Origin of the sequence: Gimesia sp. (assembly GCF_048262075.1) — a bacterium.
Lineage (GTDB): Bacteria > Planctomycetota > Planctomycetia > Planctomycetales > Planctomycetaceae > Gimesia.
The window spans coordinates 57,672-173,014 of sequence record NZ_JBLXFK010000015.1; the positions used below are offsets into that span (position 1 = coordinate 57,672).

87 protein-coding genes and 1 tRNA gene (2 of these 88 cut by a window edge) are annotated in these 115,343 nt (G+C 50.6%); 54 read left to right on the forward strand and 34 right to left on the reverse strand.

What is annotated here, in order from left to right:
* A protein-coding gene (locus ACN0YH_RS23320; protein ID WP_417381999.1) for a carbon-nitrogen hydrolase family protein crosses the window boundary here: on the forward strand, nt 1-516 show its 3' end. It extends 837 nt beyond the left edge of the window; only the last 516 of its 1,353 coding nucleotides appear in the window; its start codon lies beyond the left edge, outside the window; the stop codon is at nt 514-516.
* A gap of 46 nt (nt 517-562) precedes the next feature.
* Here ACN0YH_RS23320 and ACN0YH_RS23325 read toward each other — a convergent pair whose 3' ends face one another.
* From ACN0YH_RS23325 to ACN0YH_RS23340, 4 genes are all read right to left on the reverse strand, one after another.
* Nucleotides 563-2,923, reverse strand: coding sequence for a right-handed parallel beta-helix repeat-containing protein (locus ACN0YH_RS23325; protein ID WP_417382000.1), 2,361 nt, complete (start codon nt 2,921-2,923; stop codon nt 563-565).
* Nucleotides 2,924-3,115: 192 nt separating this feature from the next.
* Complete coding sequence (locus ACN0YH_RS23330) at nt 3,116-5,929, reverse strand: beta strand repeat-containing protein (RefSeq protein WP_417382001.1); 2,814 nt, start codon at nt 5,927-5,929, stop codon at nt 3,116-3,118.
* Nucleotides 5,930-6,234: 305 nt separating this feature from the next.
* Nucleotides 6,235-9,822 carry a cytochrome c biogenesis protein CcsA gene (gene ccsA / locus ACN0YH_RS23335; protein ID WP_417382002.1) on the reverse strand — a complete coding sequence of 1,196 codons (3,588 nt, stop codon included), beginning with the start codon at nt 9,820-9,822 and terminating at the stop codon, nt 6,235-6,237.
* 59 nt (nt 9,823-9,881) lie between these two features.
* The gene (locus tag ACN0YH_RS23340) at nt 9,882-10,994 is read right to left on the reverse strand and encodes a hypothetical protein (RefSeq protein WP_417382003.1); all 1,113 of its coding nucleotides are present in this window, start codon (nt 10,992-10,994) and stop codon (nt 9,882-9,884) included.
* Between the two features lie 1,044 nt (nt 10,995-12,038).
* Here ACN0YH_RS23340 and ACN0YH_RS23345 point away from each other — a divergent pair.
* Nucleotides 12,039-13,814 (forward strand): thioredoxin domain-containing protein, encoded by a 1,776-nt coding sequence (locus ACN0YH_RS23345; protein ID WP_417382004.1) that lies wholly within the window; start codon nt 12,039-12,041, stop codon nt 13,812-13,814.
* A 195-nt stretch (nt 13,815-14,009) separates the two neighbouring features.
* On the forward strand, nt 14,010-16,070 hold the full coding sequence (locus ACN0YH_RS23350; RefSeq protein ID WP_417382005.1) for an isochorismatase family protein: 2,061 nt from the start codon (nt 14,010-14,012) through the stop codon (nt 16,068-16,070).
* Between the two features lie 19 nt (nt 16,071-16,089).
* On the opposite strand, the gene ACN0YH_RS23355 is transcribed toward ACN0YH_RS23350, so the two are convergent.
* Nucleotides 16,090-17,190 carry a cellulase family glycosylhydrolase gene (locus ACN0YH_RS23355; RefSeq protein ID WP_417382006.1) on the reverse strand — a complete coding sequence of 367 codons (1,101 nt, stop codon included), beginning with the start codon at nt 17,188-17,190 and terminating at the stop codon, nt 16,090-16,092.
* Nucleotides 17,191-17,407: 217 nt separating this feature from the next.
* On the opposite strand from ACN0YH_RS23355, the gene ACN0YH_RS23360 reads away from it, so the two are divergent.
* On the forward strand, nt 17,408-18,625 hold the full coding sequence (locus ACN0YH_RS23360) for a sialidase family protein (protein WP_417382007.1): 1,218 nt from the start codon (nt 17,408-17,410) through the stop codon (nt 18,623-18,625).
* Nucleotides 18,626-18,635: 10 nt separating this feature from the next.
* On the opposite strand, the gene ACN0YH_RS23365 is transcribed toward ACN0YH_RS23360, so the two are convergent.
* Complete coding sequence (locus tag ACN0YH_RS23365) at nt 18,636-20,042, reverse strand: hypothetical protein (RefSeq protein ID WP_417382008.1); 1,407 nt, start codon at nt 20,040-20,042, stop codon at nt 18,636-18,638.
* Nucleotides 20,043-20,196: 154 nt separating this feature from the next.
* Here ACN0YH_RS23365 and ACN0YH_RS23370 point away from each other — a divergent pair, with 154 nt between their 5' ends.
* The 6 genes from ACN0YH_RS23370 to ACN0YH_RS23395 all read left to right on the forward strand — a co-directional run bounded on the left by ACN0YH_RS23370 (nt 20,197) and on the right by ACN0YH_RS23395 (nt 26,843).
* A complete protein-coding gene (locus tag ACN0YH_RS23370; RefSeq protein ID WP_417382009.1) occupies nt 20,197-21,414 on the forward strand; it encodes a hypothetical protein in 1,218 nt (405 codons plus the stop codon).
* 36 nt (nt 21,415-21,450) lie between these two features.
* Nucleotides 21,451-22,875 carry a hypothetical protein gene (locus ACN0YH_RS23375; RefSeq protein ID WP_417382010.1) on the forward strand — a complete coding sequence of 475 codons (1,425 nt, stop codon included), beginning with the start codon at nt 21,451-21,453 and terminating at the stop codon, nt 22,873-22,875.
* Between the two features lie 308 nt (nt 22,876-23,183).
* Entirely contained in the window at nt 23,184-24,068 is an 885-nt protein-coding gene (locus tag ACN0YH_RS23380) for a hypothetical protein (protein WP_417382011.1), read from the forward strand.
* A 38-nt stretch (nt 24,069-24,106) separates the two neighbouring features.
* Nucleotides 24,107-24,988: a hypothetical protein gene (locus ACN0YH_RS23385; RefSeq protein ID WP_417382012.1), complete on the forward strand. Its 882-nt coding sequence runs from the start codon at nt 24,107-24,109 to the stop codon at nt 24,986-24,988.
* Nucleotides 24,989-25,057: 69 nt separating this feature from the next.
* A complete protein-coding gene (locus ACN0YH_RS23390; RefSeq protein WP_417382013.1) occupies nt 25,058-26,002 on the forward strand; it encodes a hypothetical protein in 945 nt (314 codons plus the stop codon).
* 64 nt (nt 26,003-26,066) lie between these two features.
* Nucleotides 26,067-26,843, forward strand: a complete 777-nt coding sequence (locus ACN0YH_RS23395) for a hypothetical protein (protein WP_417382014.1) — start codon at nt 26,067-26,069, stop codon at nt 26,841-26,843.
* 85 nt (nt 26,844-26,928) lie between these two features.
* On the opposite strand, the gene ACN0YH_RS23400 is transcribed toward ACN0YH_RS23395, so the two are convergent.
* Nucleotides 26,929-30,792: a PVC-type heme-binding CxxCH protein gene (locus tag ACN0YH_RS23400; RefSeq protein ID WP_417382015.1), complete on the reverse strand. Its 3,864-nt coding sequence runs from the start codon at nt 30,790-30,792 to the stop codon at nt 26,929-26,931.
* Nucleotides 30,793-31,066: 274 nt separating this feature from the next.
* Between ACN0YH_RS23400 and ACN0YH_RS23405 the strand changes: the two genes are divergently transcribed.
* From ACN0YH_RS23405 to ACN0YH_RS23455, 11 genes are all read left to right on the forward strand, one after another.
* Nucleotides 31,067-31,636: a hypothetical protein gene (locus tag ACN0YH_RS23405; protein WP_417382016.1), complete on the forward strand. Its 570-nt coding sequence runs from the start codon at nt 31,067-31,069 to the stop codon at nt 31,634-31,636.
* 77 nt (nt 31,637-31,713) lie between these two features.
* Nucleotides 31,714-32,694, forward strand: coding sequence for an alpha/beta hydrolase (locus ACN0YH_RS23410; RefSeq protein WP_417382017.1), 981 nt, complete (start codon nt 31,714-31,716; stop codon nt 32,692-32,694).
* 98 nt (nt 32,695-32,792) lie between these two features.
* Nucleotides 32,793-33,296, forward strand: a complete 504-nt coding sequence (locus ACN0YH_RS23415; protein WP_417382018.1) for a hypothetical protein — start codon at nt 32,793-32,795, stop codon at nt 33,294-33,296.
* Nucleotides 33,297-33,391: 95 nt separating this feature from the next.
* On the forward strand, nt 33,392-34,057 hold the full coding sequence (locus tag ACN0YH_RS23420; protein WP_417382019.1) for a GAP family protein: 666 nt from the start codon (nt 33,392-33,394) through the stop codon (nt 34,055-34,057).
* A 305-nt stretch (nt 34,058-34,362) separates the two neighbouring features.
* Nucleotides 34,363-35,163: a DUF1559 domain-containing protein gene (locus ACN0YH_RS23425; protein ID WP_417382020.1), complete on the forward strand. Its 801-nt coding sequence runs from the start codon at nt 34,363-34,365 to the stop codon at nt 35,161-35,163.
* A gap of 35 nt (nt 35,164-35,198) precedes the next feature.
* Nucleotides 35,199-36,128: a TIGR01777 family oxidoreductase gene (locus tag ACN0YH_RS23430; RefSeq protein WP_417382021.1), complete on the forward strand. Its 930-nt coding sequence runs from the start codon at nt 35,199-35,201 to the stop codon at nt 36,126-36,128.
* Between the two features lie 92 nt (nt 36,129-36,220).
* Entirely contained in the window at nt 36,221-36,724 is a 504-nt protein-coding gene (locus ACN0YH_RS23435) for a hypothetical protein (RefSeq protein ID WP_417382022.1), read from the forward strand.
* Nucleotides 36,725-37,112: 388 nt separating this feature from the next.
* On the forward strand, nt 37,113-37,469 hold the full coding sequence (locus tag ACN0YH_RS23440) for a hypothetical protein (RefSeq protein ID WP_417382023.1): 357 nt from the start codon (nt 37,113-37,115) through the stop codon (nt 37,467-37,469).
* A gap of 540 nt (nt 37,470-38,009) precedes the next feature.
* Nucleotides 38,010-38,711 (forward strand): ion transporter, encoded by a 702-nt coding sequence (locus tag ACN0YH_RS23445; protein ID WP_417382024.1) that lies wholly within the window; start codon nt 38,010-38,012, stop codon nt 38,709-38,711.
* Nucleotides 38,712-38,965: 254 nt separating this feature from the next.
* Nucleotides 38,966-39,409, forward strand: coding sequence for a hypothetical protein (locus ACN0YH_RS23450; RefSeq protein WP_417382025.1), 444 nt, complete (start codon nt 38,966-38,968; stop codon nt 39,407-39,409).
* An 82-nt stretch (nt 39,410-39,491) separates the two neighbouring features.
* On the forward strand, nt 39,492-40,427 hold the full coding sequence (locus ACN0YH_RS23455; RefSeq protein WP_417382026.1) for a DUF1559 domain-containing protein: 936 nt from the start codon (nt 39,492-39,494) through the stop codon (nt 40,425-40,427).
* 80 nt (nt 40,428-40,507) lie between these two features.
* Here the strand turns inward: ACN0YH_RS23455 and ACN0YH_RS23460 are convergent, their stop codons facing one another.
* Nucleotides 40,508-42,406: a CocE/NonD family hydrolase gene (locus ACN0YH_RS23460; RefSeq protein WP_417382027.1), complete on the reverse strand. Its 1,899-nt coding sequence runs from the start codon at nt 42,404-42,406 to the stop codon at nt 40,508-40,510.
* Nucleotides 42,407-42,612: 206 nt separating this feature from the next.
* Here ACN0YH_RS23460 and ACN0YH_RS23465 point away from each other — a divergent pair, with 206 nt between their 5' ends.
* Both ACN0YH_RS23465 and ACN0YH_RS23470 read left to right on the forward strand, forming a co-directional pair.
* The gene (locus tag ACN0YH_RS23465; RefSeq protein WP_417382028.1) at nt 42,613-42,981 is read left to right on the forward strand and encodes a hypothetical protein; all 369 of its coding nucleotides are present in this window, start codon (nt 42,613-42,615) and stop codon (nt 42,979-42,981) included.
* A gap of 224 nt (nt 42,982-43,205) precedes the next feature.
* A complete protein-coding gene (locus ACN0YH_RS23470) occupies nt 43,206-43,490 on the forward strand; it encodes a hypothetical protein (RefSeq protein ID WP_417382029.1) in 285 nt (94 codons plus the stop codon).
* A gap of 226 nt (nt 43,491-43,716) precedes the next feature.
* On the opposite strand, the gene ACN0YH_RS23475 is transcribed toward ACN0YH_RS23470, so the two are convergent.
* Nucleotides 43,717-44,823, reverse strand: a complete 1,107-nt coding sequence (locus ACN0YH_RS23475; protein WP_417382030.1) for a mandelate racemase/muconate lactonizing enzyme family protein — start codon at nt 44,821-44,823, stop codon at nt 43,717-43,719.
* Nucleotides 44,824-45,121: 298 nt separating this feature from the next.
* Between ACN0YH_RS23475 and ACN0YH_RS23480 the strand changes: the two genes are divergently transcribed.
* The 3 genes from ACN0YH_RS23480 (at nt 45,122) to ACN0YH_RS23490 (ending at nt 47,025) form a co-directional block, all read left to right on the forward strand.
* Nucleotides 45,122-45,730: a hypothetical protein gene (locus ACN0YH_RS23480; protein ID WP_417382031.1), complete on the forward strand. Its 609-nt coding sequence runs from the start codon at nt 45,122-45,124 to the stop codon at nt 45,728-45,730.
* 89 nt (nt 45,731-45,819) lie between these two features.
* Nucleotides 45,820-46,164 (forward strand): cupin domain-containing protein, encoded by a 345-nt coding sequence (locus tag ACN0YH_RS23485; RefSeq protein WP_417382032.1) that lies wholly within the window; start codon nt 45,820-45,822, stop codon nt 46,162-46,164.
* A 63-nt stretch (nt 46,165-46,227) separates the two neighbouring features.
* Complete coding sequence (locus ACN0YH_RS23490; RefSeq protein ID WP_417382033.1) at nt 46,228-47,025, forward strand: HpcH/HpaI aldolase family protein; 798 nt, start codon at nt 46,228-46,230, stop codon at nt 47,023-47,025.
* 63 nt (nt 47,026-47,088) lie between these two features.
* Here ACN0YH_RS23490 and ACN0YH_RS23495 read toward each other — a convergent pair whose 3' ends face one another.
* Genes ACN0YH_RS23495 through pyrF form a run of 3 tightly spaced genes read right to left on the reverse strand, consistent with a single transcriptional unit; the run spans nt 47,089 to nt 49,694 of the window.
* Nucleotides 47,089-48,090, reverse strand: a complete 1,002-nt coding sequence (locus tag ACN0YH_RS23495) for an oxidoreductase (RefSeq protein ID WP_417382034.1) — start codon at nt 48,088-48,090, stop codon at nt 47,089-47,091.
* Nucleotides 48,091-48,120: 30 nt separating this feature from the next.
* Nucleotides 48,121-48,756, reverse strand: coding sequence for a DNA-3-methyladenine glycosylase family protein (locus tag ACN0YH_RS23500; RefSeq protein WP_417382035.1), 636 nt, complete (start codon nt 48,754-48,756; stop codon nt 48,121-48,123).
* Nucleotides 48,756-49,694, reverse strand: coding sequence for an orotidine-5'-phosphate decarboxylase (gene pyrF / locus ACN0YH_RS23505; RefSeq protein ID WP_417382036.1), 939 nt, complete (start codon nt 49,692-49,694; stop codon nt 48,756-48,758). Before pyrF ends, ACN0YH_RS23500 begins: the two co-directional genes overlap by 1 nt.
* 277 nt (nt 49,695-49,971) lie before the next feature.
* On the opposite strand from pyrF, the gene ACN0YH_RS23510 reads away from it, so the two are divergent.
* Nucleotides 49,972-50,886, forward strand: coding sequence for a radical SAM/SPASM domain-containing protein (locus ACN0YH_RS23510; RefSeq protein ID WP_417382037.1), 915 nt, complete (start codon nt 49,972-49,974; stop codon nt 50,884-50,886).
* 31 nt (nt 50,887-50,917) lie between these two features.
* On the opposite strand, the gene ACN0YH_RS23515 is transcribed toward ACN0YH_RS23510, so the two are convergent.
* Nucleotides 50,918-51,667: a rhamnogalacturonan acetylesterase gene (locus tag ACN0YH_RS23515; RefSeq protein ID WP_417382038.1), complete on the reverse strand. Its 750-nt coding sequence runs from the start codon at nt 51,665-51,667 to the stop codon at nt 50,918-50,920.
* 248 nt (nt 51,668-51,915) lie between these two features.
* On the opposite strand from ACN0YH_RS23515, the gene ACN0YH_RS23520 reads away from it, so the two are divergent.
* The 3 genes from ACN0YH_RS23520 to ACN0YH_RS23530 all read left to right on the forward strand — a co-directional run bounded on the left by ACN0YH_RS23520 (nt 51,916) and on the right by ACN0YH_RS23530 (nt 57,740).
* Entirely contained in the window at nt 51,916-53,289 is a 1,374-nt protein-coding gene (locus ACN0YH_RS23520; RefSeq protein ID WP_417382039.1) for a hypothetical protein, read from the forward strand.
* A 244-nt stretch (nt 53,290-53,533) separates the two neighbouring features.
* The gene (locus tag ACN0YH_RS23525; RefSeq protein ID WP_417382040.1) at nt 53,534-54,334 is read left to right on the forward strand and encodes an MBL fold metallo-hydrolase; all 801 of its coding nucleotides are present in this window, start codon (nt 53,534-53,536) and stop codon (nt 54,332-54,334) included.
* 532 nt (nt 54,335-54,866) lie between these two features.
* Nucleotides 54,867-57,740, forward strand: coding sequence for an efflux RND transporter permease subunit (locus ACN0YH_RS23530; RefSeq protein ID WP_417382041.1), 2,874 nt, complete (start codon nt 54,867-54,869; stop codon nt 57,738-57,740).
* A 136-nt stretch (nt 57,741-57,876) separates the two neighbouring features.
* Here ACN0YH_RS23530 and rsmD read toward each other — a convergent pair whose 3' ends face one another.
* The 3 genes from rsmD to ACN0YH_RS23545 all read right to left on the reverse strand — a co-directional run bounded on the left by rsmD (nt 57,877) and on the right by ACN0YH_RS23545 (nt 59,934).
* Nucleotides 57,877-58,482: a 16S rRNA (guanine(966)-N(2))-methyltransferase RsmD gene (gene rsmD, locus ACN0YH_RS23535; RefSeq protein WP_417382042.1), complete on the reverse strand. Its 606-nt coding sequence runs from the start codon at nt 58,480-58,482 to the stop codon at nt 57,877-57,879.
* 107 nt (nt 58,483-58,589) lie between these two features.
* Nucleotides 58,590-59,168, reverse strand: a complete 579-nt coding sequence (locus tag ACN0YH_RS23540) for an FHA domain-containing protein (protein WP_417382043.1) — start codon at nt 59,166-59,168, stop codon at nt 58,590-58,592.
* Between the two features lie 202 nt (nt 59,169-59,370).
* Nucleotides 59,371-59,934 carry a response regulator transcription factor gene (locus ACN0YH_RS23545; protein WP_417382044.1) on the reverse strand — a complete coding sequence of 188 codons (564 nt, stop codon included), beginning with the start codon at nt 59,932-59,934 and terminating at the stop codon, nt 59,371-59,373.
* Nucleotides 59,935-60,356: 422 nt separating this feature from the next.
* Here ACN0YH_RS23545 and ACN0YH_RS23550 point away from each other — a divergent pair, with 422 nt between their 5' ends.
* The 3 genes from ACN0YH_RS23550 (at nt 60,357) to ACN0YH_RS23560 (ending at nt 61,702) form a co-directional block, all read left to right on the forward strand.
* Nucleotides 60,357-60,686 carry an HU family DNA-binding protein gene (locus ACN0YH_RS23550; RefSeq protein ID WP_145227906.1) on the forward strand — a complete coding sequence of 110 codons (330 nt, stop codon included), beginning with the start codon at nt 60,357-60,359 and terminating at the stop codon, nt 60,684-60,686.
* A gap of 525 nt (nt 60,687-61,211) precedes the next feature.
* Nucleotides 61,212-61,445, forward strand: coding sequence for a carbon storage regulator CsrA (gene csrA, locus ACN0YH_RS23555; RefSeq protein WP_417382045.1), 234 nt, complete (start codon nt 61,212-61,214; stop codon nt 61,443-61,445).
* A gap of 182 nt (nt 61,446-61,627) precedes the next feature.
* A tRNA-Glu gene (locus ACN0YH_RS23560) sits at nt 61,628-61,702 on the forward strand.
* A 129-nt stretch (nt 61,703-61,831) separates the two neighbouring features.
* Here ACN0YH_RS23560 and ACN0YH_RS23565 read toward each other — a convergent pair.
* The gene (locus ACN0YH_RS23565; RefSeq protein WP_417382046.1) at nt 61,832-63,022 is read right to left on the reverse strand and encodes a DegT/DnrJ/EryC1/StrS family aminotransferase; all 1,191 of its coding nucleotides are present in this window, start codon (nt 63,020-63,022) and stop codon (nt 61,832-61,834) included.
* A gap of 177 nt (nt 63,023-63,199) precedes the next feature.
* On the opposite strand from ACN0YH_RS23565, the gene ACN0YH_RS23570 reads away from it, so the two are divergent.
* Together ACN0YH_RS23570 and mutY are read left to right on the forward strand one after the other, a co-directional pair.
* On the forward strand, nt 63,200-64,306 hold the full coding sequence (locus tag ACN0YH_RS23570; RefSeq protein WP_417382047.1) for a GTP-binding protein: 1,107 nt from the start codon (nt 63,200-63,202) through the stop codon (nt 64,304-64,306).
* Nucleotides 64,307-64,360: 54 nt separating this feature from the next.
* A complete protein-coding gene (gene mutY, locus ACN0YH_RS23575; protein ID WP_417382048.1) occupies nt 64,361-65,587 on the forward strand; it encodes an A/G-specific adenine glycosylase in 1,227 nt (408 codons plus the stop codon).
* A gap of 268 nt (nt 65,588-65,855) precedes the next feature.
* On the opposite strand, the gene ACN0YH_RS23580 is transcribed toward mutY, so the two are convergent.
* From ACN0YH_RS23580 to ACN0YH_RS23590, 3 genes are all read right to left on the reverse strand, one after another.
* Nucleotides 65,856-66,338, reverse strand: coding sequence for a division/cell wall cluster transcriptional repressor MraZ (locus ACN0YH_RS23580; RefSeq protein WP_417382049.1), 483 nt, complete (start codon nt 66,336-66,338; stop codon nt 65,856-65,858).
* A 1,067-nt stretch (nt 66,339-67,405) separates the two neighbouring features.
* On the reverse strand, nt 67,406-68,782 hold the full coding sequence (locus tag ACN0YH_RS23585) for a Gfo/Idh/MocA family protein (RefSeq protein ID WP_417382050.1): 1,377 nt from the start codon (nt 68,780-68,782) through the stop codon (nt 67,406-67,408).
* A 290-nt stretch (nt 68,783-69,072) separates the two neighbouring features.
* Nucleotides 69,073-69,894 (reverse strand): DUF1571 domain-containing protein, encoded by an 822-nt coding sequence (locus ACN0YH_RS23590; RefSeq protein WP_417382051.1) that lies wholly within the window; start codon nt 69,892-69,894, stop codon nt 69,073-69,075.
* Between the two features lie 709 nt (nt 69,895-70,603).
* On the opposite strand from ACN0YH_RS23590, the gene ACN0YH_RS23595 reads away from it, so the two are divergent.
* Nucleotides 70,604-71,476 carry a hypothetical protein gene (locus ACN0YH_RS23595; protein WP_417382052.1) on the forward strand — a complete coding sequence of 291 codons (873 nt, stop codon included), beginning with the start codon at nt 70,604-70,606 and terminating at the stop codon, nt 71,474-71,476.
* An 80-nt stretch (nt 71,477-71,556) separates the two neighbouring features.
* Here ACN0YH_RS23595 and ACN0YH_RS23600 read toward each other — a convergent pair whose 3' ends face one another.
* Complete coding sequence (locus tag ACN0YH_RS23600; RefSeq protein ID WP_417382053.1) at nt 71,557-71,970, reverse strand: hypothetical protein; 414 nt, start codon at nt 71,968-71,970, stop codon at nt 71,557-71,559.
* A gap of 307 nt (nt 71,971-72,277) precedes the next feature.
* Complete coding sequence (locus ACN0YH_RS23605) at nt 72,278-72,424, reverse strand: hypothetical protein (RefSeq protein ID WP_417382054.1); 147 nt, start codon at nt 72,422-72,424, stop codon at nt 72,278-72,280.
* 53 nt (nt 72,425-72,477) lie between these two features.
* Between ACN0YH_RS23605 and ACN0YH_RS23610 the strand changes: the two genes are divergently transcribed.
* Nucleotides 72,478-73,779 (forward strand): MFS transporter, encoded by a 1,302-nt coding sequence (locus ACN0YH_RS23610; protein WP_417382055.1) that lies wholly within the window; start codon nt 72,478-72,480, stop codon nt 73,777-73,779.
* A 90-nt stretch (nt 73,780-73,869) separates the two neighbouring features.
* Here the strand turns inward: ACN0YH_RS23610 and ACN0YH_RS23615 are convergent, their stop codons facing one another.
* Nucleotides 73,870-75,294 carry a hypothetical protein gene (locus ACN0YH_RS23615; protein ID WP_417382056.1) on the reverse strand — a complete coding sequence of 475 codons (1,425 nt, stop codon included), beginning with the start codon at nt 75,292-75,294 and terminating at the stop codon, nt 73,870-73,872.
* Between the two features lie 542 nt (nt 75,295-75,836).
* On the opposite strand from ACN0YH_RS23615, the gene ACN0YH_RS23620 reads away from it, so the two are divergent.
* From ACN0YH_RS23620 to ACN0YH_RS23635, 4 genes are all read left to right on the forward strand, one after another.
* The gene (locus tag ACN0YH_RS23620; RefSeq protein WP_417382057.1) at nt 75,837-76,484 is read left to right on the forward strand and encodes an OmpH family outer membrane protein; all 648 of its coding nucleotides are present in this window, start codon (nt 75,837-75,839) and stop codon (nt 76,482-76,484) included.
* 118 nt (nt 76,485-76,602) lie between these two features.
* Nucleotides 76,603-77,484: a UDP-3-O-acyl-N-acetylglucosamine deacetylase gene (gene lpxC / locus ACN0YH_RS23625; RefSeq protein WP_417382058.1), complete on the forward strand. Its 882-nt coding sequence runs from the start codon at nt 76,603-76,605 to the stop codon at nt 77,482-77,484.
* Between the two features lie 84 nt (nt 77,485-77,568).
* Nucleotides 77,569-78,435, forward strand: coding sequence for an acyl-ACP--UDP-N-acetylglucosamine O-acyltransferase (gene lpxA / locus ACN0YH_RS23630; protein ID WP_417382059.1), 867 nt, complete (start codon nt 77,569-77,571; stop codon nt 78,433-78,435).
* Nucleotides 78,432-79,508 (forward strand): Gfo/Idh/MocA family oxidoreductase, encoded by a 1,077-nt coding sequence (locus ACN0YH_RS23635; protein WP_417382060.1) that lies wholly within the window; start codon nt 78,432-78,434, stop codon nt 79,506-79,508. Before lpxA ends, ACN0YH_RS23635 begins: the two co-directional genes overlap by 4 nt.
* 48 nt (nt 79,509-79,556) lie before the next feature.
* On the opposite strand, the gene bcp is transcribed toward ACN0YH_RS23635, so the two are convergent.
* Nucleotides 79,557-80,042: a thioredoxin-dependent thiol peroxidase gene (gene bcp, locus ACN0YH_RS23640; RefSeq protein ID WP_417382061.1), complete on the reverse strand. Its 486-nt coding sequence runs from the start codon at nt 80,040-80,042 to the stop codon at nt 79,557-79,559.
* A 276-nt stretch (nt 80,043-80,318) separates the two neighbouring features.
* Nucleotides 80,319-81,824: an endo-1,4-beta-xylanase gene (locus tag ACN0YH_RS23645; protein ID WP_417382062.1), complete on the reverse strand. Its 1,506-nt coding sequence runs from the start codon at nt 81,822-81,824 to the stop codon at nt 80,319-80,321.
* 370 nt (nt 81,825-82,194) lie between these two features.
* On the opposite strand from ACN0YH_RS23645, the gene ACN0YH_RS23650 reads away from it, so the two are divergent.
* Both ACN0YH_RS23650 and ACN0YH_RS23655 read left to right on the forward strand, forming a co-directional pair.
* On the forward strand, nt 82,195-83,085 hold the full coding sequence (locus ACN0YH_RS23650) for a phosphoribosylaminoimidazolesuccinocarboxamide synthase (protein WP_417382063.1): 891 nt from the start codon (nt 82,195-82,197) through the stop codon (nt 83,083-83,085).
* A 429-nt stretch (nt 83,086-83,514) separates the two neighbouring features.
* Nucleotides 83,515-85,782, forward strand: a complete 2,268-nt coding sequence (locus ACN0YH_RS23655) for a hypothetical protein (protein ID WP_417382064.1) — start codon at nt 83,515-83,517, stop codon at nt 85,780-85,782.
* Nucleotides 85,783-85,813: 31 nt separating this feature from the next.
* On the opposite strand, the gene ACN0YH_RS23660 is transcribed toward ACN0YH_RS23655, so the two are convergent.
* A complete protein-coding gene (locus tag ACN0YH_RS23660; protein WP_417382065.1) occupies nt 85,814-87,028 on the reverse strand; it encodes an SGNH/GDSL hydrolase family protein in 1,215 nt (404 codons plus the stop codon).
* A gap of 216 nt (nt 87,029-87,244) precedes the next feature.
* On the opposite strand from ACN0YH_RS23660, the gene ACN0YH_RS23665 reads away from it, so the two are divergent.
* Entirely contained in the window at nt 87,245-88,222 is a 978-nt protein-coding gene (locus ACN0YH_RS23665; RefSeq protein WP_417382066.1) for a ThuA domain-containing protein, read from the forward strand.
* Between the two features lie 62 nt (nt 88,223-88,284).
* Here ACN0YH_RS23665 and ACN0YH_RS23670 read toward each other — a convergent pair whose 3' ends face one another.
* A complete protein-coding gene (locus ACN0YH_RS23670; RefSeq protein WP_417382067.1) occupies nt 88,285-89,844 on the reverse strand; it encodes a TrkH family potassium uptake protein in 1,560 nt (519 codons plus the stop codon).
* Between the two features lie 154 nt (nt 89,845-89,998).
* Between ACN0YH_RS23670 and ACN0YH_RS23675 the strand changes: the two genes are divergently transcribed.
* Both ACN0YH_RS23675 and ACN0YH_RS23680 read left to right on the forward strand, forming a co-directional pair.
* Nucleotides 89,999-91,945, forward strand: coding sequence for an FG-GAP repeat domain-containing protein (locus ACN0YH_RS23675; protein WP_417382068.1), 1,947 nt, complete (start codon nt 89,999-90,001; stop codon nt 91,943-91,945).
* A gap of 31 nt (nt 91,946-91,976) precedes the next feature.
* The gene (locus tag ACN0YH_RS23680) at nt 91,977-92,552 is read left to right on the forward strand and encodes a DUF1802 family protein (RefSeq protein WP_417382069.1); all 576 of its coding nucleotides are present in this window, start codon (nt 91,977-91,979) and stop codon (nt 92,550-92,552) included.
* Between the two features lie 68 nt (nt 92,553-92,620).
* Here the strand turns inward: ACN0YH_RS23680 and ACN0YH_RS23685 are convergent, their stop codons facing one another.
* Both ACN0YH_RS23685 and ACN0YH_RS23690 read right to left on the reverse strand, forming a co-directional pair.
* Nucleotides 92,621-93,940: a nucleotide sugar dehydrogenase gene (locus tag ACN0YH_RS23685; protein ID WP_417382070.1), complete on the reverse strand. Its 1,320-nt coding sequence runs from the start codon at nt 93,938-93,940 to the stop codon at nt 92,621-92,623.
* A gap of 188 nt (nt 93,941-94,128) precedes the next feature.
* Entirely contained in the window at nt 94,129-96,219 is a 2,091-nt protein-coding gene (locus ACN0YH_RS23690) for a M3 family metallopeptidase (RefSeq protein ID WP_417382071.1), read from the reverse strand.
* Nucleotides 96,220-96,561: 342 nt separating this feature from the next.
* On the opposite strand from ACN0YH_RS23690, the gene ACN0YH_RS23695 reads away from it, so the two are divergent.
* From ACN0YH_RS23695 to ACN0YH_RS23720, 6 genes are all read left to right on the forward strand, one after another.
* Nucleotides 96,562-97,446, forward strand: coding sequence for an esterase/lipase family protein (locus ACN0YH_RS23695; protein ID WP_417382072.1), 885 nt, complete (start codon nt 96,562-96,564; stop codon nt 97,444-97,446).
* A 78-nt stretch (nt 97,447-97,524) separates the two neighbouring features.
* Nucleotides 97,525-97,932 (forward strand): hypothetical protein, encoded by a 408-nt coding sequence (locus ACN0YH_RS23700; protein WP_417382073.1) that lies wholly within the window; start codon nt 97,525-97,527, stop codon nt 97,930-97,932.
* A gap of 52 nt (nt 97,933-97,984) precedes the next feature.
* Nucleotides 97,985-99,052 (forward strand): lysylphosphatidylglycerol synthase transmembrane domain-containing protein, encoded by a 1,068-nt coding sequence (locus ACN0YH_RS23705; RefSeq protein WP_417382074.1) that lies wholly within the window; start codon nt 97,985-97,987, stop codon nt 99,050-99,052.
* A gap of 43 nt (nt 99,053-99,095) precedes the next feature.
* On the forward strand, nt 99,096-100,061 hold the full coding sequence (locus tag ACN0YH_RS23710) for a glycosyltransferase family 2 protein (RefSeq protein WP_417382084.1): 966 nt from the start codon (nt 99,096-99,098) through the stop codon (nt 100,059-100,061).
* 71 nt (nt 100,062-100,132) lie between these two features.
* Nucleotides 100,133-101,527 carry an MBL fold metallo-hydrolase RNA specificity domain-containing protein gene (locus ACN0YH_RS23715; RefSeq protein WP_417382075.1) on the forward strand — a complete coding sequence of 465 codons (1,395 nt, stop codon included), beginning with the start codon at nt 100,133-100,135 and terminating at the stop codon, nt 101,525-101,527.
* A 6-nt stretch (nt 101,528-101,533) separates the two neighbouring features.
* Nucleotides 101,534-101,980 carry an ASCH domain-containing protein gene (locus ACN0YH_RS23720; RefSeq protein ID WP_417382076.1) on the forward strand — a complete coding sequence of 149 codons (447 nt, stop codon included), beginning with the start codon at nt 101,534-101,536 and terminating at the stop codon, nt 101,978-101,980.
* A gap of 3 nt (nt 101,981-101,983) precedes the next feature.
* On the opposite strand, the gene trpA is transcribed toward ACN0YH_RS23720, so the two are convergent.
* Both trpA and trpB read right to left on the reverse strand, forming a co-directional pair.
* A complete protein-coding gene (gene trpA, locus ACN0YH_RS23725) occupies nt 101,984-102,805 on the reverse strand; it encodes a tryptophan synthase subunit alpha (RefSeq protein WP_417382077.1) in 822 nt (273 codons plus the stop codon).
* 67 nt (nt 102,806-102,872) lie between these two features.
* On the reverse strand, nt 102,873-104,078 hold the full coding sequence (trpB, locus tag ACN0YH_RS23730; RefSeq protein ID WP_417382078.1) for a tryptophan synthase subunit beta: 1,206 nt from the start codon (nt 104,076-104,078) through the stop codon (nt 102,873-102,875).
* Nucleotides 104,079-104,388: 310 nt separating this feature from the next.
* Between trpB and ACN0YH_RS23735 the strand changes: the two genes are divergently transcribed.
* A complete protein-coding gene (locus ACN0YH_RS23735; RefSeq protein ID WP_417382079.1) occupies nt 104,389-104,592 on the forward strand; it encodes a hypothetical protein in 204 nt (67 codons plus the stop codon).
* Between the two features lie 18 nt (nt 104,593-104,610).
* Here ACN0YH_RS23735 and ACN0YH_RS23740 read toward each other — a convergent pair whose 3' ends face one another.
* Both ACN0YH_RS23740 and nadC read right to left on the reverse strand, forming a co-directional pair.
* Entirely contained in the window at nt 104,611-106,962 is a 2,352-nt protein-coding gene (locus ACN0YH_RS23740; protein WP_417382080.1) for a hypothetical protein, read from the reverse strand.
* A gap of 49 nt (nt 106,963-107,011) precedes the next feature.
* The gene (nadC, locus tag ACN0YH_RS23745; RefSeq protein WP_417382081.1) at nt 107,012-107,902 is read right to left on the reverse strand and encodes a carboxylating nicotinate-nucleotide diphosphorylase; all 891 of its coding nucleotides are present in this window, start codon (nt 107,900-107,902) and stop codon (nt 107,012-107,014) included.
* 168 nt (nt 107,903-108,070) lie between these two features.
* On the opposite strand from nadC, the gene ald reads away from it, so the two are divergent.
* Complete coding sequence (ald, locus tag ACN0YH_RS23750) at nt 108,071-109,177, forward strand: alanine dehydrogenase (RefSeq protein ID WP_417382082.1); 1,107 nt, start codon at nt 108,071-108,073, stop codon at nt 109,175-109,177.
* 67 nt (nt 109,178-109,244) lie between these two features.
* On the opposite strand, the gene ACN0YH_RS23755 is transcribed toward ald, so the two are convergent.
* The coding region annotated (locus tag ACN0YH_RS23755) for a Calx-beta domain-containing protein (protein WP_417382083.1) crosses the window boundary (this coding region is incomplete at its 5' end): on the reverse strand, nt 109,245-115,343 show 6,099 of its 13,586 nt. The annotated region continues 7,487 nt past the right edge of the window.

Consider the following 115,343-nt stretch of genomic DNA (forward strand, 5'->3'; position numbering starts at 1 on the left):
TACGAACGGGCAGCGCATCTGGTTTATAATGTCGCTGTGTTGATTGGTCCCGACGGAAAAATGGTCGGCAAGTATCGCAAAGTCACCCTTCCCCGCGGCGAGATCGAAGGGGGCGTCACACCGGGGAACGAGTATCCCGTGTTTGAAACCCGTTTCGGAAAAGTCGGCATGATGATCTGCTACGACGGCTTCTTTCCGGAAGTCGCCCGGGAACTGAGCAAGAATGGAGCCGAGGTCATCGCCTGGCCGGTCTGGGGCTGCAATCCCCTGCTTGGTGCCGCACGCGCCTGTGAAAATCATGTGTACGTCATCAGCAGCACCTACACGGATACCTCTTCCAACTGGATGATTTCCGCGATTTACGGACATGACGGCAAGCCACTGGCACAGGCGAAAGAATGGGGCACCATCGCAATTACCGAGGTGGATCTGAATCACCCGTTGTACTGGCAGAGCCTGGGAGATTTTAAATCTCAGATCGAACGCCATCGTCCGATTGTGGAGACGAAACCCTGACGCTATTTGGAGTCACGCGGCTGCGATGAATCAGATGCGAATATTCCTACGGAGCATTCACGACATTACCCGTAGTATTGACGGTGATACCGTTATTGTTGGCTGAGAGACCCGAGAGGTCCTGGATTCTGATAATGCCTCCAGAATTCGTCGTGAAGTCGAATGGTTTGTGAGCCGTATTACCAAAGATTGACATGGTCAAATCAGAGCCGGCGTTTTCCGAATAGATCAGCAGGTCGCCACTTGTGCCTGCATTGTCTGCAAAGATATTCTGAGTGACCCGCATATTTGCCGCTGCCCCGTTTTTCACATCGACACGCACATTAAACAGGTTGGGGCCGATCCTGTTACTGGTGATGAAAAAGTCATGGTTCGTCCCCTGGTTTATTTCGGCAATCAGGCCGTAATAAAAGACGTTAGAGTCGGTGTAGTCAGAGAGGATATTATTATTGACGGTGGTTGTTGTGGCTCCGCTGGTCTGATAGTTCAGCCAGATTCCTCTGCCGTTCGTGGCATGATCGTTGCTGACGATCTGGTTATTAGAGATATCTGTATTTGCCGACCCGTTCAGATAACTGACATAGATTCCATTGAAAACGGCTGATCCAGCAATACTGTCGTCGTCGTTCATGATGATGTTGTCAGTGATCGTCGTCTGTGCGAAACCAGTAGAACTACCCGAATATCTGACTCCACCAGCCAGCGAGAAGTCGACACCGGAGATCTGGTTGTTGCGAATCCGGGTTGTAATATTACCGGCAGTCGTGGAGACGTTAATCCCGTTGTCAGAAGTCTGCACGAGACTGGAAATGATATTGTTGTCGATGGTCAGATCAGTATCGCCGTTGAGTTCCACGCTAATCGCGTCATCAAAGGCTGTAGAAACACTTTTAATCGTGTTATTGCTGACCGTAATGTTTCCGGAACTGTCTTCGATCTCGATGGCATCATCGCTGACGTCCTGCAGGGTATTGTTCTGAATGGTAATTCCCTGCGAGTTTTCGATGGCAATACCGGATGTTGAGCCGTTTAAAATCGTATTATTGGCAATCGTTATATTCTGTACGCCATCCGCTATGACAGCCGGGTTGGCACTGCCGCTGGTAATATTAAACCCGGACAGCACACTGTTATTTGCCAGGATGAAACTTCCTGTGACCTGGGGAGTCAGTCCGGTATTCGAATCGGGCAGACTGACCTGTCCGATCTGGGTGTTTAAAAACTGGCTTGGACCGGACGAGAGGACCTGGGTTTGATCGGCGAGAGTGAATGTGCCGGTTTCCGAATCCCCCCGGTGGTCGTAGACTACGACATCACCGGCCTGCGTCCGCGGATCGGCAAAGGCGGCTGCTAACGTGGCATACGGATCTTCGTAAGAGCCATCGCTGTTCCCTCCACTGGCGACGTGCATGAAGTAATACGGGTTCCCCGTGGCAGGATTGATCAGCAGTCCCCCATTGGGATCCTGGATGGACTGGTTGTCGACCACTATGCTGCGGAGACGTTCCGGCGATTCTCCCAGCCGATCGCGGGCGGGGATGTCGGCTTTGAGTCCATCGCGCCGTCCCGTGATACTCGGCCATGTGATCGAAACAGAAAAGTTGACCGTCGTATTGAATACGCGATCGTTTTGCACACCCAGGTTCAAAGCGACCCTGTCTGAAATGCGATTCTCCACACGGGTTTTCCAGCCCCATGCCTGCTGACTGCCCGGTGCCTGAAAATGATACCAGCCGGCAAACGCCCGCACATCCATCGAGTCACTGGTCAAAATTTTTCGTCCCGCTTCCATATCCACGCCGGTCATCGCGGCCTGGTAGTAGCGGGTTAGAATTCCGCCATAGAGATAATGCCCGACAAACTGACTGGGCCCGCCCAGGGTGTGTGATGTGCCGACCAGTGAGCGTCTGCTGCCTGTAGGCACATACCAGTTCATACGGGCATCCCACAGGTCACCCAGTGTTTCAATACCGCCTGAGACCTGGCTGAAATTACGTGTGCCTGTGTCGCGGGTATCATAATAAACATATCCGCCGATGGTGCGTCCCCATTCCGGCAGATACTGCCGGGCACCAAGGCCGATATTAGAACCCAGGTTCTGATTCTGGTCATCCAGCAGCAGTCGTGCGTCGAGAAAGGTGAGCCAGTTGCCGTCTTCTGCTTCGAGCAGAGGCAGGAAGCCATCCAGTGAGGAGAGTCCTCCGATTCGACCAATGGTATCACCGGCCTGATAGCGGTAGCCGAAATGCGGTTGGTAACGCCTGAACCAGGCCGAGTCGCCAAAGAGTTCTGACACATTACCGTTCACGTTTTGTGATTCCGGGGCCGGGAGAACCTCAGAAGTGTCAGCCAGCAGCGAGCCGGGGACACAAATCAAAATCAGCAGCCCGATATAGAACGATTTCATGGAGTCCATTCCACTTGATGCAACACATTACTTTCAAAACCTATGGAAATCTTCGACGAGGAAACGAGAGGTCTAGAGAATAGTTCAGAAAAAACATGTGTGAACAAGCGGCCTGTTCCGGTTAGTTAAAACAGGATGGGTAGTGAGCTGTTCGGCTCACAACAAGCTGTCAGATCATTGATTCAACAAAGATCAGGGAGTGTTCTGGATGGTTCCGCCGCCTAACAGGTTGATGGTGGCGCCATTGTTGTTTACAGACAGATTGGTCAAATCTTCCACATTGATGGTACCGCCCACACCGGCGAAGAAGTCCAGTGCAGTGTCCGTAGTATTCCCTGTGACATCCATAAAGATCGTATCGGGTGAGAAGATAGCGACATCCAGGCCACGTCCGCCGACGCCGGCACTGCCATTTAACCGGTTGTTTTGCACCTGCACATTCGCAGAGGCGCCCGCGCCGTTATCCATCAGGATCTCAATTCCGTCATCAAAGATTCCACCGGATTGTGCGATCTGGTTGTTGTTGATGAAGACACTGTTGTTCGTACCTCGATCGATGTCAATGGCGATACCGTCGCCGAACAAAGCAGCAAGGTTATCGTCGGAGATCGTGTTTTGATTGATTGTGGTATTTGTGGCTCCGGTGGTATCCAGATTGAGATAGATCCCTGCGCCAAACAGGTTGACCAGGTCATCCGAGTCGATGGTGTTTTGCGAAATTATTGTGGTGGCGGAACCATTGTTATACCGCACGTCAATCCCGTTACCGAAGACACCTGCCGTATTTTGGATGGTATTGCCGGTAATAGTAGTGTTCATGACGCCGGTCGAGTTACCTGTATATACAATTGCGTCACCAAATGCGTTCGCGATACTGGTGATCTGGTTGTCTCGAATTTGTGTTTTCACATTTCCGGAACTGACATTCACTCTAATGGCTTGACCGGCAAGCGCAATCACACTGGTAATGGTGTTATTGTCGATGTCAACATTCGCATTTCCATTGAGGGTGACATCAATACCTGTAGCGAAACCGGTCACAATACTTCGGATCGTGTTATCACTGATGGTGCCGTTTCCAATACCACTCACCGAAATGGCATCAGAGTCGGCATTGTTGATCGTATTGGAAGAGAAATTGAAGTTCTCAACATTCAATCCGATGATACCATATGTCGTTGGTGAGTTGATGGTAGTGTTTTTGATGGTGATATTCTTCGAGTCAGCAATTTGGACGGCAGAGAATCCACTGTTATCGAGTGTTCCGCCGTTGAGTGTGACGCTCCCTGTGACATTTTTGATATCGAGTGGCGCCAGAGTGGTGTTATTAGTGTTCAACTCAGCAATAGTGATATTCGCGGAGCTGTCGTCGATATCAACGGCCGTCGATCCATTGGTGGTTGTGATTTGACCGAACTCAATTGTTCCGCCAGAATTCGCAATGACGACTGCATTGCCATTCGTATTCGTAATGGAGCTGTTGGTAAAGGTCACGTCAGCCGCATTTGAACTCCCCGTAATTGAAACGCCCAGCCCATCTGTTTTCGTAAGAGGGGTTTGATCGAACGTCGCGGGGCCGGTTAAGTTTGTCAGGCTGATTGCCGTACCAGCTCCGTTATGATTGATCGTATTGTTCGAGACCATCAGGTTCCCCACGCCATTGGCAATAATCGAAGAACCGGCACCAGTGGTGGTGATATCAAACCCGGACAGCACGCTGCGGTTATTCAGAGTGAAGCTACCCGTGATATCGGGGTTGATGCCAGTGCCGGAGTCAGGCAACTGGATCTGGCCGATGGTGGAAGTGATGAACTGCGTCGGTCCTGCTGAAAGGACCTGCGTGTTGTTTGCGAGAGTAAAGTCGCCTGTTTCCATACCGTTGCGGTGATCGTAGACAACCACATTACCCTGTTGTGTACGCGGATCAGCAAAGGCAGCGGCCAGTGTTGCATACGGGTCTTCATAAGAACCGTCGCTGTTGCCGCCGGTAGCCACGTGCATGAAGTAAAAAGGCAATCCCGTGGTAGGATCGATGACAAGGCCGCCATCCGGATCCTGGATTTCCTGATTGGCAACGACAATGCTGCGGAGCCGTTCGGGGCTTTCACCCAGTCGATCCCAGGCTTTCAGGTCAGAACGGGGGCCTCCCCGCAGGCCAGTGATACTGGGCCACTGAATGCCGACTGCAAAGTTGACGGTCGTATTGAAAACTCGATCGTTCTGCACGCCCAGATTCAATGAAACCACATCAGAGATGCGGCTCTCAATCCGGGATTTCCAACCCCAGGCCTGTTGACTGCCTTTGGCCTGAAAATGGTACCAGCCTGCATAGGCGCGAAGGTCCATCGATTCGTTGGAGTAGAATTTGGCACCTGCTTCCATATCCAGACCTTTCATCGCGGCCTGATAGTAACGGGTAAATGTTCCACCCGTCAGATAGTGGCCGACGAATTTATAGCTCCCGCCACTGGTGTGTGTTGTTCCATACTGATTACGTGTCTGGCCGGTAGGAACATACCAGTTGAGCCGCGCATCCCAGATGTCTCCCAGAGTTTCGATACCGCCGGAGACCTGATCGAAGTTGGCATAACCTGCGTCACGGGTGTCGTAGTAAATATAGGCCCCGATGGTGCGTTGATATTCGGGTATATATTGACGGGCACCGACGCCAACATTCGAACCCAGATTATGATTGTCGTCACCCAGCAGCAGCCGCGCATCGATGAAGGTCAGCCAGTCGCTGTCTTCCCCTTCCAGCAGTGGGAAGAAAGCATCAAAGGAGGAAAGTCCGCCGATGCGTCCGATGGTGTCACCAGCTTCGTAGCGGTAACCGAAATGGGGTCGATAACGGCCGAACCAGCCAGAATCTCCGAACAGTTCAGAGGCATCCCCGCCATAGTTTTCATTTTCGAACCCCGGCTCTTCATAGGCCGGATCAACAGGCTGGGCAAGGAGCATACCTGGCACGCAGAGCGTGAGCAGAAAAGCAAAACAAACACGTTTCATGGAATCCATTCCGTTATAGACGTAAAGTTATAAGTTCTTTCGTCACAACAAAATGTAGGGCTGAAGCGGTTCTTTCAGGTAGGGGATCTAATGTTGATTGCTTTGCTGGTCAGGAAGGATAGGTTAAGGTTGCCGATTGGCTTGAGTATTCACCCTGGAATGCATCACATCTCTCCTACGATGATACGCGATCCCAATACTCCTTGAGACACAACAGTAACACTGAACACAGTCTGACTTGAGAGGCTGCAATTCAGCTACAAAGGATTGATGCAAACAACTGCTATTTCGATATTTACCCTCACTCAGACATCCTGCTTTTTGAAACTCCACCATTGTTTTTGTGGAATCAGCGCGATGGCCATTACGGCAAGTTGTGAGAGCATAAACAGCCCCAACGCCTTCAAGACACCTTCGGTGAAGCCGTAAGAATGCAAGCCGACACCAAGCTCGTTCACACCAAACCAGGACCAACTGGTCACGATGTTTCCCCCGATTGCGAGCATCGCGAGACCACGGTCTTTGACCATGCCACCCCAGCGCGCGTGTAACACCAGTGCATTCCAGAGCACGATGATCAATGCACCATTTTCTTTGGGGTCCCAACCCCAGAAGCGGCCCCAGGAGTCGTCGGCCCACAGACCACCGAGTACGGTACCAAAGAAACTCAGGATGATGGCAAAGCAGAGGACGCCATACAACATGCGAATGACTTCTTTGCCTGCGGTTGCTGTCATGCGGGGAGTGCACGTGCCCCACAGGATATAAAACAGACCGAGCAGCCCGGCGACAAAGGTCGCCGCATATCCCAGTGTAATGCAGACAACATGGGTCGCCAGCCAGAATTGTGTATCTAAAACAGCCTGGAGAACAGCAAACGTATCGCCATCACCGGCGAGCATGTGGGCAATCAGCAGTGTCGAAAATCCAGCGACCGAAGCCAGTAAACTACCGATCCCCAGTCGGTTCATTTTTTCAATGACGATTCCCGCCAGCACGGCACCCCAGCCGATAAAGACTGCTGAAGAATACAGGTTGGTGACCGGTGGGCGTCCCGAAATATAAATCCGGCCAATCAGCGCGAGTGTATGCACAAAGAATGTGAGGCAGATCAGCCAGAATGCTGCGTTGCCCAGGGGTCTGGTCCAGAATAAGAAAGAGAAACAGACCATCACAAATGCAATTATGTAAAGTACAGAGCAATAATAAAATGGTTCAAAGTGATTGAAGAAGGCTTCGAAATCTACTTTGGACAGACTGGTGTGAGGCAGATCTGCTTTGTGCTTATTCAACCAGACCTGGTAGTTATGAACTTCTTTATTGAATTCACCGACATCTCCACTGGCATAGGCGACGAGAATTTTGGTCCAGGCCTGGGTGGCTTCATTTTCTTTATCTTGCGCGAAGCTGGCTTTGACCAGATCGCGGGTCCAGGCATACGAATAGGTTTGCCAGTCATCCTCTTTCTCCTCTTCGCCTCCCGGGGGAATGGCGCGGGGAGGATTGCGACGTTCCAGCGCCCCATGGCGGCGGATCGCTTCAATCAGGTCATCGCGGGCTGACTCAGCCCGGATTTCCGGCGGCTTGAATGACTGAATCAGCAGATCAACGGTACCGATTTTCTTTTCCAGATCGAGTACGCGTGACTGGTACAGGGTTGCTTTCCCTTTGCCTGCCTGTCGTGCCAGATCAGACTGTTTGGAGAGCTCGGGGATTTTTTCGATAAAGTCGTCAAACGAATAACGGAAGCCGGCACGTTTTGTCAGACCCAGCGTGTGTAATAACTCAGGATTCTCAATCCGAATCACATCGTATTCAAAGGCATCCTGTGGCTTGGCAATGGTATCCAGGAACCATTTGATGGCAGGTTGTTTCTTGCCGTTCTGATCGATGAATTCCTGTTTACCCGAGATAATCCGCAGGCTATTACGGGCCAGAGTATCCACTGGCTTGGTTCGGCCTTCATATAAAATCGGCAACTGACCAAATTCGTATAGATTCATTTCTTTGGAGTCAGGTTTGGGCACCCGAGCCTTACTCATAAGATAGCCGCCAAAAATGACGACAATCATAATTGGGATCAGGTAGTTAGCCAGGTAAACCTGCAGGCGTGCTCTTTTCTGCCAGGCGAGATCGTTTTCTTTACCCGGAGGCAGGAACTCATCGACCTCTGATGATTCGGTTCGCTGCTTTTCGCGTCGCCCCAGGAATCGCAACAGAGTGATCATGAAGTGATAAAGCATGCCGACCACCACGATCATGCAGGAGACGTAAGGAATCATCCAGCCGACATTGGTAACGACGGACAGGGTCGTCATTTCCTTTCCAGTCGTCGGATCAGCATGATAGCCGCTCTGGTAAAACGTTTCTCCGCTGTAACGCAGCGGGTTGTTCATCCAGACTTTGATTTCCCGGTCGACGTTATTTTCCGGGTCGACCAGTTTAATATCGGAGGAATAACTCATCACCGTATTGGTGCCCGCATAATCATCCTTTCGGACATCGTTGAGCGTGACGGAATACGGTTTGTAATAACGTTTGAAACGCAGGTAGAGCTGATAAGGCGTGCCGTCCATGACCACTGGCTGTCCGATTTCCTGCAACGCCATTTCCAGGTCGACCAGATACACACCTGTGGACTCCGACGTTTTTTTGTCAATGACTTTAATGTAGGCAGCCGGCGTGTCGACGCCGCCACCCATATCGGTACCGCTGGCACTCCGCACCGGCAGCGCGACCCAGTCCAGACCAATCCCGGCAGTGGCGGGGTTCTCAGTCTCTTTCTGTTCTTCCGGAGTCAAAGAACTTACTTTACGCAGAGATGCATTTGGATAATATTTGACCAGCTCGTAGGCGAAGGGGAGTTTCGGATCTGAGACGACTTCTCCCTGTTTTGCCAGCAGAATCGATTTGGGGATGACGGTGACCTTGTCTTCTTTGGGGTCGGTCTCATCAATGATCGCGAGTTCAATCTCGCGGATATCATGTACGAAATTGGTGGTCTCTCCTTCGGAGATGGTCATCTGGGTTTCGACGGCCATCGTGCCGACGATCAGTTCGCTGAGCATCATCAGGCCGACGCCTGCATGCAGTAATACGACTCCCGCCCGTTTCTTGAACAGGAAAACACAACCGGAGAGCAGGACACAGCCGGCAAAAGTGGCTTTGATCAATTGCCACAGAATTCGCATGGAGGCATCACTAAACCGCGCTGCCTGTCCCTGTGAGATAAACCAGGCCAACAGACAACCCAGCAGGATCGTGAATCCCAGGATCAAGCCGCGCTCTGCTCTACGCTGTTTATCGATGTAGAAAAAGAGGATGCAGCCCGCGACGGTTGCGATCCCGACTCCCAGTTCCAGCAGCCACCATAAAGCTTGCCAGCTCAACAGCGAGTATCCCTGGAAACCTTCTTTGTTAGCCCCGCTGACAATCACCAGCCATGTGACCACTGATCCAATCGCAATGATCGTCCAGCCGATAGTCCGCTGCCTGCCTTTTGCCTGAACTTTAAAACGAATGAAGTGGGCTGCAAACAGGTTCAGGCCCATCAGGAAGCCGATCAGCCAGCCTCCCGGGAAGTAGATAAAGCCGGGGATATTCTGTTGGTCGAGGCTTGGAAAGAAGGAAGGGGGGAAAAAGATTTTGAATTCAATTTTGGCAATGCCCGTGCGGAAGTATTCGTCGATCACGACCCAGATGTCTTTATTCACCTGTGCGAGGGTGCCCGCTAGAATAATAAAAATGGCCATCGCAAACAGAACCACAGTCAGTTTCAACGAAGCCAGGGGCGTCAGAAACTTCAAAAACGTTTCATTGAAGTTCGTGGACCCGGAATCGGATCCGAGTGTGGCTGATTCGTCTGTTTGATCGGGAAGGGTATTGGTCGCCATGGTTTTATCCTGAATTGAAAACTCAAGTAAAAAATCGTAGAGCAGGGTATCGTCAGTTGTTATTCAAACCGGATCGATTGCACGAACTGTTTGAAGCGGTCTTGTTCCTGTTCGGCCAGTGGGACCGGGCCTGTGAATTTCACAAACCACGCCAGGTTATCCCGGTAGATGATGGCTCCTAAAATCGCGATGCGTGGTTTTGCATCTTCGGGGCCAATCAGTTTGACATAAGTGGCTTCCAGATCGCCGGCTTTCAGCTGCTCGGATTGTTGGGGAAGTTCGGCTTCAGTGATGTCTTTCAGGCCCACTTGCCCCCGCCAGCGATTGACATTCAGAAGAAGTGGATTACTCTCTCCGGTCAGATCGATGACGGTGACTTCGCCGGTTTCGCCACCACCGGTGATGTTGAAGGCCGCTTTTCTCATACCGCCGCTACGACCAGGTTGCCAGCCCTCGGGGGTTTCATATTTGATCTGGGCAGCAGCAGCAGGAGGATTCGATGGTTCTGCTGCAGGACCTCCCGGTCCCCCCATCATGCCCGAGGCAAACGGGGCGCGGCTCATGGGGTTGCCGGCCATCTTTCCGTTCAGACTGACGACCGAAATCGTCTCGTCCCCTGATTTGAGCGTGAACAATTCGGTATCGAGCGCCGGTGATTTGCCGGTAGCCGCCTTGATGTCATCTTCTGAAATCGAATCCAGACCCACCTGTCCGCGCCAGCGATTGATGTTAGACAGTAAGTCCTCTGTCTGATCATCCCGCGCGGGAAGCGGCATCACGGACAGCTCCAGGGCAGGGGCCGTGTCTTTGACCTTCAGTGTGGCAAATCGCATGGAATTACCCGGCTCCTGAGTCCAGTTATCAGGCAGCTTCCATTCCGGCTTGTCATTCTTGAGGGTGACGGATTTCATAAACTGGATGAAGTTTTCGAATTCCGCTTTGACCTGATCCGGTTCCCCGGTCATTTTGAAAAACCAGTTCTGCGGGCTGCCGGGCACGATTGCCGCCAGCATGCGTGTTGGCTTCGCAGGGGCAGCCGATATGTTGGGGCGAGAGGAATCTTCTTGGGAGGCATCCTTGGAAACCGTGTAGGATGTGATTTCATCCTGTTTCTGGCAGCCGACTGTCAGGGTAATGAACGCGATCAGAGTTACGAGGCATATCTGTTTCATGTGTCTCAATCAAATAGAAGATCAAATAAAAGTTTTCTGTGGCGGCTCTCTGTTGCATATAGGGACGGCTGAACCGGGAACTGAATTCTCAGCTTGAAATCAATTCTGCAAGCCTGGCTGTGGGTATTTCGGATACTTAAAGAGTCACAGAAAGAGATTCTGTAAAAATGTTCAAGGTGGGTGTATAAGAAAGAATGTCTTTCTGCAGGTTGTTAAGTTGTTTTCCAGTAGTGTCTTACACAACTTTATGCCCGCCCGTTTTTATTGCCGTGCATCAACGGCGGACATCTATTCTATTATAGTTGCTCTCGAGCGGAAAAGTACACAACCAGTTCCGACCTGCTGCTAAAAACCTCAGCATTCTCCCAGTACTGCCACCACAATCGGCCTGTAGAAAGTGCCTCAAAAAAAACGGGAAAATTGCGGTAAAAATTACAATGCCTTGCAAAAAAGTCATGAAAAAGTTTTCTCTGAGAGGCGATTGTAAAAGCTTCCAGAGAAAATTCTATTTACAAGGAATTCTCTTTAATGTATTTACGCATTCCTGCGAATTTTTCGCGAAATAATTTAACTTTCTGGTACACCAGATGCATGAACTTTAACTGACCCGTCACAAATGGGACTCTGCTCCCATTTCTAAATGATAATAAGTACACAGGTACGGAACCGACAATTCAAGTGTTTCAGAGCAGTTGGTCAGGAAGACCGGGCTCGATTCCCCATTAAACTACCCAGATCGCCAGCAGTCTGCTGGTTACAACCGTTAGGCATGGAAGCCGCATAGTGAAGCAACTTTCACAGACATCGCTCGTTGATACGTTCAATCGGGCTGTGAATATTCAGACTGTCGAATCTCTTCAGATTTTAAGAGGGTTCCCACAGTTGTCCGCTCGCACTGCTTCTCTGCTATCGGCGACCATTCAGGTTGCCTGCTCTCAGCCGCAATCACGTTCTGATGCCTGGCTTGAGCTAAGAGAGAATACCCCTTTATCTGAATTTAAAACGCCTTGCGCGTTGAAACCAACCTTTTTGAGGAGTTGGTAGATGAGGTTTTTGACGACAGCCTTTCTTACAGTAGTGTTACTTTCCGGATCAGCACAGGCAGCGGCACCCAAAGGTGTGCTGTTGGATTTTACTGCCACCTGGTGCGGCCCGTGTCAGAAAATGAGTCCCTTAATTTCACGTTTAAAGCGTGAAGGTTATCCCATCAAAAAAGTAGACGTCGATCAGGAGCCTGATCTGGCAAAACGTTTTAATGTTTCCAGTATCCCCGCTTTTGTACTGGTCGTTGATGGCAGAGAGGTCGCTCGTTCGGTCGGATCAACGACCGAGAGCAACCTGCGGAGAATGCTGGCTCGCATCCCCAGCGCTGAACCAGAACAACCTGCTCGCGAAAAGCCCGTTGTTTTCGCTGCCAATGAGAGACGACTCAGCAAATCAGAAGAGACTCCCGTTCAACTGACTCAAAACGAAACGAAACCGGAAAAGAAATCGCGAGGCTTTAATATCCCCTTCTTTGGTAAATCTAAAGAAGAAGAGTCGGTCCCGGTGGAAGAACCAGTGATCCGTGCCCAGTTCGGCGACTCCGCCAGCGATCCATTGGCCGATACTGCTCCTCAGCGTGAAATCATTAACTGGCGTGCCAGCACGGTTCGCATTCGCGTTAAAGACAAAAAAGGCATGGACCTGGGATCTGGAACCGTCATCCATAGTGCCGTCGGCCGGACGTTGATTATGACCTGCAGTCATATCTTCAGTGAACTGAAAAGCGATTCGGTAATTGAAGTCGATATCTTCCAGGGAGAGAAATTTGATACCTATGTGGGAACACTGGTTCGCTACAATATGCAGGCCGATGTCGGCCTGATTTCCATTCCCACCTCAGGCGTCGTTTCCGCGGCTAAAGTTGCTGGGATTGAAAGAGAAGTCAAAGCAGGCGATATCGTCGCCAGCATCGGTTGTAACGGCGGTGCGCTCCCCACACTGGAAAAAATCCAGGTGACGGAACTGAACCGTTTTCTGGGACCTGACAATATTGAATGTACAGGCATGCCAGTACAGGGACGTTCCGGGGGCGGATTGTTTGACCGCTCGGGTCACCTGGTTGGCGTCTGTTTCGCTGTCGAAAAAGACGAGAAACGTGGTCTGTATGTAGGTCTGCCGATGATCCATAAACTGCTGGATGAAGCCCAGTTGACTGCCATCTATAAAGAACCGGCTGTTGAAGAACCGGTCCCCGAAGTCAAACTGGCGATGAGCGAATCGCCTCGTGAAATGACAGTAGAAACCAATCAGGAAATTCTCGATGAATTTCTGGAGCGGGCCATGCCCAGCGGTCAGCCGGTTGCATCAGGTACTACCGGCAATCCGGACCTGTCTCAACTGCAGGCTGCCCTGGATCAGGCCGGCGAAGCAGAAGTCGTCTGCATCATCCGCCCCCTGAATAAACCACAGTCTGCCAGCCGGGTTGTGATCATCAACAAAGCCAGCTCGAAATTTGTATCTTACCTGTCAGGTGAAGTGGATAATCAGCCCACCCCCACTTCGGCCCGTTTTCAACCAGCAGAAAAACTGAGCCAGGCAGATCAACCACTACAAAATCTGCAGCAAGAGCGTATCAACCGCAGCCTGCCACGTACGGCCCGGGTCAACCGGATGCGGAGTACATCTCAACCCGAAGTGACAGGTTTTCGCACTCCTGCTTCCTTTACACAGACCGCCAATAAAACGTCTGTCTCCCGTGAAGCGCGTCAGGGAAAAATCCAGGAAGTTGAACAGCAACTGCGACGTTACCGTCGTTCTGCAGATTCGCGTCAATAAATCGACGCGATGAAATTTAATTACGAACCGAACACCAGCCAGAAAAGCAGATGACTTTTCTGGCTGGTTTTTTTGTTTTTCGCTCTCAGACTTTTGTTCTACTGCCTGGCTCCTTTAAAATGAACAGCCTGCGATTGACCGCAGTCGAATCCATTCCACGGGTCTACCCCGTTGCCTGCCACCAGGAGACATCACGTGAAGAGTTTATATAAACTGGCTGCCTGCTTGAGCCTGATTGTGATCTCAGCAACTTCACTGTCGGCGAAAGATCTGAACCTGCAACTGCGCTATCAGCAGGAAACGGGGAAAGACACCGGTCGCTTTCATCGGCTGCAACGTTCTGAGAACTGGAAACCGTCTGAGACCGCCATCATTGTCTGTGATGTCTGGGATTATCATCACTGTCTGAATGCAGTCAAGCGGTTGGAACAGTTTGCCCCGCGTCTGAATCAACTGTTGCAGACAGCGCGTGCAGAGGGAGTCACCATCATTCATGCCCCCAGTGACTGCATGCCCGCTTATCAAGGTCATCCCGCGCGAAAACGTGCCATGCAGGTCACCTCGAGTGGTCCGGTACCTGCAGGCATTGAAAACTGGTGTTCGAAAATTCCAGCGGAAGAGCGCGCCGTCTATCCCCTGGATCAGTCCGATGGGGGAGAAGACGATGATCCAGAAGAACACGCTGCCTGGGCCAAAAAATTGAAAGACCTGGGTCGCAATCCAGCACTACCCTGGAAGAGCCAGTCCCCGATGATCACCATCAATGGCGAACAGGATTTCATTAGCGACAAAGGGGATGAAGTCTGGCGGATCCTGGAGAGCCGTGGGATTAAAAATGTGATCCTGACCGGCGTGCATACCAATATGTGTGTCCTGGGGCGCCCGTTTGGATTACGGCAGTTGAAGCAGAACGGCAAGAATGTGGTTCTGGTCCGCGATCTGACAGACACCATGTATAACCCCCAGCGCTGGCCTTACGTCAGTCACTTTACTGGTAATGATCTGATTGTTTCGCACATCGAGAAATATGTCTGCCCGACGATCACCAGTGATCAGCTTCTCGGCGATCAGGCATTTGTTTTCAAAGAGGATCAGCGGCCGCATCTCTTAATCGTAATGGCAGAAGCCGAATATGAAACGAACATCAGTCTGCCGAAGTTTGCCGCGGAAAACCTGGGCAAGCACTTTCGCGTCAGTCTCGTTTATGCCGATGAACAGGATCGGAATCTGATCCCCGGAATCGAAACGATCAACGATGCCGACGTGGTCCTGTTCAGCGTGCGGCGTCGCGTGCTGCCCAAACAGGCGATGCAGGCGATTCGCAAATACGTGAAAGCCGGTAAACCCGTTGTGGGAATCCGTACTGCCAGCCATGCCTTTTCACTTCGCGGAAAAGAACCACCGGCAGGTTACGCTGACTGGACGGAATTCGATGCTTACGTCTTCGGCGGCAATTATACGGGCCACCATGCCAATGATCTCAAATCGATGGTGACCATTAATCCGGCACAGAGAAAAAATCCGATTCTGGATGGTATCCCTGGTAAACCATTCCCCCAGGCCTATTCGCTGTACGAAGTTTCTCCGCTGGCGAAAGGCACCACGGTATTGATGACCGCAGAGATTCCGGGTAAACCAGTCGAGCCGGTCGCCTGGACTTTCCAGCGCAAAGATGGCGGTAAATCGTTTTACACTTCATTGGGACACCCGGGAGACTTTAAACAGCCCGAATTTGTCAGGCTGCTGGCGAATGGAATCTACTGGGCTGCCGGCCTCAATCCGGCCCAAGTCAAAGTCTCGGAAAAAGTATCGTTGAATGACGCGCCCCACTGGTCAGTCGTTGAAGTCCCGGGAAACGGGTCGACGGCGAAAGCCGACCAAAGCCGCTGGTATCGCTGCGTGGTGCGGATTCCCGAAACCTGGAAAACCGGCAAAACATTACAGTTAACAGCGGGGAACGCTGACGATACACAAGTCCGCGCCTGGTTGAATGGCACACCTTTAAAGTCGACGGAGAAGGGTTTTCAACTGGATCGTCATTCGGTCTATGGGAATGATGCCAACCTGATTGTGCTCCAGGTGACAGGCCAGGCGGGTGAGACTGATTTTGCCTCTGCACCGCGGCTGATATCCAGTCAAAGCACACTGCCTCTCGCAGGACGCTGGCAGTATCGGGTGGGTAAAGATTCCGACTTTGCCAATATGCCTTTACCGGCGAAATTCGGAACCATAACAGACATTGTATTTCAGCCCTGAAGAAAATCAGCGTCCGAATTTATTCTGTCTCTCCTTTGAATTTTGGTCCGTTCTTGACGAAGAACTCCAGCCAGCCCGTCATCAACGCAGCGGCGATGGTTTTTTCCTGTTTGTATTCAGACAGTGACTTACCCCAGTAGAAGCCAATCCAGCCATCCGCGTATTTTCGGGACTTCAACAGAAATTCCTCGAATTCCTGCGGCGAACTTTTGAGCGGAAAGGTTTCTTCTATCACCAGCGGTTTGCCGATGTCGAAGCCTTTGAGTGTTTCCATGGCCTCGTCTACCTTGCCCGTTTCCGGATAGAGGTGTACGCAGATAAAATCAAGATGCTGACTGACCTTGTCAGGTACGAAGCCGGACCGCAGACCAGGGCGATCCAGGCTCCAGGGAACCATGCCAACTGTGATTAAGTGCCGCTGGTCTTGCTTGTGAATCGCCTTCACCAGTGTCTTGATCCAGGCAGCAGCGATTTCAGGTCGAGACCTTTGATCAGGGCTTAAAGTAATGCGCTGCACAAAATGTTTGTCGCCAAAGGCAGGTCCAAGCCAGTCGGTTCCCTGTTTCTTACCGGCGTGCACCACCGGTTCATTCATCAGGTCGTAGCAGAAAATGGCCGGGCTCTTTGCACACTGTTTCGCGACGGCTTCCCAGAAAACAGCCTGCGCCTGCCAGCGTTCCTGGTCGGTCAGTTGATCGTACCAGGCCGGGACATCCTGTTTGTGATAACAGCCCAGTCCGGTCAGATCAATATAGATCCCGACGCGTTCGGCGAGCCGCAGCAGCTCACTCAGTTTCTGCAACGCTTCCTCGCGCGGCTGATCTACAGTCAACATGAACTTGCCAAACTGAATATGGATGCGAACGACATTCGCACCCAGCTCTTTCATCTCGACGAAATCCTGTTCGATCTGTTTCCAGTCAGTCTGCCAGTAATCTTCCAGCAGCTGACCTTGCCCGTTGTGGTCGTAATTAAATCCCCAGGGAACAAAGGGTTTCTGGTTTTGTGCAGTGACAAAGGATTTCCCGTCTGCACTAATGCGGATAAAGTCGAGGTCTGCCGCCGGGAGATTCGATAAGCAGCAGAAAGTAAGGACTGCGATCAGTGAGCACATTCGCATTGGACTGTTCCTGGAATAAGAGTCGAAAGGGGCATCGCGATCGGAGGAACCGCCTGCCTGTTTCGTTTGCCAGTTTTATTTTGGACAGCGTTTCCGCAGAATGCAATACCGGTTGCCGCAGGTCCTCCGGTTCCAGATACAGCAGAAGTCTTGAGAGTTCCCCTCAATCTGCGTATGGTAAAAAGATCTTACTTCTACAAATCACAGAGAGGCTCCCATGAAATCGATCAATCTCGTTTGTCTGACACTTGTCTTGTTGTTTACGGGAATGGCCCGTCTCTCTGCTGAGGATTCCGCGAAACCACTCGATTATGAAGTTGATTTACGCGTTGTCACCGAAGGCTTCGATGGCAAAACCTGCTGGGTGCAGGCCCGCACCGGCGCGATTCCTCAAGCAGGTCCTTTCCCGGCGACGGTTGTACTGACAATGCAGAAACTATTGTTAACCGGTTCGGATGTGTTCTACGCTTTGAACGAAATGCGAACGACTGACGGAGAAAACTGGGTAGGGCCGATCAAACATGATACATTAGCGCGAAGGCGTTTATCAGACAAGCATGAGATCGCGGTCTGTGATTTCACGCCCGGCTGGCACGCGAAAACCAAAAAACTACTGGGAACCGGGCATACCGTACGCTATGAAAATAATAAAGTCATGCACGTCCGCAAGCGGAGTGTGGCTTATTCAGTCTATAATGAAAAAGACAACACCTGGTCCAACTGGACCACCATGAGCATGCCGGACGAACCCCGGTTCGAAGACTGCGGCGCCGGTTCCGCACAGCGATTTGATCTGGAAGATGGCAGTATTCTTCTGCCTGTCTACTTCAAGAAAAAAGGAACAAAGCAGTACAGCACCACGGTCGTATTATGCGACTTTGACGGCGAAAAGCTGACTTACAAAAAGCATGGCAGCGAACATACGATTCCCGTCAAGCGGGGCCTGTACGAACCTTCCATCACGAAGTATCAGGATAAGTTCTATCTGACAATGCGAAATGATGAGAAAGGGTATGTCTCGGTTAGCGATGACGGGCTGAATTATTCCGAGCCGCTTGTCTGGAAATTTGATGACGGTAAAGAACTGGGGAATTATAACACGCAGCAGCACTGGGTGACCCACAGCGATGGTCTGTATCTGGTCTATACGCGGCGCGGTGCGAACAACGACCATGTATTTCGGCATCGGGCACCGTTGTTTATGGCGGAAGTCGATCCCAAAACACTACAAGTCATTCGCAAGACGGAGCGGATTATCGTACCGGAAAAAGGGGCGCGGATGGGAAACTTCGCCGTCGTGAATCTCAGCCCCAGCGAAACCTGGGTCACCGTCGCCGAGTGGATGCAGCCGATCGGCATCGAAAAGTACGGTAGTAATAACCGGATTTACACGGCCCGCATCAAATGGTCCCGGCCTTCACGCCAGGATAATTAAGTTGCTGAGATTAATCTTTTGTACCGACTAATTCCTTGAGTGCCAGCATGAGGGTCGCTTCCACTTCGGGAGCAGTCCGGGAGACGCGGCCGGTTTCATAACCTCCCTGGGAATAGGCGATTGTCGTGCCGATGTAACCGGGGCCCTGGTCTCCGTAAGCAGCCATGCAAATGAAATCATTCGGTGCCAGCTTCTGCGCTGCTAACTGATATTCCACAAACAGTTCACCCGGCATATGAATGATCTGAGCGGAACCCAGTTGCAGACGAGTGAGGTCGATGGTTTTGCCCGCTGTGGTTCGCTGCAGATAATTCAGATCGCGGGCGGCCCGGATGCGATCGGTAAGTTTTGCACGCGGGTTCTGCAAGATGCCAGTGAGAGTCGCTTCATCCAGCGTGTCTCTCAGCGGAAGGAGCACAGGTTTGACTTTCCAGTCCACATCGTTGGCAGTAAGCGGACTTTTTTTCGTCGAGTCCCAGGCTTGTTTCATTCCGTCTGCCAGGCGTTGTGCCAGCAGGGGGCGGTTTTTGGGGGCGCCGTTATTGTATTTTCCTGCGCCGATGTTTCCGCCCGCACCATTGAAGTGAATGTGTAACGTCCCCGGGGTCTGTTTTTCATGTATCGCACGGGCCAGGCCGACAGTATCACAACTGACGCCTCCCTTACCGTAATAACTCTGGGGATGTGTGGCATAATAACTGAGTACCACCAGCGGTTCATCTTTGTTCCACAGGCTGAGAACGCGGACATACGGGTCGATAGTCCCTTCCGGGGCTGCGATGGCAGCAGGATTGCGGGAAGAACTGAATCGCACAATTTTAACCTTTCCATCCGTGCCCAGAATACGACGGTTCGAAGCAAACTGCGCGACTTTGGCTTTGCCGGTACCCACATGCGTGACGGACTGAGGATGTGACAGGCTCTCTTTTGCTGCCGCAATGGTGCGCTGCATGACATCTTCCACATAAGCGGTATCATACATGACTTCTTTCAGGCCATTCTGCTCAAGCAGGTCATTCGTCGAAATATCGACCCCGGGCGTATCGTGCTGATGCAGGCAGTGAATCGTACAGCGGTCCATGGTTGTTTCCAGTGCCGACGCCAGACGTTCTTTCCAGACATCCTGTGTTCCATTATTGGCGCCCACCCAGTCGAGCGCCAGCAGAACAATCGGTTTTCCCGCGTTCAGGAAGATAATGCCTCGTGCACTGAGGGGGTCGACAATTTCCTTTGCGGGCGAGACATGTCCATAGCAGAGCGGGCTGCCGATGGGGGGCGTAATATCGCATTGAAAAGTTGCGATCTGTAGTGGATTAGTCTGGGATGGTTCTTCCGCCTGCAGCGAAACATTCAGCATCAGGACGGAAAACAAAAATACGCAGAGAGGAAGAACAGAATGATTGCGGAATGGCTGCATCGGGCTGTCTTTCTTGAGAAAGCATGTGTGAGGATAGTTCTGGCTGGCAGGAATCAGTATAACAGAAAATCAGAGTCAGGCTCCAATGAATAATGGATTATTCATATTGGAAACCTGCATTTCCGTCGTGTTCTATTCGCTGAATGTTTTTTCAATGTGTCGTGTCTTTCTGGGAAATTTTGACTTCGAACATCAACTGGCCAGTGAAGTTTACGCGGCGTCGGGGGGAGCCACGCCTGCGTTGAATCTGCAACTGGCCTGCTGCTGGCTGGGCATGGCGGAAGCCGGCGATCAGATCTATCTGCCCGGTTCAGTATCACCCGATTTTATGACACACTTGACCGCATCCGGTTTGCCGGAAGTGGAATTCTTCTCAGAGTGGCCGCGTTGTGAACACGCGGCTCTGCGGGAGTTTGTGCCCTGGGGCTGGTCGGAAGCGGTTGTAAAACTGGCGCACGCGCAGGGGGTCACCGCGAATACTCCCGATCTGGCCGCCGTGAAAACGGTCAACTCACGCTCTTTTTCATTTCAATGTGAAACCAAATGGGGAGTGTCACTGCCGGGCAGTCGTCAGGTGAAAAGCATAGAGGAACTGGTGGCAGGGGTTGCAGAGCTGCCTTTGCAGAACGATCGAGAGTCGGCCTGGGTACTCAAGGCTGACTTCAGCATGTCAGCGCGGGAGCGGATGCTGGGGCGGGGAAGCAGCGTGGCGAATCAGATCAGGGACTGGGCGAAAAAACGGTTCGCGTCCCGGCAGCCTCTGTTTCTGGAACCGTGGGTACGACGCATCGCGGAAGCCGGACTGCAGTTTGAGATACCGCAGCAGGGGGAACCCGAATTGCTGGGACTGGCGCTGCTGTTGTGTGATGATCGCGGTCAATATCGCGGCAGTCGCATCTGTGTAGATGAGCAGACGCGGGAATCATGGCAGCCGGCGATGGAAGTGGGGCATCGCGTGGCTTTGCGTGTTCAGCAGACAGGTTACTCCGGTCCCCTGGGCATCGATGCGATGCAGTATCGCGATGAGCGGGGAGAATTACAGTGGCGCCCGATTCAGGATGTGAATGCACGCATTACCATGGGTAGGCTGGCGCTGGGCTTTCAGCGGTTTCTGGGATCGGGGCAAGTCGCCAGCTGGCTGCATTTCCCCTGGAAAGAGTCGTATGGCCAGCCCTTTTCAAACTGGTTAAGATGTGTTGCCGACGCGCAGGAGTCGCGCACGCGATTGATTGCAACATCACCTGACCAGATCAACGGTCAAACGCTGCGACTGGTGAATACGTTACTGATTTCTGAAACGACGGAAGAATTATACCGGGCCGAAGAGACTATGATGCGGGCCGTTTCTGAATTAGCAGAGACTGCTTGTTGAGGTAGACGAAGCATAGAAGAGAATTGATCACGGCTTATGACCGAACAGCGGGAACCTCAACCACAACGACGCAGTTGGCCTCGTCGATTGCTCAACCGAATGGAAGTCAATCGGGCGGTATTCTATGCGCTGATAGGTCGAGGCTGGCAGTTTGTTTCCGGTCCGATCACGATGCTGCTGATCATCGCGTTTTTCTCCAGTGAACTGCAGGGGTACTATTATACGTTCGGTGCCCTGATCGCATTGCAGACATTTGTCGAGATGGGCATGCAGGTCGTGACGCTTTACCTGGCCAGTCATGAATGGGCGAAGCTGGAAATCAATGACCGGGGTTCCCTGGTCGGTGATCCGGATGCCCTCTCACGCTTGCGCAGTCTCTTGCTGCTGGTCATAAAATGGTACACCGTCGCCGGGCTGCTGTTTGTCGGCGGAATTGGAGTAGCCGGCTATTATTTCTTTTCGTCTCAACCGTCCAGTGGCGTGGACTGGCAACTCCCCTGGCTGTGTGTAGCCGGTTTGACGGCGCTGACGCTGATGGCAACCCCCTGTCTGTCCCTGCTGGATGGCTGCGACCAGGTTGCGGTCACCAACCGCTATCGGGCGTTTCAAAGTATTACCGGGACCCTGGTCGCCTGGCTGGTCATTTCCAGTGGAGGCGGGATCTGGACCTGTGTGGCGATTTCGGCCGTGCGCCTGTTCTGGGAACTGTGGCTGATTGGTATTCGTTATCGTCGTTTTTTTGCATCGCTACTGCCACATCGCAATGGGACGCTGGTCAGCTGGTCGGAAGAGGTCTGGCCTATTCAATGGAAGCTGGCGGTGCAGGCGATGGCGACTTACTTTACCAGCGCATTTGTCATTCCGTTAATGTTTGAATACCAGGGACCCGAAGTCGCCGGTCGGCTGGGACTGACCTGGACGGCATTGATGACACTGCAGATGGCTACTTTCGCCTGGCTATTGACGCGGGCACCACTATTTGGTTCGCTGGTATCGCAGAATAATATTCCCGAATTGAATCGCGTCTTTCGAAGATTGGCGCAAGTCTCCACCATGGTGTTGCTGGCGGGGGGAACTTTGTTTTGTCTGATCGTCTGGGTGTTGCAGTTACTGCAGGGCACAAAGTTACCCGCAGGCTGGGAGATGTTGCAACCGGTCTGGTATCTGATCCAGAAACTGCAGCAACGCATTCTGCCACTCTACCCGACGGTTTTACTCACTCTGGCCATCATTCCCATTCATATCTCCCAGTGCGTGATGGCGTATATCCGTCCGTTTAAACAGGAACCATTTCTGGTTTTGAATACACTGACCCAACTGATGACGGGAGTACTGGTCTGGTACCTGGGAAAAACCTATGGACCGGTGGGTGCTGGCTGGGGATTTCTCGTGGCGGGCTATCTACTGACGATTCCCGGGTTTCTGCTCATTTTGCAACGATTTATTACCCAGCGGAGATAACAGACTTTCGGCGGACCGCTGATTGAGAAACCCGTACTGCTCATTTTTGGCAAGAAAAAAGTTGACAGTTTGGGATCCTGGTTTTACTATCAGTAGATATTCATCCTTTCATTACGTACTCGTTGTTATTCTCTGATTTCATTTCTTTTCTCAATCAGGTTCGATGCCCGGTCAAGGTTCATTCGCGCTGCTGGTTTCCAGCAGATATGGGTATCTTCGACGAGTAGAGCGTTTCCGCCTCTGATTAATTCTATCTCTGTTTTTACAGGGTCGATGCCATCTTCGTTTATTGAAAAGGAGTTTTCATAATGCAATGGTTCTTGAAGCGAAATCACCTGTTCGTTTTGTTACTGTGTATCTCAGCGGGCTGGGTTTTGATGACCGTCAGCGCGGAGGTGGAACAAAATACCAGGGCTGCGAATCCCGATAGCTCGCCTGAGTTGAATCAGGAAACGCAGGCTCAAGACCTGTTTGCCCTGCCACAGGAAAGTCCACCACTTCAACGGATCCAAAAGCAGATAACAGCTTCGGAAATCAAGATCGTTCAGCCTTTCTATCCACCATGGACCAAATACGAGCATACGATTCAGCAGGAACTTCACGCCGAGACCAAAGCGGAGTTTTCCGACACGCCTTTAGTTGAAGTGTTGAACTTCTTTCAGACCCAGCATGGCATCAATATTTATCTGGATGCGCTGGCCCTGAAACAGGATGGCCTCACCGCCAAAGAGCCCGTGAATGTGTCGCTGAGTGGGCTTAAACTCAAGTCCGCGTTCGACATCATTTTAAAGCCGCTCGGGCTGGATTATGTAATCGATCAGGAAGTGCTGAAGATTACGACGATTGAAGAAGCGCATCGTACTTTGAAAGTACGGATCTATCCTGTCGCCGACTTAGGCAATTCCCCCGAGGAATTCGCGGCGCTTGAAAACGTGATCCGCAATACCTGCCTGCCACCTTTATCGATGCGACAAAAAACTTATCCGGTCGATGATCTGGTAATTGGTGGTTCCGGGAAATCAACCGGAAAATCATCTGTGCCGTATTCAAGTCGCAGTATTTCCATCGTTCCCCAGTGTCAGGCACTGGTGGTGAACGATACAGATCGAGTGCACTTCAAAATATCGGAGTTATTGAGTCAGCTCAGGCAGGTCCGCCAGGATCAGGCAAGCCAGAGTTCTGAAGCAAAGTGATTCTCAGTTGTCACATTTTTCAAAACAGGGGACTGATTATGATTTGGTTACGAAAACAGAATGTTTGTGCTGCAATACTGGTTTGTCTGGCAGTCGGGTGCGGCGTGATGGCGGTAAACGCAGAAGTGAAGAAAAATACTGCGATTCCTGCAGCAGAGAAGTCTCCTGCCCAGGAAACAGCCACAATTGAAACAGCGACGTCACAACAGCAGGTTAAGAAAACCCGGCAGAGATCGTTTCCGGCGCTCACAAAACGTGAACTGAAAATTCAAGAAGCGCTGGGAGAAGAAACTGATTGTACTTTTTTTGATCAGCCCTTGTCTGAAGTCATGGACTTCTTTTCGGAGACTCATGACATCCCCATTCTCATTTTCGGCAATGATTTGGGAGAGGAAGGTTTAACCGTTGAAGAACCAGTGAATATTAGTATCGAAAAAATTGCCCTGCGAGATACCTTGGAACTCATCTTAGAGCCCATCGGTTTGACTTATATTGTGGAACATGGAGTTGTGAAGATTACGACTTCAATTAAAGCAAGTGAGAAACTGACGTCGCGTGTGTACCCGGTTGGTGATCTCTGCCGGACCGTTGAGGATTATCTCACACTGGAATCCGCACTCAGAAATGCAGACTTCGGTGAATGGCGGTCGCGGAAATCTGTCTGCGCTCCTGAACAGACTGCTGCCCAGACACAACAAGCCGCTAGCCATGGTCCCGCAGGAGGAGGTTTTTTCAGTATACCAGGTGGGAATTTTAAGGGAGGAGAAAGTATCGACCCATTGCTTTACGAAAATGGTGCCGGCGGAACAATTACGATGGTTCAACAAAGTAAAGCATTGGTCATCACACAGACGTATCACGCACACAATGCCATTGTAGATCTGTTAACTCAAATCAGAGAAGCCAAGGCTACTGAATAGTTAACGTATCTCAACCCGATTACAGATTCAAAATTCAAGTAAATCAAGAGATATCTACAGCAGGAGAAAATGATGAAACAGCTAACCGATATGGGAAGCCGGAGAAAAAACTTCGCGATGATACTGTTGAGTTGCCTGGTTGCGACAGGTTTTATCATCACGGTAAACGCTGAAGAAAAGCAGAAACCGCAGGAGACTTCAGCGAAAAAGCCGACGGTGAATGCCATTTCGAAAACGATCGCGCCCGCAGACCAGGAAAAAGCGAAAGGGGCAAAGCCAATCTTCTACCCGACGCTCACTGCCCGCGAACAGACATTTGAAGTGGCGCTGAAAATGAATACCGATGCCGACTTTGTAGAATCACCTCTGGCAGATGTGATGACCTTTTTCAGTGAAAAACATAAAGTGCCCATCGTGATCCAGGCGAAAGACCTGGAAAATAATTTGGGAATCACCCCAGATGAGCTCATCAATGTGTATTTTTCTGAAATCAGCCTCAGCGATGCCTTGTTACAGATCCTGGACCCGCTGGATCTGACGTTTATCGTCGATCGAGGACTGATTCAGGTCCTCTCAAAAGAGTCTGCATCGGAAACGTTCAAAACCAGGGTGTATCCGGTAGGCGATCTATGCATCATTGATGAAGATTACCTGGTCCTGGGTACCTCTATCCAGAATGCCAATCTGGGAAATTGGAAACCAGTTCGCATCACTACCAAATTGAGTAACTCGAATCCCAATCAGGGACTGAAGGGAAGTGGCGGCTCAGGTTTTTTTAACGTTCAAGGTGGATTAGGAGGTGGCCTGGGGGATGGCCTGTGGAGTGGTGGCGGTTTTGGTGCCGGTTTTGGTGGCGGGGGTGGATCACAGGCTGCTTACGCGGATGAACCGGGGGGGACAATCTCCGTGGTGCAGCAGTCCCATGCGCTGGTGATCAGCCAGACTTATCATGCCCACAATGCGATTGTCGAATTACTGACACAGCTCCGCCAGGCCCAACAGGACAGTAAATGACATAACCAATCCAGGAATCAGCTGAACAATTTCGAATCGAAATAATCTGTGAAAGGATATAGCGATGAGTAGAAATCAGAACCACAGTCGCTCCTGTTTACCGTCTGTAGGTATGGGAGCTTTGTTACTCGGGGCGTTGACACTGGCGATTCAGGCAGAAGAAATAGCAGCGGTGCCGGATAAGAAGGCCGAATTACCCAAAGTTGCTATGAAAGCACAGCCCGTCTTTTATCCCGTGTTAACCAAACGTGAAGAACTGATCGACAGCATGCTGAAGCGGGATACCCATGCAAATTTTCCCAAGATCCCTCTGTATGAAACGATGGTATATTTTTCGGAGTTGCATAATATTCCGATTCTCCTGCAGGACAAATATCTGGAAGAGGCCGGCGTAACCCGGGAAGAAATGATCGATGTCAATTTCACAGATCAATCCCTGCAAAATGTGCTGGATTATATTCTGGACCCTCTTGATCTGACGTATGTGGTCGACAAGGAAATGGTTCTGATAACTACAAAGGAACGAGCGGCGCGAATGTTCAAGACGCGGGTCTATCCCGTGGGCGATTTATGCAGTTCCAGCCCGGATGGCTACACCGCCCTGGAACTGGTAATTCGCAACGCACGTCTCGGAGAGTGGAAACCAAGTGGCATTGACCAGCTGGCCCCCATTTATGGTTCCTCCGGCCAGGATGCCCAGGTCTATAACTTCCAGTTTAAAGGGGGGACCATTTCGATACATGAACCGAGTAAATCACTGGTAATCAGCCAGACCTATCATGCACACGAAGCGATCGTAAAACTGTTACAGGATCTGAGAAAAGCCCAGGCAGCGCAGTAGAAGTCGGCGGACCGCAGCTTCTGAAAACCGACGCATAAAAAATGGAGCAGGCCGAGGGGAGCAGCCCGCTCCATTTTTATGCTCGTTATTTACCGCCATTTGGTGTGCGGCTCATAATATAGTTGAACAGGTCCTTCACTTCCTGATCGCTCATGGTTTTGGTCAGTCCATCAGGCATCAGTGACAGATCCAGAGCCTTGAGAATTTCGATCTCATCTTTATTGATGAGTACGGTCTGCCCTTTGACATCTCGCAGTGTGAGTGTCTTGGTCGTCTGCTCATCAATGAGCCCCGTCACCGTCCGCCCGTCGTCCGTGACAACCAGGAAGTTGGTGAATTCTTCACGAATGGCGGCACTCGGGTCAACAACTGCCAGCAGCATGAAGTCCAGGTTGTCGCGTTCGTAACCCGTCAGTTTCGGGCCGGCTTTGCCCCCTTCGCCGTATAGTGTATGACAGACGGCGCACGTTTTATTAAACAGGACTTTCCCGGCTGAGAATTCCCCGCCGCCCGCTTTGACCAGTTCGGACACCCGCTTCATTTCCTGCTGTTTTTCTGCAGGAGTCGAACCGCGGACTTTACCCCAGTGCTTCTTGATACTGGCTTTGATCTCCGGGTCGTCATGCAGCGACATCTGTTGCACGACATCCAGGGGAATTGTATTGGCCTTGATCCGCCACGCGTCGACTTGAGCGAGGAACTGCTTGCTCCACGCTTTACGACTGGCGAGCACCCGCTGCGCCGTGCTGCGAACATCGTGTTCGTCGAGTAGTGTGCTGTGGTAGCGGGCCAGGATATTTTTCCCGATACTCGGGTTTTTAAAATTCATCAATGCCTGCAGCGACACTCGTTTTAACGAGTGTGTGTCGGCTCCGGATGACGAGAGGATTGCCGTCAGCGGTCCGACGGCTTCTTTGGTTTTGAGTTGTCCCAGGATTTCAATGTAAGTCAGACGCGTCGGACGATCTGCATTTTTATCTGCAACAATTTTCAAGGCGCGCTGGGTCGCTTCCTTGTCTCCTAGCCTTAACGCTAAAGCCAGGTCCGATTCTCCCAGGTTCTTCTGGTATTCGACCAGTTCCTTGCTGAGTTCTTCAGGCAGGTTGTCGATCTTTTGGCCGCGGAATGCTTCCAGCATGCCCACCATCAGTTTTTCTTTATGCTGATCTGAAGGCGCCAGCTTCAGCAACTGGGCACACATCGCGTAATTTTCATCGCCACCCGCCATCGCATATCGCTGCATGATGCGTTCGAGAATGAAATCCTGCACCATCTGAACTTTCCAGAAGCCTGGCTTCGAAAACAATTGTAAAACCAGTTCCCGATCGGAAGTGGCTTTGCTTTCGATGGCCCACCACAACAGCAGGGGAATATGCAGATCCTGCAGATCCTCTTCCCGCTGCAGGAGTTCGGCGGTAATCGCGAGCCCCAATTCTGCGGGGAGTCGTTTAGCCGTGGATGCCAGTTGCGATCGTACTTCGGCGTAAGGTTCCGTTTTCGCAAGACCGACCAGTGACTCAGTCAGCTTTTTCGAACTGGTGTGGGAATCGCCGAGCAGTCGGATCGTCCAGCGACGCATGTGTTCATCGCGGTGTCCCAGCAGTTCCAGCGCCAGCTCTTTGTTGAACGCACCGAGTTGATTCAACGCCCAGAGTGCTTCCAGGCAGCGATCGTCATTCTCATCTTTTGCAATTGCCAGTAACGAGGGAACCATCGATGTGTCACCGCGTTCGCCAATCACCTGCACGGCTTTCTGACGGAACCATTTGTTTTTGTGGCCCATGGTTTCAATCAGTTCCGCATTGGTCTGTTTGGAAAGATCGAATGGTTTGAGGGGCTGATAGTCGGTTGGTTTGAGACGATAGATACGGCCGCTGGTTTTGTGCCAGTTGTCGCGGGGGTCGACGTGCGTCAGGCGGCTGTCATACCAGTCGGCAAGATACACGCTGCCATCAGGGCCCACCTTGATATCAACAGGGCGGAACCAGCGGTCCTGCGTCATCACGATCGGAGGCATATCTTCTGTTCGAAAAGTGGATGTATCCGGAATCAGATTGCTGGCCATCACGCGGTTATGCAGTGAGTTCGCTGCGAAGACGGCACCGTTGTATTTTGGCGGGAAAGCGCCCCCTTCATAAATGGAGAAGGTCTGGCTGAAACGTTCCTGGTAACCTTTGTGCCGCATATGTTCGTAATATCCGAAGGCGTATGAATTCGTCAGCGGACCATGTTTGCCCCAGTTCTTATGAGCATATCCGCCCTGGGCATAATGCATGCCGCGGGTACTTCCGTTATTCGTACCGGAGAAGACGCGGCCTTTGGAATCGATTTCCACACTGAAGGTATTTCCGCCCCCTTCTGCGTAGATTTCGAAGATTTTTGTTTCGGGGTGATATCGCCAGATCATCTGACCTTTAAAGTGCACGTTTTTTGTGACGGCCGAACTGACGGTCCCGGTGGTCGTACTGCCGTTCGCGCCGTACAGCCAGCCATCGGGGCCCCACTTGATGCTGTTGGCAACAGAATGCGTGTCTTCCAGACCGAAGCCGGAGAGATGGACTTCAGGATCGCCGTCGGGAATGTCATCGCCGTCGGCATCGGGATAGAACAGCAGGTAAGGAGGATTCAAGACCCAGATTCCGCCTTTGCCGACCGTGACTGCGGAGACAATATTCAGACCGGTAATCACGTCTTTGATTTTATCGAACGTCCCATCGCCGTCAGTGTCTTCGAGCACCGAAATTTTGTCCGCTCCTTTGAAGTGGTTTGGCGGTGCGGGGGGGACTTTATCGAAGACGGCTCGCAGGTACTGGTCGTATTTAACGACTTTCAAGCCAGCGGGAAACGGGTACTGCAGGTACTGTACGACCCACATTCGACCACGATGGTCAAAGCTTAAATAGAGAGGCTGCATGACTTCGGGCTCCGCAGCAATGCTTTCCATTTCAAAGTCTTTATGGACCTGAAACAGTTTGACCGCCTGTTCGGGAGGAGTCGGGTCAGATTCGTCGCCAACTTCCCCTTTGCCTTTAAAAGCTTTCATGACTTTGTCGACCTGCTCGTTGGCAGCGACATTCTTCTTGAAGCGATCACGGGTGATCTTCCCGGCGACATCCACCTGGGGTGGTGCCTGTTTCAGACACCAGTAGATGGCGTTAACCAGGGTGTGCGTAAAAGTATTGATTTTGAAATCGCTGGCGTGCCCGAGTGACGTATAAAACACCAGCGATTTTTTATAACGGTTCGTCCAGGCCACAGGCATATGGACCGGTTGTCCGTCCACGTTGGACAGGCCGATTAATAATGTCTTCGTTGAGCTTTTGAGGTTCGTGCTCTTATACATCGAACCTTCGCTGCGGAAGTACTTATTGCGGACCGTCACCATAATCGGGTCCTGTTCGGCCCGCAGCTGGGTGGTCACATCCGTGGGAGTTTTATTATTAAAGTCGCCCGCGTATTCGCCCCCCAGTACTTCCGTGTCGAAGTTCTTCCACTCGACATATCCGTCCGCCGGTTTCCCTTTGCTGAGCGAAAAGCCGTGGCTGGAAGTGCGAATGGCAACCAGCGGTTTACCGGAATCGAGATAATCGCGAAGCAGTTTCATCTGGGCGGCCGGTAATGTTTTTCGACGCACACTCAGGAACAGCAGGTCTGCTTCTTTAAGCGCTTTCAAACCAGGGAACGAATTCGGGTCGTCTTTGTCGGCGAACACAAACTCGGTACGAAATCCGAGAGGTTGAAGATGCTCTTTGGCAAAGGCAGGCAGGCTTTCGGCCGTCTTGTAACCTTCTTCCCCAATCATAAACAGGATCAGAGGCTGGTCAGCGGGAGTCGCTGCTTTTTTAGAATCAGTCTTCTCTTCACCGGGGAGCGGGAAAACGAACAGACTGCAGAAACCGAGAACGACAAACAGTGAGAGCGCGTGCTTCAAAATCACTCTATTGAGCATGAGGACCACTTCTTTGTGAGGTAAAACTAAAGGAAATTAAATAATGGTGGTCCTTCATAATAACAGCCCTCTGAATGCAATGTCACCCGTCAAAAGTAATTTTTTGCGAAGAAGTGTTCACTTTGCTGAGTCAGGCGCTGGCGAATCTCTATATGCCTTAAGTCTATGTAATAAATAAAGATAGACTGAAGAATCTCTTTTCGTCGGTACCCGTTTTCTGGTAATTTGAAACATACAGATTCCCGGTTTTTCACCCTGAGCTGGATTCGCCTGCATGTCGCGTATTTCTCAACTGGTTTTCATCATCTCACTGCTCTGTGGCTGCTGGCTGGCGATGATGGGGGTCCACGAACTGGGACACGTTTTGGGAGGAGTCTTTACGGGAGGTTCCATTTCGCGGGTGGTTCTGCATCCGTTTTCGATTTCGCGAACCGATCTCTCCGTCAATCCCGCACCTGCGCTGGTTGTCTGGGCGGGGCCTGTGTTGGGGGTGTTGCTGCCTCTATTGTTCTGGCTGACAGGGCATCTGTTGCAGACTTCCGTAGTTTCGCTCTTGCAGTTTTTCGCCGGCTTCTGTCTGATCGCGAATGGCGCTTATATTGCTGGCGGTGCAATGGAAGGGATTGGCGACTGTGGCGTGATGTTGCAGACCGGTACGCCTCTGTGGGTGATGTGGGGCTTTGGACTCTTAACCGTTCCCGCCGGTTTCTTGCTCTGGCATCGACTCGGTTCATTTCAGGACTGGTGGCGGGATCCGAAACGTGTTTCAGAACAAAGCGCCTGGTTCATGTTTTTGGCCGTAGCAACACTGGTGGTGCTGCTGGTCTGTTTTTCTGCTCGATAATGGTTTCCGGTTTGCTTCCCGCCGGTTGGATCTGATACCTTGGGAGTAGCACGGACCTTCGCTTTCAGGAGAAATTCATGTCAGAAGTCTTTAATCGTCGTCGGATGCTGGGAATTTGCGCCGCCTCTGCCTCTGCATTGTGTCTGCCTGCAGTGGGCCATACAAAATCGGCCAAGCCCAAAGTGAAAACTTTCACGTACAAAACAGTGGGTGAGCTGGAGATCAAAGCGGATGTCTACCGGGCCGACGATAATCAAACGCGGCCTGTGATGGTCTGGTTCCATGGTGGTGCGTTGATTGTCGGGCATCGAGGTGGTGTGAGTGGCCGCGTATTACGGGATATGCTGGGGGCGGGTTACACGGTCGTTTCGTTTGATTATCGTCTCGCCCCGGAAACGAAACTGCCGGAAATCATCGCGGATCTGGAAGATGGTTTTACCTGGCTGCATCAAAAGGGGCCGGAGCTATTCAATGTCGATATCAGTAAGGTCGCTGTCTCGGGCGGTTCTGCGGGAGGCTGTCTGACGATGGTCGCCGGCTACCGGGCGAAACCCAGGCCGACCGTACTGGTCCCGTTCTGGGGGTACGGCGATTTGATCGGCGACTGGATCGGCAAGCCCAGCCCGCATGCGCGGCATCAGACCAAATTGACGAAAGCCGAAGCGTATCAGCAAGTCGGCACAAAACCGATTGCCGATTCCCGGGAGAGCAAAAAAAAACGCGGTTCATTTTATCAATACTGTCGCCAGCATGGAATCTGGCCAGAAGCAGTGGCTGGCTGGGACCATCACAGTGAACCGGAAAAATTTTATCCGTACATGACCCTGAAGAATGTTACGAAAGAATATCCTCCCACACTGATGGTGCATGGCACGAAAGACACCGATGTACCTTACGAACAATCGACGTTGATGGCGGAGCAATTGCAGCAGCAGGGCGTTGAACACGAGCTAATCACAATCCCCAATGCCGAACACGGACTGGCGGGCGGCGATCCGACACAGATCGAAGCTGCCTACCAGCGGGCGTTTGCCTTTATGCATGATCACATGCAGTGAAATCAGACAATTGTTCAAAGTAATCTGAACAATTTGTCTGTAGCTGCGTTATCCTGATATATAGAGTGTGTGAATAGATTCAACAAAGGAGGCAGACAATGGTGTCCCAGGTTACGACTCAATTTCGAAACAAAGGCTGGCGAGTACATTCGTGGAACTACGCCGATCAGGAAGTGCTGGTGCTACATCAGGAGCCATTCCGCTTGGACTGGATTGCAACTCAGCTGGTGACATATGTGTTTATCATCGAGCGGACGCCTGATAATTACCAGGCGATTCTGGATGACTATGCGGCCTTACGAGAATTTGCCGGGCAGCATAAAAACACCATTCTGCCATTCGGTTTTCAATGCGGCTACGCTTTACTGCCGATCTATGTGGGTGGCCCATTTTCTGAAGCGTTGATTGCTGATGTGAAAAATACCTATCGAAAACGCTGGTGTGTGTTCCATGCTCCGGCCTTGCTGGAACGCGATACCGGTAAACTACATACCCTGGAAACAAAATCATTCTGGGGCTGTATTTATCGTGATTATATCGAGTCAGCACTTAACGAGACCGCGCTGGTCCTGAATGAAAATCTGACAGCAGACGCCGTCTGAGTTGATCCCCGCTGTCAGTGAATGCTATAAGATATCCTGAGATTGGCCCGGGGATGATCGCGTATTTGTTTGAGACTTCAAAAGGATGTGAGTCTGTGTTTGAGCTCTGGATGACCCTGATTCCGATTCTGATTGCGGATGTCATCAACCCGGTCTTATTCGCCTTTCTGGTCTATGCCGCTGGTACTGAACGTCCTGTGGTCAACACCTGCGGTGTCCTGCTGGGGCATACGCTGGCCTATTATCTCGCAGGAATTGTGATCGCGGTCGGCATCGAACAGATCTCCGATCACCTCTCGAATCCACAACAGATCGATTACATCATCGGCTTTGTGATTGGTGTGATTCTGCTCTGGGTGGGCTACCTGTCCTGGAAAACAGAAAACACAGAACAGGCAGCAGAAAGCCGAACGGTGACACCCCTCAAGGCAATCGGCCTGGGGGCGGTAGTCAGTTTCATGGGCATGCCTTTCGCGCTCCCCTATTTTGCTGCGTTAGATCAAATGCTCAAGGCCGACCTGACGCCGCTATCGGCGCTGGGCGTATTAGCGGCGTACAACGTACTCTATGCACTGCCGTTTGCCCTGGTTCCCGTGCTGATTGCTACTTCCGGTCAGAAGAGTCAGGAAATCTTACGCACCATCAATTCGTGGCTGGTCAGCATCAGCAATTTTCTGATGCCCATTCTGCTGACGCTGGTCGGGCTGGCGCTGATCGTCGACTCGATGATTTATTTTGTGACCGGATACGAAATGTTTTAATAGATTTCCGATTGTCAGATCGGATATGATAGAGCCCTCGGGTTCCGCCATCACTCAAATCGTTTAGAGTGGAGCGGTGACCTTGCTGTTTCCGGGGACACTGGTTCGAAATCCAGACGCAGAATCCAATTCGGACTTGCCCAGGTTTAAACTGATGCAAAGCGAAGTGAAGAACGCATAAGTCTTTCCCTGATTTTAAACAGAAAAAATCCGCTGAAGTTTTTCTATGAATCATGTCTCGTAATGAAAGAACACCACTCTCGCACTGAGTAAACGCTTCCTACATTAATCAGGAGTATCACAGCATGTCGAAGCAGTTTATTATATTAGTTCTTTTTATCGTGGCGTTCTTTGGGGGCCGACTGGCTTTAACAGAGGAACCGGCACATCAGACATTTCAGGAACCAGAAACGTACGAAGCGGCTAAAGAGCTCTCTCAGAAAACGGCCGGATACAAAAATCTGCAGAAAATCGGACTGGCCATGCACGGTTATCATGACCTGTTTGACCGGTTTCCGTCGGCGGTGGTCTATGCCTCGGATGGGAATACGCCGCACAGTTGGCGGGTCGAATTGTTGCCGGTGCTCAAGCACTATGTAGAGGGCATTGACCCGAATCAACTCAAACGCATGGACAGAGAACTGTATAATGCGGCGATTAAAGACTGTGGTTACGATATCAATCAGCCTTGGGACAGCCCCGAAAACCTGAAGGTCCTTGATAGCATGCCGCCCGTTTATCGTCACCCCAGTGACCAACCCGATTCCACTGCAAGCGCGTACTATGCTGTAGTCGGAAAAGGGACGGCTTTTGACGCTGACGAAGTCACCAGCTACACGGACATCAAAGGCTGGCCCGCTTCAGCTCTGATGCTGGTTGAGTCGCGGAGCAGGGCTCCCTGGACAAAACCGGTTGACATCGCTTACTCGAAAGACGCCACCGTTCCCCGCTTTGGTGGCTTCACTGCTCACGGTTATCTGACGCTCAGCTGTGATGGTGCGGTGCATTTTATTTCTGATTCCGTCTCACCAGATGCCCTGAGAGCATACATCAGCAAAGATCAGTCTGATACCTTTGACATTCCCGGCGTGCCGTATCGGTTTTAACAGCAGTAAGCTTCTTCAAGACAAAGCTCCTCAGTATGCAAACGACAAATCGAGTTGTGATCACTGGTGGCAGCGGATTTCTGGGTTCGAACCTGGCAGAATACCTGACAGAGTTCGACTATGACGTTGTAGTTCTATCACGACAACAACCAAAACGGCAGGGGGCCTGGCGGTTTGTGCGTTGGGATACCCGCAGCGTTGGTGAGTGGTGCAGGGAACTCGAGGGAGCGGCTGCGATTGTGAACCTCGCCGGTCGCACGGTTGACTGCATCAAGACTCCCGATCACTGTGACGAAATACTGCGCTCGCGTGTGGAAGCAACGGAGGTGCTCGGTAAAGCAGTGCGGAAGATTTCCTCGCCGCCTCCGGTCTGGGTGCAGATGTCGACAGCACATCGCTATGGCGATCCCCCGGAGTGCGTCTGCGATGAAGACTCCGCCTTCGGCTATGGCCTGGCTCCTTTCGTGGCGCAGGAATGGGAAGCCGCTTATTCCCGATCGGTTTTGCCTGAGATGCGGCAGGTTATTCTGCGTACCAGTTTTGTCGTCGGCCGCAACGGTGGTGCTTTGTCGCGGCTGAGTAAACTCGTTCGCTGGGGACTGGGGGGAACTGTAGGCAGTGGTCAGCAGGGGATGAGCTGGATTCATGAACTGGATATGAATCGCCTCTTCTTTCGTGCGATCAGCGATGACAGTATGCAGGGGGCTTACCTGGCAACGGCTCCGGAACCGGTTTCGAATGCCGAGTTCATGCGCGCTTTACGAAAAGCACTCAACAGGCCGATCGGTCTGCCCGCGGCAAGCTGGATGGTACGGATCGGCGCGCCGCTGTTGATGCGGACCGATCCCGAACTGGCGCTGTATGGCCGCTACTGTGTCTCCCGTCGGCTGCGTGAAGAGGGGTTTGAGTTTTCCTATTCTGATCTGGAATCTGCCCTGCTCAATATTTATGAAAACAATAAGTAGAACATGCAACGAAAGTAAAACACATACCCCTGAACATGGAAGAGTCATAACGGGAGAGTTCAACCACGATGAGTATATTGAGGAATCGATCAATGAAATATCAAACACGATCACTTCTTTTTCTGATGTCCCTTTTAGGCTGTGAGTCATCGACAACAACGGTCGGGGATCTGCCTGCTACAGAAGATGTTGCTGTTTCAGTGCAGCCGGAAAAAGAGACAGCTTCGACTGAGACTCCAGAGCCTCTGTACCATCCTGTGCTGGTGAGACTGGAAAAATATGAAAAAGGTCCGTCGACCACAACCACATTCAGTCCGCAGAAAACCTCTGCCAACACCACCGTTACGCATGGCGCGACTATGGGAACGGAACTACCGGGCGAAAGTGTCAAAGTGACGTGGACGTATCTGAAAACAGACGAACAAGGCGATCACTATCATTTCGAAAAAACAATGCTCAACGAATCGTCTCAGCAAAAAACGATGTCAAAAGAAATCCAGTACACAGGCAAAAAACAACTGATCTTCGAAGATGATTTTCAGCGAACCTGGATTTATCCTGCACCTGCAGAGAAAGAAGAACCTGGCCGGGATTGAAGTCAGGCTATTCAGGCCTGGCAAGCATCTGATTCGCTGTGAATCAAAAACGCCGTTCCTTCTGCAGCAGTCAGAGTGGGATTGAGTGCCGTTTTTCTAAAGCGTTTCCAGAGACATCAGGACCGGGCATGAAAGCCTGAGAGACGCGATAGGCAAATATGATGCGCGTTAGCAGATCTGTATTTTATCTCAAGCCCGTTCCGCGACATAATGACGTCTTTTTTTTGAACACCTTTTTTTTGAGCGACAAACGGATCGGACCTTTGTATACTTGATCTTGGAACAGATACAGAAATCTCATCATAAGAGATTCATTCTGAGCAGAAAGCTTTGTCGTTTCTGTTCTCTTATGTTTGACTGATTGAAAAACTATATGGAGATGACAAGTATGCCAATCATTACTGCGAGTCGGGTTTTTCTGAAACAATCGCTCGGTGATTCAGAAGCTGTCCAGGTGGAACGCATTCTCGAAGAGCAGGGCGGAGAAGTTTCCAGTTCTCCCGAAGACCGTCATTGGAAGTTAAACAAAAATCAGCTGATTATTACTGTTGATCTTCAGCCAACCGAAAACGTGCTGTTTGAATGTCACGAGGAACTGCAGGAACTGGGACTCCAGATCGAAGCCGTTCCTGAAGTGATTATTGTCGAAGGACTCGCGGAATGCTCTGAGCTGTGCCGTCTGATTGCAGATCGACTGGCAGCAGATTTAGGAGGCATCACGCGTGGTGCAGAACAATGCAGCTGAGAGTCTGTTAATCAGCAACGAACGGCCGACGAAACCCGTTCTCATTCTCGAGACCGGTTTCTGCTGAGTATTCTACCCTGTAGAGCATTCAGCAAGTGTTGAAGCTCAGTTGTTGCCGTTCATTCCCCGACCAGGGGATCGAACATAAAACGGCCAGTGGATTAATTTTCCACTGGCCGTTTCTGTTATCGGGTCGTGGGTGGGTTTGGTTTAATGCTCACCGTCCTACTGCCGTCTAAACCGACACTCCCCGAATCAAAGGCGCGTTCCAGACTTTGTTTCGAGCCACCAAAACAGTCACTCAGCGTCAATGCGCAAAAGATGAGTGTAGAAAAAGTCGAAAGTAGAAACACACACAGGGGCAAAGCAAACCGGCTGCGGGTCTGGCTGATTGAGAAAGCGAGTCTTAGCGCGTCGTGAGGCTGCCGGCAGAATCGACTAAATTAGTCTGTGAACGCATCAAGGTTGAGAGCAGAGAAGGAAAGACCTTAAATATACTTCTGGCAGGCAGGTTAATCGGAATGGTTAGGAGAGAATCTAATGAAGCAGCGGTTAAAACAGATAATCGAAGACTCAGACACAAAATCAGGTAAAGCATTTGATCTTACGATTCAAGCGATCATTGTTTTGTCGCTGATCTGTTTCTCTATTGAAACTCTGCCTGAACTTTCGGACGAAAATAGAGCAATCCTCCGTTTCATAGAAATTATCAGTGTCATTATTTTTACCTTTGAGTATCTGGCACGAGTAACTGTCGCCTCAGACAAGACCGCCTTTATCTTCTCATTCTTTGGGATCATCGACTTACTGGCAATACTTCCGTTTTATCTCAGTACGGGACTGGATCTCAGGTCTCTTAGATCGTTTCGGCTGTTGAGGCTGGTTCGAATTTTCAAACTGGCCCGATATAGCGCTGCTGCAAAGCGATTCCATCGTGCTTTCCTGATTGCTAAAGAAGAACTGGCTTTATTTCTGTTTGCCAGCATGATCGTACTTTACCTGGCAGCAGTAGGTATTTATCACTTCGAAAATCCTGCTCAACCAGAAGCATTCAGTTCCGTGTTTCATAGCCTGTGGTGGGCGGTTTCTACCCTGACAACAGTCGGGTATGGCGATATCTATCCTAAAACTGCCGGCGGTAAAATGTTTACCTTCTGTATTCTAGTCGTTGGGCTGGGTATCGTTTCCATACCAGCAGGCCTGGTGGCATCTGCACTGTCCAAGGCCCGGGAAATGGAATAATGATCAGGTTATTCACAGGAGACCTTTGATGTGCTCTGTTATTCTTCTTGTTTTTCATTGTGGATGGGGGGCTTAGTCATTTATAATTCAACCCAGATGGAAACAATCATGCCTCAGATACCTGCCTTATAGAATCACATGGAACCCTCCTGATTCTGACCAGCCGGTCGATTTTGTCAGCTGAGATTTCAAACCGATTGCTTTTCTAAACCCAACAACTGAAAATCGAAATTGATTGAACAGACAGGCTCGCTATGTTCCCCGTTTCGCGAAAGAATTCCGTTGCGCTCTTTATGTGCGCATTGACCCTGACAGGTTGTTCTGGTGGCTCTGCCGAGTACATCGAACGCGCTGCCGTCTCTGGTACCGTGACCTTCGATGGCAAACCTTTGCCTGAAGGGAGTATCCAGTTTGTGCCCGATGTCGATGAAGCCGGCAAACCCGTGCGCGGCAAGCTGGCGCAGGCGTTGATCAAAGACGGGACCTACTCTCTTTCTGCTGCAGAAGGCCCCGCCGTCGGCAATAATAAGGTCCTGGTGAATGCGACCCGCAAAACGGGCAAATTTCAGGAATCAGACGGCCAGAAAACGGAAATCATGCAGCAGTATGTGCCCGCACGGTACAACACTCAATCGACTTTGAAGTACGAAGTTAAAGCGGGCGAAAATACCGCCGACTTCACGCTCGAAGCCAAATAGTCCGTTCTGACCAGTACGTTTCCAGCGTACTATTTTATTAATTATCTACACACCTATTTTTTCAAATGGATCAATCGAAACTATGAAAGCGTTATTTCTGAAGCGTCGCCAGGGATTTACTTTAATTGAATTGCTGGTGGTCATCGCCATTATCGCCATTCTGATCGCGCTGCTGTTACCGGCCGTGCAGCAGGCCCGTGAAGCGGCCCGCCGTTCCAGTTGTAAGAACAACATGAAGCAGATCGGCCTGGCGCTGCACAATTATCACGATACGTTTCGCACCTTCCCTCCAGCGACCGTCCGTCGCCAGGGTGCCACCAGCGAATGGGAAACCAGTATGATCGGCTGGCAGGCTCGTATTCTGCCTTACATGGATCAGGCACCGCTGTTTAATAAAATCAACTGGAGTGTGGAACCAGGGAGTGGCGGCACTGCCAACACGGAAGCCCGGAATTATGAAATTCCCGCCTATCGCTGCCCCAGTGATCCCGGTAACCGTGGCACGACTGGACAGTCCAGCTTCGGTCCGACCAACTATGTTACCTGCACTGCGAACAGCGGAGGTTATGCGGCCGGTGGTTCGACCTATCAGAACAACGGTCGTTCGATCATGTTCCTGAACAGCAAGACTCAGATCAAGGACATTGAAGACGGGACCTCCAACACCATGTTGTCCTCCGAGTGTATTGTGGGTCATCCTTATGCCGGCATCAACGCGACATCTGGTACTGTCTGCACCGGGACTGCCAATCAGAAGCAGCGTGGTTTTTCCTGGTTTTATGCCCAGTCCATGTGGGCCTGGAGCTATACCACACTGATCGGACCTAACTCAGACCTGCTGGAGTGTGCCCAGAGTACCGGCGGAACATCACTGCTGGGCTCGCGCAGTAAGCACGTGGGTGGCGTTCACACCCTGTTTGCTGACGGGCGTATTCGTTTCATCTCAGAAAATATTCACTTGGGAACCTGGCAGGACCTGGGGAACAAAGCGGATGGTAATGTGGTCGGCGAATATTAAGCCGCTATTCCGCTGAGATTAAAACAGAAACGGCCAGAGAATCCATTTCCTCTGGCCGTTTTTTTAATTGGTGGTAAACATTATTTCTTCGCAGGAATCACTGGTAGCACGATGTGAGAAGGATGTTCTGCGTCGTGGTAAATCGTATTATTTGCCGTCTGTGACCGGCGGTTATTATTCAGCGGTTCGCCTGTGTTGGGGTTGATATCGAAGCGGGGGAAGTTGCTGCTGGAAATATCAACGCGGATGCGATGCCCTTTCTTGAACACATTGGAAGTCGGATAGAGTTTGATCGTCACGGGGTAGATTGTGCCGGGCTCCATCAGTTTCTCGGTCTTGAGGGAATCACGGAAGCGGGTGCGAATGATGCCATCGCCAATATTCAGATCGAAGCCACCCGGGAAGTCAGTACTCGGGGGATACACGTCGATCAGCTTGGCGGTGAAGTCGGTGTCTTTCGCATCGGACGAGATCCAGAGTTTGACCGCCAGTTCGCCGGTCACTTCGAGATCTGCTGTCAGCGGTTCGGTCTGAAATACGATCACATCTTTGCGGGCAGAAAGCGGGATCGGCTGTGTCCAGTTCCAGATGTGCTCGCTCCCTTTCTGATCCCAGCCCCCCTGTACGAGGATGTCGTTACCACTGGAGATGTTGCCGCCAATCGTGGGGACCGGGTTAGCAGGATCAAACAGGAAGGTGGTCGCAGCCTGCTGTGTTTTCGGCGCCTGTGTAGCGAGCCTGCCTTCCGGCTGCAGATGGTATTTCGTGTAAACGGTTCGTTTCAGCGGCCATTCACTTTCATTGCGCCAGTAACCGCCATGCTGAAGTTTGCCGTCCTGTGTTTTAGAACCATCGCCGGTTCCCATGACGAAGATACGTACGGGGGTTTCAAACGGAGCAGCGGTCCCCACACTGTTATCGATGCCTTTGAGCCAGTGATCATACCATTCCTTACGCCAGCCGAGCGGATCAGCGATGGCGGCTTCTTTGCCGAAGTCAACCTGACCGTGGGAATGAGAGCCTTGCCGGCCATGAATCCAGGGGCCCATGATCATATACACGGGACCTTTAATGGTTTTTGAGAGCGCCTGGAAGTTGGCCGTGTTATTGCTGCTCCAGGAATCGTACCAGCCACTCACCAGGTACACGGGGATGTCTTTATATTGTTCGGGGTAGTCGATGATATTGTTCTGCTTCCAGAAATCATCGTTGGCGCCATGCTGCATGCCGGCGACGAGCCAGTCTTCGTATTCGGACGCCAGCTTCATCGGCGTCGTCCCTTTGCGGAGCGGAAGCTCAAACAGGTACTGCATGCGGTTCTCTGCCATTTCCTTGAGGACGGCCGCAGTGCCGGGATCGTGTGACTGACGGCTGCCTTTGCCGGCATTAAGATAGATCCAGTTCCAGAAACGCAGTTCAAAGGCCCCTCCGTTCCGCATGCTGGCATAACCCAGGTTGGACATGGCATCGACGGGAATCACGGTTTTCAGTTCGGGTGCTTTTTCCATCGCGAGTGCATGCTGTGTACCGCCGACGTAGGACGTGCCAATCATGCCGATCTCCGCGTTCGACCAGGGTTGTTTCCCGATCCAGGCCGCGGTATCGACGCCATCGACGCCGTCATCAGTCAGCATATGCCAGACCCCTTCCGAACCATAGCGGCCACGCGTATCCTGGGCGACGAAGGCATAACCATGCGAAGCATAGTACATACCCGACGATTTACAGCCGTTCTTGTTGTAGGGGCGGCGTTCCAGAATGGTGGGAAGTTTCTGATTCAGCACGTCGCCATCTTCGACGGGGAGGTAGACGTCGGTCGCCAGCTTCACGCCATCCCGCATGGGAACCATCACGTTCTTGCGCACTTCCACCGCATACGGACCACCGGCGGCAAACGCGGCCGAAGTGATGAGCAGGCAGAAGAGGAAACCGGAAATCGTCAGCCGCAGCTGGGAACGAAAAACAAAGCGGGAGATCATGGTGCCTACTTTCTAAAATCAGTTGTTAGTTCGGCGGTGGTTATTGCCGGAAAACGCAGGTGGGAAACAGGGCGGTCGCAGGGAAACCGTTCAATTTGGATGATATTCTCTGTCGAAACGGACCTTGCCTGTATTTCTGTTCTGGCATAAAATCCCGCCTCGTACCAGCAGGCACTGGGAATCTTAATCAGAGGAGGATCGGAGAGATGCGAAAAACTTCTTTCACTTTGCTGGCAGGGATGTTACTGGCTCTGGTCAGCCTGATTCCAACAGAGGTCCGATCAGAGGAGCCAGAAAAAAAGCAGCTGGAGCCCCCTGTTACTGCTGTGAAACCACATCAGCGAGTCTTTCTGATAAACTTTCCTACGTTTGAAAACTGGGAAACGGAAAATAGGCTGGTCGATTTACGGAAGCGCTATCCCCGGAAAACGGCAGAGAAACGGCTTCAGCAAACCCTGGGCATCGATGGTCCGCAACTCAAGTTTCACTATGGACCAGGTCCCCGGGTTTACTACATCAATGGTCTGCCCACCAGCCAGCTTGGTTACCGTCTTCAGCAGTTGAACAGCCCGTGATTTTTCTTTTTTGAGTAATCTGGTAAGTCAGTTCTCTGCGTTCTTCCGAACTGGATTCTGTGTTACAGAAAGGAGAGATGATGCGAAGAATCTATTTGCTTTTGATTCCTGTGGGCTGCTTCGCTTTTGGAACTCTGATGCAGTCGCAAATTACATCTGCAGATTTAGAAAGTACGTCCCTAAAACAGAGCCTGAATTCCAGAACTGAGGTGCCGGATAGCGCGTTGCTGGTTTCGCAAGATGACCTGAATCGGGGAGCGATTCAGAAACAGGCACTATTGCAGGAAGAACTGGCTCTGTATCGACTTCGACAGGCACAGAAACAACTACTTGAATTGAGCAGAAAATATCCTCAGACGACTGCCGGTAAACGCGCTCAGGAAATCATTAAACGCGAACAGTTCTATCCCCTTTCAAATTATGGTTTTGTTCCCGAAAACCAGTTCTTAAACGGAATCCCCGCTTGTCGAAACAGCTTTCGCACTGCTATCTCAGATCGGAAACCGTAAAAGGGGCGGGTAGGCCTGAATATAATTCGGGCCGAGCGTAGCGAGCAGGAAACTGACAGTGTTGCCTGCATAATACAGAGCCCCTGGATTGCTCTCAAATTTCTCACAACATATGGTAGGAAAACGAAAATTCAATTCGCTGGTCTAACCTGTCAGTTTCCTGTTGTCTCCGACAACCCCGAATTCCATTCGGGGCCATCCCTTCTTTTGACTTTAAAGCCGGAAATCAATCCACCGAACTCTTCACCAGATACCGTTTCAACATCCCTTCATTGATGTCCACGCCCAACCCCGGCTTCGTGGGGACTGTGATCGTGCCTGCTTTGATTTCAAACGGCTCAGTAATAATGTCGTTCTCCAGACTGTAATAGGTGCAGTCATTAGCGAGGGGGAAATTGGGTGAGGAACCTGCCATGTGCAGCATCGTCGCAGTGCGGAGACCCAGGTCGTGGGCGCAGTGAAAGATACAGGGGACGCTGGCTGAAGCCGCGACTTCGCCGACGAGTTTGACCGCCCAGATGCCGCCACACTGGTAGGTGTCGGGCAGCAGGTACTGGGCGGCGTCCAGCTCTAAAATTTTGCGGACGTTTTTCATGGTGGTCACCGATTCATTCAGCGCCAGCGGCGTGGTGGTTTGCTGGCGGATCTCGGCGGATTCCTGCAGCAGGTCTTTGTGCATCGGCTGTTCGAAGTATTGCAGGTCGTAGGGTTCCAGGTCGCGTGCCAGTTGCAATGCGACTTCCGGCGTGTAACCCATGTTGGGATCGATGCGGAGATTCAATCGGTCGCCGGTCGCATCGCGGATCGCGCGGACCATTGCCAGGTCTTCTTCGGGCGAACGCCCCGCTTTCGTTTTGAGTGTGGAGAAGCCCAGGTCGACATAATGTTTTGAAATCGCGGCCGCTTCTTCCGGACCACGAATGCCCATACAGCAGGTGACTTCCACGCGGTCCCGATACAGACCGCCCAGCAGTCGATGCAGGGGGAGTCCCGCCTGTTTGCCCAGAATGTCCCAGCAGGCCATCTCGACCAGCGACTGACGGTATGGTTCCTCCCCCATTCCCCAGTCAGCGTACAGCGCGGCGATGTCGGTCGGATCTTTGCCCAGCAGAATCGGGCGGAAGTAGTCGGCTTCTGCGCCGGTAAAACTAACGGCGTTCTGGAACGAGAGCCGTTGTGGCGTTTCGCCCCAGCCAGTAATACCGGCATCCGTTTCAATGCGGATCAGCAGGGCACCGGTGCTCGTGGAGCAGATGTAGCGGGACTGATAGGGAGAGACCGGGGCTTGCAGCGGGACATCTACGAAAAACGTATCGACGCCTGTGATTTTCATGAGGGCTCTCCGGGGGAAGGTAGGGCAATCGCAGAGAAAATTTATGCTACCAGTTCCCAAAGTGAGGGGCAAGCGGGACGATGGAAGCTTGTCCGACTACAACCTCATTCTCCAATATGAAACTCAGGTGGACCCCGAATGGGGTTGGTAATTTCTGACTACTATAGTTACTGTTATCTTTGATACCCGTTGTATTACTTTGGCATACACTGGAAATGCAGACTGGTCAGGGTCTGAAATTAATACCGCTTACCGCAACACCGGGATACAAGTCGTTAGCTAGAACTGGGAATAATTGATGGCGAATTACTTTTGCATTTTACCGGTACCGGATGCGCACATCGACTTCATTCATGAGCACCCACAAACTCTATCGGATTATTTGAATGGAGAAGCCCCCGATTTCAAACCCGCGATTGCTCCCAAGCCATCCCTTTGGCAACGGATCACAGGTGATGTGCCCGTAGCGCCGGCGCCTCCAGCTATTCCCACTGATTGGCCGACGAGTGAATGTCAGTTAATAGGTAAGGCAGTGAATCATAGAAATGTGGATCTATTCCATCTCATTCTTACTGGTTCGACAGAATTCGTGAGTGGTAGTGGCGCCTTCTTTCAAACATGGCTTGAATCCGGCAGTACACGGCAACACAATGCCGTCGACTTAACGCACGTGAATGAAGACTTTGCATTCAAGAGCGGTCAGGTACCTGAACTCGCAGCACTTCTCTCACAAGTAAATATGGACGATGTAAAATTGAGGTTCAGTGAATGGCTTCATTCGCAAGGAGAGTCGAATGACGTCACCGACGAGGACTGCACAGAAATATTCGAAGAATTCAAAACATTCGCTGCAACGGCTAATTTGGCGAGTCAACAAACACGCGGTCTTATATGGATAAGTTGCTAATGACTTTGTCGTGTTCCTCAACAGTGATCTTGGTATTTTCAGTGATGATACATTGAGTCAACTGATTCAGTTCAGGAGAAAGAGAGACAATGATCCCTGAAATATTCAATCTGTTAACTCCGTTTGCGACTCCGTCGGGAGAGGAAGTCTTTGAGGAGCTGTTTCGCGGTGCGGGGTGTCGGGTAGAGCGGATTGTATCCACCGGTCAGGCCACGCGGGAAGGGCAATGGTACGATCAGGAGCACGCCGAATGGGTCGTTCTGCTCTCGGGGTCGGCGGTGCTGCGATTTGAGGGAGAAACCGAAGGGCGGGCGCTGAATCCCGGGGATGCAGTGAACATTCCCGCGCATTGTCGTCATCGTGTGGACGCGACGGCAGCGGATCGGGAAAGCGTTTGGCTTGCAATCCACTATGAGCCTGTCGAGAATGGGTAGGGTAAACAGCAGTTTTCAACACACTTTTATTTCCAACCGATTTCAGAAAAGAAACACAGACTGATGAAAAAGAATCCGGTCAAGGCGGCGTTGCGTGAAGGAAAACCCCAGGTAGGAACATGGCTCTCATCGGGAGATATCATGATGACCCGGCTGATGGCGCGCGTGGGTTTTCCCTGGCTGACGGTTGATATGGAACATTCCCCCATCGACTGGTCTCAGGCCGCGCATCTGTTCGGTGCGATTGCGGATGCCGGCTGTGTGCCTCTGTGTCGCGTTCCTCTCGGAAAATATGAACTCATCAAGCGGGCGCTCGACGCCGGGGCTCATGGAATTGTCGCACCGATGATCAACACGGTCGAACAGGCTAAAGAGGTGATCGATGCAGTCAAGTACCCGCCTTTAGGGAACCGCTCTGTGGGTGGCGTGCTGCACGCAATGAACTTCGATGCGACCGCCGGCGACTATTACAAACATGCCAACGATGAGATCCTGGTCATTCTGCAGACCGAATCTCCCGAAGGAGTTGAGAACGCGGAAGAAATTTACAGCCTGCCCGGCGTGGATGGGATCTTCGTGGGTCCCAATGACCTGACCTTCCAGATGAGTAAAAAGACCGGCGTGCATCCTTCGCCCGATGAACTGGAAGTGATGCTGCAGAAAATTCTGGAAACCGGAAAGAAAACCGGGACCCCCGTCGGCTTACATGTGCAGACCATCGAAGCCGTGCAGCAGCGGATCGAAGAAGGCTGGCGGTTCATCGCGTGTGGCAGTGAAGTGAAATTCATGCTCAACGACGCCCAGCGGATTGTAAGCGGTTTGAATCTCAAGTCCGAAGCAGCCGACCTGGCACGCTATTAACGGAAACAGAACGGAGAAATTGAAAAGCGGTCCTGCAAAAACACAGGGCCGCTTTTTATTTACTTACTCCGCGCTGATCTGAATGATCGTGCGTTCCTGATGTTCCGCTTTGAGGATGGCGTTGACGGTATCCGGAACCTGTTCCAGTGAGATAACTTCCGCGCGGGAGTCGAGGTCGGGCAGTTTCCAGTCGGTCGCCAGTTTCTGCCAGAGCTCACTTCGTTTCTGAATCGGATACCAGGCTGAGTCGATACCATCCAGGGTGATGCCTCGCAGGATAAAGGGGAAGACGGTCAGGTCGAGTTCTACACCCCCGGCGTTCCCACAAGCGGCGACGCAGCCATTGGGTTGAATTGAGCGAATGACGTTGCTCAAGATCGAACCGCCTACTGTGTCGATGGCGGCGGACCAGCGGGCTTTGAGCAGTGGTTTCCTGGAATCGTCCTCGAGTTCATCGCGACCAATCACTTCCCGGGCCCCCAGTTCAACCAGGCGGAGGGCCGCGGAAGGTTTCCCCGTGACGGCCACGGGATGAAAGCCACAGCATTTGAGCAGTGACAAGGCGAATGAGCCGACGCCCCCCGAAGCACCGGTGACGAGCACGCCTCCTGCATCGGCGGGGATCTCATGCTGAATCAGGCTGTTAACACACATCGCGGCAGTCAGGCCGGCGGTGCCGAGGATCATGGATTCTTTCAATGTCAGTCCCGCAGGCAGAGGGACCACCCATTCCGGTTTTACGCGAATTAATTCGGACCAGCCGCCCCAGCATTCGACGCCCAGTTCATAACTGGTAACGATGACGGCATCGCCGACTTGAAATTGATCGGACTTTGATTCTACGACAATGCCGGCGGCATCGATGCCGGGGACATGTGGGAAGTTTCTCACGACACCCGGGTGTCCGGTTGCAGCGAGGGCGTCTTTATAGTTGATGGAAGAATAGACCACACGGATTGTCACATCGCCTGCAGGGAGGTCGGCGGACGGAACTGTCTGCAGACCCGAGGTGATTTCCTTCTGTTCATTTTTATTGACTTGAAAGCAGGAGACTGTGTTTTGCATGGTGAAGTCTTTCCGTTTTGAAGTTTGCGGTTACCAGGGCCCGTTGGGCGTTTCCATTTCCAGGATACGCCAGCAGTACCAGCTGGCAACCGTGCGATAAGGCTGCCAGCGTTCTGCGATTTCAATACAGGTCTGTTTGTCAGGTCGGGTTTTCAGTTCGTAGATTTTCTGAATCCCGTTTTGAATTCCCAGGTCATCATGGGGAAAAATATCGGGACGACAAAGGCCGAACATCAGAAACATCTGCGCGGTCCACACGCCGATCCCTTTGACCTGAATCAGTTCGCTGGTGACATCTTCGTCGCTCAATAGATGCATTTTATGCAGACGGACCTTGTTCTGCATCACCATTTCGGCCAGATGTCGCACGTAGGTTGCTTTCTGATTGGACAGGCCGACCGAGCGGAGTTGCTCGTGTGAGAGTTGCATGACTTTTTCTGCCGTCGGCTGACCTTTGCCGGTCAAGGCGTGGAGTCGGAGATAAATCGTGCGGGCGGCGGAAGTGGAGATCTGTTGTGAGACAATCGAACGCAGCAGGAGTGCGAAGCGGTAGCGATACGGTTTGAGCGGGCAGGGGCCGATGCTGCTGATCACAGGTTTCAACAGCGGGTCTGCTTTGCTCAGGTGCTTTGACGCTTTCTGAAATATTGCGGCGTGGTCGTTCATTACAGATTACCGGCAGGTGTGTGATTCGCGAGATCGGCAATCATGTCGATCGTGGCGACTTCGATCGCCTGTTCCCACTCCTGGGGAGCGAATTTTTCTGAATAGGGGGCTTTACGAATCGCGAAGTTAATGCCTCGCGAGCTGTTGATGATGGCACCCAGGCCTTGTTCATCGAAGGCACCTGCGACATCGCCGGCACCCGCGCCCTGGCTGCCATAGCCGGGGACGAGCAGGGGCGTGTGCGGCATGAGTGCGCGGAGCTGGTTGAGTTCTTCGGGATAGGTGGCGCCGACGACCGCGCCGATGGAACCGTAGTTACCTGCTCCTTTGGTTTTAACCGCCAGCTCTTCGACCGCGGCGGCCACGCATTCGTAGAGATTCGTACCGTCGGTTTTACGATCCTGAAAGGTGCCTGCGCCGGGGTTACTGGTACGGACAAGAACATAAATGCCAGCGCCCCGTTCGATGGCGACATTGACGAATGGTTCCAGCGTATCACTTCCCAGGTAGGGGTTCACCGTCAGGCAGTCGGCGGCCCAGATGGCGCTGTCGGGATTTTCTCCGGCGAGGTAACCGCGGGCATAGGCTTCGGCAGTCGAACCGATGTCGCCCCGTTTGGCATCGCAGATCACGACCAGTCCCGCTTCGCGCGCCTTCAGGATGACGCGCTGCAGAGCGGCGCAGCCAGCGGGCCCCCATTCTTCGAAGAAAGCAGCCTGTGGTTTAACGGCGGGAACCAGTGGCGCAACGACATCAATAATGCGGAGACAGAACTCTTCAAAGGCGGATGCAACGATCTCTGCCTGGCTCTGATGATTCTTGTTGGCGTTACTGACGATGTCGGCGGGGAGCCAGTCAAAGCGGGGGTCGAGGCCGACCAGAGCCGGTGTTTTCTTCTTTTGAATGGCGGCATTAAGTCGATCGGAAAAATGATGCATCTCGTAACTGCTTTCCGTGATACGGGTTATGTGTGTTGTTGCTTTGTGGGAATGGCAGAATTCCTTCATGAATCATACTAAAATGAGCCGACAATGGAACAATACCGGTTTTGGAATTCCAGAGCTGGGTGAGAGTTTTTACTGAACGAGGCGCCAGGGATGCGGCTGACTTCAAATGTATATGCATGACTACTCTCATTAACACATCTCAGGAAGACTGCGATCTTTGCACAGCAGGGGTATTCGTAAATCTTGGATTCAAGGAAGAGTCATCGAAATGCTGGAAATTCTCAGCCCTAATCACTACAGCCCACAAAACGCCGAGTATGATGCCGGGATTGCCCGGTTGCGTCACTCGCCTTATATGGATTATCCCCGACACGTGCATCTGGAGACACTGGCGCGGTGTAATGCGAGCTGTAATTTCTGTCCGTATCCCAACCTGAATCGTAAACATACGAAAATGAGTGATGAACTCATTGATAAGGTGCTAAATGAACTGACGGAAATTCCCCAGGAAATAAAGCTTCAAATTTCACCGTTCAAAGTCAGTGAACCTTTTCTGGATACGCGTCTGCTTGACACGCTGGAAAAGATCAACCGGTTACTTCCTCAGGCAAAGATTGCGTTGACTTCGAATGCAACGGCGATCACGGAAGACAAGCTGGAAGCGTTGCAGGACATCAAGAACATCAGTTATCTGTGGATTTCGTTTAATGATCATCGAGAAGCTGAATACGAACGTGTAATGGGGCTACCTTATCAGCAGACTATCCAGCGTCTGGAGATGATCCACGATACGTTTGCAGATGGCGACATTTATTTTGCAGTGGTACTTGCGCGTGTGGGTGATGGAACCCAGGCAGATCAGGAATTTGAGCAGTGGAGCAGCATTCACTATCCACTGTTCAAATCGAGCGTGATTCCACGGATGGCCTGGACTGGACAGGTCGAAGGCTTGGCCGTCGATGAGGTCCCCAATATAGGCTGTGTGCGCTGGTTCGAACTTTCGATTACGGCGACTGGTGAAGTCGCACACTGCTGTGCCGACGGTCAGGCAGAATATCCCATCGGCAACGTGAATGAGCAGCATGTACTGGAAATTTATAACTCTCCCGAATATCGAAAACTGAGAGAGGCCACCGTGTCGCGTCTCAGTGTGGCTCCCTGTAATAAATGCACTTTCAAGTGAGACTCTTCGATAGAAGAGAATGATCAGTACCTCAATGCTGTTTGGGTTCGCGTTGTTTCAGGTAGGGTTTCAGTTCAGGTACAGTGCTGGGAATGTCTTCTGCGACCAGCCTGGCGATTTCGAGTGCTCCCTTGCGTGAGAAGTGAGTGCGATCGGATTTACTGGGGCTGAAGTCGTTGCTGCCTGCGTCACCCAGTTGATTGAATAATGCAACGCTTTTCTGATGCAGGTCTATGACGGGGACGTTTTCCTCTTTGCCGACTTTGATCATGGCCTCTGCATAAGGTCGCAGGATGGTCCAGATCTGACCGTTTTTAAAGCGTCGGCGGGTCATGGGAGTGACCAGGATCGGTTTGATACTCGCAGCCCGTGCTTCATTGATGTACTGTTTCAGGTACTGTTGAAATGTGGTGGCGGGATCAGTTTCACGGTCCCCTTTGCCGGGACAGTCATTGTGTCCAAACTGAATAAAGAGGTAGTCTGGTTTTTCTGCAAGCGCTTTTTTCCAGCGACCTTCTCGAATAAAGCTGCTGGAACTGCGGCCGGAGGCACCACGGTTCAAAATGGTAACATCGTTATTAAAGTATTCGCCAAAGATCTGGCCCCAGCCAGTCATGTCGGGGCGATCTTTGGGGGGATTATTATATGTTGCCATAGTGGAATCGCCGATCAGCTGGATACGGATCGGCGGCGCTGCTTCGCCTTGTGCGGGCAATGTAAGTAAGCAGGTCAGAAAAAAGATCGTCAGAGTAAGTTGCGTGCGGAGAGGGAGTTGAGGCATGATATTCGTTTTCTGTTTCCCGTATTCGGGTTGGTGCAGGTGATGGAACCGACTGACCCAGGTAACGTCTCAGTCTAAGGTGAGTTAATCTCATTGAAAAGTAAGTTGACAGAGCTGAGAGGGCAATTAAAATGGATGAGATTATCCGATAATAATATTATTCCTGCCAGAATCAGGTCTGTTTTCGCTGTCTGGTTACAGCGAAAAGAATGGGCCCTCGCCTTTCAATCAAACAGGGTAGCACGCCGATGAACCGTTGTGAAGAATTAAAACGGGGCTGCAGAACTCAGCCGTGGACAATTTTTGCGGTCGGTCTGTTGTTATGTTTCTGTCTTCCATCAACGGTCGTTCGGGCCCAGCTCAGCTTTGAAGAACCGCCCATCAACTACAACAAGGCAGAGCCCGACAATCTGATTTCCCGTTTTCAGAAGCGACTGGATGCGGGGGAGATTAAGCTTGCGTATCAGCGAAAGAATCGGGCCGGTTATCTGCCTGCGGTCCTGGAAGCATTGAAGATTTCGGTTTCCTCTCAGACGCTGGTCTTCTCGAAGACGAGCCTGCAGGTGAAGCATATCGATCCTCAATCGCCGCGCGCATTGTACTTTAATGATGATCTTTATGTGGGTTTTGTCCAGGGGGGGGCGGTACTGGAAGTATCCGCCAGTGATCCGAAGCTGGGGACCGTGTTTTATACCCTGTCACAATCGCAGACCTCGCATCCCACCTTTGTACGCAAGACATTTGAATGTACTCAGTGCCATGCTTCCTCAATGACACAGGGAGTGCCAGGGCACATCATGCGGTCGGTCTATCCCGGGCCTGACGGGATGCCTGCGTTTCGGGAAGGCACTTATCGCAGCGATCATTCCAGCCCCTTTTCTGAGCGTTGGGGTGGCTGGTATGTGTCAGGCACGCACGGAGAAATGCGACATATGGGGAACCTGATCTTTCGACAGGGGGATAGCTCTCGCAACCTGAATCGTGAACCGGGTGCGAATGCCGTTGATCTGGAAAAGTGGTTTGATACCAGCGCGTATCTGACGCCTCACAGCGATATTGTGTCGCTGATGGTGCTGGAACATCAGGTCAAAATGCATAACCTGATTACCCGGGCACAGATTGAAGGTCGCATTACCGAGCGAGACGCGACGGTGATGAATCGGATGCTGGAACGGGAGGCGACCTTTCAGAGTGACAGTACAAAACGTCATTATGAGAGTGCAGCGAATCGACTGGTGGATTACATGCTGTTTGTCGAGGAACTGCAACTGGAAGGTCTGGTACAGGGCACGTCCCGATTTGAATCGGAGTTTCCCCGGACAGGACCACGCGATCGTCGCGGGCGTTCATTGCGGGATTTTGATCTGAAACAGCGGTTATTCCAATATCCCTGCAGTTACCTGATCTATTCGGAATCGTTCGAGGCACTGCCACGACCGGTACTGGAAGTCGTGTATCGTCGTTTGTGGGAAGTCCTGTCGGGCAAGGATCAGAGCAGTGAGTATGCCCATTTAAGTGCAGAGGACCGGCGGGCCATTCTGGAAATCCTGCTTGAGACAAAACGTGATCTGCCCAAATACTGGAAGCTTGCTGACACTGACTCCCCACAGGCTGGTGGCTGAGCGCGGACGGATCTCATTTCTTTTGAAAATCAGGCTGAATACTCCCACATCTGCTTTGATAATGGTTGTTTCAGTGAATTAGCCTGCATAGAATGACCTGCGTACTGAGATTCGACAGGGGCAGTCTTCTCTGAAACACATCACGTTTGAGCATGCTTTCCCGCTCTGAATCTCTTAGCCAGTCACTTCCTGTCTGGATCCATGAAACCAGTCACTGAGTATAGACCACGAGGAGCTTACGGGTATGCTGCCCCGCCGCGAAGTATTTCCACACGTTATTGAAATCAATTATCAGGCCAGACAACGTTTGGGATGTTGTGTCTATCTCGTTTTCAACGACCAGAATGAATGGCTGCTGATTGACATCGGGTATGAAGACACCGTTGCTGAAATTATTGAGATGATCCGCCAGATGGATTTTCCGCTGGCTAACTGTAAATATCTGATTGCCACACATGCTGATGTCGACCATATCCAGGGATTGAGTCGTGCTAAAGAACTGCTGCCATCAGCACAGGTTGTGGCCCATCCCAGTGCAGCCCGGTTGCTCGAAGTCGGCGATCGCATCAGTACTTATGCAGAAATCAGTGCACAGGGTATCTCGATTGATATGCCTGCCTGTAAAATCGATCTGGAAGTCAACGAGGGAGATGTCATCGACCTGGGTGGGGATGTGAAGCTGGAAGTCTGGCACACTCCCGGTCACACCGATGGTCAACTGGCATTTCGCTATGGTGAGCTGCTGTTTTCGGGGGATAACATTTACCGGGATGGCTGTGTAGGCCACATTGATGCCCACCATGGCTCTGATATTCCTGATTTTATCAAGTCACTGGAGCGCATTCGTGACTGCGACGCCAAATGGTTGCTTCCCAGTCATGGCCCGATCTTTCAGAACAAGCGGGAATTGTTACAGTCGACCATTGATCGCCTGAATACGTACCTGCATATGGCCGATTTTGGAACCTGTGCTGTTGACTGGCCATTACAGGATGAGTGGGACGAAGAACTGCTGAAGGGGTTCGACCCTGAAACCGCAGAATAACCGCCTGACGGATGTGTCTTTCTGTCCATTTTTGAGATGGTTCCCGTCGGTATTTTTACGTAATATTGATGAACAGTTTGTCTAAAGCGGCCTTTGAGCCGCTTTTTTTAGACATTTTGCGTGAGATCAGGGCAGGGACAGTGATATTCCTGCTGCTATAATCCGCAAAACTGCTATGATTCGCATGATCTTTTTTGCAGTCACGAATGTTATTTGTGTTGCGACAGGTTCAACCCGATACGACGACGGAAAACACCAGAACGTGGCGATCGTAAAAAGTGATTTTGCTTCAGCATTCGAAGCGGGCAATTCAATTTTTTTGTGCATTCGAGATTGATTCATTTAGCGAAACAGTGACAATTCAAGAGATCTGATTTGGATCAGTACCGGCAATTTCCGGAAACAGGTTCAAGTTCGATGTAATGGAAGTGCAGTTTTGGATCAAACAAAATTCTATTCGAATTTTAATTCCCGCCTTTCTGGGCTGAAATTCATAGATTAGATAAAGCCTCTGTGGCTATTGGATTAATTAATGGCTTCGTTTTTTGAAAAGCGCGATCCATGGGGACATAGTCTGTCACTGTGGGTTGTCGTTTTGATGATCTTCGTCACTCCGCTCCTCTTTGGGGTACTGCGGGAGATTCGACAGGAAAATAACGTCGAGAACTGGCTGCCTCCGGACGATCCCCAATCGAAGGTTCTGTCATGGCATCGTCACAGCTTCGGTATTGAAGATCGTCTGCTGCTATCCTGGGATGGCAGTTCGCTTTCAGACTGGCGCGCGAACCGCTTGAAACAGACTCTGCTCGGTACGCCTGATGAAGATAATATTCGTCGTGGTGGCTCTCCGTATATCCAGGAAGTGTTTACGCCGCAGGACGCCATTCAGAAAATGGTGGATTACCACATCGAACCGGAAGAAGCACAGGAGCGTCTGAAAGGAGTCCTGATTGGTACGGGCATGCTGAAGGTGGAATTATCCGATGCAGGCCGCAAACGACAGGAACAGACCGTTCAGGAATTGATTTCCAAGGTAAAGCAGGAACTGGGAGTGGAGCTCACTGTCAAACCTGCTTTCAAAGAATGGGTGGAAATTGTTGATGAAACCCAGGGCGTTCAACCTGTTGAACATGAAACAGAGGACGATGAAGACCAGGTGGATTTTCAAGCTCTGGTGGCTGCGATCCCGTCTCACGATTTCCAGCTGACCTGGCCGCAGATGCAACCTGGCGCTGAATTGACAGAGCAGATCAAAGAGCTGGCACTTTCTCTGAAGCGACCGGGAATCATTCCGGGAACTTCTGCTGCTGGAAAACAGGGGGGGAACGATACTTCCAAGTCCCGACCGGCATTGGTGAAAGATTGTTTTTTCGTGGCAGGAACACCGATTGCGCTCGCGATCGAGTTGTCCGACACTGGTGACGCCGACCATGCTGCCGCAGTTGCCGCTGTGAAGAAAGCGGCTATCGAAGCCGGAATCCCTGAAGACAGTCTGCATCTGGGGGGGCGACCTGTAGCGGGAGCCGCGTTGAACCGGATGGTGAAAGAATCATCCTGGAACACCGCTTATCCCATATGGCAGTTTCATAGACGATCCGTCACGCTGTTTTCCGGTTTGATTGGAATCGCGCTGGCATTCCTGATGCTCAAAAGTGTGCGTCTGGCCTGCCTGGTGCTGCTGGTCTCCTACTACACTACGTTTGTCGCTGTCTCAATTGTGCCTTTGACAGGGGGGACCATGAATATGGTGCTGGTCGTCATGCCGACCCTGTTAACGGTGTTGACGCTCTCCGGTTCGATTCATGTTGCGAATTACTGGAAGCATGCTGCGCACGTCGATATGAAAACCGCAGTCACTAAAGCAGTTGAAATGGCAAGAGCCCCCTGTGTGATGGCCAGCCTGACGACTGCTATTGGCCTGGCCTCGCTGCTGACCAGTCCCCTGTCGCCTGTTCGTGATTTTGGCTTGTACTCGTCGATTGGTTGTGTGATTTCACTGCTGATGGTGCTGTATGGTTTGCCTTCGCTGTTACAGTTATGGCCCGCGAAGCCTCCCAAAGCGTCTGAGATTGATGTCAAGCACTGGCACACGTTTGGACGGATTCTGTCCCATCATCAAATGCTGGTTTCCTTGAGCTGTATGGTAATCTTTGTGGTTGCCTGTTACGGGTTTAAATGGTTTCGGACGGAAACCAAGGTGATTCGCTACTTCCCGGATTCTTCCCGCGTTATTCAGGATTATCGGTTCCTGGAAGAAAACCTGTCAGGAATTACGCCTGTCGATACCGTGATCTGTTTTGATGAAGCAGCCCAGAAAAGCATGAACTTTGTGGAACGGGTGGAACTGGTCCGTCAGATTGAACACAAAATCGCCGAACACCCTGAAATCAGTGGATCGATTTCCCTGGCTGATTTTCGGCCGGTCTCCGAACCTTTGCCACCTGATGCCAGTACCTTTCAGAAGCTCCGCAATGCGAAACGCGTCAATGAAACAGAACGCCGTGTCAAGGAATCTTTGGAAGACGGGACCGTCAAATCGTTTCTGCATGTTGCTGACAAGACCGTGGAAATGGAGCAGGAAACGGACCACGGGACTCGTACTGTCGTTGTAGAAAAAGGGGATGAATTGTGGCGCGTTACCGCGCAGGTGGCGATTATGTCCGATCTGGATTACGGTGTTCTGACAAGTGAACTGAATCAGGTGACACAGTCCGTACTGCGAGATCACGCTGGAACGACGCATCTGGTGACAGGGACAATTCCCCTGTTTTTAAGGACTCAACAGGCGGTTCTGGAAAGCCTGATTAAAAGCTTTGGACTGGCGTTTGCCGTGATCGCGATTGTGATGATGATCCTGTTGCGTAACACAGTGGCTGGCCTGATTACCATGCTGCCGAACCTGATGCCCATTGGCGTGGTTTTCGGAGTATTATCCTGGATGCGGATTTCTGTGGACATCGGCACGATGATAACTGCCTCTGTGGCGTTAGGGATTGCCGTGGATGGAACGCTGCATCTGTTGACCTGGTTCAAGATCGGCATTAAGGAAGGCAAGACAAAAAGCGAAGCAGTCGCAGCGGCTCTCGGCCATTGCGGTCCTGCGATGTGGCAGACCAGCGCCGCCGTTGGTATCAGCCTGGCAATGCTGTATCCGGCTGAACTGCTGCTGGTAAGTCGATTCGGGATCCTGATGTGTGCCTTGATTACTGCGGCGTTACTCGCTGACATCATTTTTCTCCCGGCATTACTGGCCGGGCCGCTCGGGTCTTTAATCGTCTCTTCGATGAACAAAGAGCGGGAAACGGCTGAGAGTGTGCCTCTACTGCAGGATGGCAAGGAAACAAAACCTCATCTTTCGCATGCCATCAAGAGGTCACAGTCGTCGGAACGGTCTCTGGAGACCTGAGTTATATCAGCAGTTAATGGACGACTTGTTGAGCTGATTTCGCGTTTTCAGAGCGCATCACATTTAACAGAACGTCTCTCACTGTGATGCTCAGACCACATGCCCCTGGAACCGCGACAGTAGAACGGGATACAGTCTAAGAGGACTGGTCCTCGGTCTGTTCGGTTTCCCGTTTTTTCATGAAGTGAATATCCATGCTGGACTTCTGCAGCAGTTCGTAGCGTTCCCAGACTGGCGGGCATTCGAATTCGGCATCCCGGGGTGTTCTAAGCAGCAGATGACAGTCTGCGGAGGAGACATTCTCCTTAGCCATGCGTTCCATGGAGATATACAGTCGCGAGCCTGGTTTGAGGTCATCAATCATTTTGTAAGGGGGGTCTAAAAAGATCAGGCTGAAAGGCACAAAGTCCGGAACATTTTTGGGTCGAAACGAAGAAAGCAATGCATTGGTTTTCCAGCAGAGAGTGGTGTCTTCTGCGCCGATGCTTTCCACATTGCGTTTAAGCAGTTCCTGTGCCTTGTAGTCCTGTTCGATAAAGACCACGCTGGCGGCGCCTCTACTGAGTGCTTCCAGCCCGAGGGAGCCTGTTCCTGAATAGATATCGGCGACGCGTTTGTCTTTAACAGTATCCCCCAGCCATTCAAAGAGGACTTCTTTGACAAAGTCGGTAATAGGGCGGGTGGTCTGTCCGGGATTCGAATGCAGTTTCCGACGACGATATTTGCCTGCAATAATTCGCACTGTAATGCCATTTCACTAGAACGGGTGTGTACCATTGTGGGCGCACACGAGTAATCAATTTGCTTTTCTTCTGCGATTGTATAGAGGCTGTTAAGGAATGAGAAGGATCATTGCTTTTCCTGTTCTTCCCGTGCAACGCGCTCCCAGTGTTTTTTGATTATCTCGGCGGCTTCTTCAGCGACGGAGTGGAATTCCTTTTTTTCCCGGTAAGTGTTGGCAGAAGTTTTAGCGGCTGCAGTTTCCGGGGGAGGCAACTGCGAAGCGTGAATAATCGTGGTATCACCAGAGGTTGTTTCTGTGTCGTCAGCCTCTTCAGAAAGCCAGGTCGAGATTTCATCATCAGACAGGGGCGCCGATTGATCGGGGCTGAGATTGCTCGGCTTGGGAATTGCTTTTCGGGTTCCCACCAGCTTGAACAGCATCGGGCCGACGCGTAAGTGGTCCCCCGGGTGAAGTGGGCTTTCTGTCTGCACAGGTTTGTCATTGACGAATGTGCCATTCTGACTGTTCAAGTCGACTACAAAAAGTTGTCCGTCACGCATCTGGAGTTCGCAGTGTTTGCGGCTGACATCCGGATCTGAAACGCGGACATCGCAGTCAAGTTCTCGTCCGATGGAGATGTTTCTTTCTGGCAGCTTCAGGGTTTTTCCCTTGTACTTTCCCGATTGGATAATGAACTTTGTCATACTCTGCGGCCCTTAAGTGATGAAGTGAACTCGGGGATGTAAACTCTGAATAATGTCAGGCGTTCGAGCCTGGGTAAATGGCAGGTATGATCTGATTTGGCGGTATCAGTTTTCATTGAGCGCATATGATGTCAAACAGGAAATGTGAACTGCCCATCAAAAACAGAAGTAGGTTTTGTTCCTGAAAAACAGTGTTTTTTTATTAATCATGCAGGGGGACGATCAGTGCTTCTCTGCAGGCAGGGCAGGTCAGGGTGCGTCCGCGATGTTTTACTTTGACCTTGATTCTTTTTCCACAAGAGCAGAAAAAGTGAATATGTTTTTGGGCAGCAGTTGAAGTGGTTTCGCTGTGTGCGTGTTCCCAGACATCGTCCGAAATCTCTTTGATCAATTCGAGCAGTTCATCGGTGTCAAACGGTTTGACCAGATAGCCGTCTGCACCAACGCGATTTGCCAGTTGACGTGATTCCGGTGAGTTGATGGCGGTCAGGATCAGGATGGGGACTTCACTTTCTTTCTGCTTCATGCGTTCGCAGATTTCAAACCCGCTTTCCTGGGGCATGATCAGATCCAGGATCACAAAATCAGGTTTATGCATGCTGAAAGAGGAGTGGGCCTGTCCGCCGTCTTTGGCGACTGTGACATGATAAGCGTGTTCTTCCAGCAGTGTTTTGAGGAAAAATGCCGTGTCCTGTTCGTCTTCGACAACGAGGATATGATTGACGATGGATGATGTGAGTTCCGAGCGAATTTCATTGATAGCCATTGTGGAGACTCTCCATTTCAGTGTCCCCGATTCCATCGGGCGGGATTGCTATATGAAATGATCTGCAGAGAATTAAGTTTGCAGAGACTGTCCTCGTATGCAAATGCGGTAAGTTAATCAGTTATAATTCGTCAATAGAAGTCCGTAATTAAATTCCATGATCTCATGATAAAAGCATAATATTTATTGTCTCACAGCCGCAAAGAATTAACACGGCAAATGTTTTTATTTCGAAGGAAATAGCAAAAAGTCCTGAAAAACAGGGCAAATACATTGACTTTTGGAATTAAGATTACTTTACTTACGCTTGGCTTGGAGAGAGATTCAACTTGAATCCAAGTCTGAAAACAAATTGGCAACTCATTATGACGAGGTGGGAATCCACTTCATTCATTTTCAAATTCCAGAATCAGGAGTTCACGATGGCAGCAAAGGCTACGACTAAAGATAAGCCACTTACCAAAACAGAGATCCTCAATGCACTGGCTGAAGGTTCTGGACTTACCAAAAAAGAAGTGACCGCAGTTCTGGATGAATTAAGCGCTCTGATTTCCAAAAATCTGGGCAAGCGTGGTCCCGGTGTTTTCAACATGCCTGGTCTTCTGAAGATTCAGGTTCAGCGCAAACCTGCCACCAAGGCAACCACACGCCCCAACCCATTCAAGCCTGGCGAAATGATGCAGGTTGCTGCCAAGCCAGCTCGCAACGTCGTCAAAGTACGACCTCTCAAAGCACTGAAAGAGATGGTTTAAGCTCCATCATTTTTCGCTGAGATACACCCTCAAAGGATGCAGCTCCTGATTCAGGATGCTGCATCTCGGCAGGTTGTCGACACTCGCATTCCCGATTTGGTGCTTCATTCACTTGTATAAACCTGTTCTAAACCTACTTGACTTTTCTCATGTTTAGGCGGATTTCAGGTCTTAAACTCTAAAATTCCAAATTTTATTTGAATTTTAGTTGTTTTTTGTGATGAGTGATTCTGTACTGGCTGTGAATGTACAGTTTGTCGTAAGTCTTTCTTGAGCTGTATCTTGCAGTTGCAGTGTTATACCTCACATACAAGTCAGGTAATTCTCTTCGAGCCCGTTTGCGGTACCAGTGCGCTGGTGCATTGCGCCAGCCTCTTGACGCTCTAAATGTGGACATGTAAAATCTGCATGTTAATAGATCATTAGTATTTTCACTGATAGATCGTAGTGGTGTCAGGCCTGACAGCAGGCACCACGTCAGGATTTACGTAGGATGCTTTATGTGTCCTGAGAGAGAACAATGGCATGTTAGTGTTATCCCGAAAGAAGAATGAGAAAATCGTAATTGACGAGAACATCGTCATCACGATCGTCGAGATACGCGGTGATAAAGTCCGCCTGGGGATCGAGGCACCTCGAGAAGTGCCCATTCATCGCAGTGAAGTCTATGACGCCATTCAGAATGAGCAGAATGCAGCTCCCGGTGAACCGAATTCCGTTCCTGAAGCAAAGAGTGATGCTTCAGAGTTGCTGCAGTAATCTACTATTCTGTGCATCTATGAATACTAACAAGCCGCCTCACAGCGGCTTTTTTTATTGGTTCCATTTCAGCGGAAATCGGTCCAGGTAGATGAATTAAGAGTTTTTTTCAGAGATCCTGAATTCTATTAACGCCGTCCGCTTGACTTATCCGATGGAAAGCTTAGATTACATTTCTCGATGGCCCCATCGTCTAGTTAGGCCCAGGACATCGGGTTTTCATCCCGAAAACAGGGGTTCAAATCCCCTTGGGGTCATTTCTTGAGCAGCGACTAATTTCCTGGGTAGTCGCTGCTTTTTTTACGTCCATCGTTTTCCGGTACTCTGCTCACTTGACCGGTACTCTGCTCACTTGAATAGCGCAGGGGGAAAAGAATGTGAGACGTTTACAGCGGATCGCTGGCAGAGAGGCTGAGAATTTCCTCTGCAAATTCAGCAATACGAAATACAGCCCCTGCGATGGATGCCATGTTTGCATCACTTGTCAGCAGAACCGGGTGATGCAGCAGAATCAGGTTCTGGTCGCATTCTGTGGCCACATGGAGTTCGTCAGTCTGTCGGAATCGACGCCGACTGTGGATCGCGTGGAGCGCTCTGAATCCCGGGTAGACTGCGATCCCTTCCGCCTGCATAGCCTGGCAGAACAGATCGCGTGTCAGGCCTGAAAAATGGGAAGGCTGATACAGGAAGCCCAGCTTATAATAGCCCGGCCTACTGATGGCCTGTAAAGACAGTTGCTCATTTCTGAAGGGGACCAGTCCGGAGTCAGTGCCAAGCTGTGTGAGAAGAATGTCCACATGTTTCTGACGAATCTGATTCCGCGCATCCAGTGTTTCCAGTTGAGGAAGTAATAAACCCGCCTGCAACTCGGTCAGCGGATAGGCTTCATTACCACGATGTGAATACAGCCGGATACGTTGCGCAATTTGTGGAGAACGTGTCAGGATCGCCCCGCCACGTCCCGCTGTGAGCAGTTTACTGCCTCCGAAGCTGAGAATGCCGATTTCACCCCAGCTACCGGCGATCCGGTCTTCTATGAGCGCACCGGGCATCTGGCAGGCGTCTTCAATCACCGGGATCCCACGTTCGTTCGCCATACTGATGAGCGTCTGCATGGAGACCAGGCCGCCATGCAGATGCGAGACCAGGATACCTTTTGTGGAATCGGTGATTGCCTGTCCCAGCTGATTCAGATCGAGATTGAAATTCTGTGGATCGACGTCAATCAGTACAGGGGTCGCACCGACAGTCACGATGTTCTTGAAATTCCCTGTAAAGTCATAGGCGGCGAGAATGACTTCATCGCCAGGGCCGATCCCCAGTCCCCGTAAAGCCAGTTCAACAGCAGCCGTCCCGCTTGAGCAGAGGATCACCTGTTCTGTCTGGTGCAGTTCTGCCAGTTTCTCTTGCAACTGTTCGGAACAGGGACCATGGTACCTGCCCCAGGCACCCGTCTGTTGGGCCTGTTGCAGGACCTGGTTGATGGCGATATCGGGGAATGGCCATTCGGGAGGCCCATCAGGAAAAGCGGGTTCTCCGCCGAGAATCGCAGGTTTTTCAGAGAGCAGGCTGTTCATTGGTGCTGGAACCGATTCAAATATATGTTACGAAATCGGAATTCGTAGAGAACATAGTATTATTCTAAAGAACGTTAGATTAAACTGTGATTAGCACGGACTCGTCGGCTGGTAACTGACGATGCCTGTAAAGCTTCCTGTGTGTATAACAACTTTAATATTAAAGTGAGTCATATTATGTCACATCAAATCAAATTTATCATGGTGGGTGGTTTTTTAGGAGCAGGAAAAACCACAACATTAGGACGGCTGGCAAAATATTATGCTGACCAGGGTTTGAACGTGGGTGTGGTCACCAACGATCAGGCTGCCGATCTGGTAGATACAAATGCACTGCGGTCTCAGGGGTTGCATGTGGGGGAAGTGGCCGGGGCCTGCTTCTGTTGCCATTTTAATGCACTGATGGAGACAATTGAAGAACTGGGGTCCCAGCAAAAGCCGGATGTCATCCTGGCAGAGCCGGTGGGCAGTTGTACGGACCTGGTGGCGACTGTGATTCAACCGATCAAACGATTGTTTGATGCTGATTTTTCCATTCATCCCTATGCGGTGCTGATGAAACCGAGTCATGGATTGAAAATCTTGAAGAACGATAAGGGCTCCGGTTTCTCTCCCAAGGCGGCATACATCCTGAAGAAGCAGCTGGAAGAAGCAGACCTGATTCTGATCAACCGGATTGATGAGCTGTCTGCAGAAGAGGTTGATGAAATTACAGCTCTGGTGAATGAGCAGTTCCCGGGAACTCCTGTATTACGCACATCCGCTCTGACGGGAGAAGGCTTTGAACCATTAGTTGAATTTCTGGAGCAGGATGGCGACTTCGGCAGCAAGGTCCTCGACATTGATTATGACATTTATGCGGAAGGGGAAGCAGAGCTGGGTTGGCTGAACAGCAGTGTGCATATTTCCGCAGAGAATTCGTTTTCTCTGGATCAGTTGCTGCTGGATGTCATTTCACAGCTGCAGGCATCTTTTAAAGAGCAGTCGGTCGAAACAGCGCATCTAAAAACCATTGGCTTGTGGGAAGGATTTTTTGGTGTTGCCAATCTCGTCAGTAATGACAGCGAACCCAGGTTGTCGTTATCATCTGATTGTACGGTAACGGAAGCGGACCTGATTGTGAATGCGCGCGTCGCCTGTGATCCTGAAGCTTTGACAGCGCAAGTGATGCAGGTGCTGCAGAACTGTGCTCAGGCGTTGAATGCGAAGCTGGAGTTTCGCCAGACACAGAGTTTCCGTCCGGGGAGACCTGTGCCTACGCATCGCTATGCGGCGCCACAATAGGCTTTGGTTTCTGTTAAATGCATTGAGAGTGGCGTCTACGTTTAATGGATTTCGATGTCTGAGTTAAGTGAGATTTTTGATGCAGGGCGGCGGCAGAAGTTTCGTCGACAGTTGCAGTCATGGTACGTATCACATCAGCGAGATTTACCGTGGCGGCAACAGCACGATCCTTATGCCGTCTGGATCAGTGAGATCATGCTGCAGCAGACCGTGGTGGCTGCCGTCATCCCTTACTTCAAGCGGTTTATGACCAGCTTTCCCAATGTGCGGGTACTGGCGGCTGCGGAAGAGAGTGAAGTGCTGCAGCACTGGGAGGGGCTTGGCTACTACAGTCGCGCGCGGAATATTCATAAGGCGGCTAAGCTGATTGCCGGTGAACTGGAGGGAAACTTTCCCCGCGATGTGGACGGGTTGCAGAAATTGCCGGGAATTGGCCGCTATACGGCGGGCGCCATTTGTTCGTTTGCCTATGACACGCGTGCCCCGATTGTTGAAGCGAATACATTACGCTTGTATTCACGATTGATCGGGCTGGAAGAGGATCCTCGTTCGAAGTCGGGACAGAACCAGCTGTGGGAATTTGCAGAATTGATCCTGCCCCGCAAGTCGCCGGGAGAATTTAATCAGGCTTTGATGGACCTGGGGAGCCTGGTGTGTACTCCACAGAATCCAGCCTGTGATACCTGTCCTGTGAGTGTCGGCTGCGAAGCTTTTCTTCGGCAACGGCAGAATCAGATTCCGGTTCCTAAAGCAAGGCCGGAAATTACCCCACTGACGGATGTGAGTATTGCTGTCTTTTCCGGCAGACAGGTGATGATTCGGCAACGAGCAGCAGGGGAACGCTGGGCCGGCTTATGGGATTTCCCGCGATTGACGCTTGAGGAAATGAACGGCAGCCCGCATCCGGCAGTGGTTCGCAAAAAAACGGATCGACAAAGAGCCTTGTTTCCTGGGCAGCAGAAGACAGAAATTGAAATACCGACAGGTCTCTCGCCAGCTATAATCCCCCGGCTCGAAAACTATTTGAAGGAACAAGTGGGCGTTGACGCCAGCATGCAGCAGTTGATCACGGAAATACGGCACAGTGTGACCCGGTATAAAATTCGGCTGCTCTGCTTTGTGGCGCAACTGGAACAGCGGGCGGGGAAAAGAAAAGCGATTCAACTCAACAGTGAGCCCGGCAATTCAGAATATAAGTGGGTGTCAGTGAATGAACTGGATTCGTATCCCCTGTCGGTGACGGGCAGGAAATTCGCGAAACTGCTGGCAGAGCGGATGTAGTGCCTGCGGATGAAAACGCTGCTGCCCGCAGAGTGACATTCAAAAGTAACAGGCGCAAAAAAATCCCCATTCTCAAAATTGCCTGAGATTGAGAATGGGGAAAACGCATTTGACTCAAGAGAAGAAAGCGGCATCCGTGCCAAAAAGACCTTCCATGGAATATAAGCCTTTAGGGTTACCGGATGTGATGGGGATACTGAATGAGTCGCAACCCTCTCCTGTAGTCAAAGACGCTGTAGTACAATGTGTATTGTGATGCGATTGTGAGTTAACCGGATAAATCTTTGAAGAGGGTGCCAAATTCGGGCATGTCCTGTTCCAGCAGATTTTGCCAGGCTTCCAGGCTCCAGATTTCCACGCAGATCACTGCGCCAATAATCATGACGTCCTGGTTGGGTTGAACTCCCAGAAACTCGCGAAATCCTTCCGGGATCGTGCAGCGAGAGCGATTTGCTAACTGAATGGTACGATTTCTGGTCGACAGTAATCGTCCCAGACGCTGCACTTCATCCCAGCGGTTCTCCAGACGGTGTGACTGAATTTTCTGTTTAATCAGATCCACACCCTGTTGTTGTCTGTTCTGCCAGTCGGCAGCTTTCCAGAGGCTGAGGCATCCTGCTCGTTCCTTGGTCAGCATCGTCTCCCCCGATTCGTCCGTGATCGCCTGAGCCATTTCTGCAGGAAGCGAAATGCGGAAGCGGTCGTCGACCGTTCGCTTTGTCTCTCCCGTGATAAATGTTTCACTGCTCATAACCAGCCTGTCCGAGGGGGGATGCGTGTATCAACTCTCAGCGATACCGAAGATGTTCGATATTGTACTGGGCAGATAACCCACAATCAACTAGTTATCAAAGATCAATTGGGTAGGAAACCCACTACGAACCGAATTTACCGTTGGTTTTCCGAAAAGGCAATCTTTGATTGTTCAATTCTATCGATTTTGTCAATTTTTCTGATCAGCTCTCATTTCACCTGAACAATTTGATTCATGAAAAGTCAGCTGGTGGATATCAATGTAAGTCACTTAAATCTCTAAAAATTGAACGCCATTTGAGGCTACGCAGTGGCTCGTATTCACCTGCGTTGACAGGGATCTACCGAGTATAATTCGTTTGTTCTGAAGGCTTCTGATTTGAAATGCGGGTTAATGATTTCGATCGTCGAGTGACACTTTGACAGAGTGGAGTTGTCTCTCAAAATCAGCAGTAACGGCTGATGGGAGTCGTGATTTTTCATTCAGAGTACTGATTGTTTTAGCTGGTGTGACATTGTCGCGATTTGATTCCTGGCAGGCGCAGGACTTGCGCGAATCAGGCAGAGAATGGTTCGGAATTGGTTAGAATTGACCAGACCATCGAGTGATGATCAGGCACGGGTGTGAGATGGTCAGCTGAAGACCACGGGAATAATGCAGGAAAGACCGGGGGCAATTATCACAAGTGCTCATTCGCGTCGCTTTTTAAAAACTGTTCCACGCGCGCGACGCATGCGACGTAGTCTGGCGAGAGGCGGGTGATTGTCAAGCTGAAAACAGGACACCGGTGAAAACAGGAATTCTGACAGTTAGAGCGTATTACTCTTAACCATAGCGTCTCTCAATCTAATTTACTCGGGCCAAACAGCCCTGGAGACGCTACAGAAAAACTAGACACAGTCTCGCCTGGGGTGAGCAGCTCAGAAAAAAAGCGAAGGCAGGATCGTGTAGAAGTGAGTGAGGTAAAAAAAACTTCAACTGCCTGGCGGAGGCTCTGAATGTGCTTCAGAGTCCGCCGGGCAAGAGAAGTATTCCACCCTTTCCAGTTGAGGGGCAGGTGAATTTTAATATTCGCGATTCTTGAGAATCCCGGGCAGAGGCACGGGGTAGGAACCATCAGCACGGGCGATCACAGGCGCTGGTGATTCCATTGTCAGTTTATCGACATCCGGAGCAAACTCCTGTTTGCAGTTCAGCATTTCATCGTAGGTTATGATCTGACCGGTGTGAGCGGCCATTCGACCCATTGAAGTAACCAGACTGGCTTCGGCACCCCGTCGCACTTCGTTGTAGGGTTGATCGTTGCGGATCGCGTTAATCAGATCTTCCCATTCCACCTGGTAGGGGTTGGGTTCCGGTTGAGGGTAAGCCCAGACCAGGTTTTCATCGGTTTCGTTATAGCCTTTGTAGATACGTGATTTCGCAGGGTGGTGGGCTGAGGTGGAGATGACGGCCAGCCCTTTCGTTCCGTGAGCAAAGCTGGCAAATTTCTGACGACAGCCGGGAATCGTACGACCACGCAGGAACAGCTTCGTACCGTCAGCGAAAGTATATTCCACGCTGTAGCTGTCGAAGTTCTGGTCCACACTATCGCCACGGTAGTGACGTCCCCCAGACCCATCCGCCTGAACGGGCCAGGCATCTTTCATCCAGCAGCTTTCGTCGATGTTATGAATAAGGAAGTCGCTGAAACCGCCACCACTGGCCCAGAGGAAACCGTGGAACCGTGAAATCTGATAGAGCAGTTCGCTGCTCATGTTTTCTGGTTTGGGGCCTGTCGCTGCAGAACCGGTAGGACCAGCCATACGGTAAGCCCGGAGTTCCAGAACATCGCCAATCTGTCCATCTTTGATCCGATCATGAAGTTCCTGACGTGCTTTGCAGTGACGACACATCAGGCCGACGCCGACCTTCAGATTTTTCTCTTCCGATTTTTTAGCAAGCTCAAGCATCTTGCGGGTACTGGGGCCATCCACGGTGATGGGTTTTTCCATGAAGACGTTGATGCCTTTTTCGATGGCGTACCCGAAGTGCACCCAGCGGAATGCAGGAGGGGTTACGAGCAGTACAACGTCTCCCGGGCCAAGACAGCTGATGGCTTTTTCATAGCCATCGAAGCCAATAAATTTCTGGTCATCGGGAACATCGACTTTATCATCAAACTGTTTTTTAAGACTGTTGTAGCTGACATCGAGGCGGTGATCGAAGACGTCGGCCATTGCGACCAGCTTAATCGGACCACTGGTAGTAGAGAGTGCGTTCGCAGCAGCACCTGTTCCGCGACCGCCGCATCCCACCAGGGCAATTTTGATCGTGCTTTCATCAGCAGCATAGACGTGGGGAATTGATGTACCGGCTAAGACAGAAGCCCCGGCTGCGAGTTTACTGGAATTCTTTAAAAAATCGCGGCGGGATGAGACATTCTGGGGCGCTTCACTCATTCTGGGCTCCTTGGCAGTTCATTGGAATAAAATCAAATTGTTGGCAATTTACCTGATACGTCGATTGAACGAGGAATGCTGGTTGGCAATCGAAATTCTGTGTGGACAGAAATAAAAGAAGATCAGATAAAAACATATGAGAATATCTGATTATATCAATGCAAAAGAGGCACTTGCAACTTGTTCTGATATTTCTCAGGGAGGAATTGTGGTGCAATCACAATAAAAAAAGCCGAAGACTGAAACAGAGTCTTCGGCTTTCAATTTATTAGTGATGTTTAATATTGAGTTTAGAAATTGTAACCAGGATTTTTAGGATCGAAGTCAGCATCACTTAACCCGACGTTGGTTCGGATGTTGGTGTAGGTGTATTCTTCGACTAATTCCGGCTGACTGTTCTTTCTGGTAGGCCAGTCATATTGTTCCACGCGGACAGGCAGGTTTGTTGCTTTGTCGATGTAGAGTCTGGTCATCTGGAATCGGATACCCTGTTTCTGCTGTGGGTAGCTGGTCTGCAGAACTTTGCACTGCATGTTCCCCAGTTTTGCATCCGGGAAATATTTAACGGCAACGCCCGCATCGACGGCTCGTTCTTGTTTCCATTGTTTCAGGATCTGATACAGCATTTTACGAATGCCGATTGTTGTGATCGGGTAGCGGCTCTCATCCATTGCCTGTGGGCTGTTGGGTTGCAGAGAAACGGTGCCGACAAGTCCCTTAATTCCGGTTTCATGGGCAAGAATCTGATTTCCATTTCGTCCATGGAAATAGATGACTTCGCGTCCAGCGTGTGGTTGCTGGAACCCCAGGTAAACACTCAGTGGTTTCTCACGAAACTTGATCGCCATTGTCTGGGTGGCCTGCATTTTGCGGCCTACCTTCTCGCGTTTGATGAATGTTCCCTGGAAGTCTTTCACTTCCGCCGTCGTTTCGTAGCTCTTCATCGCCAGGCGAATCGCAGGATCAAGAGCATGATCAGACTGTGCCTGTACAGGGCTCGCCTGTGTGAGGCAGGCAGTTGCGGTCAGAGCCAAAACACCTGCGATAGCCACGAATTTCTTTGTCTGGCGGACCAGAACAGTATTTTGTAAGTAAGAGTGCTGTTTAACCATTGAATCCCGTGACTCCCTTTGTCGAAATCCACTTGCTTTGGACTGATTTCCGACTGAGCACTGTTGCCGGAAAAGCTGTCTAAAACCAGTAAGAAATATAGACCACACAGATTTACGAAACCGCTGAGGGGTTTCCTGCAGTGAAATGATAAGGTCTTTTGAATGAATGCCGAACACAGATCCAATCTGTATTTTGACTTGATGCTATAGTAATAGATCGAACCTCAAGACAAACCGTAATCAATTAGATCACGTGTTCTCTCTGTTTTTTTATAAATTGTCAAGACAGATTCTTTAAATTGACTTGTCGCATTATTGCGATGTGTATCAGTTATATTTGCCAGGGTTACTTGTTGACCCATTTTAACAGTAGGGTGGTTGTGTTGAAACAGGAGATTTTGAGTAGATTTCCTGAAAAGAAGAGAATTCGCTAAAGTTCAATTGTTCCAATTACGGTCTTTCTGTATGATCCGCATCCTTAGAACCAGTCGGCTCGTATTGACTTGTCAACGGTTCGTTTGTTTCAGACATCAATGACTCAACAGATTTCTAAGTTGTAATCGAGCTTGGAACAGGCCATTGAGTGATTGTGAAGTGTGGTTGGCCAAGATGGTTTCTGGTAACCAAACATTGAGAACAAGGATTGTTCCCATTGTTCTAATCGGATTGTTTCCGATAGCGTGATTGCGAACATGGAGGAGAAACGCAAATGCGCTCCAAATCAAATGACTTTCTTTCAACGCTGCTCGTACTGATACCTCTGGTCGCAGTACCGATGCTGGCAATTTTCGGTATTCCGGAAATCGCTCCCGTTAAAAAGTCGGCTCTCAATGAGAACGAGCTCTTCGAAAACGAAGATTCTAACCGGTCCCCGTTCGAAGAAATTTCGTTCGATGCCTCTTCGCATGAAATTGATTTAGGCAATGAATCCGCCTTAACCGACCGATCCGGCACCCCCGATTCTGGTATGCGAAATCCTTTTGGTGAGACAGCCTCAACGCAGAATGGGCATCGGCATGGCGAGGAATGGTTGCCTCCCGCAGGCGCCCTGGAAGGCTGGGAACTGGATTCGGCTCCTGCTCAGAGGGAGCCCGATCAAAAAATGAGAGGGCTGGCATCGTCAGGTCTGGAAGACCGTCAACCACAGGGCGGCAATCCCATCCAACAGGCATCATTTGAAAATCAACCTGGAGCGGTCGACACACAGAATCCCTTCAATCAGGGCGGGGTTCAACATCTCGACACGGTAACAAATCCATTTAATCAGAATTCAGCGACACCTTCCCAGACTGAGGGCACACAAAGGGAGGTCATCGATGAGCAGTTTCGGCAGCGTGCAGAAACGATGTTGAGACGAGATTCAGCTACCTGGAGTGCTGCCGTTCAAAAACTGAATGAGCTGGGGATTCGCGATTACCGTCTCGAACCGGGGGGGCGCCCTGACGAATTTTTATTCAGCTGTTCCTATTCTCCCCCGCACAATCCGCGCGTCTCGCGACGGTTTGAAGCAGAAGCACTTGACCCCTTGAAGGCAGTGATTAAAGTGTTGCAACAGGTCGATGAGTGGAATCAGAGTCGCTGAACAATACACATGAAAAAAGCCCTCTCTGAGTTGACTCAAAGAGGGCTTTTTTATTTTCAACAGTTGGATATTCCAACGGATCAGGCTTCGTTTTTCTTCTTCTTGCTTTTGTTCTTACGCTTTTTCTCTTCCATTTTTTTGCGCAGTTCTTTGGATTTGGGTGGTGCCTGTCGTTTCAGGTGGGAGCGTTTATCGACAGTTCCTTCTGCTTCTTCGATCTGACCACACAGATCCGCGAGTGAAACAGCAACATCCTGCTGACCATAGGAGGAAGAAGCCGACCAGGCACGGCAGCTTTGGTGCCCTTCGATGTGGTAGCTCTGATCGAGGCTGCGAATTGCTTCGCTGAACTCAACCATTTCATCATTGATCGCGGTCGAAGCCGCACTTAACCCTACCGTAGCGCCGAGGACTCCTACAGTACCAAGCACGACCAGTTCAGCTGACATTACTAAACCAGCTTCATCGTACCAGAAATTTTTCAACAGATTCATAACAGACCTCTCAAGTAAAGTGGTGACAATTCAATTGAGAGTGAGGTGAGAGTGAGTTCCGCCTGTGCCGATTGTAACGGTTATTCGGATAAGTGGGATTATAGCGATTGTTTTGCTGTTGTTAATATGAGACAGATAGAAAAAATAGATAAATACAATATTATTTGAACCCAAGATTCATAAGTCTATAAATATAAATGATATACAGCTTAATAAGATTGTGGGAGTCAGGCTGTTGTTTATCAGGCTGGCGACTTCTGGCTAGATTGTTTAAGAGTTGTTGACCATCAGGCGAACCCAATATTCGCTATAAAAACAGAGGTGCAGAGAGCGATACATACATGTCTGAGATAAATCCAGGCAGTGTTCTGCGATCTTTCAGGAGAAATTCGCGGGAGTGAATCCCTTTATACTTGCCTGATTTGTAGTTTCGGGACATGATCGTAGCGATCATTGAATCAGAGCTCCCGGTAATACGCCACAGATCAGAAGAAGGGCCAGCCCAATATGTCATCACAGCAATCACCAGTCGTTATTGGTATTCGACTTTCCATCATGATGTTTCTCGAGTTTTTCGTGTGGGGGGCCTGGTATGTCACCGTCGGCAACTACATGGGAGCCAACGGGATGGGTGATGCAATTTACTGGGCGTATACCGTCGGTCCCATTGCCGCCATTCTTTCTCCTTTTATCCTGGGGATGGTTGCTGACCGCTTCTTTTCATCAGAACGGGTGCTAGCAGTTCTCATGATCATTGGTGGTGTAGCCCTCTATCTTGCTCCGAGTGTCGTCGGAGAAGGTGGAGCAGGTAGCAAGACATTCATTCTTCTGTTGTTACTGCATATGCTCTGTTATATGCCGACATTGGGGCTGACCAATACAATTGCATTTACTCATTTAAAGAATCAGGAAGTCTGGTTTCCACTGGTGCGTGTGTTTGGGACGTTCGGCTGGATCGGTGCGAATATTCTTGTCAGTAAAGTGATGGGGGCCGATATGACTTCCAAGCCACTATTGGTGGCTGGTGGTGCAGGTGTGCTTATGGGAATTTACAGTTTAACACTGCCTCACACTCCCCCTCCTTCCAAGGGCAAGGCGATTTCTGTTCGAGATATTCTGGGGCTCGATTCACTGGCTCTGTTAAAAGATCGCTCTTTCCTTGTGTTCATGGTGAGCTCATTACTAATCTGTATTCCGTTGGCCGCTTATTATGCCTACGCTCCTGTTTTTGTGGCAGATGCTGGTATTTCTGATCCTGCCTTTCAGATGTCGTTCGGTCAGATGTCCGAAGTATTGTTTATGATTTTGATGCCGTTCTTCTTCAAATTCCTGGGTGTTAAACGCATGCTGCTGTTTGGTATGTTCGCCTGGGTTGCCCGTTATGCTCTGTTCGCTGCCGGAGCAGGAGAAGGTGCCGTTGAAATGGGAGCTAACAGTGTCTACATGATGATCATTTTCGGGATTATTCTGCACGGGATCTGCTATGACTTCTTCTTTGTTACTGGCCAGATTTATGTAGATCAGAAAGCAGGACCAGCCATTCGTGCTCAGGCTCAGGGCTTTCTGGTATTTGCAACGCAGGGGATCGGGATGCTGGTGGGAGCCCAGATCAGCGGTAATTTAATCAATAGGATTGTGGTTGGCGAAGGAGCCGCCAAACTTGAGAACTGGAAGGAATTCTGGATTATTCCCACAGTAGCCGCATTTGTAATTATGATCATCTTCCTGTTCCTGTTTAAGGACGATCCTAAAAAGGAAATCACCGAAGAAGACGTTGCCAAAGCAGCAGGCACGGAAGAGATGGTGTAAGTTTCCGCCTGATGAAAATAAAACAGCCCTCTGTTCATGGTGAGCAGAGGGCTGTTTCTGTTTTCAGCATGTGAGTTGTAGTGCGGTCATTTATTGACGTGGCACTGGAGCTGCCTGCAGTCGCACAGGCATCATGGATTCGACGAGAATGTATTCCCCGCGTAAATCATTGCGGAACCAGCGTTTTCCGGTCACGCCGACAGGCCGTCCAAGGGCAGCATCCAGGTTGATTTGTGGTGAGACCGGCTGCAGATAGGCTAGAAATTGACCGTTCGGGGCGGTCAATGCATGTGTGGGCATTCCCTGGCGTACATTCCTTAACCGGCGAACGATTCCTGCACCAGAGAACTGTGGTTGGGCCGATGGAGCTGGCTGCTGTGTAGCGCCCGGTTGTGGAACAGAAGGCTGAGGCGCACTGGGTTGTGGCAGTGGTGTCAGTGGTTGAGTGGGGGCCATCGGTTCTGAAGCAGGTTCTGGAGTCGGTGGCAGCAGTGATTCTGAACCAGGCGTAATGGTTGTATCGGGAGTGGGATACCGGCTCGTTTTATTCTGTTCCGGAGCCATTGAAACCAGTTCCGCATCGCGTTTACTGGTTTCTTCAGCCAGCTTCAGGAAATCCTGGTACTCGGATTGAACCTTTCGATAACGATTCACGGCTTCGATCCGCAGATCAATTTTACTGGCAATCGCAGGATGTTTGATTTCCCCTTGCAGGGTTTTGTAATCCTGTTCCAGTCCATTCAGGTCCCAGGCAGTTGGTTCTGCTTCAATCATGGCACGGAACTGAGTGTCGATCGTTTTGATCGCATCTTTAGCAGCAGCGATCTGTTCTTCTTCCGGAACACTGCGGCGGGCAGAGCCATCAGTGGGAGTTTTGATCATTTCCTGCCTGGGAGCAAGCGAATTGTTTGGGGAACCGCCTTGGCTGAACGGATCATTTTGATTGACTGCGATGGGTTGATCAAGGGGGGCAGGAGCAGTTTTGCCTGGTTGATACTGGTCAGTCGGGATAATCAGATGTCCTTCAATCCACCGCCATTCGCCCGTAGGTGGTTTAATCTGGTACATCAGCACATTCCCAAATTCGGTGGGAACATTTTTACTTCCAAGAATGGTCACTTCATCATTTTTAGAAAGTCGAATCTGCTCGACATCACGTGATTCACCAAAAGAACTTCCCACGCGAACGACCACACCATTTTCAATGACGCGCCCTGTTTGATTTCCGGTTTTTTGCACGTGTTCTGCACGGATCCAGCTGAAACTTCCCTGGGGAGGAGAAATCATAAACCAGCCACCCGGGTCATGACGATGCACGGTGACGCGGTTTCCCTTTTTGAGTTTCAAGGTTGGATAGTAGCGGGTCCCATTCCCACTGCGCACCAGTGCCTCTTCCGCATTGACGACAGCGTCGTAGGGAAAAGTACGTTTCGCCGCAAAACTATCGTCAGCAAGACTGAGAATGAGCCCTGTGATTAATAAAGGTGTCAGAATCCAGCGGTCTAACGGACACATGGAATAAGCCTCCGTGCTGACTATAAACAGCCCATTTGAAAAGTATTTATAAGTTGTTGAATGTGATTAATTCAACAGAAATGTTCAGGATATTCGAATCGAAATAGATTCAATTGAGGGGAAAGGTCTCGGTAGAGAAGTTGAAAGAGGGGCGTTTAATAATCAAAAACAAATTATATGGCAAGGCCAAAAACGAAGGCGAGCGACGACGTCCACAATTTACTGAGAAGTTTAATGCGAAAAGCGGGGTCGGGGTGAGGTGAGAATGGGAAGCGATCTGAAAATGAATGCAAATGCTCACTTTTTCGTATTGACGTAAAATCCAATCTATGCAAAATTATCGTTCTCTCAGTATGGTTCGCTGGCTCATATGACATGAATCCAGCTATATCATCAATGTAAAATCACATTTCCAAGAGACTTTGATCGCGAAACTGTCAATCAAAGGCTGGGTACAGTTTCGTTACCAAATCAAGAGAAATTCTAATTCGTTTGATCGCCACTACGGAGAGTGGTCCATTCTGCAAAGGAGTGCTTCGGTCGTGAAAAAATTTATTGCTTCAGCTACGGTTATTGCCATCGCGGGTTGTTTTGCCTGTTTCACTGAAACAGCGTCTGCACAAGGCACAGCGCCTGCTGCAGGGGTCAGTTCTGTGGTACACAAAGTGGGCCTGATTGATATGGCGCATGTGTTCAAAAACTATGAAAAATTTACTGCACTGCGTGAAGAGTTAAAAGAAGAGATCCAGCAGAGCGATGGCAAAGCCAAAGCCATGGCAGAACAGATTCAGGCTGTTCAGAAAGAAATGCAGGACTTCAAACAGGGAAGCCCCGAGTATCTGGCTCGCGAAAAACAGCTGGCTCAGGCAGCTTCTGATTTCGAAGCATTCCGCAAAGTGGCTCAGCGTGACTTCCTGCGAAAGGAATCACGAATCTATCACACCATCTATATGGAAGTGACAGACACCGTCAAGAAGTATGCCAAGATCTACAACTACACTCTGATCATGCGGTTTAACCGGGAAAGCCTGGATACTGATGATCCCAAGAAGTTGATTCAGGGCATGAATCGTCAGGTTGTATTTCACCGTGCCGACGATGATATCACACTGTCTGTTCTGGATTACCTGAACCGCAGCTATAAGCCTAAAGGAACCGCAACAGGTCCTAAAGCAAGCACTTCACGCTAAGCTTGACTGTTGTGTGAGCACTCTCATTGGATGTAGCGCAGGTTCTCATACCTGCCTGCATCCTTTTTTGCGATATTTCAAAGTATCCGCCAATAGGCCGTCAGCGAAGGAGTAGGCAATGCGAACTCGTAATCAGAGAACGCTGGCCAGATCATTACAGTGTACCGGGGTGGGGATTTTTACGAACAGCGATGTGAAAATTCGATTCTGTCCGGCACCCGAGAATCATGGGATCCAGTTTGTACGAACCGATCTGACTGGTTCGAAGCCGATCCCCGCGATTATTGAAAATGCCGTCTTTAAGCAGAGACGAACTGCCATCGAATTTAAGGGTGCCTCAGTCGAAATGATTGAGCACGTAATGGCGGCGTTGGCGGGGTTGCAGATTGATAACTGCCGCATTGAAATCAATGCTCCAGAAGCACCCTGTTTTGATGGCTCCTCGCTGCAACTTTCAGAGGAACTGCTGGAAGCGGGAATTGTCGAACAGCCTTTTCAGCGGAAACAGATCCGGATTGAACAATCGGTGACTGTCGAGGATGAATCGGGCAGCTTTATTCAGGCCAAACCATTAAATCGTTCTGTGATGGCTATTGGATATTATCTGAATTATGGTGACGATTCCCCCGTGGTTCCGCAGTGTCTGACGCTTGAAATCAATCCCGAAAACTGGATGAATCAACTGGCCTTTTCTCGAACGTTTGTTCTGGAGCAGGAAGTGGAAGCCATGCAGGCGTTGGGATTCGGTCAGAAGTTGTCCGCAAAAGACCTGCTGGTACTGGGAGCAGAAGGCCCGATCGACAATGAATTACGAACATTAGACGAATGCGTGCGTCATAAAATTCTGGACTGCCTGGGCGACTTTGCTTTGATCGGTTGTGATCTGCAGGGGTATTTCTGTGCTCATCAGTCTGGACACGCTTTAAACCGTGAGTTAATCAAGCAAATTAAAGCAACACACGAGTCTGCTCAGTCTGACAGTACCTGGAAGGTTGCCTGAAAATTCCCATTTCGGTTGCTTGCGAGCAACTTCAAATTTACGTTCTGGTAAGTCGTTGACTGCAGACTTTTTAGGATGTCGAAAATGCCGACAAAAATTTCAAATCTATCCTATGTCGATCCCCAGGCTGAAATCGGGGAAGATGTGACGATCGGGCCTTTCTGTCATATCGGACCACACGTCACCATCGGAAACGGGACGGTACTGGACAGTCATGTTTCCATTACGGGTCATACCACAATTGGGGAGCGCAATCGATTTTTTCCGACAGCAGTAATCGGCAGCGAACCTCAGGACGCTGGCTATTCCGGAGCACCAACGACTGTCGTGATTGGAGACGATAACCTGTTTCGTGAAGGTTGTACCATTCATCGTGGGGCTGAAAAAGAAGATTACTGTACCCGTATCGGAAATCGAAATACCTTTCTCTGCAACGCGCATGTGGCACACAACTGTCGCATTTTTAATGATGTGACACTCGTCAATGGAGTTTTACTAGGCGGTCATGTCCACGTCCATGACCGGGCCATTGTCTCGGGTAATACAGTCGTGCATCAGTTCTGTACGATCGGGACCCTGGCTTTTATCAGTGGCTCTGCGCGTACTACTATTGATGTGCCTCCTTTTATGATCTGTACCGGATCCGATGATTTTCGCGTGAGAACCGTGAACATGGTTGGCATGCAACGCGCGGGGATTTCAGAGAGTTCGGTTGCCGTTATTCGTCGGGCACACCGACTGTTTTACCGCAAAAATAAAAAACTGGAAGAAGTCCGCGAGATTTTCAGTCAGGAACTGGAAGGAGTGATTCCGATGGCTTTACAAACCCTGTTTGACCATTTTCAGGGCATTCAGGGCAGTAAAGCGGGGCGGGGTCGTGAAGCAGCCGCGCGAAGTGCACAATTCAACCCGGAAACAAACAATCAGGAAACAACACGGAGAGCAGCATGAGTTCATTGAACGTAGCCGTCGTCGGAGTCGGGGCACTGGGCCGCCATCACGCACGTATTCTGGCAGGTCTGGAAGGCGTCAATCTGTGTGCAGTTGCTGATACCAATCCGGTTCAGGGTCAGGCCATTGCAGAGCAGCATGGCAGTCGCTGGGTTGCAGATTATCGCGAACTGTTTGAGGGAGTGGATGCCGTCTCGCTGGCAGTGCCCACACACGCGCATCTGGCGATTGCCAGTGAATTCCTGTCGCGGCAGATACCTGTCCTGGTAGAAAAACCGATCGCCTGCAATCTGGCAGAAGCAGAAGAGCTGGTGCAAATTGCCGAAGCGCACAGGACATTACTGCAGGTCGGTCATGTCGAACGCTTTAATCCCGCGACACAGGCTGCCTTCGATCGCTGCCCGAATCCGCGGTTCATTCGTAGTGAACGGGTCAGTCCTTATACGTTCCGCTCGACAGACATTGGCGTGATTCACGATTTACTGATCCATGATATCGACCTGGTACTCTCCGTTGTGAAATCAACTGTCAAAAGTGTCGAAGCATTTGGAATCTCTGTCATGGGAGAACATGAAGACGCCGTGCAGGCACGATTGCGATTTCAGAATGGCTGTATTGCCGATCTGACCGCGAGCCGGATTTCCCCCTCAGCAAAACGGGCCATGCAGCTCTGGGGCGCTGCCGGGTGTGTCAGCGTTGATTTTACCAGTCGCGAAGTCACCGCCTATCGTCCTTCTGAAACATTACTGTATGGAACACCTCCACTCGAGCGTGCCCGGAAGGCGGGAGCCAACCTGGAAGCATTGAAGCAGGATGTGTTTGGAACGTTTCTGAAAGTAGAGTCACCAGAAGTTTCTGCAGCGGATGCTTTGACAGCGGAACTTGCGAGTTTTGTCGAGGCGATCCGAACTGGTTCAGCACCTCTGGTTGGTGGTACACAGGCTCTGCAGGCAATGCAGGTGGCCGAACAGGTGCTGGTCGCGGTGAATGAGCACGAGTGGGATGGAAGTCAGCAGGGCGCTGTGGGACCGTTTATTCAGTTCCCCACAGAAGAACGCCGACTGGCCGGTTAAAGCAGCCAGTCAGCGTGTCGTGCCTGAGCGGAATGATCAGAGTCTGTTTTATTTCAGATCTTTGAGAGCGGCGGTGACTTCTTCGGCATGTCCGTCGACTTTCACCTTAGGCCAGGCTGCTGCGATCTTACCATCTTTATTGATCAGGAAGGTGGATCGTTGAATGCCCATGTACTTCTTGCCATAGTTCATCTTTTCCACCCACACTCCATACTTCTCTGCGATCTCATGGTTTTCATCGGAGAGCAGGGTAAAGGGGAGTTCGAACTTGGTTGCGAACTTTTCGTGTGAAGTGACCGAGTCAGGGCTGATCCCTAAAATTACAGTGTCATTGCGTTTGAATTTGGCAACGCGATCCCGGAAATCACAGGATTCCGTAGTGCATCCCGGTGTGTTGTCTTTGGGGTAAAAGTAGAGGAGAACATTTTTTTCTCCTTTGAACTGACTCAGACGCACTTTCCCTTCCGGGTATGCGGGAAGATGAAAAGCAGGAGCACGCTTGCCAGCTTCTGGTACTTTGCTTTCGGTAGCCATTTGAAATTCCTTGAGATTGAGGGGAGTAGACTGTTTTCTAGACAGTGTCCAGTTTTACTGTAGCGTCTCCAGGTCCATTTGGACCGAGTATATTAGATTGACAGACGCTATGGTTAAATGTGATGCGTTCTAGCTTGTTGAAAAACGGCATGAATTTGAAAGCCTGTTTACATCACAGGCGTTGCGCTGCCAGTGCTTCAGGCACGAATATTCTAACAGGCTGGCGACTGCTTTTCGACTGAGCGTGACGCACGAATCCAAACCCGTGGTTCCAGGTCACGAACGCCAGTACTGTTTGTGATATTTCGTGATCGTATTTAATGCAGGTTTGGCCTGTCCCTGGGAATTAATCAGACCGGAATGCGGAAAGCGTCGCGCATCCTGATCGCGAAAACGGGACCAGAATACGCCAGTGACAGAAGGTTTGGCCAGTAGCAGCGGGAGGTAGAGGTCGACCCATTCTGCTTGCGCCGCTTCGCTCCAGTCCGATTTCCACTGGCTGGCTTGCACTTTGGACATGGACGGGCTTTTCTCGTCCGCTACTGTATCATCACTGGGAAACGCGAGTGTAATGTGCAGTGGCAGGTTTAACACGCTCCACTTGTCGATCAACTTGGAGATATCCAGCAGATCATGATGGTGGGAACCGTTAGGGTAGTAGCCGATCCTTAGTTCAAGATCGATGCCGGAAAGGCCGACACCCAGGCGGTCAATTGCATCGACAAACTGCATGGGGGATAACTGATGCTGACCCTTCGAAAGGTAATCTCCCCAGGGTTGTTCGACGCGAATGTAGCATTGAATGGAGTCGTCAGTCTGCTTGGCGATCTCGATGGCACGGGCCGTCAGTGTCAAACGCGTCTCTTCGTTGAGACCGAATACACCACCTGTATTCATCGCAGAAACCAGCGTCCAGGTGCGTATGCTGCCGGTGTAGCGCGTAATGGCGGTTTCAATAAAATGCGAGATAATACTCTGGAAGTTGACCATGTCGAGCTTCCAGGATTCCAGCCAGTCAGGCAGGCCATGCGCTGCAAAATCCAGCAGGCAGCCTCCCCGGATCAGCAGATGTTTTTTTTCGCACCATTCTACCTGCTGGTCACACAGGTCCCAGTCCTGGTCTCCCTCATGTTTTTCGATCAGTTTCCAGTTGACCAGATCAATATTTGCGGCGTCGAACGCCTGACAGATCTGCTTGCCTTCGCTGGCATTGGGAATGAATTCTCCCAGGTTGCATCCCAGCGAGACCGGTAATTTCATGGCCTGTGAACGCTGATGGAGAATGGTCAGTCTTTGACGGGCATAAATCTGAACCAGCATCTCAGCCGCGGCGTGTGCTTTTTGCAATGCGACTCCCGCCAGTTCGGAACACTCCTCAAGTTTATCCTGAATCACCGCAGCCTGGGCAAAGGCAGCAAAGGCGTCATCGTGTAACTTGAGTAACTCTGCCGGGATATTCAGACCTGCAATCTGCCAGACACTGAGCTGGTCTTTGAGCGTCGAGATTTTTCCCCGCGCCAGTTCAAGCATCAGGACATAGGGTTCTTCGCGTTCGGGGAGTGACGCGGTTCTGACGACGGGGCGACCAAAGTCGGTAATATTCCAGACAATGTTGAGTTTACAGCTTTGCGAAGTCTGCCTCCGGAAGGTGAGGACATTACCGTCTACCTCAACCCGGGTAGGAAACACACGACCATCGACAGCGTTCAGATAAGCGCGGTGAAGATCAGACCAGTCTTCAGGAACTTGAGAGGGTGCAATTAAAAAACGCAGGTTGCCCATGTAACGGGTCGCAATCGTAATCTGAATTTAGAAAGAAGGAGTTAAGTCTGTCATCGGGTTTATTGTAGCGTCTCCTGAGCGATTTTGGGATTGAACCACACAGGATGAATGATGTTATGGGTTTAAGGGACGGACGCGCAAGAGATCGGGCCTTAATCTCCATTATTGCGTTTGAGGGACGTGAGGCAAGTGTAGAGTCGGATGTATGTACATGATGAGGAGAGATGCTGGATCTGGTGTGAACCTGACGGTCTCCCATTTTATAAGGGATTTACGGGTTATAATCTGCCCTGAATTGTTTAGCAGCTTTGATCCCGCTACACTTCTGATGTTCAAATTCATTAGATTTTAACCAGGTAGGTCACTAACTATGGCTTCAGCAGCTTTTATTGAAAGCACACTTTCCGGCATCCCCGTGAAACGGGGAAAAGTTCGTGATGTCTATGATTTTGGTGATCGGTTGCTATTTGTGGCGACGGACCGCATCAGTGCTTTTGACTGGATTCTTGCTCCTGGAATTCCGGATAAAGGCCGGGTCCTGACGCAGATCAGTCGCTTTTGGTTTGAACGTTTTACGGGAATTTCCAATCATCTGCTGAGTATGAATCCTTCCGATTTATCACTACCCGCTGATGCTGATCTGGAAGCGTTGCGCGGACGCTGTATGGTTGTCAGAAAAACCGAAGTGGTTCCGTTTGAATGTGTTGTCCGCGGTTACCTCTCCGGTTCCGGCTGGAAAGATTATCTGGCGAATGGAGCCGTCTGTGGAATCGAGCTGCAGTCAGGAATGCAGCAGAGTGACCAGTTGCCCGAGCCCCTCTTTACGCCGGCCACAAAAGCGGAGACCGGTCATGATGAAAATGTATCATTCGAGACTATGCGTGATGCGATAGGCAGTGAACTGGCCGATCGCTTGCGTGAACTCAGTATTCAGATTTATCAGCAGGGTTCAGAATATGCGCGCCAGAAAGGGATTATTCTGGCAGATACCAAGTTCGAATTCGGACTGCTGGACGGAGAACCGATTCTGATCGATGAAGTTCTGACTCCCGACAGTTCCCGCTTCTGGCCTGCGGACCTGTATCAGCCGGGGGGGGCTCAACCTTCGCTGGACAAACAGTTTGTACGTGACTGGCTGGAAACCACCACCTGGGACAAAAACAGCACCCCACCTGTACTGCCCGATGAGATCGTGATGAAAACCCGCGAAAAATATTTTGAAGCATTTCAAATGCTGACCGGCGAGGAATGTACCTGGTAGGTCGGGCCGGAAAAATTGCTGATTCTCAGGAAAATATGGCGATGGAGTACGCGGCAGATTATACTGGATGCTGTTGAATTTCTATATCGGGGTGAAACGGAATATCGTTTCAGCCGGAACAGATTGCCTCAACTATCTGTTTATACCGGTATTTTGGCATTGGATCGCTAAAATCAGGGAATTAATCCTGAACGATTACCAATGAATAGATTCAGGGAGCGTAGGTAAATAGCAGGGGTATTTAATTTCTCAAATTCCGACAGGCAGTCTGTCGATGAAACCAGTATGACTGTACGACTATTTCCTGAATTCATATCTGATTCTCAACACAGCCCTGGTCCATTTTTTCCATCGTGCTTTGTGTTTGCGCTGGTTCTCTGTCTTCTCGGATTGAATTTATTTCAGCTTCCGAGTGCTCAAGCCGGAGAGGTGGAGCTGGAGCATGGAACGATTATCCGGGGTGATGTCGTACCGATTCTGGGGCTGACAGAAACACTGGCAGCCCGTCTTGAAGCCAGTGATGTCGAAGTGACCCTGCCTCCCCGCAAGCTGGAATCGTTTCCGATCATTTTGGTCGATGATGGAATGGTTCGTTATTTTGTGCCCCGCCGCGCGACGGTACGGATGAATAACGATCAGGATCTCTCGAGGTATGAAACCTTCAAGCTGCCGCAGAAGGTCACCGGCCGGAATCAGATGCTGAAAACCGTCGGATCTTATCTTGATGTCACCGACTTCGATAAATTCGGTCGGCGGACAGTGACCCTGAATACGAGCAAAGGAAATCTGGCTTTACTGCAGGGAGTTACCGAGATCACACCGCATCACCTCAAGCTGACGGGACTCAAACAGCAATGGAATCTGGGGCTGCGTACGACTTCGATCAAGGAAGAAATCCTGAAAGACATGCTGAACGAAGCCATTGATCACCTGAGCCCTAATGAGCGCATCGCTGTCGCCCGGTTCTATATTCAGGCCGGTCTGTACCTGCCCGCCGGTAAAGCATTTGACGAGATTGAACGCGATTTCCCCGAGTACAAAGATAAAATCGCGACGTATGTCACTGAGTTACGCACACTGCAAAGCCAGCAATTGCTGGATGAACTGAACCAGCGACGCAAGGCGGGACAACATCGTCTGGCGCAAAATGCCATCATGAAGTTTCCTACCAATAATGTGGCGCAATCCATTCTCCGTCAGATCCGCGAAGTGCAGGATGAATACCACAAACAGCAGGAGCAGATCGACAAAGCACGCATTCGACTGGGAGAGTTGGAAGCAGAGATTAAAGATCCCACAACACGAAATCTCCTGCAGGCTTACCGTCGCGAAGTAATGTCGCAACTCAGTTTCGAAACCATCGATCGTCTGGGGGCGTTCCTGAATCTGGAAAGTGATGATTCACTGTCCGCGCGGGAAAAACTGGCGCTGGCCTATTCAGGCTGGATCGTTGGCGCAGCAAATGTCGTGACCGACCTGAATACCGCGTTGAACCTGTGGACGGCCCGGGCTCAGGTACTGGAATACCTGAGAACCGAGAATGAGCAACTGAGTGAAAATATGCTTGAAACCCTGAGTAAGTTGGAAGGCATTTCCGCGGCAGTCGTTAAGCAAATGATTCCACTCCTGCCACCCATTCTGGATGCACCAGTGCGGGATATTACCGATTCTTTTACAGTCCCTGTGACAGATCCGGGTGCGGAAGTACCCGTGTCCTATTCCGTTTTGTTACCTATTGAGTATGACCCACATCATACATACCCGATGATCGTCGCGTTGCGGCCTTCCTCGCTGGACGCGAATTCGGTCTTGAACTGGTGGGGAAAGTATAAAAATGGTCCCGGCCAGTCACAGCGGCGTGGTTATATTGTGATTGCACCGGAATACCTGCAGAAAGATAAAAAGAATTATGAGGACAATATCACCGCGCATTATGCAGTGATTGAATCGATTCGGGATGCGCGAAAGCGGTTCAATGTGGATTCGGATCGTGTGTTTCTATCAGGACACGGCACCGGAGCCGATGCCGCCTTTGATATCGGGATGTCACACCCGGACCTGTTCGCCGGAGTGATGCCCATCGCCGGGAAAACAAGTGCCTTCAATCTGCACTACTGGCAAAACGCTAAAGATTTGCCATTCTATATTGTGGGAGGCGAACTGGACCGGGATACGCTGGAGCATAATTCTCTGGTGGTCAACCGTATGATGCGTTATGGCTATGATGTGATTTATGCCGAGTACAAAGGCCGTGGTTACGAAAGTTACTACGAAGAAATTCATAATTTGTTTAACTGGATGGAGCTGCAGAAACGGCTGAAGTATCCCAAAGAGCTTGAAGAAAAGATTTTGAGGCCGATTGATAACCGGTTTTACTGGGTACGCACAGAAGCCTTTCCGGCTCAAATCATGCGGCCCATTCCCTATACCGGGAATCAGCGACTCCGTGCCCGCCCGGTGAGCCTGAAGGTCAGCATCAAGTTAGGGAATGTGATTTATGTCAGTTCAGGCGGGAAGATCAATACGCTCTGGCTTAATCCAGAACTGGTCGATTTCGATAAACGCCTGGAAGTGCGCATTGACGGCCAGAGGAAGTTCAATGATTTTCTGCGACCCGATATGAAAGCCATGCTGGATGATTTCAAAAATCGAGGCGACCGCCAGAAGCTGTTTGATGCCCGGCTCGATTTCTTTTAACCAACAAACAGGTTGAATTTCCACATTCTGCTCAGTTGCCCACAAACGACATGATCCGCGCGGCGTGTCCCTTGCTGGAAGTTTTCTCACTGACACGAATCTTTGCCTGATGTTTGCCTGGTTTTAGCTCACTGTTGAAGACCACGGAGCGTGGATAATGCAGGCCTTTGCTGTAATGATGATACAGATCGTAGGATTGAAACGGCCCGCCATCAATGCTGACTTCCAGGATACCCGCATCAGGGCCTGCGACGATATAAACGCCTAGAGCGGTCCCTTCAAAATCAAGTTCCAGTTCCGCGCCCGCTGCATCTGCAGTCAGCATGGGAATACTGGTGAAACGGCTGCGCTTACTGCCGGGAATGTCATCCCACTTTGGAACAGAGATCGTCCACCCAGATTCGAGTTTCGCATTTTTGATATCAATTAAGCGTCCCTTGGTAAAACTGTGAGGATCGAGTGATTTCGCTGGAACAGGGTGCTTGACCGGTTCTCCGGATTTCTGCCAGGCGTTCGTCAGCAGTTTCTCAATCATGGCTGCGCAGATGCCATTGCCGAAGGGAGCAGGGTGGGTGCCTCCGAACTGTTCCCAGGTTAGTTGTTTCGCTTGAATCAATCGTGCGACTTCGCTGGCCAGGTCGATGGTGGAAACCTGGTAGTGGCGGGCAACCTGCTCGTGGCTGGAACTGGAAAGGGGCTTCTGCTTATTTTGAATTGTCTCCAGCATCGAGGGATTCACAAAGTGGACCATCACGATATCGGCATTCGGGTTATGGCGGCGAACCTGGGCAATGACGCCTTCCATGCCATGAATGGCAGCGGCCTCAGAATGGCCTGCATCCTGGTCATCGTTTACAGCGAATTCCACAAAGAACAGATCTACAGGACCCTGGCTTAATACATCACGACTAGTGCGAAAGGCCCCCGTATTGGAACAGGTTGAGGAGATGCCGGCGTTGGTAAATTGAAATGTTGTTTCCGGAAATGTCTTTTCCAGAAACTCCATCACCATCGGGCGGTAACCATTCATTTCCGTGATGGAACCACCGAGAAAAGCAACGTGTCCGGCTTTGGTCGATTCAAATTTATGTTTACTGTTCAGATAGCTGCCCCGCAGGTGAATATTCTTGTCTGAAACCTCAGGGAGATTCTGCGGAGGCGCCGCTACTGAAATTGAGTCGAAAAAAAAGAGGATCAGTAAAATAAAAGGGGCAGTCAGTCGGGTGTTGGGCGCGTGGAATTTCATATGATTTGAGACTCAAAAAGCAAGTGATGGCTGTTATGAACGGGAAAATGAACGATCAATACGAGATTCCAGCATGCAGAATCTGAGGGCCGAGGTCAAGAGTCCTCCTGTTCAACAATTGATTTCGGTAACCCGGGTTCGTTACGATGGAAGTAGAAACGAAGCTGGTTGTTCTGCTTCGCACACAGGAAGCCCTCAGCGTTGGCAGGAGTATTCATGAAATCGTTGTCTTTTCTCTTGGTTGGTTTTTCCGCTTTTTTGCTGGGATCTTTAATCACTGTGGAAACGCAGGCTGCTGAAAAACCGCATATTGTATTTGTTACGGGAGACGATGAATATCGCTCAGAAGAATCCATGCCCATGCTGGCAAAAATTCTGAAACGTGATTATGGCTTTGACGTGACGGTCTGCTATTCCCTGGATGAAGAAGGGAACATCTCGCCGGGAAATCAGAAGTCGATCAGTGGCCTGGAGGCCCTTGATGATGCTGATCTGATGGTCCTGTTTACCCGCTTTCGAGATCTGCCCCCAGAACAGTTCCAGCACTTTTTGAAGTACGTCAAATCGGGAAAACCGGTCGTTGGCTTTCGTACCGCTACCCATGCTTTCCTCTTCCGGGATCCCAAAAGTCCCTATAAAGAATGGAATGATAAAAAAATTGCAGAGCTGGTCGGACAGAAATGGATCACGCACCACGGCCACTTCGGCGACGGGCATGAGCACCTCACCACAGTGACCATAAATGACGATGCTAAAGATCACCCGATTCTGCGTGGCGTGGAACCCTACAAAGCTTACTCCTGGTTGTATCATGTTGACGGTGGAAGTGAAGGGCATCAACTGGCGGGTGACAGTCAGCCTTTATTGACCGGGCACTCACTCAAGTCCGGGCATGAGATGAAAGGAAATCTGGAAAAGTATCCTCTGGATAATCCGGTAGCCTGGACCAAAACTTACACTGGCGAAGATGGAACCAAAGGACGCGTCTTCTTCACAACGACGGCACACCCATTTGACTTTAAAGATCCCAATGTCAGAAAGCTGGCTCTGAATGGAATCTTATGGTCATTGGGAAGGGAACGGGAAATTCCTGCTGACGGGGCAAAACCAGACCTGGCTGGCGAGTACAAACCTAACAATTCCGGCACAGGACCGAAGAAATACAAAACCGGACAAAAGCCGGAGAAACTTTAAGCGGCTAAAGTTTGAATTGTTTTTAAAAGCACAGTCTGATGTAAGGCTGTGCTTTTTTTTCGTCAGTAGTTTTTCCAGAAGCTGGGCACGAACAGCACCAGGATCGCAAACAGCTCCAGTCGGCCCAGCAACATTAAGACCGTCAGCAGGACTTTCCCGGCGAGCGTAAAGTCGGCGTAGTTCTCGGTAGGTCCCAGTTCTCCGACGCCTGGACCAATATTATTAAGAGTGGCCACGACAGCGCTGGTACAGTCAATCAGTTTTTCGGGCTTATTCGTGCGCCATTCGGTATTCGGTTCAATCGCCGTCAGTAACAGGCTGCTGAAAATGAAGATAATCAGGACCAGGCTGAAATAGACGGTAACATCATTTCGGACCCCCTGTTCAATATTTGCTGAACCAACGCGGACAGGACGGACCACATTCGGCCGGAATGATTTTTCGATTTCCAGCCAGATGATCTTGGCAAACAGTACGAATCGAATGACTTTGATGCCCCCCGCGGTTGAACCAGCGCATCCACCTACAAACATCAGTAGCAGCAACAGCATTTTAGATGATTCGTTCCAGGTATCAAAATCTCCGGTTCCATATCCTGTTGTGGTCATGATGGATACCGTCTGAAATCCAGCGTAGCGTAATGCTTCCGGAAGATTATTGTAGATCTGATTGCTCATCAGATTGTAGGTAAGAAATAGCGTGGCTGAACCGAGAATGATAAGATAGGTGCGGAATTCGATGTCATTGAACAGTGGTGAGAAAAACTGTTTCCAGGAGTAATTTTGCGAACGCAAGTTTTTCAAAGAGAGGAAGTAGAGCGAGAAGTTAGTGCCAGCAGCTACCATAAAAACAGCGATCGTAATTTCAATAAGCGAACTGTTAAAGTAACCGACACTCGCATTGTGCGTACTGAACCCCCCGGTCGCCATCGAACCAAAGCTGTGGCAGAACGCATCGAATACGCTCATCCCTTCCAGCCATAAGATCAAGGCCAGAACCAGGGTAAAGGCTACATAGATGACCCACATCACAATCGCCGATTCCCGCACGCGCGGCCTGACCGCCTCGCTGGTCGGGCCAGGTACTTCCCGTTTCATGAGTGCTTTGCCACCCGCGCCAAGATGACTCAGAATGGCGACAAACAACACGATGATACCCATTCCGCCCAGACAGTGAGTGAAGCTGCGCCAGAACAGCACAGAGCGGGGCACCAGCGCCGGGTCTTCCAGTTCACGAAGCACTGAAGCACCTGTTGTTGTAAATCCCGAGATCGATTCAAAGAGTGCGTCAGGAATGGTCATGGGCACATCTGGTGTTACCATCGAACCCGAAAATAGAAAGGGGAGACAGCCCAGAATTCCGGAGTAAATCCAGCTCAGTCCTACGATGGCCAGCGCTTCTTTTCGCAGGATTGTGCCGTGCTCTTTTCGACCGATCAGGTAGAGCAGGGAACCGGAACCCATACTGCAGGCAATCGACCCGCAAATCCCCCAGAATCCTGCAGATTCAAATTCAGTTGCTTCACCAAAAACTGGAAACGCCCAGGGGAGACTGAAGACCATTGAAGCGCCCACCAGCATGCCCACGAGTCCCAGTAGACGACATAACAATAACCAGTTCATTATATATCAACTTATTGATTTTGTACGGAATCGATTGAACGACTGGATTCTTCCAGTAGATTCGAGTTAAATAGAGTTACACGAAAAGTCGTGGGATTATAGCACGTCAGTACAATTTGAACGATACTACTCATTCCGATTTAGGAAATTCATTATGGCCGCTCAGCCTCGTATTCGTATCTTTGCCTGTCTCTGTTCAGCAATTCTGTTTTATTCTGCTACAAGCGCAACGAAAGCGGAAGAACTGGAACAGCTCACCTATCATCATCCGGGGCTTGAAGTGGACTTGGGGGTCGGGCTCTGGGCGTGGCCACTTCCGATGGATTTTGATGGCGATGGGGATCTGGACCTGCTGGTCTCCTGTCCCGACAAACCGTCAAACGGTACTTATTTCTTCGAGAATCGTTCGAACGGTAAAGAAAAAATGCCGGTCTTTGAGCCAGGGGTCCGTCTGGGAAAAGGCTATCATAATACCTGTCTGTCCAATGTGAATGGAGTTCCCCGCGTACTGGTATCAGGACGCGAAGTGGTTGATTTCAAAAAGAACGGATTTGACAAGCTGAGCAATTTACCCGTCGACCGCAATGTACACGGAAAAAAAGTACGTGCAAACCAATGGTACTATGTGGATTATGATGGCGACGGCGATCAGGATCTGGTGGTAGCCGTCGGTGACTGGGGAGATTATGGCTGGGATGATGCCTACAATTCAGAAGGCCAATGGACGAATGGTCCGCTGCATGGATTCGTATATGTCTTGAACAACGCGGGGACTGATCAAAAACCGGAATATGAGAAGCCTGCAAAAATCAAGGTCGGCGATCAACCCCTGGAAGTGTTTGGCTGGCCTTCCCCCAACTTTGCAGACTTTGACCACGATGGCGATCTGGATCTGATCTGTGGTGAGTTTCTGGATCAACTGACCTATTTTGAGAATACCGGTTCCCGTACGAAGCCTCACTATGTTGCTGGCCGTCGATTGCATAATAATGGTCAGCCTTTACAGATGGATCTGCAGATGATTGTCCCCTCAGCAATTGACTGGGATCAGGATGGCGATACGGACCTGGTAATTGGTGATGAAGATGGTCGCGTGGCCTTCATGGAGAATACGGGGGAACTACTGGGGGGCTTACCCCAGTTTCTGCCTCCCCGGTATTTCCGACAGAAGGCAGCCGGAGTCAAGTTTGGCGCACTGGCGACTCCCTATGCGTACGACTGGGATGGGGACGGGGATGAAGATCTGATTGTCGGAAATACAGCCGGCTATATTGGCCTGATTGAAAATCTGGATGGGGATCCTCAGAAACCCAGACTGGCGGCACCCGTTTATCTGCAGGCGGGAGGACGGCCGATTCGGATACAGGCGGGCCCCAATGGTTCCATTCAGGGCCCCTGTGAAGCGAAGTGGGGATACACGACCCAGACCGTCGCGGACTGGAATCAGGATGGCTTGCCCGATTTACTGGTGAATTCGATCTGGGGAGAAATTCTCTGGTACCCGAATATCGGCACTCGAACCAAACCGGAACTGGCGCCAGCTCAGACAATCCAGGTCGAATGGAGTGGTGCAGTCCCAAAGCCGGAATGGAACTGGTGGAATCCTCGGGGAAATCAACTGGTGACGCAGTGGCGTACCACGCCTGTCGCAGTCGACTACAACCAGGATGGTCTGATGGATCTGGTGATGCTGGACCATGAAGGCTATCTGTCATTTTTCGAACGGACGGGAGCAGGCAAGGATTTGAAGTTACTTCCCGGGAAGCGGATCTTTGTTGATGAATCGCTCAAGCCAATTCAACTCAATCCAAAACGGGCCGGTGGAAGTGGACGCTATAAACTGCATGTAGTTGACTGGGACGGTGATGGTCGACTTGACTTACTGGTAAACAGCATGAACGCCGACTTGTACCGCAATGAAAAAACAGTCGAGGGCAAAACGGTACTTAAGAAAATGGGACCACTCAGTTCAAGAAAACTGGCCGGGCATACCAGCAGTCCCTGCACAGTCGATTGGGATCAGGACGGAGTAAGAGATCTGATTGTCGGAGCCGAAGATGGTTACCTGTACTGGATGCAGAATCCTCGCTCAAAGAAGTAACTCTGTTTTCAAAGTGTGATCGGGCAGACGAATGCAGTTACAGAATCGAATCGCTTTTAAAGAGTGGGGAGCCGTCTGCGCCGCGTTGGAGCAGGGGACCCAATCAGTGATTGTTCGTAAAGGGGGCATTCACGAAGGGGAAACCGGTTTTCGTGTTGAACACGGAGAGTTCTGGATGTTTCCCACACGCTTTCATCAGGGGGCAGAACAACTGCAGCCTGAGAACAGCAGTCTGTTGAATCTGCCTTTGGCGCAGGAGCCGGCATCCGGGAAGCTGAATCTGGCACTCTATTCTGTCGTCGAAGCGGTTCTGGAGCTCAAGGATCCATCCCTGCTTTCACGGTTGCAGTCACTGCAGGTATTGAACGAGGAGACGATCCAGCAGCGATTTGAATACAAAAATCCGGGATTGTTTGTATTGCTGGTTCGCGTCTTTCGCCTGCCACATCCTTTTGAAGTGGAACAGGAATCCCGTTACGCGGGCTGTCATTCCTGGGTGGAACTCTCGCAAGAGTATGCTACAGGCGATCTGAAACCTGTTCTTGATTCAGAGCAGTTTCTGGATGCACAACAGGCGTTTCAGCAAGTCGTAGTCAGTGCTCAATAGGCTCTATTTTTAAATGATAACAGCCCGGTTCTCTGGAACCGGGCTGTATTCTCAATGACTCAGGGCAATTATGCCTTGAAGATTTTTTCACGACCGGAAGTAACATTTTTGGTAGCATTACGTGTATCCAGGATCATCTTGCTGTGTTTGACGATGAAGTCATAGTCGTAAGCCGTATGATCGGTGGCAATCAGCACACAATCCTGTGCTGAAAGATACTCGGGCGTTAATTCCTGGCTTTCCATTGCAGGGACATTATGATGTCGCATCTTGGGAAGTTTTGGAATATGAGGATCGTTGTATGTGAATTCGACTCCCCGTTCCAGCAGGAGATCAAGCAGGTGGAAAGAAGGGCTTTCGCGTGGGTCATCGACATCTTTTTTGTAGGCCACTCCCAGCATGCAGATTTTGCTGCCTTTGAGCGGTTTGGCCTGCTGGTTGAGAAATTCTGCCAGCCGGTCGATTACGTAGCGAGGCATGCGAGTATTGACTTCTCCGGCTAATTCGATGAAGCGGGTCGTCTGTCCTTCTTTGCGTGCCAGCCAGCTCAGATAAAACGGATCAATGGGGATACAGTGACCACCCAGACCGGGACCTGGATAAAAGGCCTGAAAGCCAAAGGGCTTGGTTTTGGCGGCATCAATGACTTCCCAGACATCAATATTCATGCGGTCAAATAAGGTTTTGAGCTCATTGACCATCGCAATATTAACGGCACGATAGGTGTTTTCCAGAATCTTACAGGCTTCTGCAATTTCCACTGAAGAAACCTGGATGACATTGACTACAGCATGTTCGTATAAAGCGGCGGCAATTCGCAGACTGTTTTCATCTATCCCGCCCACCACTTTGGGAATTCCAGCTGCAGAAAAATCAGGGTTGCCGGGATCTTCGCGTTCCGGGCTGTAAGCAAGATAATAGTCTGTGCCGACTTTGAGCCCTGTCGCCTCTAGAATTGGCAGCAGTACATCGCGGGTCGTCGTCGGGTAAGTTGTGCTTTCGAGGACGATCAGTTGTCCGGGACGCAGACTGGCTGCGATCGCTTCGGTGGTTTGTTCCACATAACTCAGGTCCGGGTCGCGGCTCATTGTGAGGGGAGTGGGGACACAGATCAGCAGCGCGTCTGCTTCTTTCATCCGTGAAGCATCAGCGGTTGCTTCAAACTGTTTCTTCTCCAGCCAGTTGGCGACGGTCTTAGAGGGAATGTGCTGAATATAACTTTTACCAGCCTGCAGTTGTTCCACCTTGTTTTGATCAACATCAAAACCCATGGTTTTGAAACCGCTGTTTACAAAAGCGTCAATCAGTGGGAGTCCGACATAGCCTAAGCCAATAATTCCAATGGTTGCCGTTTTGTCTTTAATCGCCTGCTCAAGCTGAATTGCCATCTAAATTACCATCCTTGTTTAGTTCCTAAGTGCAGGGAAATGATACAGCTGAAGTCGCCGGATCATATCACTCGAACTTATTTCCTGCAAGCATTTTAGCCGTAAGACTCCCATCAAGGCTGAGGCCGGTATTTCTACTAGACAAGTGTTTGAAACCGGACACAGCCTGTGTCGGAATATCCCTCGTGTTACAGCAGTCCCGTGTGGCGCAGGAGTGGTTCAGGACTGGGTTCCCGACCACGAAATTCTTTAAACAGATCCATGGGATGGCGACTGCCTCCCATGGCAAGGATGGTATCTCGAAATCGACGTCCGGTTTCTTCGACGGCCTTTTCATCGTCGAGACCAGCCTCTTCAAATGCGCTGAACGCGTCCGCACTGAGCACTTCAGCCCATTTATAACTGAAGTAGCCGGCAGCGTAGCCGCCCGCAAAGATATGCTGAAACGAACATAAAAATCGATCCTCAGGCAGCATAGGCAGGACCGATGTACTCTCGCTGATTTCACGCTGCACGTCGAATACAGACTCACTGCCATCGGGGTCAAATTCGCTGTGCAGTTTTAAATCGACGACGCCAAACTGAATCTGCCGTAACATTTGAGTACCTGCCTGGAAATTGCGCGCGGCTTTGATTTTTTCGAAGAGCTCATCAGGCAGTGTTTCACCCGTTTCGAAATGCCTGGCCATCCCCAGTAGAGTGGGCTTGTGATAGCACCAGTTTTCCATAAACTGGCTGGCGAGTTCGACGGCATCCCATTCCACGCCATTGATGCCGGCAGCATCAGCTTCGTCAATCGTCGTGAGCATGTGCTGCAGACCATGACCGAATTCGTGGAACAGCGTTTCTACTTCTCGAAATGTCATCAGTGAGGGTTTGGAACCTACTGGTGGCGTAGAATTGCAGACCAGATGGGCAACGGGAAGTTGTACTTTCCCATTGATCAGTTTGCGACCCAGACAGTCATCCATCCAGGCTCCCCCCCTTTTATCAGCAGGGCGTGCATAGGGATCCAGGTAAAAACCGGCAATCGTTTCGCCGGACTCATCAGCGATGTTGAAATAACGGACATCTTTATTCCAGACAGGAATATCTTCGGTAACCTGGGTCACAGTGATGCCAAAGATACGATTGACCAGGTGAAACAGGCCATCCAATACTTTTTCCAGCGAGAAATAAGGCCGCAATTCTTCATCAGTATAGCTGAATCGCTGCTCCCGCAGACGTTCTGACCAGAAGGCAAAGTCCCATTGAATAATGGGTTCCGTTTCGCCTTGCGCTGCCGCGAACTCCTGCAGATCTTTTAAATCCTGCTGGCCGTTATCAAAGGAGGCAGTCCGCAGACGTTCTTCCATCTCAAACACGGCATCAATGCTGGACGCCATTTTTTCTGCCAGACTGACTTCTGCGAAGTTGGCATATCCCAGCAGTTGTGCTTTCTCTTTTCGCAATTTGAGAATCTGAGGTATCAAAGGCGTGTTATCGATCTCTCCCTCTGATGCACGAGTGATAAAAGCACGGTAGACTTTTTCCCGTAAAGTACGATTACGACAGTGTTGCATGAATGGACCGAAGCAGGGGAAGTCCAGGCTGATTCTCCAGGGACCTTCTTCCGGAGTTGCTTCGACTTCGGGTGTTTTATCATCCCAGCTGTTATAGGATTGCGCGGTCAGCTGTTTGAGGCTGTCCGGGAAGCCAGCGACATCATCAGCACTGGTAATGATCAGTGTAAATGCTTTAGTGGCATCCAGTACGTTATTGGCAAATTTAGTAGACAGGCTTGAAAGTTCCGTGGCGATATCATTGAACCGTGTCAACTGCTCTCCGGAGAGGCCGATCCCGGCCAGTTCGGCTGACAGGATTCGTTTTTCGATGATTCGTTTTTGTGCTTCATTAAGCGTATTCCAGTTTTCACTGTCTCGCAATGCAATTAAAGCCTGATAGATGGGTTTGCTCTGTCTGGCACTTAATGAAAATGCCACTATGTCCGGCAAAACGCTTTCGTAGGCTTCCCGGATTTCAGGAGTATTTTTCACCCCCAGCAGGTGACCGACGGAGCCCCAGGAACGCTCCCAGGGATAATCCAGTTCTTCCAGAGGTCGCATCAGCCCTTCCCATGTGGGTTGAGCTTCGTCTTCGATTTTTTTCAGACCCGCTTTTGACTGCTCCAGAAGTGCTTTAACCGCTGATTGAATATGTTGTGGTTCAATACGGTCAAAACGTGGAAGACCCTCTAAAACCAGAAGGGGATTATCTGTTAGACTCGATTGCTGATCCATTTGTGAAACTGTCCTTCCCGTGGGAATTGATAATATGCATAATTAAGAGGCTATTGATACGAAAACCTGCTCTGTAGCGGATGGGACGAGTCATCATAAAATAAACAGGCACTGGTTTAAAAGGCATTCTTATGGATTCGCGAAATCGATACAATGCCTGAAAGCAGTTTACCTCTTTTACAGGAAAGTTAGTACCGGAGAGCAGGGAATATGAAGCAACTTTTCTCCGTCTGGACGGTACTGGCACTGTTGGTTTTTCTCTCGTCATTCTGTCCGGCTGAAGAGAATTCTCCGTCTCCAGATAAGAATAAAAACGAAAAATACCGAGCGAAGGAACTACTTATGAAGACCATGGGCGGGCGGCAATTCTGGGGGGATGTACAGTTTTTTCAGGGCTGGAAAATTCAGCAGCACGTCATCAGCCAGCATTATCGTCTGCTGGACCCGAAAGATCAGAGACATGCCAGTGGATCATTGGCAGACTGTCAGCAGCGTCTCGAAGAGATCAAAGCAGCCGAACAACTCCCACCGATGCAGGGAAAAGCGGTGATTCTGATTCATGGCATCATTCGCTCTTCCAAATCATTTGTGAAAATGAAAGAGAGCTGTCAGCAGAAAGGCTGGCTGGTTGTTCCCTTTGATTACCCGAGTACGCAGCGTACGATCCCCGAAAATGCGAACTATCTGGGAAAGGTCATTCAATCTCTCGAGGGAATCGAAGAGATTGATGTAGTAGTACACAGTATGGGAGGACTGGTCGTTCGGTCATGGCTGTCTCAACAGGACGTTGTCGATTCCCGTGTAAAACGCATGGTCATGCTGGGAGTTCCCAACCGTGGAGCCGACATGGCTGATCGCTTTCGCTCCCATTTGCTGTTCAAAGCCATTTTTGGTCCCGCCGGCCAGCAACTGGTTACCGAAGCCAACAGCGATTTTATCAGCAATCTGCCGACGCCTCCTTTTTCGTTTGGAGTGGTCGCCGGGGGACGAAATACACTGAAAGGATACAATCCTCTGATTCGTGGAGATAACGATGGTACCGTCGCCGTCAGTAGTACCCGTTTGCCAGGAGCGGCTGATTTTATCATGCTGCCGGTTCTGCATTCATTCATGATGAATGATCCCGAAACGATTGCGCATACCCTGCGGTTTCTGGAGACAGGTGTCTTTCGTGAATCAGGGAAACCACAGCCGATTCCTGTACCTCAAGCAGAAACAGTGCCATAATTGTTATCTGGTTTTAAGCTTTCAAATTGAAAATGATAAAAAGTTAATTGTCCCCTCTGAATGGAATGGGCTCTTTCAATGGACCGTGATCAGCGACATCTGCAGTTACTTTCCAGGTTACAGATTATTTATGGAATACTGAATATTTTTGTGACACTGATATTATATTGGGCCGTTAAGGATCTATCAGACGCAGCCCGCGACTACCTGGGACAGACACGACCTGACTTGGAAGTCTCCCTGATGATCGGCTTCGGGGTCATCTTTTTCCTGATTGGTTTCGCGATTTTATTTTGTATAATTCTGGCTGGCCAGTCACTCGCACGTTATGAAAACTATCGGTTCTGTTTTATCGTTGCCATCTGTGAATGCCCGATTTTCCCGTTTGGTACTCTGTTGGGAATTGCCACGATTATGGTACTGCTGCGAGATTCAGTGAAGCAGTTATTTCTGAAAAACAGTCAGGAAAGTCAGTCCGTCAGTTAACCGGTCCTACGAATACAATTCTTTCCAGATCTCACTCAAAGTTTCCGTTTTCATGTCTGATCAATCAGCTGACTCTAAAAAAACAACTGGTTCTGCACTGATCTGGAAACTAACGAAATGGGGACTGCTGACGCTGGTGCTCTACTTTGTCTGGCAACAGGGCTCACAACTTTATGAACAGCAGCAGGAAGCGATCTCAGATATCCAGATCAGGCCGACCTGGCTGATTTTGTCTGGAGTCTGTTATTTTATTGCCTGGTTGCCCTCCGTCTGGTTCTGGCAGAAGCTGATGCTTGCCTCTGGGGAAAAGGTCGATTTCTGGCCCACAGCACGTGCCTACTATTGTGGTCACCTGGGAAAGTACATTCCAGGAAAAGTAACCGTCCTGTTGATTCGAGCAACGTTGCTCAAAGAATTTGGGGTTCGTATGTCGGTTGCTGCTGTGACAGCCGCTTATGAGACGCTGGCAGTCATGGGAGTCGGCCTGGTCCTGTTTCTGGCGTTAATACCATTTGTAATCAACACCGATCAACTGGATCAATGGCCTGCCTGGGTTCAGTATATTCAGTCACACCCTTTGCTGGTTCCTACTGTCATTCTGATCGTGCTTTTTGTATCCCTGCCTCTGGTGGCGCGCCTGTTAAACTTATTCTCGAAGAAATTCACCCGATCTGAAGTAGAAGCCTCAAGCGATGAGCCCCAGCCAGAGTTTTCCCTGCGACTGTTATATGCAGGGGTGTTGATGTTTCTACTCAGCTGGAGCCTGCATGGCTTGAGCCTGGGGCTGACACTTGCCTCGATCAGCGATCAGGGCCTGATCTGGCAGGAATGGCCTCGCTGGATGGCTGCAGTGTCTGCTGCTTATGCTTTGGGGTTTCTGGCTTTATTCGCTCCCGCAGGATTAGGAGTCAGGGAAGGGTTAATCTCGGCAATCCTTGCCGGATCTCCGGTAATCGGCGATGTGAATGCATTTGTTACCGCGATATTGGTACGAATCGTTTCATTTGCTAGTGAATTACTGTCTGCTTTTGTTTTATACTATCGTTTTGGAAGTCGTGCTTCGTCAGATACTGTTTCAGATCTGATCCAGCCGACTTCCGATACTAATAAAACAGCGTAGTAGTATACTTGTCGAGCGAAAGGTGTTTGTCGTGCTCTCCATCATGATTCCTGTGTTGAATGAATCCGAAAGTCTGCCTCAACTGTACCAGGAGATCTGCGACACGAGCCAGCAGCATAATATTGATCTCGAAGTCATTTTTATCGACGATGGTTCCTCTGACCGATCCTGGGAGATTATCTCAGGGATGGCAGCGAAAGATGGCCGTGTTTCCGGGATTCGCTTTCGCCGTAACTTTGCCAAAGCAGCAGCATTGACAGCTGGCATGCGCGCTGCCCGTGGCTCGGTAATTATGATGATGGATGCTGACCTGCAGGATAATCCGAAAGAGATCCCCCGCTTTCTGGAGAAACTCAACGAAGGTTACGATGTCGTCAATGGCTGGAAGGAACGCCGCCTTGATCCCTGGCATAAAGTCTATCCGAGTAAAGTCTTTAACTGGATGATTGCCAAACTGACAGGGCTGCAGCTGCACGATCATAACTGTGGCTTCAAGCTGTTTCGAAAGGAAGTCGCTGCGGAAATTCGTATTTATGGCGAGCTGCATCGGTTCATTCCTGTACTCGCAGATGCCCGCGGTTTTAAGGTGACAGAAATCCCGGTACATCACCGCGAGCGACAGCATGGTCACTCCAAGTACGGAGTGCGTCGATTCCTCAGGGGCTTCCTCGATCTGTTGACAGTCCGCTTTTTAACAGGGTACGGACAACGACCTCAGCACATGCTGGGAGCCATTGGACTGGGCTTTCTGTTGATTGGATTTCTGGGACTGGGATACCTGGGGCTCATCTGGATGTTGACAAACGTGTTTGGTATGGGATTCGGACCGATTGGAAGTCGACCTCTGTTAGCCTATTCAATCGCAGCGACCTTTCTGGGCGGCCAGGCGATTAGTCTGGGATTATTGGCAGAATTGATCGTCGCTTATACAGGCCGCTATCAGGATTCTTACAGCATTTCCGAACGCACCGATACAGCGACTCAGAATGAACAGGAGATTGTGGTCTGAAACTGCTTTGGGTTTTGACTGTGATGAGAATGGTCCTGTTATTCTTCTTTGAATTGGAAATGAAGCGATAGATGAAAATTACGTTTCTGGGAGCTGCTGGAGAAGTCACGGGCAGCCAGCATTTAATTGAAACGGACTCCCGCCGAATTTTGCTCGACTGTGGCCTGTTCCAGGGCCATCGGGAAGAATCGTACCTGAAGAACAGTCACTTTGCTTATTCCCCGGAATCACTGGACGCGGTCTTTCTCTCGCATGGACATATGGATCACTGTGGGAATCTGCCACGGCTGTTTAATAAAGGATTTCGAGGACCAATCTTCTGTACTTCGGCGACGGCAGATATCGCTGAAATCATGTTGAAAGACAGCGCCCGGATTCAGGAGGAAGATGCACGCTATCTGGTCAGAAAACTGGAAGGCAAACATCCACCGATTGAACCACTGTATTCCGAAGAGGATGTAACAGGCACCGCCAAACTATTCGAGCGTCTGGAGTATCAGGAATGGCACGAACTGGGTGACGATCTCAAAGTGCGTTTTCTGGATGCAGGTCATATCCTGGGGTCAGCTATTATCGAACTGAAAATCAAAGACCAACGTGAGTGGCGGCATCTGGTCTTTACCGGAGATCTCGGAAGACGTGACTTGCCTCTGCTCAGAGATCCCGACTTGATTGAAGGTTGTGAAGTACTGATTTCAGAGAGTACTTACGGGAATCGAGTCCATGAAAAAGCCACGGACGTCAAAGAGGAGTTATACCAGATTCTGGATGAAGCGTATCGTCTGGAAGGGCGTGTGATTATTCCTGCGTTCAGCCTCGGGCGTACACAGCAGATCATTTATTACCTGAATGACCTTTATAATGAAAAACGACTGCCTCACATTCCCATTTTTGTAGACAGTCCGCTATCGACGCGGCTGGTGTCTGTTTTTCGCGCTCATCTCCAGGACATGGATGATAAAGTACGTGATGTCATCGCAGCAGACCGGGATCCATTCGGTTTTTCACTGTTGGATTATGTTTCGTCGCGCGAAGAAAGTATTGCCTTGAACAAACGCAAAGGAGCATTCGTCGTCATTGCCGGGAGCGGGATGTGTGAAAATGGCCGGGTGCGACATCATCTGAAAAACGGCATCTCCAATATAGAAAATACCGTGGTGCTCATGGGCTACCAGGCCGCACACACCCTGGGCCGGCGCTTACAGCAGAGGGACCCGAAGGTCAAAATATTTGATCGCTATTACGAAGTCAAAGCCAAAGTGGTGCAGTTGAGCGGTCTGTCCGGGCATGCCGATGTTGAGGATTTCAAGTGGTGGTATGAGGAATCGGCAAAACGCGGCAATATCGGGCAGGTCTTTCTGGTGCACGGGGAACCGGAATCGGCGACCGCACTGGCAGCATTAATTCGGGATCAGTGTGATGAGGACCCGGTGATTCCCCAGTATCATGAATCTTTTGAAGTGTAGTGCTTGATGACGAAATCGATGACACACCCCGATCACAGTCTACCAGCCTTAGGCATCAGACAACCCTGGGCAGAACTGATTCTGCGTGGCGAGAAGACGATAGAGATTCGCTCCAGTCAGACAAAAATTCGCGGAACCATTTATGTCTATGCTTCCAGAAAACTGGCAACGACACCACATGCCGTGCAAGCGGCATTGAAGGCGGACATCGACTCAACCACGCTCCCGACAGGTACTCTGATAGGCACGGTAGAAATAGTCGACTCATTCCCCGCGACTGATAAACACGCTTCTGCTGCCGGGGTGCCCGCCGAACTACTCAAAGGGAAATATGGTTGGAAACTGGCCAATCCCAAGCGGCTTAAAAAACTGATCGTACCCGAATACCTGCCTTACGGCGTCTGGTTCTATCCGTTTGTTCGCAAAAATCCTGGAACGAGAAAGAAAGCGTAAGGGTCAGCCTCGGGTCGCTGCCGCCATTTTGCCTGCATACTCACCGATCCGAGCGATGATGTCTTCACGCTTCTGGCTGCCATCAGAAAAAGCGGCAAACTGTTTAACGATGGCAGAGCCGATGATAAATCCATCGGCTTTTCCGCGGAGCGTATTCACGTGCTCCGGATTACTGATACCAAAGCCAACAGCTAAAGGCAGGTCCGTCAGCTCGCGTAACGATTCGAGGTGGGCTGTCAGTTCTGCAGGTAGTTCATCGCGCACGCCCGTTGTTCCAGCAACCGAAATGCAATAGATAAATCCGCTGGCAGACTGCACGATACGTTTGGTTCTTTCCTCTGGTGTCAGCGGGGAGACCAGCTGCACCAGGTCCAGTTCAGAAGCTTTGACCTGTTCTGCAAATTCCGCTGCTTCATCACCGGGGAGATCCGGAACGATCAGACCGGAGAAGCCTGCTCCTGCTGCTTCCTGCAAGAACTTTTTCGTGCCATAGCGAAAGATGATAGCATAGGAAACCATGGCAACCAGAGGTGGCAGGCTGACTGCTGTGTCAGCAGAGAGCGTCTTCAGGGATTCAAACAGTTCGTGAACATGAAATTTATTATTGAGAGCGCGAGTATACGATTCCTGAATGACCGGACCATCGGCAATCGGGTCACTGTAAGGAAAACCCACTTCGATCAGGTCGACGCCTTGTGCCGACAGTTCTTTGAGGACATCAACGGTTGTTCCCAGGTCAGGGTCACCTGCAGTGATAAACGGCATGAATGCCATACGATTTTCTGATTTGACCTGGGCAAATTTTTCTGAGATAGATGTTGTCACGATTCGCGGTACTACTTCTATGAAAATGATCTGGATCGAGATGCAGAGGGTAATGGAAACAGCGAGTTTAGATTTCCCGTTCTAACAGACGGGCGACTTCATTGACATCTTTATCGCCACGCCCGGATAAACAGACGACAATTGTTTCTTCAGGGCCAGATTCCCGAGCCGCTTTAATCGCGTGGGCAATGGCATGTGATGACTCAATCGCTGGAATAATGCCTTCCAGTTTCGCCATGGTTTGAAAGCCCTCCAGGGCTTCGTCGTCGGTGATAGCGGTATAGTTGACCCGCCCTGAATCTTTCCAGTAACTGTGCTCAGGGCCGACACCGGGGTAATCCAGGCCTGCGGAAATCGAATGTACGTCCATCGTCTGTCCGTCGTCGTCCTGTAATACATAACCAAAGCTGCCATGCAACACACCTTTGGCGCCATAGCTGAGTGTGCTGGCATGCTCACCCGGTTCAGGTCCTCTTCCACCGGCTTCCACGCCTGTCAGCTTGACCGATTCATCATCGATGAAGGGATAGAACATGCCTGCAGAGTTGGAACCCCCGCCGACACAGGCGATCACGTGATCGGGTAATCGTCCCGTCTGTTCCAGACATTGTGCCCGCGACTCTTTTCCAATGACGGACTGAAAATCGCGCACCATCATGGGAAAGGGGTGAGGGCCGATGACGGAGCCAATGATGTAATGTGTGGTTTCCACACTCGACATCCAGTCGCGCATCGCCTCATTGACGGCATCTCGCAGTGTGCGTGATCCACTGGTAACGGCACGAACTTCTGCCCCCATCATCTTCATGTTAAATACATTCAGTTTCTGACGGCGGATGTCTTCTTCACCCATGTAGACAATACATTCGAGTCCAAAGCGGGCACAGGCGACAGCGGAAGCAACGCCATGCTGGCCGGCTCCGGTTTCGGCAATCACCCGTTTTTTCCCCATCCGCATTGTCAGTAATGCCTGGCCGATGGTATTGTTGATCTTATGGGCACCGGTATGATTAAGATCTTCCCGTTTAAAGAATATTTTGCCGCCACCACAATACTCTGTGAGTCGTTCAGCAAAATACAGCGGATTGGGACGTCCGACGTAGTTCTTAAGCAAGTCATCCAGTTCAGCCTGGAACGACGGGTCCTGTCTGGCTTTTTCATACTCCTGTGTCAGCTCTTCGAGAGCGTGCATCAGAGTTTCAGGGACAAAGCGTCGACCAAATTCTCCAAAACGCCCTGATGCATCAGGTACGTTTGATAAGCTCGTAGTCATAATTGGCTCAGATATACTAATGTAGGTTCAAAAAATGTGGCAGTGACCCATTATTGAATTCAAGACGTCGATGGTCAATGCCCCCCAGTTGGACGGTTCAGAATCAGTGGAGGTTCACCCCGGATTTGCAGGATAAGGGAACGGGAACGTTGATATATGTGCTTTGTTATCATTATTTTAGGTCGTTTTAGCTATAAAAGTAGGAGTGTCCAGCCAGAATTTTGTAGGTTTTTCCTCATTTGTCAGATAGAATACCTGATGCGATTTGTGGGGCAGTCAGCCTCACAGGCGGTACAGGAGGGATTGAAATATGAACATGACAGATGAAAAACTGGCGGAAGCCATCAATTGCGATTCGATTCATATCGATGAATTAGAACGGTTTTGTCTCCTTGAGAGCAAACCCCGCGGCTATCAGAACCTGGATGACAGCGATATCATCATTCCTGATTTTGCCCGGGATCTTCGCGCTGCCCGGCGGGAACTTAATGATTTTGTACCACCCGTGGGCTGAGACTCCCGCTTGCTCTCTTCAATGCGATGCTGCGACCGGAAAGATTTGAGCTGTGATGAAATAACGCTCACCTTCGCGCTCAACAACTAATTCAGGGGCCCAGTCCAGCAAAGCTTTCAGGTCTCGATCACTGAAGGAATCGAGTTTTCGGTAGCTGTGCCTGTTGGGTAGGGGGTTTTCCAGGACACCTTCACGAATCAGTTGATTAAAGCGGGCCGGGGTCACAAAGTCAGTATATCCATACGAACCGGGAAGACGGTATCTCAAGACTTCTGCCCAGTTCACATAAACATAGGCAATGTGCTCTGCTTTCAATTTCTCTTTGATCTCCCGGGCCGGCTTCATTTTCAATGATTTGTCCGGCACATCAGGTTCGAGTTGTGCAGTCCACTGTTTGAATATGTCTTCATCAAAGACGGTGCTATACACGACAGGGAACTCTGCATAAAACAGCTCTGCGTCACCGATCGAGAGCACGACCTGATTCGGTTTTAAGTTCAACTCGTTCAGCTGTAGAATTTCCGGCCCGGTCATCGCAAGCGCAAACTTCTCTGCATGTCGCATATCGTCCAGATACGCGTTATTGCCACTCAGGCCACTGGTAGCGATACCCAGGTTAAACAGGACGGCCAGACAGATGGCGATCGACAGGCTGACCTTCCAGACCATGCGAGAGCACCAGGTCGCTCCAATGCCCGCCAGCACGGCCACTACGGGAATCATCGGTATCCAGAACCGATCGATGCGATGTGTAAAAACCCACCAGGAAAGAAACAGAAAGGCAACATACATCCATAGCCAGAAAATCAAGCGACGATGCTGATGTTTTAGAAATGCCAGTGGAGCCAGGCTGAAAAGCAACGGGCTCAACCAGTCGCTCTTGAAAGTGACATCAATAAATTTAATCGCCAGATCAACAGGGTCGTGGGCTTTCGGGCTATGTCCACCTTTCCATTTCAGGTTGAGTGTTTCGCTCAGGTCGGTCCCACCAAATACGGAATAGAGCAAAGGATACACAGGATTTCCCGTTTCGATAAGATTTTTTAACAGCCACGGTCCAATGGCCAGCAATGTTCCCGCTGAGAAAATCAATGCCAGTTTGACTGTCACAATTTTGCGCTGCTTTTTGTCCTGTCGTAATAGAACCCAGCTGTACCCCAGCAGGGTCGCTCCGAGGGGAATCACAACTGAGAGCACTCCCGGGTATTTACAGGCCATTGCCGAGCCAGACAGAAAACCGGTCAGACAGGTTAGCGCCCACAGTGATGGGGGAGTATCAGCGACAGGAGCCGGAGGACCCGCGTCCTCGGGTGATTTCTGAAGGCACCATTTCGACAATGCTTCAATCGTCAGAATCAGGCTGAGCAGACTGGCGATCAGATAAAAAGAGAGCGCGCCTTCCGTGTATGCAATAATCGAAATGCGATAGGTCCAGGGGGTTGTGAGCAGGATCGTAACCGCCAGCCAGCCTGCATGGGAACCGAACCAGCGACGGGCTGTTGTAAAGACAGCCAGAGCTGAGAACAGAGAAAAGGTCATCAAAATCAGCTTCCCAGCCTGGGCACCCGAGAACCAGTCGGCTTTCAGCGTCATCGCCAGCAGAGTCAGCATCTCGGTCAGAAAGGGAAAGCTGGTGTAGATATTGTGAGGAAGAAATCCGATGAAGCCCTGCTGATAGAATTCCTTCGGCCCTCCAAAATGATATTCCAGCACGTCATAATCCGTCGAAGGCAGCATCGAACCCAGGAGCATGCTCAGTACAAAAGGAGTCATCAGCAGGAAGCAGGCACATCGAAACAGTTCCTCATAACCAATGGTTTCCGGTAGCGTTAACCGGAATGGAAAACCGGTCCCCGTTTTCTGCTTTGATTCCTGAAATGCAGATACGAAGCCAGCGATTGTTGTGAGTATTAAAACCAGGTAGCAGAGTCCTTGCGACAGAATGCCCAGCAGACCGCCACCCAGGGTGAGCAGGGACACCGTTGAGATACCCACGCCATAAGCGAACACAGTCCGCTCTGCTGAGAACGGGTTCAGCGGGACTTTAATGAGTCGCGTCAGCAGCATACCCAGCCCCCAGGCCCCAGCGAGGACTGTCAGGGCAATACCGATCAATGGAAAGCGTTGCGGGAAATAAGCCCAACCTGAGGGGGGCGCATTTTCAACAGGCAAGGGGTCTACCAGGTCTATCAACAGGACAGGAAGATAAGTAAAAACGTCCCAGCGACTGGTTGCCGGATTACTGTTGGGAAGTGTGAAACAAATGAAGATGATAAAAAACAGCAGCAACCAGACGATCGCACCATACACATACCAGGGGCGGTTCTCGAGAGAGGCAGGAGCAAAGTCGTTGGCAACCGGTTTGTTCATGGTGAAGATCTAATGGTATTGAAAGGAAGTCTTGAAGCGAAGGGGCACATCATGTACGCCGCTTCCAGTCGAAACCTAAATCGAGTGAAATCACAGAATGCGTGAGTGCGCCCACACTGATTCGCTCGACGCCTGTTTCAGCTACACTGCGGATACTCTCTAGAGTAATGCCACCGGATGCTTCCAGCAGAGTTGCCGGCGAAGTTACATTTCGCATTTCAATCGCCTGTTTCATGATCGCTGGTGACATATTATCAAGCAGCACGATTTCTGGCTTTGCCTGCAATGCATCGGCCAGCTGATCCAGGGTGTCCACTTCGACCTCAACCGGTTTCAGACCGTTTACTGATTCGCGTGCCTGCTGAATCGCGGCGGCAATCGTCGGGTGAGAAGTCTGGGAAGCCCAGCCAGCCAGGTGATTGTCTTTGATCAGGATCCCATCATACAGGCCCATCCGATGATTCGTACCCCCTCCGGCCGCGACAGCATATTTTTCCAGCACACGCCAGCCGGGGAGAGTTTTGCGCGTGTCCAGAATGGTTGCGTTTGTGCCTGCGACAGCTTTCACATAACGGGCAGTAAGCGAGGCCACGCCACACAGATGTGTCAGAAAGTTTAACACGGTCCGTTCGCCAATCAGAATGGAAGCGAGAGGGCCTGCGCAAGTCGTAACGACTGAGCCTGGTTCCAGTGTATCTCCGTCTGACAGATGGTGTGTGCAGATCACACTGGGGTCAAGTTCGCTGAAGATGAGTGATGTGATCGGAGACCCGGCCAGAATTCCATGCTGCCGCGCGACAATCTGGATTTCTGCCTGATCCGACTGGCCAATCAGGGCCTGGCAGGTAAGGTCACCTGTCTGCTGCAGATCTTCTTCCAGAGCAAGATTGATCAGAGTCGTGGCTGCATTTATCTGGATGTCATTGAAGGGGACTGTCACTGTTAAAAACGAGCTTTCCTGCTAAATGTCTCTGTATAGTTAATCCAGTGCAGTGTTTAAGATTCAAGACCGCAATGAATTTCAGACGAATAATATAAAATGTAAGCCTATAATGTCTATGGTCGTATCATACCAGTCTACAGTCTGAGATGTAATTGGGAGAAGAGCATGATTATTGGAGTCCCTCGTGAAATTAAACAGGATGAGTATCGCGTCGCGTTGATTCCTGTGGGAGCCGAAGAGCTGACTGCTGCCGGTCATACCGTGCTGATCGAACGAGGGGCTGGCCTGGGAAGTGGAATCTCCGATGAGCTCTATGAAGAGAATGGCGCCGAGATTGTCGAAACCGCAGAGCAGCTGTTTGCCCGCGCGGAGATGGTGATCAAGGTGAAAGAACCTCAGCCAGCTGAATGGGCTTTATTAAGACCGGGACAGATTCTGTTTACCTATTTTCATTTTGCCGCTGATGAAAAATTAACGCGTGGTTTTCTGGAAACGGGAGCCACTGCTGTTGCCTATGAAACCCTGGAAGGTCCGCATGGCCAACTGCCTCTGTTGACACCAATGAGTGAAGTCGCGGGCCGAATGAGTATTCAGGAAGGGGCAAAATATCTCGAACGTCCGCAGTTAGGACGGGGAATTCTCCTCGGAGGAGTTCCCGGCGTTCCCCCGGCACACATTGTGATCCTGGGAGGTGGCGTAGTCGGGAAAAACGCCGCTCAAATTGCCGCGGGCTTTCAGGCAGATGTTGTAATTCTGGATATCAATGTTGACCGTCTTCGCTATCTCGAAGATATCATGCCTGCGAATGTGAATACGCTCTACAGCGATCGACATAATATCCGGGCGGAACTGGAACTGGCGGATCTGGTGATTGGTGCTGTGTTGATTCCCGGTGCCCGTGCACCGGTACTGGTGCCCCGGTCTGCATTGAAAATGATGAAACCAGGGGCCGTGTTGATTGATGTTGCCGTCGATCAGGGGGGCTCTATTGAAACGACACGACCGACAACGCACTCTGATCCGACGTTTGTCGTCGATGGTGTGGTGCACTACTGTGTCGCCAATATGCCTGGTGCAGTCGGCCGCACGAGCACTTATGCTTTATGTAATGTGACGTTACCGTATGCACTCAAACTGGCCAACCAGGGACTGCAGGCAGCCTGTGCGCAGAACCATGGACTGCATACGGCGGTCAACGTTCATCAGGGGCGAGTTACCAATCGTGCTGTCGCGGAAACGTTCGGGATCGAATGGAAAGAGTTTTGTCCGTAAAAAAAGAGGTGAGAAACCGGTTCTCACCTCTTTGATATGAAATGTAATCTTATTGCCGCTGAGGTACTTATACCAGCGGGCCAGACCAGTCAGCAAACAGGCTGTCCAGCTCTTCATCGGCTACTTCAGAGTCCTGGATATCATCCAGATCAAAGTCAGGATGGAAGTTGAGCTCCAAAGTGGTTTCTTCTGGTTCCAGATCGTCTGATAGATCGGTGTCATAAGAAACTTCGAACAGGGAACCGATCAGGAGATCCTGGTCTACTGACTGCTCCACAATCAGACTGGAACTTGAAAGAGGCAGTTGAGGAGCCAGGTACCAGGCAGGTAAAGTATCTGCCTGAAGACCTGATGATTTTGAAGCAACAGTTGCAAGCTGCTGTTGCTCTGGAGCTACGACAGGTTTCGTGACGGGAGCAACGGGTTCTGTTGTTGACACCGCCTGTAGGCTGGAGGCCATCAAGGGGGCACTCAGTGGGGTAATCACTGCTCCCTGTGCACTGTCATAGGCGGCCTGCAGAATTTGAATATCCAGCGTGGAGATCATCTTTCTGCTTGAGGGGTCCAGCGTGGCACCCATAATATCGTTCGGATCGAACGTTTCATCAATATGCAGCCCATCCTCTGTCAGTGGAGCAAGAAAGTCCCAGCTGACAAACTGAACCTGTCCGGAATCACTTGTTTCCACATGCTTTGTATAAGCGGAATAACTTGTAGTGAACCCGGCAGCATGACCGATTTCATGCAGAAGTACTGTGTACAGATCGTAATGACCTTCTGCAGCGGAACCGGCAATCGCCAGGCCACTACTGTCGAATGCCAGACCTTCAACAGATGAGTACCAGCCCAGGCCGGCAGCATCATCATCGATGTATACACGTCCCTTGACCGGAATGCCGTTTTCATCGAGTTCCAGAATATGACCTTCCCCCAGTTGTTGACCGCCGAGATCAGTCACTACGACTTGAACTGTTAAGTCCGGATTTCCCGTTGCCGTTTTCCATTCCTCAGTGGCAGCATCAATCAGAGTCGTTAGAGTGTCGCTGCCTTCCGTGGTTATTGCAGTACCATACCATTCCTGGGGGAAGTTAGCCGGGAAGGAAATCTGTTGCCCGGTGCCTCGGGAGATACTGTAATTGTTGACAAGGTAAATCAGGTCTCGATGGTTGATTTTCCCGCTTTTGTCAAAGTCGAGTGACCAGGCAAGTCCCGATTTTGCTTCTGCTACGGTCATCCCATAATAGGAAGTGAATTTAATCAGGTCCCGGTGATTGATGGTACCATCATCATTCAGGTCAAATGGCACAGCCCAGAGCTCGGTGTTCAGAGTTTCGCCTGTTGAAGCAGTCACGCCACCAAAATCGCTAACATCCAGGGACGCGTTGACGACTCGAATTCCCAGACTATGCGGGCCAAGGAACCCGGATACTCGATCAATGACAACATTATCCTCACCAAGCGATTCAAACTTGACGCGGGCCAGCAGAACCTGTCCACTGCCACCGAGATTACTCTGGCTGTTCTGACCACTGATGCCGGTAATTATTCCGGTCTGGTCATCAATGCTGGCTGTACTGGAACCAGCAAAGGCAGAACCAAATTCCACAGCGGTCGCAGTAAAGTAATCCGTATTGTATTCCAGATCAAAATTACCACCACTGATGCCGGAACCATCGCTGGTATTGCCCCAGACTTCAACCCAGAAACTGTCCCATTCATCAATCCAGGCCACGCTGTCAGGAACAGCATCTGTTTCGCCATTGGCACTGGTTGTTGTGGGCGTTGTCACCAGTGAGGTACTGATGGTGGTGTTGGGAGAGGCGGTTCCTGTCAATGGTGGGCCAGCGGGGTCCAGAATGGTTCCTGTGGCTGTTGTTGCAGGGATGAACTCCAGAATCTGTAAGCCACCAAAGGTATCCGCAACAAAGGCCAGGGTATCTGAGACGAACAGGCTACGGGCATGGCCGTGGGTATCGAAGGTGTTAACAATCTTTGCCTGGGAAATATCAATGACCTGCAGGCCAAACGTTCCATCAGTCACATAAGCAAAGTTTCCGACAACACGAACACCTGTGGCGATACCGGGTGTCTCCCAGGAGCCGACACGAGATGCTGTCATGGGGTCTGAGATATCGATAATCTGCACACCACCTTCACGATTTGCAACATAGGCAAAGTCTCCTGCAACGTGAAGCCCCGTCGCAGAACCACCGGGGGTGGCGACGGTCTGGTGAAGTGTCATGTTTCCAGCAGGAAGGGTGGGATCTGAAACATCAATGATATGCAGCCCATTATTACCATCCGTGATATAGGCAATGTCATCCTTTACAAATACCCCTCCCGCCAGTCCACCGGGGGAATTCACACCAAAGCTGCCCAGGAGGTTGACATAGTTTCCGAAACTGTCAACTTGACCCACGTTGTGTGGATCCGATACATCAATGATCTGTAAACCACCACCGAATCCACTATCATCAGCGACGTAAGCCAGCGTTCGGTTGTTTTCGTCTACCTCAACATAAACGCCACGAGCACGGGCAGGGGTGGCAATGCTGCCTACAAATGTGGGGTTCTCAGGATTGGAAATGTCAATGATCTGTAAGCCTGCTACACCAACAGCCAGGTAGGCCAGATTGCCGACGACATCAATTCCCTGGGCAATTCCCTGCTGAGCAAAATCATAAGCACCGACATGGACGGGGCTGGAGGGATTGCTGATATTAAAGATCTGTAACCCGCCATCCCGGTCAGCGATGTAGGCATAGTCCCCCACTACATCGACGGCAATCGCCGCGTCTGTCGTTGCAGTGCCACCTCGAGCTTGAATGCTGGTCAGGTAGACCGAACGCCCGGAGGCTTCCAGAGTGTCCAGGGTCAGATTAAAGGTTTCCAGGCTTTCTACTTCCAGGTCAGGGAATACGGGGACATCGACAGTCAACTGAGTTACACCTGCCTCAAATGTGAGGGGCTTAAATGTTGCTAGATAATCGCCCTTTGAAGCGATTGCGCTTCCATCACTGGTTGCCGCATCAACGGTGATGTCAATATCAACGGGATTGGAAAGTTCAACCCGGAACTGGAAGGGACTGTCGTTTTCGGTACCTGTCACGGGAATGATTGACAGAATCGCGGAGTCGTCGTTTATGATCTCGCCCTGTTTGATACCCGGAGTGAACGTCACTTCCCGATTTTCACTGACCAGGCTATCGTCAACCATCAATATTGAGAAAAATTCCTTGTCTTCGACGATATTATCGTCATTGACGGTGATGGTGAAATTTTGAGTTAATGAACCATTCGGCGTAAACGTGATCGTAATTGGCGAATCTTGTGCGATTGCATTGTAATCACTGTCATCTAAAAGCGGTGATACCGCTGCCGCAGCCGTGTAAACGTCAACGGAAATGACCTCGTCGACTGGACGAGAAAGAGTGGCAGTAAAAACAAAATCCCCATCCGATTCCCGTTGGGAAACATGGTTGATGGAAATTGTTGCCACGTCATCATTCTCAATCGTGCCCTCGGCAGCAACCCCGGTTACCGGATGAGCAGCCAGTCGGACGTCGAGTCCTGCACGCTGCAGGTTGTCCATGATGAGATTGAACATCTCTTCCAATTCCACTTTTCTGTCCTGTGGAATCTGAACCGTAATTGGCTTGTTCAATTGGTCGAGGGGGGGGCTGTCATTTTCGGGCGTGCCAGCAAAGATGATACGCTGACTGATGATCGGTAGATAATCATTGTCGGCGACGGTGGCTGTACCATCTTGAGTTGAAAGATCAACGCTGACATTATAGGCAACCGCTTTTGAAATGTTCACGTTGAAGGTGAGCTCGGTGAGATCGGTGGGGCCGGGAGTCGATCCGACAGGAGTGCCTTCTGCAACAGAAGGGGAGTCGATGGAAATGACTGCGAAATCTTCGCTTTGGATAAACCCGGTCGCTTGATCAGTAGTGGCAATCGAAATTTTCCCATTGAAGCCCGAGGCAAACATTGCGTTGTCAATTTTCGCGAACACTTTTTCTTGAAGTTCGACCAGGTCGTCGTTGGTGACGGTTACTGTGAAAAACTTTAAGGTATCACCTTCGTCAAACGTGATCAGCTGTGGCGTTGAGACACTCGTGTAGTCGAATCCGACCGAGGCGGCGTCGACGTCATCGACGTTATCGACAGTCACTGCATCAACCGTGACTTGTCCTTCGACTTCTTTGGAAAGGGAAATGCGAAACTCGACCTCCCCGGAAACTTCCGAACCCACCGAACCACTCTGAATGCTGATTACCGCCGTGTCGTTATCAACAATGGTTTCGGTAGCTGTATTGTTCGATCCATCAATGGTGACAGCATATCCGTTAGCATTGATTCCGGTAATCATCGCTTGGACAGTCTGATTCTCATCGAGTTCGACAATTTGATCATCGATGACAGGGACATCGAAAAAGAATTCAGTAGGGCCGCCGGGAGTGAATGTGATCGTTTCTGTGGTCGGGGTATAGTCATCCCCGCTGGTAGCTGATCCACCGGTTATCGTAGCAACAGTCACTTCGATTGACTCGGATACGGTGACATCAATTGTATCGTCTAGGGGATGTAAGAGTGAGACTTTATAACGCAACCGCCGATTCGATTCTGACCCTGAGACTGCTTCGATGGAAACTAAAGCGCTGTCATTGTCGTCAATGGTTCCCACCGCAGTGTCTAATCCTGTTGTGTCAATTTCAATGTCATCATAACCAGTCGGAAGTGTAAGGTTTGAGATCTGGGCAAACACGGTTTCAGACAGCTCAACAATGTTATCAGGGTTGACGGAGACCGTAAAAGTGGCACTGGTATCACCGGCGGAAATTGTGATTTGCTCTGATTTTGCTGTGTAGTCTACGTCACTGGTCGCGGTGCCGCCGAGGATGGTGGCCACGTCAAGAGCAATATCTGCATCGATCGCGTTCGAAAGGGTGATTGTGAATTTCAAGGTTCCCGAATCTTCAGAGCCAGTCACTTCGTTGTCAGAGGAATCAAATTGTGGTGTGATCGTAATATTGGAACTATCGTTATCGGTAATCGTGACCGTGGTTGTGTTATTGGCTGAGACTGAGTCAATCGATCCACCATCAAGATTCGTTGAGATAATCATTAGATCAAATGTTTCATCAAGCTCAACGAGATCATCATCATTTAATGTGACGGTAAAAGTAGCAGTGTCTTCGAATTCTCCGAATTCGAACGTATAGTTGCTGGCGGGCAACATGGAGTCTGTAAAATCAGCCGCTTCCGTATCTCCGTTTAGAAGCACAATGGCAACCTCTCCCTCGGCGACAATGCCAGTGAGGTCCCTTCTTAGTGTCACCGTTAAGGTACCAGCTTCATCCACGGTGTATGAGCTTGAATCAAAATAGATCAACGGTGCATCACCGACGGAGATGAGAATCTGATCTGTGTCTTCTTCAGCCGTCCCCATTCCATCAAAGTTTTCGAGATCACTCGTGGTGATGGTCAGAGTCGCAGTATCGTTATAGAAGCTGGTCGAGGGGGTCCAGACCAGTTCCTGGAGTTGATCATTCACATCGGCAACCGAACCCGTCAGGATGATCGTCCCTGGAACAGTCTGGTTAACAGTTAATCCATCCAGGGTGAGTAACGTGTCGAAATACAGCGTTCCTTGACTAGTATCTGCTTCCAGCGTTACCTCGATATTGCCATCTCCGAGGAATGCATCGGGGTCTGAAACGGAGAGGATATTCTGGGAAGCTTCTGCGAAGTGGAAGGGGGTATTGAATTCTGTACTCAGCCCCAGGTCGACGGCCATTGAGCCTGGATCAGAAATGGAAGCACCATCAAACCGGTTCACCGGAGGGTCATTGTTTTCATCGGCTGCCCCGACCGTGAAGGCAGTGATGCCGCCGGCTCTGTTGGGTTGGAGCGAGTTGCCGGCCAGGTCTTTGATGCCGATGATATTCAGCGCTGGATTATTGATGTCGATGTAGTCAGTATTACGGACATTGATGGTATAGAGCGTATCCAGGCTGAAGACACCATCGATGGAAGTAAAGATGGCTTCATTGGTGTTTGAGTTATAACTGAAGAGATAATCGTCGCCTTCCAGCAGTAGTCTTTGGGATGTACTGGTCTGAGCCGTCAACGTGAATTGCGCAGAATTCACCAGTGAGTC

Coding starts and splice junctions, on each gene's coding strand:
- ACN0YH_RS23445 (WP_417382024.1), top strand. CDS start 38,010: ATGAAGCAGCGGTTAAAACAGATAATCGAAGACTCAGACACAAAATCA.
- ACN0YH_RS23340 (WP_417382003.1), bottom strand. CDS start 10,994: ATGAAACAGATATGCCTCGTAACTCTGATCGCGTTCATTACCCTGACA.
- ACN0YH_RS23385 (WP_417382012.1), top strand. CDS start 24,107: ATGATTTGGTTACGAAAACAGAATGTTTGTGCTGCAATACTGGTTTGT.
- ACN0YH_RS23580 (WP_417382049.1), bottom strand. CDS start 66,338: ATGAGCAGTGAAACATTTATCACGGGAGAGACAAAGCGAACGGTCGAC.
- ACN0YH_RS23550 (WP_145227906.1), top strand. CDS start 60,357: ATGGCAGCAAAGGCTACGACTAAAGATAAGCCACTTACCAAAACAGAG.
- ACN0YH_RS23455 (WP_417382026.1), top strand. CDS start 39,492: ATGAAAGCGTTATTTCTGAAGCGTCGCCAGGGATTTACTTTAATTGAA.
- ACN0YH_RS23645 (WP_417382062.1), bottom strand. CDS start 81,824: ATGGGCAACCTGCGTTTTTTAATTGCACCCTCTCAAGTTCCTGAAGAC.
- ACN0YH_RS23500 (WP_417382035.1), bottom strand. CDS start 48,756: ATGAACGACCACGCCGCAATATTTCAGAAAGCGTCAAAGCACCTGAGC.
- ACN0YH_RS23570 (WP_417382047.1), top strand. CDS start 63,200: ATGTCACATCAAATCAAATTTATCATGGTGGGTGGTTTTTTAGGAGCA.
- ACN0YH_RS23370 (WP_417382009.1), top strand. CDS start 20,197: ATGTGTCGTGTCTTTCTGGGAAATTTTGACTTCGAACATCAACTGGCC.
- ACN0YH_RS23740 (WP_417382080.1), bottom strand. CDS start 106,962: ATGAACAAACCGGTTGCCAACGACTTTGCTCCTGCCTCTCTCGAGAAC.
- ACN0YH_RS23590 (WP_417382051.1), bottom strand. CDS start 69,894: ATGGTTAAACAGCACTCTTACTTACAAAATACTGTTCTGGTCCGCCAG.
- ald (WP_417382082.1), top strand. CDS start 108,071: ATGATTATTGGAGTCCCTCGTGAAATTAAACAGGATGAGTATCGCGTC.
- ACN0YH_RS23405 (WP_417382016.1), top strand. CDS start 31,067: ATGTCGCGTATTTCTCAACTGGTTTTCATCATCTCACTGCTCTGTGGC.
- ACN0YH_RS23635 (WP_417382060.1), top strand. CDS start 78,432: ATGAGTTCATTGAACGTAGCCGTCGTCGGAGTCGGGGCACTGGGCCGC.
- ACN0YH_RS23695 (WP_417382072.1), top strand. CDS start 96,562: ATGAAGACCATGGGCGGGCGGCAATTCTGGGGGGATGTACAGTTTTTT.
- ACN0YH_RS23600 (WP_417382053.1), bottom strand. CDS start 71,970: ATGAATCTGTTGAAAAATTTCTGGTACGATGAAGCTGGTTTAGTAATG.
- ACN0YH_RS23325 (WP_417382000.1), bottom strand. CDS start 2,923: ATGAAATCGTTCTATATCGGGCTGCTGATTTTGATTTGTGTCCCCGGC.
- ACN0YH_RS23495 (WP_417382034.1), bottom strand. CDS start 48,090: ATGCAAAACACAGTCTCCTGCTTTCAAGTCAATAAAAATGAACAGAAG.
- ccsA (WP_417382002.1), bottom strand. CDS start 9,822: ATGGCGACCAATACCCTTCCCGATCAAACAGACGAATCAGCCACACTC.
- ACN0YH_RS23615 (WP_417382056.1), bottom strand. CDS start 75,294: ATGTGTCCGTTAGACCGCTGGATTCTGACACCTTTATTAATCACAGGG.
- ACN0YH_RS23465 (WP_417382028.1), top strand. CDS start 42,613: ATGCGAAAAACTTCTTTCACTTTGCTGGCAGGGATGTTACTGGCTCTG.
- ACN0YH_RS23345 (WP_417382004.1), top strand. CDS start 12,039: ATGAGGTTTTTGACGACAGCCTTTCTTACAGTAGTGTTACTTTCCGGA.
- ACN0YH_RS23650 (WP_417382063.1), top strand. CDS start 82,195: ATGGCTTCAGCAGCTTTTATTGAAAGCACACTTTCCGGCATCCCCGTG.
- ACN0YH_RS23410 (WP_417382017.1), top strand. CDS start 31,714: ATGTCAGAAGTCTTTAATCGTCGTCGGATGCTGGGAATTTGCGCCGCC.
- ACN0YH_RS23390 (WP_417382013.1), top strand. CDS start 25,058: ATGATGAAACAGCTAACCGATATGGGAAGCCGGAGAAAAAACTTCGCG.
- ACN0YH_RS23540 (WP_417382043.1), bottom strand. CDS start 59,168: ATGACAAAGTTCATTATCCAATCGGGAAAGTACAAGGGAAAAACCCTG.
- ACN0YH_RS23595 (WP_417382052.1), top strand. CDS start 70,604: ATGCGCTCCAAATCAAATGACTTTCTTTCAACGCTGCTCGTACTGATA.
- ACN0YH_RS23660 (WP_417382065.1), bottom strand. CDS start 87,028: ATGAAATTCCACGCGCCCAACACCCGACTGACTGCCCCTTTTATTTTA.
- ACN0YH_RS23475 (WP_417382030.1), bottom strand. CDS start 44,823: ATGAAAATCACAGGCGTCGATACGTTTTTCGTAGATGTCCCGCTGCAA.
- ACN0YH_RS23565 (WP_417382046.1), bottom strand. CDS start 63,022: ATGAACAGCCTGCTCTCTGAAAAACCTGCGATTCTCGGCGGAGAACCC.
- ACN0YH_RS23365 (WP_417382008.1), bottom strand. CDS start 20,042: ATGCAGCCATTCCGCAATCATTCTGTTCTTCCTCTCTGCGTATTTTTG.
- ACN0YH_RS23530 (WP_417382041.1), top strand. CDS start 54,867: ATGGCTTCGTTTTTTGAAAAGCGCGATCCATGGGGACATAGTCTGTCA.
- ACN0YH_RS23435 (WP_417382022.1), top strand. CDS start 36,221: ATGAAATATCAAACACGATCACTTCTTTTTCTGATGTCCCTTTTAGGC.
- ACN0YH_RS23710 (WP_417382084.1), top strand. CDS start 99,096: ATGATTCCTGTGTTGAATGAATCCGAAAGTCTGCCTCAACTGTACCAG.
- ACN0YH_RS23355 (WP_417382006.1), bottom strand. CDS start 17,190: ATGCGAATGTGCTCACTGATCGCAGTCCTTACTTTCTGCTGCTTATCG.
- ACN0YH_RS23670 (WP_417382067.1), bottom strand. CDS start 89,844: ATGAACTGGTTATTGTTATGTCGTCTACTGGGACTCGTGGGCATGCTG.
- ACN0YH_RS23515 (WP_417382038.1), bottom strand. CDS start 51,667: ATGCCTCAACTCCCTCTCCGCACGCAACTTACTCTGACGATCTTTTTT.
- ACN0YH_RS23360 (WP_417382007.1), top strand. CDS start 17,408: ATGAAATCGATCAATCTCGTTTGTCTGACACTTGTCTTGTTGTTTACG.
- ACN0YH_RS23510 (WP_417382037.1), top strand. CDS start 49,972: ATGCTGGAAATTCTCAGCCCTAATCACTACAGCCCACAAAACGCCGAG.
- ACN0YH_RS23330 (WP_417382001.1), bottom strand. CDS start 5,929: ATGAAACGTGTTTGTTTTGCTTTTCTGCTCACGCTCTGCGTGCCAGGT.
- ACN0YH_RS23415 (WP_417382018.1), top strand. CDS start 32,793: ATGGTGTCCCAGGTTACGACTCAATTTCGAAACAAAGGCTGGCGAGTA.
- mutY (WP_417382048.1), top strand. CDS start 64,361: ATGTCTGAGTTAAGTGAGATTTTTGATGCAGGGCGGCGGCAGAAGTTT.
- ACN0YH_RS23715 (WP_417382075.1), top strand. CDS start 100,133: ATGAAAATTACGTTTCTGGGAGCTGCTGGAGAAGTCACGGGCAGCCAG.
- pyrF (WP_417382036.1), bottom strand. CDS start 49,694: ATGCATCATTTTTCCGATCGACTTAATGCCGCCATTCAAAAGAAGAAA.
- ACN0YH_RS23450 (WP_417382025.1), top strand. CDS start 38,966: ATGTTCCCCGTTTCGCGAAAGAATTCCGTTGCGCTCTTTATGTGCGCA.
- ACN0YH_RS23685 (WP_417382070.1), bottom strand. CDS start 93,940: ATGGCAATTCAGCTTGAGCAGGCGATTAAAGACAAAACGGCAACCATT.
- ACN0YH_RS23675 (WP_417382068.1), top strand. CDS start 89,999: ATGGCCGCTCAGCCTCGTATTCGTATCTTTGCCTGTCTCTGTTCAGCA.
- ACN0YH_RS23430 (WP_417382021.1), top strand. CDS start 35,199: ATGCAAACGACAAATCGAGTTGTGATCACTGGTGGCAGCGGATTTCTG.
- ACN0YH_RS23545 (WP_417382044.1), bottom strand. CDS start 59,934: ATGGCTATCAATGAAATTCGCTCGGAACTCACATCATCCATCGTCAAT.
- ACN0YH_RS23705 (WP_417382074.1), top strand. CDS start 97,985: ATGTCTGATCAATCAGCTGACTCTAAAAAAACAACTGGTTCTGCACTG.
- ACN0YH_RS23490 (WP_417382033.1), top strand. CDS start 46,228: ATGAAAAAGAATCCGGTCAAGGCGGCGTTGCGTGAAGGAAAACCCCAG.
- ACN0YH_RS23440 (WP_417382023.1), top strand. CDS start 37,113: ATGCCAATCATTACTGCGAGTCGGGTTTTTCTGAAACAATCGCTCGGT.
- ACN0YH_RS23735 (WP_417382079.1), top strand. CDS start 104,389: ATGAACATGACAGATGAAAAACTGGCGGAAGCCATCAATTGCGATTCG.
- lpxA (WP_417382059.1), top strand. CDS start 77,569: ATGCCGACAAAAATTTCAAATCTATCCTATGTCGATCCCCAGGCTGAA.
- ACN0YH_RS23585 (WP_417382050.1), bottom strand. CDS start 68,782: ATGAGTGAAGCGCCCCAGAATGTCTCATCCCGCCGCGATTTTTTAAAG.
- ACN0YH_RS23680 (WP_417382069.1), top strand. CDS start 91,977: ATGCAGTTACAGAATCGAATCGCTTTTAAAGAGTGGGGAGCCGTCTGC.
- ACN0YH_RS23525 (WP_417382040.1), top strand. CDS start 53,534: ATGCTGCCCCGCCGCGAAGTATTTCCACACGTTATTGAAATCAATTAT.
- ACN0YH_RS23395 (WP_417382014.1), top strand. CDS start 26,067: ATGAGTAGAAATCAGAACCACAGTCGCTCCTGTTTACCGTCTGTAGGT.
- ACN0YH_RS23480 (WP_417382031.1), top strand. CDS start 45,122: ATGGCGAATTACTTTTGCATTTTACCGGTACCGGATGCGCACATCGAC.
- ACN0YH_RS23520 (WP_417382039.1), top strand. CDS start 51,916: ATGAACCGTTGTGAAGAATTAAAACGGGGCTGCAGAACTCAGCCGTGG.
- lpxC (WP_417382058.1), top strand. CDS start 76,603: ATGCGAACTCGTAATCAGAGAACGCTGGCCAGATCATTACAGTGTACC.
- ACN0YH_RS23485 (WP_417382032.1), top strand. CDS start 45,820: ATGATCCCTGAAATATTCAATCTGTTAACTCCGTTTGCGACTCCGTCG.
- bcp (WP_417382061.1), bottom strand. CDS start 80,042: ATGGCTACCGAAAGCAAAGTACCAGAAGCTGGCAAGCGTGCTCCTGCT.
- ACN0YH_RS23610 (WP_417382055.1), top strand. CDS start 72,478: ATGTCATCACAGCAATCACCAGTCGTTATTGGTATTCGACTTTCCATC.
- ACN0YH_RS23690 (WP_417382071.1), bottom strand. CDS start 96,219: ATGGATCAGCAATCGAGTCTAACAGATAATCCCCTTCTGGTTTTAGAG.
- ACN0YH_RS23400 (WP_417382015.1), bottom strand. CDS start 30,792: ATGCTCAATAGAGTGATTTTGAAGCACGCGCTCTCACTGTTTGTCGTT.
- ACN0YH_RS23605 (WP_417382054.1), bottom strand. CDS start 72,424: ATGATCGCTACGATCATGTCCCGAAACTACAAATCAGGCAAGTATAAA.
- csrA (WP_417382045.1), top strand. CDS start 61,212: ATGTTAGTGTTATCCCGAAAGAAGAATGAGAAAATCGTAATTGACGAG.
- ACN0YH_RS23375 (WP_417382010.1), top strand. CDS start 21,451: ATGACCGAACAGCGGGAACCTCAACCACAACGACGCAGTTGGCCTCGT.
- ACN0YH_RS23425 (WP_417382020.1), top strand. CDS start 34,363: ATGTCGAAGCAGTTTATTATATTAGTTCTTTTTATCGTGGCGTTCTTT.
- trpB (WP_417382078.1), bottom strand. CDS start 104,078: ATGACTACGAGCTTATCAAACGTACCTGATGCATCAGGGCGTTTTGGA.
- ACN0YH_RS23665 (WP_417382066.1), top strand. CDS start 87,245: ATGAAATCGTTGTCTTTTCTCTTGGTTGGTTTTTCCGCTTTTTTGCTG.
- ACN0YH_RS23380 (WP_417382011.1), top strand. CDS start 23,184: ATGCAATGGTTCTTGAAGCGAAATCACCTGTTCGTTTTGTTACTGTGT.
- ACN0YH_RS23460 (WP_417382027.1), bottom strand. CDS start 42,406: ATGATCTCCCGCTTTGTTTTTCGTTCCCAGCTGCGGCTGACGATTTCC.
- ACN0YH_RS23720 (WP_417382076.1), top strand. CDS start 101,534: ATGACGAAATCGATGACACACCCCGATCACAGTCTACCAGCCTTAGGC.
- ACN0YH_RS23700 (WP_417382073.1), top strand. CDS start 97,525: ATGGACCGTGATCAGCGACATCTGCAGTTACTTTCCAGGTTACAGATT.